This is a genomic window from Methylobacterium fujisawaense, from assembly GCF_014138435.1.
Lineage (GTDB): Bacteria > Pseudomonadota > Alphaproteobacteria > Rhizobiales > Beijerinckiaceae > Methylobacterium > Methylobacterium fujisawaense.
In genome coordinates this window covers 222476-334409 of record NZ_JACJIM010000005.1, presented here as the reverse complement: position 1 = coordinate 334409, position 111934 = coordinate 222476, and the positions used below count along the sequence as shown (strand labels likewise).

Annotated in this window: 107 protein-coding genes (2 of these 107 cut by a window edge); 55 read left to right on the top strand and 52 right to left on the bottom strand. The window is 69.8% G+C overall.

The annotated features are described in order from the left end of the window. The 3 genes in view from GGQ91_RS28530 to GGQ91_RS17425 are tightly spaced (at most 49 nt apart) and all read right to left on the bottom strand, a layout consistent with a single transcriptional unit that may run on beyond the window. A protein-coding gene (locus GGQ91_RS28530; RefSeq protein ID WP_043755123.1) for an adenylate/guanylate cyclase domain-containing protein crosses the window boundary here: on the bottom strand, positions 1-582 show its 5' portion. It extends 474 nt beyond the left edge of the window; only the first 582 of its 1056 coding nucleotides appear in the window; it begins with the start codon at positions 580-582; the stop codon falls past the left edge of the window. A 46-nt stretch (positions 583-628) separates the two neighbouring features. Next, positions 629-988 (bottom strand): response regulator, encoded by a 360-nt coding sequence (locus tag GGQ91_RS17430; protein ID WP_053608966.1) that lies wholly within the window; start codon positions 986-988, stop codon positions 629-631. Positions 989-1037: 49 nt separating this feature from the next. Beyond that, positions 1038-3962, bottom strand: a complete 2925-nt coding sequence (locus GGQ91_RS17425; RefSeq protein ID WP_182592510.1) for a response regulator — start codon at positions 3960-3962, stop codon at positions 1038-1040. A gap of 326 nt (positions 3963-4288) precedes the next feature. On the opposite strand from GGQ91_RS17425, the gene GGQ91_RS17420 reads away from it, so the two are divergent. The 11 genes from GGQ91_RS17420 (at position 4289) to GGQ91_RS17370 (ending at position 14458) form a co-directional block, all read left to right on the top strand. Continuing rightward, the gene (locus GGQ91_RS17420) at positions 4289-4498 is read left to right on the top strand and encodes a hypothetical protein (protein ID WP_043755118.1); all 210 of its coding nucleotides are present in this window, start codon (positions 4289-4291) and stop codon (positions 4496-4498) included. Between the two features lie 405 nt (positions 4499-4903). Next, positions 4904-5044, top strand: coding sequence for a hypothetical protein (locus GGQ91_RS17415; protein ID WP_164706328.1), 141 nt, complete (start codon positions 4904-4906; stop codon positions 5042-5044). A 363-nt stretch (positions 5045-5407) separates the two neighbouring features. Beyond that, positions 5408-5554 carry a hypothetical protein gene (locus GGQ91_RS17410; RefSeq protein ID WP_158498429.1) on the top strand — a complete coding sequence of 49 codons (147 nt, stop codon included), beginning with the start codon at positions 5408-5410 and terminating at the stop codon, positions 5552-5554. Positions 5555-5565: 11 nt separating this feature from the next. Then, the gene (locus GGQ91_RS17405) at positions 5566-5655 is read left to right on the top strand and encodes a K(+)-transporting ATPase subunit F (RefSeq protein WP_020091582.1); all 90 of its coding nucleotides are present in this window, start codon (positions 5566-5568) and stop codon (positions 5653-5655) included. Positions 5656-5677: 22 nt separating this feature from the next. After that, positions 5678-7393, top strand: a complete 1716-nt coding sequence (gene kdpA / locus GGQ91_RS17400; protein ID WP_182592509.1) for a potassium-transporting ATPase subunit KdpA — start codon at positions 5678-5680, stop codon at positions 7391-7393. A 1-nt stretch (position 7394) separates the two neighbouring features. Continuing rightward, on the top strand, positions 7395-7592 hold the full coding sequence (locus GGQ91_RS17395) for a hypothetical protein (protein WP_075381560.1): 198 nt from the start codon (positions 7395-7397) through the stop codon (positions 7590-7592). 56 nt (positions 7593-7648) lie between these two features. Beyond that, positions 7649-9739 carry a potassium-transporting ATPase subunit KdpB gene (gene kdpB / locus GGQ91_RS17390; protein WP_043755116.1) on the top strand — a complete coding sequence of 697 codons (2091 nt, stop codon included), beginning with the start codon at positions 7649-7651 and terminating at the stop codon, positions 9737-9739. A 22-nt stretch (positions 9740-9761) separates the two neighbouring features. Further along, entirely contained in the window at positions 9762-10367 is a 606-nt protein-coding gene (locus GGQ91_RS17385; RefSeq protein ID WP_182592508.1) for a K(+)-transporting ATPase subunit C, read from the top strand. 156 nt (positions 10368-10523) lie between these two features. Beyond that, positions 10524-13241: a sensor histidine kinase gene (locus tag GGQ91_RS17380; RefSeq protein ID WP_053608971.1), complete on the top strand. Its 2718-nt coding sequence runs from the start codon at positions 10524-10526 to the stop codon at positions 13239-13241. Next, positions 13238-13966 carry a response regulator transcription factor gene (locus GGQ91_RS17375; RefSeq protein WP_043356449.1) on the top strand — a complete coding sequence of 243 codons (729 nt, stop codon included), beginning with the start codon at positions 13238-13240 and terminating at the stop codon, positions 13964-13966. Before GGQ91_RS17380 ends, GGQ91_RS17375 begins: the two co-directional genes overlap by 4 nt. Before the next feature lie 45 nt (positions 13967-14011). After that, complete coding sequence (locus GGQ91_RS17370) at positions 14012-14458, top strand: PTS sugar transporter subunit IIA (protein WP_182592507.1); 447 nt, start codon at positions 14012-14014, stop codon at positions 14456-14458. 16 nt (positions 14459-14474) lie between these two features. Here the strand turns inward: GGQ91_RS17370 and GGQ91_RS17365 are convergent, their stop codons facing one another. From GGQ91_RS17365 to GGQ91_RS17355, 3 genes are read right to left on the bottom strand one after another with little or no spacing between them, the layout of a single operon-like run. Further along, on the bottom strand, positions 14475-15815 hold the full coding sequence (locus tag GGQ91_RS17365; protein WP_075381556.1) for an NCS2 family permease: 1341 nt from the start codon (positions 15813-15815) through the stop codon (positions 14475-14477). Beyond that, positions 15815-18550 (bottom strand): molybdopterin-dependent oxidoreductase, encoded by a 2736-nt coding sequence (locus tag GGQ91_RS17360; RefSeq protein ID WP_182592506.1) that lies wholly within the window; start codon positions 18548-18550, stop codon positions 15815-15817. The genes GGQ91_RS17365 and GGQ91_RS17360 overlap by 1 nt, the downstream gene beginning before the upstream one ends. Next, positions 18547-19386, bottom strand: coding sequence for an FAD binding domain-containing protein (locus GGQ91_RS17355; protein WP_182592505.1), 840 nt, complete (start codon positions 19384-19386; stop codon positions 18547-18549). Before GGQ91_RS17355 ends, GGQ91_RS17360 begins: the two co-directional genes overlap by 4 nt. A 172-nt stretch (positions 19387-19558) precedes the next feature. Between GGQ91_RS17355 and pucL the strand changes: the two genes are divergently transcribed. The 4 genes from pucL (at position 19559) to GGQ91_RS17335 (ending at position 26275) form a co-directional block, all read left to right on the top strand. After that, positions 19559-20401, top strand: coding sequence for a factor-independent urate hydroxylase (pucL, locus tag GGQ91_RS17350; RefSeq protein WP_182592504.1), 843 nt, complete (start codon positions 19559-19561; stop codon positions 20399-20401). A gap of 461 nt (positions 20402-20862) precedes the next feature. After that, complete coding sequence (locus GGQ91_RS17345) at positions 20863-22347, top strand: methyl-accepting chemotaxis protein (RefSeq protein ID WP_043356429.1); 1485 nt, start codon at positions 20863-20865, stop codon at positions 22345-22347. A gap of 1228 nt (positions 22348-23575) precedes the next feature. After that, positions 23576-25285, top strand: coding sequence for a methyl-accepting chemotaxis protein (locus tag GGQ91_RS17340; RefSeq protein WP_182592503.1), 1710 nt, complete (start codon positions 23576-23578; stop codon positions 25283-25285). A gap of 60 nt (positions 25286-25345) precedes the next feature. Further along, entirely contained in the window at positions 25346-26275 is a 930-nt protein-coding gene (locus GGQ91_RS17335) for a substrate-binding domain-containing protein (protein WP_246410739.1), read from the top strand. Between the two features lie 170 nt (positions 26276-26445). Here GGQ91_RS17335 and GGQ91_RS17330 read toward each other — a convergent pair whose 3' ends face one another. Then, a complete protein-coding gene (locus tag GGQ91_RS17330) occupies positions 26446-27258 on the bottom strand; it encodes a universal stress protein (RefSeq protein WP_182592501.1) in 813 nt (270 codons plus the stop codon). Between the two features lie 192 nt (positions 27259-27450). Between GGQ91_RS17330 and GGQ91_RS17325 the strand changes: the two genes are divergently transcribed. Beyond that, positions 27451-28893 carry a cytochrome ubiquinol oxidase subunit I gene (locus GGQ91_RS17325; protein ID WP_043382211.1) on the top strand — a complete coding sequence of 481 codons (1443 nt, stop codon included), beginning with the start codon at positions 27451-27453 and terminating at the stop codon, positions 28891-28893. 5 nt (positions 28894-28898) lie between these two features. After that, positions 28899-29912, top strand: coding sequence for a cytochrome d ubiquinol oxidase subunit II (cydB, locus tag GGQ91_RS17320; protein WP_182592500.1), 1014 nt, complete (start codon positions 28899-28901; stop codon positions 29910-29912). A 123-nt stretch (positions 29913-30035) separates the two neighbouring features. Here cydB and GGQ91_RS17315 read toward each other — a convergent pair whose 3' ends face one another. The 8 genes from GGQ91_RS17315 to GGQ91_RS17280 form a co-directional block, all read right to left on the bottom strand. Then, the gene (locus GGQ91_RS17315) at positions 30036-30860 is read right to left on the bottom strand and encodes an alpha/beta hydrolase (RefSeq protein ID WP_182592499.1); all 825 of its coding nucleotides are present in this window, start codon (positions 30858-30860) and stop codon (positions 30036-30038) included. A gap of 70 nt (positions 30861-30930) precedes the next feature. Then, the gene (locus GGQ91_RS17310) at positions 30931-32244 is read right to left on the bottom strand and encodes a hypothetical protein (RefSeq protein ID WP_182592498.1); all 1314 of its coding nucleotides are present in this window, start codon (positions 32242-32244) and stop codon (positions 30931-30933) included. Continuing rightward, on the bottom strand, positions 32241-34022 hold the full coding sequence (locus GGQ91_RS17305) for an alpha/beta fold hydrolase (RefSeq protein ID WP_182592497.1): 1782 nt from the start codon (positions 34020-34022) through the stop codon (positions 32241-32243). The genes GGQ91_RS17310 and GGQ91_RS17305 overlap by 4 nt, the downstream gene beginning before the upstream one ends. Continuing rightward, a complete protein-coding gene (locus tag GGQ91_RS17300; RefSeq protein WP_182592496.1) occupies positions 34012-36447 on the bottom strand; it encodes a glycosyl hydrolase 2 galactose-binding domain-containing protein in 2436 nt (811 codons plus the stop codon). The genes GGQ91_RS17305 and GGQ91_RS17300 overlap by 11 nt, the downstream gene beginning before the upstream one ends. Before the next feature lie 8 nt (positions 36448-36455). After that, positions 36456-37427: a DUF1839 family protein gene (locus GGQ91_RS17295; protein ID WP_043755094.1), complete on the bottom strand. Its 972-nt coding sequence runs from the start codon at positions 37425-37427 to the stop codon at positions 36456-36458. 4 nt (positions 37428-37431) lie between these two features. Beyond that, complete coding sequence (locus GGQ91_RS17290) at positions 37432-38388, bottom strand: amino acid--[acyl-carrier-protein] ligase (RefSeq protein WP_182592495.1); 957 nt, start codon at positions 38386-38388, stop codon at positions 37432-37434. Next, positions 38388-39551: an acyl-CoA dehydrogenase family protein gene (locus tag GGQ91_RS17285; protein WP_043353391.1), complete on the bottom strand. Its 1164-nt coding sequence runs from the start codon at positions 39549-39551 to the stop codon at positions 38388-38390. The genes GGQ91_RS17290 and GGQ91_RS17285 overlap by 1 nt, the downstream gene beginning before the upstream one ends. Further along, complete coding sequence (locus tag GGQ91_RS17280) at positions 39548-39802, bottom strand: acyl carrier protein (RefSeq protein ID WP_043353394.1); 255 nt, start codon at positions 39800-39802, stop codon at positions 39548-39550. Before GGQ91_RS17280 ends, GGQ91_RS17285 begins: the two co-directional genes overlap by 4 nt. Positions 39803-40188: 386 nt before the next feature. Between GGQ91_RS17280 and GGQ91_RS17275 the strand changes: the two genes are divergently transcribed. Continuing rightward, positions 40189-41277, top strand: coding sequence for an acyltransferase family protein (locus GGQ91_RS17275; RefSeq protein WP_182592494.1), 1089 nt, complete (start codon positions 40189-40191; stop codon positions 41275-41277). On the opposite strand, the gene GGQ91_RS17270 is transcribed toward GGQ91_RS17275, so the two are convergent. Then, positions 41253-41609, bottom strand: coding sequence for a hypothetical protein (locus GGQ91_RS17270; protein ID WP_182592493.1), 357 nt, complete (start codon positions 41607-41609; stop codon positions 41253-41255). The genes GGQ91_RS17275 and GGQ91_RS17270 overlap by 25 nt on opposite strands. On the opposite strand from GGQ91_RS17270, the gene GGQ91_RS17265 reads away from it, so the two are divergent. The 8 genes from GGQ91_RS17265 (at position 41589) to GGQ91_RS17230 (ending at position 52807) form a co-directional block, all read left to right on the top strand. Further along, positions 41589-42758, top strand: a complete 1170-nt coding sequence (locus GGQ91_RS17265; protein WP_043755085.1) for a glycosyltransferase — start codon at positions 41589-41591, stop codon at positions 42756-42758. The genes GGQ91_RS17270 and GGQ91_RS17265 overlap by 21 nt on opposite strands. An 11-nt stretch (positions 42759-42769) precedes the next feature. Beyond that, positions 42770-44965: a GumC family protein gene (locus GGQ91_RS17260; RefSeq protein ID WP_182592492.1), complete on the top strand. Its 2196-nt coding sequence runs from the start codon at positions 42770-42772 to the stop codon at positions 44963-44965. Then, a complete protein-coding gene (locus GGQ91_RS17255) occupies positions 44962-46188 on the top strand; it encodes a glycosyltransferase family 4 protein (protein ID WP_182592491.1) in 1227 nt (408 codons plus the stop codon). Before GGQ91_RS17260 ends, GGQ91_RS17255 begins: the two co-directional genes overlap by 4 nt. Positions 46189-46234: 46 nt before the next feature. After that, positions 46235-47371, top strand: a complete 1137-nt coding sequence (locus GGQ91_RS17250; RefSeq protein WP_182592490.1) for a glycosyltransferase family 4 protein — start codon at positions 46235-46237, stop codon at positions 47369-47371. After that, entirely contained in the window at positions 47352-48608 is a 1257-nt protein-coding gene (locus tag GGQ91_RS17245) for a glycosyltransferase family 4 protein (RefSeq protein ID WP_182592489.1), read from the top strand. The genes GGQ91_RS17250 and GGQ91_RS17245 overlap by 20 nt, the downstream gene beginning before the upstream one ends. 110 nt (positions 48609-48718) lie before the next feature. Continuing rightward, positions 48719-49942, top strand: coding sequence for a glycosyltransferase (locus GGQ91_RS17240; protein ID WP_182592613.1), 1224 nt, complete (start codon positions 48719-48721; stop codon positions 49940-49942). After that, the gene (locus tag GGQ91_RS17235; RefSeq protein ID WP_182592488.1) at positions 49939-51450 is read left to right on the top strand and encodes an oligosaccharide flippase family protein; all 1512 of its coding nucleotides are present in this window, start codon (positions 49939-49941) and stop codon (positions 51448-51450) included. The genes GGQ91_RS17240 and GGQ91_RS17235 overlap by 4 nt, the downstream gene beginning before the upstream one ends. Positions 51451-51553: 103 nt before the next feature. After that, a complete protein-coding gene (locus tag GGQ91_RS17230) occupies positions 51554-52807 on the top strand; it encodes an O-antigen ligase family protein (protein WP_182592487.1) in 1254 nt (417 codons plus the stop codon). A gap of 45 nt (positions 52808-52852) precedes the next feature. On the opposite strand, the gene GGQ91_RS17225 is transcribed toward GGQ91_RS17230, so the two are convergent. The 8 genes from GGQ91_RS17225 to mdcA form a co-directional block, all read right to left on the bottom strand. Next, positions 52853-54334, bottom strand: a complete 1482-nt coding sequence (locus GGQ91_RS17225) for an aldehyde dehydrogenase family protein (protein ID WP_182592486.1) — start codon at positions 54332-54334, stop codon at positions 52853-52855. 69 nt (positions 54335-54403) lie between these two features. After that, positions 54404-55387: a GDP-mannose 4,6-dehydratase gene (gmd, locus tag GGQ91_RS17220; RefSeq protein WP_043350641.1), complete on the bottom strand. Its 984-nt coding sequence runs from the start codon at positions 55385-55387 to the stop codon at positions 54404-54406. Between the two features lie 176 nt (positions 55388-55563). Further along, on the bottom strand, positions 55564-56490 hold the full coding sequence (locus GGQ91_RS17215) for an acyltransferase domain-containing protein (RefSeq protein ID WP_182592485.1): 927 nt from the start codon (positions 56488-56490) through the stop codon (positions 55564-55566). Then, positions 56487-57146: a malonate decarboxylase holo-[acyl-carrier-protein] synthase gene (gene mdcG / locus GGQ91_RS17210; RefSeq protein ID WP_053609393.1), complete on the bottom strand. Its 660-nt coding sequence runs from the start codon at positions 57144-57146 to the stop codon at positions 56487-56489. Before mdcG ends, GGQ91_RS17215 begins: the two co-directional genes overlap by 4 nt. Continuing rightward, positions 57139-57855: a biotin-independent malonate decarboxylase subunit gamma gene (gene mdcE / locus GGQ91_RS17205; RefSeq protein WP_053609394.1), complete on the bottom strand. Its 717-nt coding sequence runs from the start codon at positions 57853-57855 to the stop codon at positions 57139-57141. Before mdcE ends, mdcG begins: the two co-directional genes overlap by 8 nt. Next, the gene (locus GGQ91_RS17200) at positions 57842-58771 is read right to left on the bottom strand and encodes a biotin-independent malonate decarboxylase subunit beta (RefSeq protein WP_053609395.1); all 930 of its coding nucleotides are present in this window, start codon (positions 58769-58771) and stop codon (positions 57842-57844) included. The genes mdcE and GGQ91_RS17200 overlap by 14 nt, the downstream gene beginning before the upstream one ends. A 2-nt stretch (positions 58772-58773) precedes the next feature. After that, on the bottom strand, positions 58774-59082 hold the full coding sequence (gene mdcC, locus GGQ91_RS17195) for a malonate decarboxylase acyl carrier protein (RefSeq protein WP_043755060.1): 309 nt from the start codon (positions 59080-59082) through the stop codon (positions 58774-58776). A gap of 39 nt (positions 59083-59121) precedes the next feature. Next, complete coding sequence (gene mdcA, locus GGQ91_RS17190; protein ID WP_043755058.1) at positions 59122-60768, bottom strand: malonate decarboxylase subunit alpha; 1647 nt, start codon at positions 60766-60768, stop codon at positions 59122-59124. Positions 60769-60995: 227 nt separating this feature from the next. Between mdcA and madL the strand changes: the two genes are divergently transcribed. The 3 genes from madL (at position 60996) to GGQ91_RS17175 (ending at position 63028) form a co-directional block, all read left to right on the top strand. Continuing rightward, complete coding sequence (gene madL, locus GGQ91_RS17185; protein ID WP_043755057.1) at positions 60996-61454, top strand: malonate transporter subunit MadL; 459 nt, start codon at positions 60996-60998, stop codon at positions 61452-61454. Between the two features lie 17 nt (positions 61455-61471). Beyond that, complete coding sequence (gene madM, locus GGQ91_RS17180; RefSeq protein ID WP_043760600.1) at positions 61472-62236, top strand: malonate transporter subunit MadM; 765 nt, start codon at positions 61472-61474, stop codon at positions 62234-62236. A 123-nt stretch (positions 62237-62359) separates the two neighbouring features. Continuing rightward, entirely contained in the window at positions 62360-63028 is a 669-nt protein-coding gene (locus tag GGQ91_RS17175) for a GntR family transcriptional regulator (RefSeq protein ID WP_043380236.1), read from the top strand. A 322-nt stretch (positions 63029-63350) separates the two neighbouring features. On the opposite strand, the gene GGQ91_RS17170 is transcribed toward GGQ91_RS17175, so the two are convergent. Both GGQ91_RS17170 and GGQ91_RS17165 read right to left on the bottom strand, forming a co-directional pair. Continuing rightward, positions 63351-63722 (bottom strand): cell division protein ZapA, encoded by a 372-nt coding sequence (locus GGQ91_RS17170; RefSeq protein ID WP_043345206.1) that lies wholly within the window; start codon positions 63720-63722, stop codon positions 63351-63353. A 41-nt stretch (positions 63723-63763) separates the two neighbouring features. Beyond that, positions 63764-64048, bottom strand: coding sequence for a DUF4164 family protein (locus tag GGQ91_RS17165; protein ID WP_043380241.1), 285 nt, complete (start codon positions 64046-64048; stop codon positions 63764-63766). Positions 64049-64498: 450 nt separating this feature from the next. Here GGQ91_RS17165 and gap point away from each other — a divergent pair, with 450 nt between their 5' ends. The 7 genes from gap to GGQ91_RS17130 all read left to right on the top strand — a co-directional run bounded on the left by gap (position 64499) and on the right by GGQ91_RS17130 (position 70546). Beyond that, positions 64499-65503 carry a type I glyceraldehyde-3-phosphate dehydrogenase gene (gap, locus tag GGQ91_RS17160; RefSeq protein ID WP_043345211.1) on the top strand — a complete coding sequence of 335 codons (1005 nt, stop codon included), beginning with the start codon at positions 64499-64501 and terminating at the stop codon, positions 65501-65503. 89 nt (positions 65504-65592) lie between these two features. After that, positions 65593-66060, top strand: a complete 468-nt coding sequence (locus GGQ91_RS17155) for a hypothetical protein (protein ID WP_182592484.1) — start codon at positions 65593-65595, stop codon at positions 66058-66060. A 35-nt stretch (positions 66061-66095) separates the two neighbouring features. Further along, the gene (locus GGQ91_RS17150; protein ID WP_182592483.1) at positions 66096-67298 is read left to right on the top strand and encodes a phosphoglycerate kinase; all 1203 of its coding nucleotides are present in this window, start codon (positions 66096-66098) and stop codon (positions 67296-67298) included. 79 nt (positions 67299-67377) lie between these two features. Next, entirely contained in the window at positions 67378-67698 is a 321-nt protein-coding gene (locus GGQ91_RS17145; protein WP_051975960.1) for a hypothetical protein, read from the top strand. Positions 67699-67761: 63 nt separating this feature from the next. Beyond that, a complete protein-coding gene (fba, locus tag GGQ91_RS17140) occupies positions 67762-68832 on the top strand; it encodes a class II fructose-bisphosphate aldolase (RefSeq protein WP_182592482.1) in 1071 nt (356 codons plus the stop codon). Between the two features lie 20 nt (positions 68833-68852). Next, a complete protein-coding gene (locus tag GGQ91_RS17135; protein WP_182592481.1) occupies positions 68853-69497 on the top strand; it encodes a thiamine phosphate synthase in 645 nt (214 codons plus the stop codon). Positions 69498-69517: 20 nt separating this feature from the next. Beyond that, complete coding sequence (locus GGQ91_RS17130) at positions 69518-70546, top strand: tetratricopeptide repeat protein (RefSeq protein ID WP_043345239.1); 1029 nt, start codon at positions 69518-69520, stop codon at positions 70544-70546. A gap of 3 nt (positions 70547-70549) precedes the next feature. On the opposite strand, the gene GGQ91_RS17125 is transcribed toward GGQ91_RS17130, so the two are convergent. From GGQ91_RS17125 to GGQ91_RS17115, 3 genes are read right to left on the bottom strand one after another with little or no spacing between them, the layout of a single operon-like run. Next, positions 70550-70990 carry a cupin domain-containing protein gene (locus GGQ91_RS17125; RefSeq protein WP_182592480.1) on the bottom strand — a complete coding sequence of 147 codons (441 nt, stop codon included), beginning with the start codon at positions 70988-70990 and terminating at the stop codon, positions 70550-70552. Beyond that, positions 70987-71400, bottom strand: a complete 414-nt coding sequence (locus GGQ91_RS17120) for a carboxymuconolactone decarboxylase family protein (RefSeq protein WP_043345227.1) — start codon at positions 71398-71400, stop codon at positions 70987-70989. The genes GGQ91_RS17125 and GGQ91_RS17120 overlap by 4 nt, the downstream gene beginning before the upstream one ends. A 27-nt stretch (positions 71401-71427) precedes the next feature. Next, positions 71428-71853 carry a DUF779 domain-containing protein gene (locus tag GGQ91_RS17115; RefSeq protein WP_182592479.1) on the bottom strand — a complete coding sequence of 142 codons (426 nt, stop codon included), beginning with the start codon at positions 71851-71853 and terminating at the stop codon, positions 71428-71430. A gap of 148 nt (positions 71854-72001) precedes the next feature. Between GGQ91_RS17115 and GGQ91_RS17110 the strand changes: the two genes are divergently transcribed. After that, positions 72002-72295, top strand: a complete 294-nt coding sequence (locus tag GGQ91_RS17110) for a hypothetical protein (protein WP_043380252.1) — start codon at positions 72002-72004, stop codon at positions 72293-72295. Between the two features lie 81 nt (positions 72296-72376). On the opposite strand, the gene adh is transcribed toward GGQ91_RS17110, so the two are convergent. The 5 genes from adh to GGQ91_RS28415 form a co-directional block, all read right to left on the bottom strand. Next, positions 72377-73900: an aldehyde dehydrogenase gene (gene adh, locus GGQ91_RS17105; protein ID WP_182592478.1), complete on the bottom strand. Its 1524-nt coding sequence runs from the start codon at positions 73898-73900 to the stop codon at positions 72377-72379. 310 nt (positions 73901-74210) lie between these two features. Next, positions 74211-74558 (bottom strand): DUF3325 domain-containing protein, encoded by a 348-nt coding sequence (locus GGQ91_RS17100; RefSeq protein ID WP_043380256.1) that lies wholly within the window; start codon positions 74556-74558, stop codon positions 74211-74213. Further along, a complete protein-coding gene (locus GGQ91_RS17095; protein ID WP_182592477.1) occupies positions 74555-76048 on the bottom strand; it encodes a PepSY-associated TM helix domain-containing protein in 1494 nt (497 codons plus the stop codon). Before GGQ91_RS17095 ends, GGQ91_RS17100 begins: the two co-directional genes overlap by 4 nt. Before the next feature lie 26 nt (positions 76049-76074). After that, entirely contained in the window at positions 76075-76386 is a 312-nt protein-coding gene (locus GGQ91_RS17090) for a hypothetical protein (RefSeq protein WP_043345251.1), read from the bottom strand. A 528-nt stretch (positions 76387-76914) separates the two neighbouring features. Next, positions 76915-77700, bottom strand: coding sequence for a cold-shock protein (locus GGQ91_RS28415; protein ID WP_043755040.1), 786 nt, complete (start codon positions 77698-77700; stop codon positions 76915-76917). Positions 77701-78015: 315 nt separating this feature from the next. Here GGQ91_RS28415 and GGQ91_RS17080 point away from each other — a divergent pair, with 315 nt between their 5' ends. The 4 genes from GGQ91_RS17080 to GGQ91_RS17065 all read left to right on the top strand — a co-directional run bounded on the left by GGQ91_RS17080 (position 78016) and on the right by GGQ91_RS17065 (position 81182). Further along, the gene (locus GGQ91_RS17080; protein ID WP_012317168.1) at positions 78016-78489 is read left to right on the top strand and encodes a response regulator; all 474 of its coding nucleotides are present in this window, start codon (positions 78016-78018) and stop codon (positions 78487-78489) included. A gap of 110 nt (positions 78490-78599) precedes the next feature. Beyond that, positions 78600-79682 carry a Ppx/GppA phosphatase family protein gene (locus GGQ91_RS17075; protein ID WP_043345257.1) on the top strand — a complete coding sequence of 361 codons (1083 nt, stop codon included), beginning with the start codon at positions 78600-78602 and terminating at the stop codon, positions 79680-79682. 10 nt (positions 79683-79692) lie between these two features. Beyond that, positions 79693-80418 (top strand): RlmE family RNA methyltransferase, encoded by a 726-nt coding sequence (locus tag GGQ91_RS17070; RefSeq protein ID WP_043380271.1) that lies wholly within the window; start codon positions 79693-79695, stop codon positions 80416-80418. 206 nt (positions 80419-80624) lie between these two features. After that, complete coding sequence (locus GGQ91_RS17065) at positions 80625-81182, top strand: hypothetical protein (protein ID WP_343066807.1); 558 nt, start codon at positions 80625-80627, stop codon at positions 81180-81182. 69 nt (positions 81183-81251) lie between these two features. On the opposite strand, the gene GGQ91_RS17060 is transcribed toward GGQ91_RS17065, so the two are convergent. From GGQ91_RS17060 to GGQ91_RS17040, 5 genes are all read right to left on the bottom strand, one after another. Continuing rightward, on the bottom strand, positions 81252-82361 hold the full coding sequence (locus tag GGQ91_RS17060; protein WP_179697878.1) for a DUF4167 domain-containing protein: 1110 nt from the start codon (positions 82359-82361) through the stop codon (positions 81252-81254). 420 nt (positions 82362-82781) lie between these two features. Next, entirely contained in the window at positions 82782-83666 is an 885-nt protein-coding gene (gene prmC / locus GGQ91_RS17055; protein WP_246410737.1) for a peptide chain release factor N(5)-glutamine methyltransferase, read from the bottom strand. Positions 83667-83689: 23 nt separating this feature from the next. After that, positions 83690-84775, bottom strand: a complete 1086-nt coding sequence (gene prfA / locus GGQ91_RS17050) for a peptide chain release factor 1 (protein ID WP_182592475.1) — start codon at positions 84773-84775, stop codon at positions 83690-83692. Between the two features lie 215 nt (positions 84776-84990). Then, positions 84991-87252 carry a phosphoenolpyruvate--protein phosphotransferase gene (gene ptsP, locus GGQ91_RS17045; RefSeq protein ID WP_043380280.1) on the bottom strand — a complete coding sequence of 754 codons (2262 nt, stop codon included), beginning with the start codon at positions 87250-87252 and terminating at the stop codon, positions 84991-84993. Between the two features lie 189 nt (positions 87253-87441). Next, on the bottom strand, positions 87442-88677 hold the full coding sequence (locus GGQ91_RS17040) for an aspartate kinase (protein WP_182592474.1): 1236 nt from the start codon (positions 88675-88677) through the stop codon (positions 87442-87444). 258 nt (positions 88678-88935) lie between these two features. Between GGQ91_RS17040 and ubiG the strand changes: the two genes are divergently transcribed. From ubiG to GGQ91_RS17010, 6 genes are all read left to right on the top strand, one after another. Beyond that, complete coding sequence (ubiG, locus tag GGQ91_RS17035; RefSeq protein ID WP_053609409.1) at positions 88936-89697, top strand: bifunctional 2-polyprenyl-6-hydroxyphenol methylase/3-demethylubiquinol 3-O-methyltransferase UbiG; 762 nt, start codon at positions 88936-88938, stop codon at positions 89695-89697. Between the two features lie 46 nt (positions 89698-89743). Next, on the top strand, positions 89744-90316 hold the full coding sequence (locus GGQ91_RS17030; protein WP_043755018.1) for a YbhB/YbcL family Raf kinase inhibitor-like protein: 573 nt from the start codon (positions 89744-89746) through the stop codon (positions 90314-90316). 171 nt (positions 90317-90487) lie between these two features. After that, positions 90488-91069 carry a PAS domain-containing protein gene (locus GGQ91_RS17025; RefSeq protein WP_210281323.1) on the top strand — a complete coding sequence of 194 codons (582 nt, stop codon included), beginning with the start codon at positions 90488-90490 and terminating at the stop codon, positions 91067-91069. A gap of 174 nt (positions 91070-91243) precedes the next feature. After that, positions 91244-91369: a type B 50S ribosomal protein L36 gene (gene ykgO, locus GGQ91_RS17020; protein ID WP_003601867.1), complete on the top strand. Its 126-nt coding sequence runs from the start codon at positions 91244-91246 to the stop codon at positions 91367-91369. Positions 91370-91509: 140 nt separating this feature from the next. Further along, the gene (locus GGQ91_RS17015; RefSeq protein ID WP_078947118.1) at positions 91510-92121 is read left to right on the top strand and encodes a tetratricopeptide repeat protein; all 612 of its coding nucleotides are present in this window, start codon (positions 91510-91512) and stop codon (positions 92119-92121) included. Then, positions 92118-93134, top strand: a complete 1017-nt coding sequence (locus GGQ91_RS17010; RefSeq protein ID WP_182592472.1) for an alpha/beta fold hydrolase — start codon at positions 92118-92120, stop codon at positions 93132-93134. Before GGQ91_RS17015 ends, GGQ91_RS17010 begins: the two co-directional genes overlap by 4 nt. Before the next feature lie 155 nt (positions 93135-93289). On the opposite strand, the gene pyk is transcribed toward GGQ91_RS17010, so the two are convergent. The 3 genes from pyk to GGQ91_RS16995 all read right to left on the bottom strand — a co-directional run bounded on the left by pyk (position 93290) and on the right by GGQ91_RS16995 (position 96607). Beyond that, a complete protein-coding gene (gene pyk, locus GGQ91_RS17005) occupies positions 93290-94726 on the bottom strand; it encodes a pyruvate kinase (protein WP_043380293.1) in 1437 nt (478 codons plus the stop codon). Positions 94727-94839: 113 nt separating this feature from the next. Further along, positions 94840-95322 (bottom strand): DUF1036 domain-containing protein, encoded by a 483-nt coding sequence (locus GGQ91_RS17000; RefSeq protein ID WP_075381519.1) that lies wholly within the window; start codon positions 95320-95322, stop codon positions 94840-94842. Then, the gene (locus GGQ91_RS16995; protein ID WP_182592471.1) at positions 95288-96607 is read right to left on the bottom strand and encodes a glycerate kinase type-2 family protein; all 1320 of its coding nucleotides are present in this window, start codon (positions 96605-96607) and stop codon (positions 95288-95290) included. Before GGQ91_RS16995 ends, GGQ91_RS17000 begins: the two co-directional genes overlap by 35 nt. A gap of 178 nt (positions 96608-96785) precedes the next feature. Between GGQ91_RS16995 and GGQ91_RS16990 the strand changes: the two genes are divergently transcribed. From GGQ91_RS16990 to GGQ91_RS16980, 3 genes are all read left to right on the top strand, one after another. Then, on the top strand, positions 96786-97550 hold the full coding sequence (locus tag GGQ91_RS16990; RefSeq protein ID WP_043755009.1) for an N-formylglutamate amidohydrolase: 765 nt from the start codon (positions 96786-96788) through the stop codon (positions 97548-97550). Positions 97551-97612: 62 nt separating this feature from the next. Continuing rightward, entirely contained in the window at positions 97613-97921 is a 309-nt protein-coding gene (locus GGQ91_RS16985) for a DUF1244 domain-containing protein (RefSeq protein ID WP_043380301.1), read from the top strand. A 116-nt stretch (positions 97922-98037) separates the two neighbouring features. Continuing rightward, positions 98038-98316, top strand: coding sequence for a DUF2312 domain-containing protein (locus GGQ91_RS16980; protein ID WP_026604676.1), 279 nt, complete (start codon positions 98038-98040; stop codon positions 98314-98316). A gap of 211 nt (positions 98317-98527) precedes the next feature. On the opposite strand, the gene GGQ91_RS16975 is transcribed toward GGQ91_RS16980, so the two are convergent. Together GGQ91_RS16975 and GGQ91_RS16970 are read right to left on the bottom strand one after the other, a co-directional pair. Further along, positions 98528-100363: an alkaline phosphatase family protein gene (locus GGQ91_RS16975; RefSeq protein ID WP_182592470.1), complete on the bottom strand. Its 1836-nt coding sequence runs from the start codon at positions 100361-100363 to the stop codon at positions 98528-98530. A gap of 127 nt (positions 100364-100490) precedes the next feature. Continuing rightward, the gene (locus GGQ91_RS16970) at positions 100491-101528 is read right to left on the bottom strand and encodes an aspartate-semialdehyde dehydrogenase (RefSeq protein WP_043380306.1); all 1038 of its coding nucleotides are present in this window, start codon (positions 101526-101528) and stop codon (positions 100491-100493) included. Between the two features lie 318 nt (positions 101529-101846). On the opposite strand from GGQ91_RS16970, the gene GGQ91_RS16965 reads away from it, so the two are divergent. The 3 genes from GGQ91_RS16965 (at position 101847) to GGQ91_RS16955 (ending at position 105007) form a co-directional block, all read left to right on the top strand. Next, positions 101847-102671, top strand: coding sequence for a hypothetical protein (locus GGQ91_RS16965; RefSeq protein ID WP_246410736.1), 825 nt, complete (start codon positions 101847-101849; stop codon positions 102669-102671). Between the two features lie 136 nt (positions 102672-102807). Next, on the top strand, positions 102808-103230 hold the full coding sequence (locus GGQ91_RS16960; RefSeq protein ID WP_043350497.1) for a hypothetical protein: 423 nt from the start codon (positions 102808-102810) through the stop codon (positions 103228-103230). A 157-nt stretch (positions 103231-103387) separates the two neighbouring features. Beyond that, complete coding sequence (locus GGQ91_RS16955; RefSeq protein ID WP_210281322.1) at positions 103388-105007, top strand: gamma-glutamyltransferase family protein; 1620 nt, start codon at positions 103388-103390, stop codon at positions 105005-105007. Positions 105008-105011: 4 nt separating this feature from the next. Here the strand turns inward: GGQ91_RS16955 and GGQ91_RS16950 are convergent, their stop codons facing one another. The 8 genes from GGQ91_RS16950 to ruvA all read right to left on the bottom strand — a co-directional run bounded on the left by GGQ91_RS16950 (position 105012) and on the right by ruvA (position 110362). Beyond that, positions 105012-105980, bottom strand: a complete 969-nt coding sequence (locus GGQ91_RS16950) for a hypothetical protein (protein WP_043380310.1) — start codon at positions 105978-105980, stop codon at positions 105012-105014. A 75-nt stretch (positions 105981-106055) separates the two neighbouring features. Next, positions 106056-106469, bottom strand: coding sequence for a ribosomal maturation YjgA family protein (locus GGQ91_RS16945; RefSeq protein ID WP_246410735.1), 414 nt, complete (start codon positions 106467-106469; stop codon positions 106056-106058). Between the two features lie 47 nt (positions 106470-106516). After that, on the bottom strand, positions 106517-107170 hold the full coding sequence (locus GGQ91_RS16940) for an alpha-ketoglutarate-dependent dioxygenase AlkB (protein ID WP_182592468.1): 654 nt from the start codon (positions 107168-107170) through the stop codon (positions 106517-106519). Beyond that, positions 107171-107809: a 2,3-bisphosphoglycerate-dependent phosphoglycerate mutase gene (locus GGQ91_RS16935; RefSeq protein ID WP_182592467.1), complete on the bottom strand. Its 639-nt coding sequence runs from the start codon at positions 107807-107809 to the stop codon at positions 107171-107173. Positions 107810-107826: 17 nt separating this feature from the next. Beyond that, positions 107827-108624 (bottom strand): 4-hydroxy-tetrahydrodipicolinate reductase, encoded by a 798-nt coding sequence (gene dapB, locus GGQ91_RS16930; protein ID WP_043380318.1) that lies wholly within the window; start codon positions 108622-108624, stop codon positions 107827-107829. 113 nt (positions 108625-108737) lie between these two features. Beyond that, positions 108738-109235 carry a bacterioferritin gene (bfr, locus tag GGQ91_RS16925; protein WP_043380322.1) on the bottom strand — a complete coding sequence of 166 codons (498 nt, stop codon included), beginning with the start codon at positions 109233-109235 and terminating at the stop codon, positions 108738-108740. A gap of 44 nt (positions 109236-109279) precedes the next feature. Next, positions 109280-109552 carry a (2Fe-2S)-binding protein gene (locus GGQ91_RS28180; RefSeq protein ID WP_075381511.1) on the bottom strand — a complete coding sequence of 91 codons (273 nt, stop codon included), beginning with the start codon at positions 109550-109552 and terminating at the stop codon, positions 109280-109282. Positions 109553-109744: 192 nt separating this feature from the next. Then, a complete protein-coding gene (gene ruvA, locus GGQ91_RS16920; RefSeq protein ID WP_075381510.1) occupies positions 109745-110362 on the bottom strand; it encodes a Holliday junction branch migration protein RuvA in 618 nt (205 codons plus the stop codon). Between the two features lie 133 nt (positions 110363-110495). Here ruvA and GGQ91_RS16915 point away from each other — a divergent pair, with 133 nt between their 5' ends. Beyond that, a complete protein-coding gene (locus GGQ91_RS16915) occupies positions 110496-111128 on the top strand; it encodes a YceI family protein (RefSeq protein ID WP_075381509.1) in 633 nt (210 codons plus the stop codon). 424 nt (positions 111129-111552) lie between these two features. Next, a protein-coding gene (locus GGQ91_RS16910; protein WP_182592466.1) for a hypothetical protein crosses the window boundary here: on the top strand, positions 111553-111934 show its 5' portion. 20 nt of this gene lie beyond the right edge of the window; 382 of the gene's 402 nt are visible here — the first part of the coding sequence; the start codon lies at positions 111553-111555; its stop codon lies off the right edge, out of view.

Below are 111934 nucleotides of genomic sequence, written 5' to 3'. Positions count from 1 at the left end.
GTCCGGTGTCTGACCATGGCACCAGGTCGTGAAACCGACGAGGTCGACGAACAGGACGGCGACGTCGCCGAACAGGCGCGGCTTGACCTGTCCGGTCTCCATCAGTTCCGACACGGCCGAGACCGGCAGGATGGCATGAAGCAGTTCGTCGGCCCGCTTGCGCTCACGCTCGATCGTTCGCAGGTGTGCAATCTCGCGATCATGGGCGCGCTTCCGCTCCAGGCACGAGCGGATGCGAGCTTCCAGGATCACCGGCTCGAAGGGCTTCGGGAGGTAGTCGAAGGCGCCGAGTTCGATGCATCGGACGATGCTGCCGATCTCCATCAGCGCGGAGATCATCACCACCGGCGTGTGGCGCCATGCCTCGTGGGCCTTCATCCGTTCGAGCACGGCATAGCCGTCGAGAGCCGGCATCATCACGTCGAGGAGGACGAGGTCGAACGGCTCCTCGCTCAGTCGGTCGAGGGCGGCTCGTCCGTTGGCCGCACGGACGCTCGTGTGGCCCAGGATTTCCAGTTCCTGTTCCAGCAGGTCGAGGTTGAAGGGCTCATCGTCGACGATGAGGATGCGGGCTGGCTCCACAGGTTCTTCTCCCTCCGGCGCGAGACTGCGGCCGGATCGGCCGAGCTCAATCGAGCCAGTGCCGCAACTTGGCGAACAACAGGTCTTCGTCGACGGGCTTGGTCATGAAGTCGTCGCAGCCGGCCGCTCGCGCCCGATCCTCGTCGCCCGTCATCGCGTTGGCGGTGATCGCCACCACGGGGATGGCGGCGGTGGACGTGTTGGCCTTGATGCGGCGTGTCGCCTCCCAGCCGTCGACGAGCGGCAGCGACAGATCCATGAGGATGATGTCGGGCCGGTGGGCGATCGCCATCTCGACCCCGGCAGCGCCGTCGACCGCGATGACAAGCTCGTACGTGTCCTCGAGCAACTGAGTCAGCAGATCACGATTGAGTTCGACATCCTCGACGATAAGTATTCGCTTCATGCGTTGATCCCCGAGGGAGCGGACCGGCGCGCAGGGCGTAGCCGACGGCTCATCGGTCACCGTCGGCCGCCTCGAGCTCCAGGATCGGCAGCACGCGCCGCACCTCGCGGACCAGGGCGGCGCGGTCGAGACCGCTCTTGTCGATCAGCCCGAGCACCCGCTCCCGCAGCATGTCGCGCTCGGCCGTATCCAGGGATGCGGCCGTCAGGACCACGACGGGGATCGTCCGGCCGACCGGATCGGCCTGGAGGGCGTCCAGGAAGGCGAGGCCGTCCATCCGCGGCATCAGCAGGTCGAGCAGGATGACGCTCGGGCGGGCCTGAGTGATACGCTCCAGGCCGGCCGCCCCGTCCGCTACCCAATCGACGGTGCATTGCTCCGCGTTGAGCAGCTGGCGCACGAGGTCGGGAACGTTGGGATCGTCGTCGATCACGAGGATGCGCTCATTGTCGGGGGCGATCCGCGCGAGGGCGCCGATCAGGGCTTCCCGCTCGAACGGCTTCACGATGTAGTCGGTCGCTCCGAGGCGGAAGCCCAGCTCCTTCTGGTCGACGATCGAGATCAGCACGACCGGGATGTCCCGCGTCAGCGGATCGGTCTTCAGCGCGTGCAGCACCTGCCAGCCGTCGGTGCCGGGCATCATGATGTCGAGGGTGATGGCGCGCGGTTGCAGCTCCCGCGCCTTGAGCAACCCGTCCTGGCCGCTCGACGCGCCGATGACCGTGTAGCCGGCATCGGCGAGGTTCTCCTGCAGCAGGTAGACGACGTTGGGATCGTCGTCGATCGCGAGCACGAGCTTGGCGCCCGACCGGGACACCGGCGTTACCGGGAGCGCCGGCCTCGGACTCGGCGGTCCCTCGGCGGCGCCGGCGATCCGCATCGGGATGCTGAGGGTGAAGGTCGACCCCGCCCCTTCCCGGCTCTCGACGCCGATCTTTCCGCCGAGCAGCCGGGCGAGCCGGTGGCTGATCGCCAGACCGAGGCCTGTGCCGCTGTGGGAGCGCGTGGCGCTGTTGTCGACCTGATGGAACTCCTCGAAGATCGCATTCAGCGCGTCGGCGGGAATGCCGATGCCGGTGTCGATCACGGCGAATTCGACACTCTCGCCAACCGGACGGACGCGCAGCGTCACCGATCCGGCCTCGGTGAACTTGATGGCGTTGCTGAGCAGGTTGATGAGGATCTGCCGCAGCTTCTCCTCGTCGGTCCGGAGGGTCGCGGGCGTATCCCGGACATCCCGAACGAGCTGCACGCCCTCGTTCTTGACGAGGGGCTCGACCGTCCTGAGGCAGAGGTCGAGGACCGGCTCCAGCGTGAAGTCGGACGGTTTCACCTCCATCCGTCCCGCTTCGACCTTGGCGAGATCGAGGATGCTGTTGATCAGCGAGAGAAGGTGCTCTGAACTCGCCAGGATCTTCTCGAGATTCTCGAACTGCTTCACCGGCAGGGCGTCCTTCGCCCGGCGCATCACCAGCCGGGTGAAGCCGATGATCGCATTGAGCGGCGTGCGCAATTCGTGGCTCATATTGGCCAGGAAGCTGCTCTTGGCGCGGCTGGCTTCCTCGGCCGCCTCCTTGGCCTGCCGCAGACGTTCCTCGGCCTGCTTGCGCTCGATCACCCGCCCCAGCTGCGCGCCGATATTGCTCATCACCCGCAGCAGCGACGCGTCCGGCGGCGATGCATCGCGGGCGAAGAATTCCAGCACCGCCACCACCTCGCGCCCGACTGTCACGGGAAAGCCGAAGCCCGCCCGGATCCCGTCCTGCGCGGCCGCCGGGGCGCGGGGGTCTCCGGCCAGCGTCGGATCGCCGAGGGTCCATTCGGGAGCCCCGGAGAGCAAGACGCGACCGGCGAGGCCCGTTCCCGGACCGAGCGGCGTCCCGGCCGTCGCCGCGCGCAACCGGGCGAACCCTTCTGGCGTGTCGCAATGCCAGATCCCCGTCGGCAGGAGGGCCCGGCTTCCGTCATCGGCGCGGGTGTAGGCGTGGCCGAGGGGCCAGCCGGCATGGTGCGCGACGCGTTCCAGACAGAAGCGCAGGGCCTCCGCCACCGTCGGCGCCTCGTTGGCGGCTGCGGCCGCCGCCTGGAGCAGCTCGACAAAGGCGGTCTGCTTCCGAAGCGCCAGCTCGGCTTCCTTGCGCTCCGTGATGTCGCTCCACGACTCGACCACCTCGACGGGCCGACCGTTTGGATCGCGCAGGAGGCGCTGCTCGTCCCGGACCCAGCGATAGGTGCCGTTCGCATGCAGGAACCGGTATTCGATGACGTTGTGACCCTGATCGAGCAGATGCGGGAATTCGGCGAGGACGCGCTCCCGGTCTTCGGGGTGCAGCCGCTCCAGCCAGAATTCCGGTCCGGCCAGATAATCGCCGGGCTCGTAGCCGAGGAGATCGCGTACATTCTCACTGATGAAGGTCGGCGCGTTGCGGCCGCCCACCTCGAAACTGCAGATCATCGACGGGGACGCGGTCAGCAGGTAGGTCAGCCGGCCCTGCGTCGCCCGGAGCGCCTGCTCGGCACGCTTGATCTCGGTCACGTCGGTATAGACGGCAACGACGCCGCCGTCGTTGATCTTGCGCTCGCTGACCTGGACCCAGCGGCCGTCGACGCGCTGCTGGAGGAGCGGCCCGCGCGGTGCGCGATAACGGGCGATCCGCTCCGCCAGCCATGCCTCGACCGTCGTCCCGTCCGCGCGCACGATGCAGGTCTCGGCGACGGCTCGGGCGATGGCCGCGAACGTCACGCCCGGGACGATGATCGCCGACAGGCCGGGATGGAAATCGTGGAAGTGCCAATTGCAGAAGACGAGGCGGTCGTCCGAATCGAACAGCGCGAACCCCTCCGAGCTGCTCTCGATGGCCTCGATGAGCTTGTGCCTGGCGACGCCGTCCTCGGGCGATCCGGCGGTCCGGATCGCGGCCCCCACCGCATCCGGAGACGTCTCGAACGGGGACCCGGCCGGCGTGTGAGACATGGCTCGGACCACCCTGACGACGACGCTTCGAGGGCGCCGCGGCTTGCCGCGTGAGGCCGGACACACGCGTTGTCCGAAGCCTGGCTATTCATTATTCGATACCGTTACATGGTCCAATTGTCGGATCAAGCGGCGTCAGAACTGCTGTCGCGTTGCGGTGAACGATGTGCCCACAGGTATGGCCGCTCGTAACAGACCGTCGATTTCAGCCGGTCCGTCACGGCCGCCGATCATCCGTGCCCGCCCCGGACGCATCGGTGCCATGTCTGGGCGAGGCGTCGCGTCGCGTCAGGTACAGTGTATCTTCCGTGAAAACGGAGGAAATAATGGCCTACAAGATCACTTTTCGTAAGGGAAAGCGCGAGAGCTTTACCAAGCTTTGGCCGTGCGACCTTGAGGCGGCGACGGCCTACGCGCTGGCGCAACTGCCCATCCAGCATCGGGAGAAGGGTGCGACGTCGGTGAGCGTGATCTGCGAGCGGACCGGCGACGTCGTGTTCAGTTCGACCGAGCAGCCCGAGACCGAACCGGCATAGGGCCGGTCGCGAGACGGACGATGCAGAGGTCGGCGTCCGCTTCGATGCGGATGTCCGGCCGCGGGCGCGGACGAGCCGCACCGGGAAGGGCCGAATCATGGCTTCAGACGCATCCCGGCCGCAGGGGCCGACGGTTACGTCTTCCGCATGCGCCGACCTGGAAGTCGGCCCGTACAGCTCGCCGCCCTGCTTCCTGCACGAACTCGATCCGAGCTTCCTCGGTCTTGCCACGGCGCCGGCGGCACAGCCGCAGACCACGGCCGCCGACGACGGGACGCCTGACCTCGCAGTCGCTCGCGATCCTGATGACATCCCTACGCCGGATGCTCTGCAGCCGTCTTGGATCCTCACGGCCGACGGGGACGTGATCGCGCCACCGGGCACATGCCCGGATGGAGCTCCCCCATGCAGATCCTCCGCCATATCCTCGCCGAATGTCGGGCCGACCGCGTCTTCGCGCTGATGATCGTCACGCTCGGCGCTTGGTCGGCCATCTCGGTCCTGCTGCTGGCTCTGAACATCCCCGAACCCTTCACCGCTCGATGAGCGCCTCGGTTACGGCGCTCGATTTGGACGACCGGCCCTCCGGAGCGCCGTACTGTCCCGCACCCGGGCGGTCGCCGCAGATTGGCTTGGCCGCGCCCTGCGCCTGCCCCATCGTGCCCGTCGCCGGGCGCTGCCACGCTTGTGGGTTGATCTATGGCGGCATTCGCGGCGAGGCCGCGGGCGTGATCCGGCTGGATCGGGCGCTGTGGCGTGCGCTCTGCCCCGGCGCCGCGCGGCTGACGATGCCGACAGCCTGCGGCGCGTTGCGTGCGAGCTTCGTCGGACGCGCACGATCCTAACGCGACCCTTATAAGTTCCGCCCCGGTCCTCGCTCGAACCCTAACGCGGTTCGAGGCGACACTGATGGTCGGCCAAGGCCGGGTGCGGAACCTCCGCGGCCGGTCCGCCGAACCGGACCTGACCCCCATGCTCGACATCGTCTTCCTCGCCGGAGCGCTCGCCTTCTTCGCCGCCGCGGCCGGCTACGCGGCCGCCTGCGATCGGCTCTGAGAGAGTCCGCCATGACCCTCGATCTCGCCCTCGGCGCCTGCGTGACCGCCGGCCTCCTCGTCTACCTCACCTATGCCCTCGTCCGCCCCGAGCGGTTCTGAGCGGCCCTGACGGATCTCCCCCATGAACCTCAACGGCTGGATCCAGATCGCGCTCTACTGCGCGGTCGTTCTGGCGCTCGTGAAGCCCCTCGGATCGTACATGACCCGGGTCTTCACCGGAGAGCGCACCCTCCTCTCACCCGTGCTCGGCCCCGTCGAGCGCGGGCTCTACCGCGTGTCCGGCATCGATGCCCGCCAGGAGCAGCACTGGCTGGCCTATACGGGCGCGGTCATCCTGTTCCACGTGCTGGGCTTCGCGGTGCTGTACGCGATCCTGCGGCTGCAGGCGGTGCTGCCGCTCAATCCGGCCGATCAGACCGCGGTGGCGCCGGATCTCGCGTTCAACACGTCGACCAGCTTCATCACCAACACCAACTGGCAGTCCTACGGCGGCGAGACCACGCTCTCGTACCTCTCCCAGATGCTGGGGCTGACGCACCAGAACTTCCTGTCGGCAGCGACCGGCATCGCGGTGGCGGTGGCGCTGATCCGCGGGTTCGCCCGCGCCTCGTCGGGCACGATCGGCTCGTTCTGGGTCGATGTGACCCGCGCCACCCTCTACGTGCTGCTGCCGATCTGCGTGCCCTACACGCTGTTCCTCGTCTGGCAGGGCATGCCGCAGACGCTCGGCGCCTACGTCCATGCCACGACCCTGGAGGGCGCGCACCAGACCCTCGCACTCGGACCGGTGGCGAGCCAGGTGGCGATCAAGATGCTCGGGACCAATGGCGGCGGCTTCTTCAACGCCAACGCCGCGCACCCGTTCGAGAACCCCACCGCCCTGTCGAACTTCGTCCAGATGGTCTCGATCTTCGTGATCGGCGCCGCGCTGACCAACGTCTTCGGCCGCATGGTCGGCGACGAGCGCCAGGGCTGGGCGATCCTCGGCGCCATGGGGATCCTGTTCCTCGCGGGCGTCCTCGTCACCTACTGGGCCGAGGCCCACGGCAGCTCGGTGCTCAACAGCTTCGGGCTGACCGGCGGCAACATGGAGGGCAAGGAGACCCGCTTCGGCATCGCCGCCTCGGCGCTGTTCGCGGTGATCACTACGGCGGCCTCCTGCGGCGCCGTCAACGCCATGCACGACTCGTTCACGGCGCTCGGCGGCCTGATCCCGCTGCTCAACATGCAGCTCGGCGAGATCATCATCGGCGGCGTCGGCGCCGGCCTCTACGGCATGCTGATCTTCGTGATCGTAGCGATCTTCGTGGCGGGCCTGATGGTCGGCCGCACCCCCGAATACCTCGGCAAGAAGATCGAGGCGAAGGAGGTGAAGATGGCCATGCTCGGCATCCTCTGCCTGCCGCTGATGATGCTGGGCTTCACCGCCCTGGCGACGGTGGTGCCGGCGGGCCTCGCCGGCCCGGCCAATGCCGGCCCGCACGGCTTCTCGGAGATCCTCTACGCCTACACGTCGGCGGCGGCCAACAACGGCTCGGCCTTCGGCGGGCTGACGGCCAACACGCTGTTCTACAACAGCACCCTGGCCATAGGCATGCTGGTCGGCCGGTTCTTCGTGAAGATCCCGGTCCTGGCCATCGCGGGCTCGCTTGCCGCCAAGAAGACGGTCCCGGCCTCGGCGGGCACGTTCCCGACCCATGGCGGCCTGTTCGTCGGGCTGCTGGTCGGCGTGATCCTCATCATCGGCGGCCTGACCTTCTTCCCATCCCTGGCGTTGGGCCCCGTGGTCGAGCACCTCGCGGGCGCGGCCGGCCAGACCTTCGCGACGGGGGGCTGAGATGCCGCGCACCCTCCCCGCCCGGCGCGTCGCGCGCCACCACCTCGTGCTGCACCGGCAGCCCCACCGGCGCGATCGCGCCGGTGCCCCGCCCCTGCGGACGTCGGACCTCGTCCTGGCGCTCCTCGGCGTCGTCCTGCTCGGCGGCTTCGCCCTCCTGGCCGCCTACGCACTGACGGCCGGCAGGCTGGCCCTCTGATCCCAAAAGCGCCCGGCGCGCCGCGCCGGGCTCCCCACCCCTTCCGGACATCTTCCATGTCGCGTCAGACATCATCCCTGTTCAGTGCCGCCCTGATCGGGCCGGCCCTCATCGGCTCCGTCAGGAAGCTCGATCCCCGCGCCATGATCCGCAACCCGGTCATGTTCGTGGTCGAGGTCGTGGCGGCGCTCACCACGGTCCTGTTCGCCCGCGACCTCGTCACCGGCGGCAACGACCTGGCCTTCTCCGGCCAGATCATCCTCTGGCTGTGGTTCACCCTGATCTTCGCCAACTTCGCCGAGGCCCTCGCGGAGGGGCGCGGCAAGGCCCAGGCCGACAGCCTGCGGCGCACCCGCACCGAGATGACGGCCAAGCGCCTCAAGGGCGCGGGCCGGGCCTACGAGACGGTGCCGGGCACCGCCCTCAAGGTCGGCGACGTCGTCCTGGTCGAGGCCGGCGACCTGATCCCCTCCGACGGCGAGGTGATCGAGGGCGTGGCCTCCGTGAACGAGGCCGCCATCACGGGCGAATCCGCCCCTGTGATCCGCGAATCCGGCGGCGACCGCTCAGCGGTGACCGGCGGCACGCAGGTTCTCTCGGACGAGATCAAGGTCCGCATCACCGCGGCGGCCGGCTCGACCTTCGTCGACCGGATGATCGCCCTGGTGGAGGGCGCCTCGCGGCAGAAGACGCCGAACGAGATCGCCCTGAACATCCTGCTCGCCGGGCTCACCATCGTGTTCGTCTTCGCGGTGGCCTCGATCCCGAGCTTCGCGAGCTACGCGGGCGGTTCGATCCCCGTGATCGTCCTCGTAGCCCTGTTCGTCACGCTGATCCCCACGACGATCGGCGCGCTGCTCTCGGCGATCGGCATCGCCGGCATGGACCGGCTGGTGCGCTTCAACGTGCTCGCCATGTCGGGCCGCGCCGTCGAGGCGGCGGGCGACGTCGACACCCTGCTCCTCGACAAGACCGGCACGATCACGCTCGGCAACCGGCAGGCCACCGAGTTCCGCCCGGTCTCCGGCGTGAGCGCGCAGGAGCTCGCCGACGCGGCGCAGCTCGCCTCCCTGGCGGACGAGACGCCGGAGGGCCGCTCGATCGTCGTGCTGGCCAAGGAGAAGTACGGCATCCGCGCCCGCGACATGGCGGGTCTCAACGCCACCTTCGTGCCGTTCACCGCACAGTCGCGCATGTCGGGCGTCGATCTGGAGAGCGCCTCGATCCGCAAGGGCGCGGTCGACGCCGTGATCGCGTCCCTGTCCGGCCAGCCCGTGGCGAGCCGGGGCTCGAACGCCGCCCTCGCCTTCCAGCCGGCTCCGGAGACGGGCGCCGTCAAGGAGATCCGCGCCATCGCGGAGGAGATCGCCAAGGCCGGCGGCACGCCCCTCGCGGTCGCGCAGGACGGGCGGCTGCTCGGCGTCGTCTACCTGAAGGACATTGTGAAGGGCGGCATTCGCGAGCGCTTCGCGGAGCTGCGCCAGATGGGCATCCGCACGGTGATGATCACCGGCGACAACCCGATGACTGCGGCTGCCATCGCGGCGGAGGCCGGCGTCGACGATTTCCTCGCCCAGGCCACCCCGGAGGACAAGCTCGCGCTGATCCGCAAGGAGCAGGCGGACGGCAAGCTCGTCGCCATGTGCGGCGACGGCACCAACGACGCCCCCGCCCTCGCCCAGGCCGATGTCGGCGTCGCGATGAACACCGGGACCGTGGCGGCCCGCGAGGCCGGCAACATGGTCGATCTCGACAGCGACCCGACCAAGCTTATCGAGATCGTCGGCATCGGCAAGCAATTGCTGATGACCCGCGGCGCGCTGACGACCTTCTCGATCGCCAACGACGTCGCCAAGTACTTCGCCATCATCCCGGCGATGTTCCTGGGCCTCTATCCGCAGCTCCAGGCGCTCAACATCATGGGCCTCGCCTCGCCGCAGAGCGCGATCCTGTCGGCGATCATCTTCAACGCGCTGATCATCGTGGCGCTGATCCCGCTGGCCCTGCGCGGCGTCACCTACCGGGCCGTCGGCGCGGCCGCTCTGCTGCGCCGGAACCTCCTGATCTACGGGCTCGGCGGCGTCCTCGTGCCCTTCGTCGGCATCAAGGCCATCGACCTCGCCGTCAGCGCCCTCCACCTCGTCTGAACCGGTCCATCGGAGACCCGCCATGCTGAAACAGCTTCGCCCCGCCCTGGTCCTGCTCACCGCGCTGACCGCGATCACCGGCCTCGCCTACCCCCTCGCGATGACCGGCCTCGCCGGCGCCATCTTCCCCGCCAAGGCCGCCGGCAGCCTGATCGAGCGCGACGGCACCGTCATCGGATCCAGCCTGATCGGCCAGGCCTTCACCGGCGCCGGCTACTTCCACGGCCGGCCCTCCGCGACGACGGCGCCGGACCCCGCCGACGCCTCCAAGACGGTGCCGGCGCCCTACAACGCGGCCAATTCCTCGGGCTCGAATCTCGGCCCGACCAGCGCGGCGCTGTCGGAGCGGGTGAAGACCGATGTCGACGCGCTGAAGGCCGAGAATCCGAGCGCCCCGGTGCCCGTCGATCTCGTGACGACAAGCGGCTCCGGCCTCGATCCGGACATCTCGCCCGAGGCCGCCTACTTCCAGGTTTCCCGCGTCGCCAAGGCCCGCAACATTCCGGAGGACAAGCTGCGCGACCTCGTGACCGCCCGGATCGAGGGCCGCACCCTGGGCATCCTGGGTGAGCCGCGCGTCAACGTCCTGGCGCTGAACCTCGCCGTCGACGATCTCGCCCGTCGGTGATGGACACGTCCGATCCCCGCCCGCATCCTGAAAAGCCGCGTCAGCGGCCCCGAAGGGGATGGCCGGGGATCGCGCAACCGGCCGGAGCACCGCGAGGCCACCGGCTGAGGGCGAGGGCCGGATGGCCCGAGACAGACTGATCCTGAGACGAGGTTCATGCCCGAGACCACCCGCGACCCGACCCGCCCCTCGCCCGACGCCCTGCTCGAAGCGGCGCGCCGGGAGGAGCGGACGCGCGGGCGCCTCAAGGTGTTTCTCGGGGCCGCCCCGGGGGTCGGCAAGACCTACGAGATGCTGACCATCGGCCGGGCCCGGCTGAAGGCTGGGATCGACGTCGTGATCGGCGTGGTCGAGACGCACGGCCGGGCCGAGACCGAGGCCCTGCTCGACGGCTTCGAGACGATCCCCCGCCGGTCGGTGCCGTATCACGGCACCGTCCTTCAGGAGATGGACCTCGACGCCCTCCTCGCCCGCCGGCCGGCGCTGGCGCTGGTCGACGAGCTGGCCCACACCAATGCCCCGGGCTCGCGCCACCCGAAACGGTACCAGGATGTCGAGGAGCTTCTCGATGCCGGCATCGACGTTCTGACGACGCTCAACATCCAGCACGTCGAGAGCCTCAACGATGTGGTCGCCTCGATCACCCGTATCCGGGTGCGCGAGACGGTGCCGGACGGCGTTCTCGACCGCGCCGACGACATCGAGGTGGTGGACCTCAACCCCGACGACCTCATCCAGCGCCTGAAGGACGGCAACGTCTACGTCCCGACCCACGCCGAGCGGGCCCTGAAGCACTACTTCTCCCGCGGCAACCTGACGGCGCTCCGCGAGCTGGCGCTGCGGCGCACCGCCGACCGGGTGGACGACGAGCTGCTCGGCCACATGCGGGCCAACGCCATCGCCGGCCCCTGGGCGGCGGGCGAGCGCGTGCTGGTCTGCGTGAACGAGGACCCCCGCTCCGCAGGCCTCGTGCGCTACGCCAAGCGCCTCGCCGACCGCCTGCATGCGCCCTGGACGGCGCTCTCGATCGAGGGGGCCCGCGCGGCGACCTTGAGCGAGGCCGAGCGCGACCGGATCGCCGAAGCGTTGCGGATCGCCGACCGGCTCGGCGGCGATGCCGTCACCCTCCCGGGCGGCCGCCGGATCGCCGACGACGTGCTCGACTACGCCCGGTCCGCCAACGTCAATCACATCGTGGTCGGCAAGGCGAACCGGTCATGGCTGTTCGAGCTGCTCAACGGCTCCGTGGTGCACGATCTCGTGCGGGGCAGCGGCGCCATCAGCGTGCACGTGGTCCCCGGCGAGGCCGTTCCGGACACGACGCAGCCGCGCCGCCCCGTCGCGGTCGCCCCGTCGCGGTCGGGCTTCGAGGCGCGGCCCTACGCGGTCGCGCTGTCGGCCGTCGCCGCGGGACTCGGCGCCGCCATCCTCGCTCAGCCCTATGCCGGCGTCGAGAACGCCGACCTCTTCCTTCTTACCGCCATCGTCGCGGTGGCGGTGCGCTGGGGGCTCGGGCCGGCGCTCGCCGCGGTGGTGGCGGCCTCGCTCGCCTACAACTTCTTCTTCCTGCCGCCGGTCTACACGCTCACCATCGCCGACCCGACCAACGTCGCGGCCTTCCTGCTCTTCACCCTGGTGGCGGTGCTGGTCTCGAACCTCGCGTCCCGCGCCCGCCGCGTGGCGGTGGTCAGCCAGGGTCGCGCCCGGGCCACCGAGCGGCTGTTCGGCTTCTCGCGGAAGCTCGCCGCCTGCGGCACCCTGGACGACGTGCTCTGGGCCACCTGCGCCCAGGTCGCCGCGATGCTGAAGGTCCGCGTCGTCCTGCTGCTGCCCGACGGTCAGGCCGTCACGGTCCGGGCCGGCTACCCGCCCGAGGACATGCTGGACGAGGCCGATCTGGCGGCGGCGCAATGGGCCTTCGACAACGACCGGCCGGCGGGCCGCGGGGCCGACACGCTGCCGGGGGCCAAGCGGCTGTTTCTGCCGATGCGGACCGGGCGCGGCACGATCGGGGTGATCGGCCTCGATACCGACGGCACCGGACCGATCCTGTCGCCGGAGGGCCGCCGCCTCCTCGACGCCCTGGCCGACATGGGCGCCCTCGCCATCGAGCGGGTCCGGCTCGTGGAGGATCTCGACCGGGCTGAGCGCGCCGCCGAGACCGACCGCCTGCGCCAGGCGCTGCTCACCTCGATCAGCCACGACCTGCGCACGCCCCTCGCGTCGGTGCTCGGCGCGGCCAGCACGCTGCGCGACCTCGAATCCGCGCTTCCGGCAGACGCGAAGGCGGAGCTGCTGGCGACGATCATCGAGGAATCGGAGCGGCTCAATCGCTTCATCGCAAACCTCCTCGACATGACTCGGCTGGAGGCGGGCGCGGTGGCACCGAACCTCTCGGCGCAGGACGTGGCCGAGACCGTCGACACGGCCCTGCGCCGCACCCAGAAGATCCTCGCCGCGCATCGCGTCGCCGTGGAGGTGGAGCCCGACCTGCCGGCCCTGGCGCTCGACCCCGTCCTGTTCGAACAGGTTCTGGTCAATCTCCTGGACAACGCCGCCAAATACGCGCCCGAGGGCTCGACCGTCACCCTGCAGGTCCGCCGCGCCGGCGACCGGGTCCGGATCGCCGTGCTGGACGAAGGGGACGGCCTGCCCGAGGCGGATGTCGAGCGGGTGTTCGACAAGTTCTACCGCGTCCGGAAGGGGGATCGGGTCAGGGCCGGCACCGGGCTGGGGCTCGCCATTTCCCGGGGCTTCGTCGAGGCGATGGGCGGCACGGTCACGGCCGGAAATCGCCGGGACCGGAGCGGGGCCTGCTTCACCATCAGCCTTCCCGTGCCCGCCCGAACTGCGCCCAAGGACATCGCCGCATGAGCCCCACGGTCCTGGTGGTCGACGACGAGCCGCCGATCCGCAAGCTCCTGCGCATGGGCCTCGCCACGCAGGGCTACGCCGTCCTGGAGGCGCCCGACGCCCGGACTGCCCTGGCGCTGCTCGGGCGCGAGGGGGTGGACCTCGTGATCCTCGACCTCGGCCTGCCCGACATGCGCGGCCACGATCTGTTGCGGGCGGTCCGGGCGAGCCATCCCGATCTGCCCGTGGTGGTGCTGTCGAGCCGCGACGACGAGGGCGGCAAGGTCGAGGCGCTGGATCTCGGCGCCAACGATTACGTGACCAAGCCCTTCGGCATGGCGGAGCTGCTGGCCCGCCTGCGGGCCGCCATGCGCCACCAGCTCGCCGCGCGGGGCGAGCGGCCGATCTTCCGCGTCGACAACCTATCGGTCGATCTCGTCCGCCGGATCGTGAAAGTCGACGAGGCCGAGGTGAAGCTGACCCCGCGGGAATACGATTTCCTGCGCGTCCTGGTGCTGCATGCCGGCAAGGTGCTGACCCACGCGCAGCTCATGCGCTCGGTCCCGTCCTCGTCCGATCCGCAATATCTGCGCGTCTACGTGCGCCAGCTTCGCCAAAAGCTGGAGGCCGATCCCGAACGGCCGCGCCTCCTGCTGACCGAGACCGGCGTCGGCTACCGCCTGCGCGCGCCCGACGACGAGCCGGTCCCGCATCCCCGCGCCGCCGACGGCGCCGCGACCCACTGATCTCGAGGATAGCCCGATGCGTCCCTGCGCCCGCGATTTCGCGCGATGACCGTGGACCAGATCCTCATGCCGGCCGACGCCCTCGTCGGCCTGCGCATGGCCAGCAAAGGCGCGTTGCTCGAGGAGCTGGCCCGCCGTGCAGCCGGCGCCCTCGGCCTGAGCGCGGGGGCGATCCATCCGGCGCTCGTCCGGCGCGAGACCCTCGGCTCGACCGGGATCGGAGACGGCATCGCCCTGCCGCATGCGCGCCTCGACGCGGTGACGCGCCCGTACGGGATCCTCGCCCGGCTCCGTGAGCCGATCGATTTCGAGGCGGTCGACGACCGGCCTGTGGACCTCGTCTTCCTGTTGCTGCTCCCCACGGCCGCTGAGGGCGAGCCGCTGAACGCTCTGGCCTGCGTGGCACGGCGCCTGCGCGATCCCGAGGCCGCCGCGGCCATGCGTGTGGCACGGGATGCGGCGGCTCTCTATGAGGCGGCGATGCCCCGGTAGCCGTGCGGCCCGGCCGTCAATGCGCCCCGCCCGTCTCGACGAACTTGAACAGGAACACCGCCGCGATCACCCAGACGATCGGCTTCACCTCCCGGGCCCGGCCGGCGAGCAGCTTCAGCGCCGCGTAGGTGATGAACCCGCAGGAGACGCCGGTGGCGATCGAGTAGGTGAAGGGCATCAGGAGGGCCGTCACGCAGGCCGGCACCACCTCAGTGAGATCGTCCCAGTCGAGCTCCACCAACTCCCGCAGCATCAGGCAGGCGACGTAGAACAGCGCCGGTGCCGTGGCGTAGGCCGGGACGGCACCGGCCAGGGGGGCGAAGAACAGGCAGGCGAGGAACAGAACCGCCACGGTGGCGGCCGTCAGCCCGGTGCGGCCGCCCTCCTCCACGCCGGAGGCGCTCTCCAGATAGGCCGTGGTGCTCGACGTGCCGAGAAGCGCGCCCGCGAAGACCGAGACGGAATCGGCCATCAAGGCCCGGTCGAGGCGGCGCATCCGCCCGTCTGTCAGGAGCCCGGCGCGGTTCGCCACGCCCATCAGCGTTCCGGTGGCGTCGAACAGCTCGACCAGGAACAAGACCAGGATCACGTTGAGCAGGCCCGCCGAGAGCGCCCCCGGAATGTCGAGGGCAAAGAGCGTCGGGGTGATGGAAGGCGGGAGGGCGACGACACCCTGGAAGGTGTTGCCGGCGAACACGAAGCTCAAAGCGGTAACCGTCAGGATGCTGGCGAGCAGCGCCGCCCGAACCTTCCGCGCGGACAGAACGGCCACCATCAGGAAGCCGACCACCGCCAGGATCGTCTCGGGCTTGTGCAGATCGCCGAGGGTGACGAGGGTCGCGGGATTCGCCGCCACGAGGCCGGCATTCTTGAGCGCGATGATCGCCAGGAACAGGCCGATCCCCACCGTGATGGCGATGCGCATGGAGCGCGGGATCCCGTCGACGATGAGCGCGCGCAGCCCGGTCAGGGTGACGATCAGGAAACACAGCCCCGAGATGAACACCGCCCCGAGGGCGGCCTGCCAGCTGAAGCCGAGTTGCTGGACCACCACGTAGGTGAAGTAGGCGTTGAGCCCCATCCCGGGCGCGAGGGCGATCGGGTAATTGGCGTAGAGCGCCATGATCAGCGAGCCGAGCGCCGCCACGAGGCAGGTCGCCACGAACACGGCGCCCCGCGGCATGCCGGCATCCGCCAGGATGCTCGGATTGATGAAGACGATGTAGGCCATCGTCAGGAAGGTGGTCAGCCCCGCCAGCACCTCTGTGCGCACGCTGGTGCCGTGCTCGGCGAGGCGGAAGGTGCGCTCCAGAAAGCCGGGTTTGGCCGCCGGCGTGGCATCCCGCGGTTGATCCATCACGAGAGCCCGGTCCTGCCGGCCGCCACGGCCCGGTAGATCCTGTCGGGGGCGAAGGGGGTCGCGGTCAGCCTCGCGCCGGTCGCGTCGCGGATCGCGTTGCCGAGCGCCGCCGCCACCGGGTTGAAGGGCGACTCGCTCATCGACTTGGCGCCAAGGGGGCCGATGCTGTCGTACGTGTCGGCGAACAGGACCTCGGTGTCCGGCACGTCGGCGCAGGCGGGGATGTGGTAGTCGCGGAATGTCTGCGTGATGAGGCTCCCGTCCGCACCGACGCGGACCTCCTCGTAGAGCGCTGCGCCGATCGCCTGCGCGACGCCGCCCTCGACCTGTCCGCGGCACTGCATCGGATTGATGACCCGCCCGGCATCGGCGGCGTGAACGCTCCTCAGGATGCGCACCAGCCCGCTCACGGGATCGACCGCGACCCGGAAGGCGTGGACGTTGAACGCCACCGAGCGCGGGCTGCCGTCGGCCCGGCCGGCCGCGTCGAGCGGTCCGATCGCCGCGAGCGTCACCGGCCCGGCCGGCGTCTCGACGACATCCCCCGCCACGCGGCAAGAATCCGGGGACGCACCCGCGATTTCCGCCGCCCGCGTGCGGATCCGGACCGCGAGCGCCTCCGCGGCGCGGAGCGTCGCCAGACCCGCCACAACGGTCCCCGTGCTGCCATAGGCGCCTGTATCGTGGCCGACGCCATCGGTGTCCGCGCCCGCGATGCGAACGCGCTCCGGCGTGACGCCGAGCGCCGAGGCCGCGATCTGCCGATGCACCGTGCTGGTGCCGTTGCCGAACTCCGCCGTCCCGACGCGCACGGTAAAATGCCCGTCGGCGTCCAGGCCGACCCGCGCATCGGCATGGTGGCCGCGCGGGGGAATCGTGTCGATCATCGCCATCGCCATGCCGGTTCCGCAGCGCCAGCCGGCCTCCGGCTCCGGTCCCGGATCGGCTTGTAGCGCCTCCTCGACCAGGGTCAGGCACTGGTCGAGGCCGTAGCTGCCGAACACCACGTCGTGGGGCTCCAGGCTGTTCGACACCAGGGCGTCGCCCGGCTTGACGGCGTTGTGCCGCCGCAGCGCGAAGGGGTCGAGGCCGAGCCCGCGGGCGACCTCGTCCAGGGCGGATTCCAGGGCGAAGATGGTCTGGCTCAGCCCATAGCCCCGGAAGGCTCCCGCCGGCAGCGTATGGGTGTAGACGGCGCGGCCATCGACCCGCTTGTTGGGGCAGACATAGGCGGCCAGCACCTCGTTGCAGGCGTGATGGATCACGCCGCCGGCGTGGTTGCCGTAGGCGCCGGTGTCGGACAGGACGTCCAGGCTGAGCGCCGTCAGCGTGCCGTCGCGCCGGGCGCCGACCTTCACATCCACCCGCATCGGATGACGCGTCGTGGTTCCGACGAACTGTTCCCGGCGGGTCAGCTCCCAGCGGACCGGCCGGCCGGTGTGCAGGACCGCCAGGGCGACGAGATCCTCGGTGAGCATCTCCTGCTTGCCGCCGAAGCCGCCCCCGACCCGGGCGCAGACCACGCGCACCGCGTCCTTCTCCAGGCCGAACAGGTCCGCCAGCGCGTCCCGGGTCAGGAACGGCACCTGGGTGCTCGTGCGCAGCGTCAGGCGGCCGTCCTCGGCGCGCCATCCGATGCAGCCATGGGTCTCCATGGCGGCGTGCTGGACGCGCTGCGACCGGAACGTCCCGGCATAGACGAAGTCGGCTTCGGCCAGGCCGACCTCCACGTCGCCGACAGCGCCGTGGACCTCGCCGGCGAGGTTGGGGTGGCGTCCGAGGGGCGGCGCATCATCGCCCGGGCCGTCGCGGGGATCGTGGACCCGGGGTGCGTCGGGCTCCAGGGCGCGGTCCGGATCGAGGAGCGCCGGGCGGACCTCGTAGGTGACCTGCAGGGCCCGGCAGCCGGCCTCGGCGGCCGCTTCAGACTCCGCCACCACGGCGGCGACGCGCTGGCCCACGAAGCGCAGGATCGGGTCGAGCACCCGCGTGTCGGACGCATCGTCCCGCGGATCCTCGTGGCGGCCGGTGGAGAACCGGCGCGGCGGTGCGTCCGCATGGGTCAGCACGGCCACGACCCCCGGGACGGCGCGCGCTGCCGCGGCGTCGATCGCCACGATCCGGGCATGGGCATGGGGCGAGCGCAGGACCTTGAGATGGAGCGTGTCGCCGAGCGGGGCGTCCAGGGTGAAACGGGCGCGACCGGACACCACAAGCGGCGCAGCCGGCGCCGGGCAGTTCCGCCCGACCGGATCTCCACAGCCGCCGCGCTCCACGGACCTTGCGCTGCCCGCGATGGCCTCGCGGATGGCGCGGTAGCCGGTACAGCGGCAGAGATTGCCCTTGAGGGCGGTGCCGAGATCCTGCTTCTGCCCCTGGTCGAGCCTCGCCGCCGTCATGATCATGCCCGGCGTGCAGAACCCGCACTGGAAACCCTGGGCGTCCAGGAAGGCCTGCTGCGTCGGATGGAACTCGGCGGGCTCGGGATCGTCGGGATGGCAGGGACCCGCCAGGCCTTCGATCGTCGTCACGCTCCGGCCCTCGGCGCGGAATGCCGGGACGAGGCAGCTGTGGACCGGCTCGCCGTCGAGATGAATCGTGCAGGCGCCGCAATCGCCGGCATCGCAGCCCTTCTTGACGCCGAACCAGCCCGCCTCGCGCAGATAGGTCCGCAGGCACTGTCCGGCCCGCGGCGAACCCTCGTGCATCGCGCCGTTGATCATAACGTTCATGACGCGGCTCCCGGCGACGGCGCCGCGTCGAGCGACGCGCGGATCTCCTCGGCGAAGTGCCGGGTCATGTGGCGGCGCCAGTCGGGCCGGCCGTGGACATCGTCGTAATAGAGGGCATCCGGAATCGCAGCGTCGAGGGCACGCGTCAGCGCATCCGGACCCGGCAGCCCGTCGAAGGTTAGGCGGAGCGGACGCGTCACCGAGGCCGTGACGGTCAGCGCGAAGGCGCCGTCCGCGGCGCGCGTCCCGATGAGCAGCGCGCCGGAACGGCCGTTCGGGCTGAGGCTGACGCGGCGAAACGCCGTGCGGCGCGCAAGGGCAGCGGCCGGCATCGAGAGGCTGCGGAGGACTTCCCCCGGTCTCAGGGCATTGCGCTGCGGACCGAGGACGAAGTCGATCACCGGGACGTGGCGCTCGGTCCCGTCCGCGGACCAGATCGTGCAGGTCGCGTCCAGGGCGGTCGCGAGGGCGATCATCGGGCCGGCCGGGAGGGCGAGGCAGACATTGCCGCCGACCGTGGCCACGTTCCAGATCTTGAAGGAGCCGAGCAGCGCCCGACAGCACGGGCCGACCAGGGGCGCCGCGTTCCAGCCCGGCGGCAATTCCAGCCGGTCGAGCTGCGCGATGGTGCAGGTCGCAGCCAGCGTGAGGCCGCCTGCGTCGATCGTGTGCGGCGGCCAGCCGAGGCTCGCGAGGTCGATGAGGCGCCGCATCCCGACCTGCGGCTCGGAGAACAGCCACGTGCCGCCGCCCAGGCAGGCATCGCCATCCTGCCAGGCGGGCAACTCGATCCGGCTGCGCGGACGCAGGACGGTCTCGATGGTGTTGAGGTCCATGCCCCCTCGCCGGTCCGGCGCCGGTTCGGTCCGGCCCTTCACTATGCCGGCCGATATGAGGCACCGGTCAAGCCGCGGCGGTGCCGGGGAACCTTGGCGCCCCCGCTCGCCTCGGCCTAGGATGAATCAGAATCGCGTGAGATGGCCGGCTGCGGCCCGCTCGGAGATCCCCATGGCCCTGACGGCATCGCGCTACGGCAAGGAGCGGGTTCGTGTGCTGCGTCTCGCCCGCGACGGCGAGCACCATACGCCGCGGGAGCTGACGCTGTCGGTCATGCTGACCGGCCGCTTCGAGGCCGCCTGGACCACGGGGGATAACCGCGCCGCCATCGCCACCGACAGCATCAGGAACATCGTCAACGTCACGGCGGCGCAGAACCTGACTCTCGACGCGGAGGCCTTCGTCGCCGCGGTCGCGCAGGTCCTGCTCGAGACCTATCCGCAGATCGAGGCCGTCGCCATCGAGGCAGAGGAGATCCGCTGGCTGCGTCACGCGATTGCGGGCGCGCCGCACGGGCATACCTTCACGCGGGACGGGAACGGCACCGGCTTCGTGGCGCTGACCGCCAGCCGAGCCGGTTCGACGCTGCGCTCCGGCCTGCGGGGCTACACCTTCATGAAGACGACCCAATCGGGCTGGTCGGATTTCGTTGCGGACCGATACCGGACGCTGCCGGATACGACGGATCGCATCGCCGCCACCAGCATGGATGCGACCTGGACCTGGGCGTCGCCCCCTCCCGATTGCAGCGAGGCCAATGCCCGCATCCTCCAGACGCTGCTCACGGTGTTCGGCACGACCTACAGCCGCGGCATTCAGGACAGCATGTACCGGATGGGTGAGGCCGCGCTCGACGCCGTTCCGGAACTCGCCGAGATCGGCTTCGTGATGCCCAACAAGCATTACCTGCCGATCGACCTCACTTCCTTCGGCCTCGACAACGCTGGAACCATCTTTCTGCCGACGGATGAGCCTGCCGGTCGCATCGAGGCGACGATCGGCCGGACCGCCTGACGTCCCTCGACGCGCGACGGGCCTGGAAACGGCGCATGTCCCCCGGTGCCCCCCCGGCGGCAGCGGGACCGCCGACCGCCGCCGGCAGGGCGGATCCCGGTTGCGCGGCGCCGGAGCAGAGGGACGGCGCGTCAGTCCGCCGGAAAAGCTCACGCTGCGCACAACGCAGGATTGTCCAAGATCAAGCCCTGAAACGTAAGGGCACAATCTCTGGGCGATGACTCGGGGTTTACTGAACAGTCCGTTCTCGCCGGTCATCGCGTGTGATTCTGATGTAGGGCGGCGGGCCCTTAACGGCACTGAAACGGTCCGCACCTATGAAAGATGTCGATTGGCTGGGGCGTCGGTGAGAACCCAAGGTCGTTTGGGACGACAAACGACGCCTGGACTAGATAAAAGCCAGCTTCGACCGTGCTGTTGTGCGCTTCTGCCGCACCGCGGTCGTGATATGTGGAGGATCAATGTTCGAGGGACTCAGGACTCGGAACGACCAAGCCGCAAAACTTGCAGCTTTGAGCCGATCCCTTGCCACGATTGAGTTCGCGCTCGACGGCACAATTCTGGACGCCAACGAGAACTTTCTCGCGGCCATGGGCTACACGCTCGCGGAAATCCAGGGCCGTCACCACAGCCTGTTCGTCGAACCGGCCGTGCGAGAGAGTGAGGACTATCGCCGTTTCTGGGAGAGCCTGCGGCACGGTACGTTCGAGAGCGCCGAGTACAAGCGCCTCGCCAAGGGTGGCCGCGAGGTCTGGATCCAGGCAACCTACAATCCGGTGCTCGACGCGGGCGGCAAGCCGGTGAAGATCGTCAAATTCGCCACCGACATCACGGCGCAGAAGCTGCGAACCCTCGATCTCGAAGGGCAGATCACCGCGCTGCATCGCTCGCAGGCCGTCATCGCCTTCTCCCTCGACGGCACCATCGTCACCGCCAATCCCAATTTTCTGACCGCGGTGGGTTACGAACTGGACGAGATCGTCGGACGCCATCACAGCCTGTTCGTGAGCGAGGCCGAGCGCACCAGCGAGGCTTACCGCCTGTTCTGGGCGGCGCTGGCGCGCGGCGAATTTCAATCCGGGGCCTTCAAACGTACCGGAAAGGGCGGTCGCGAAATCTGGATCCAGGCGACGTACAACCCCATCACCGACGTGGACGGCAAACCGATCCGAGTCGTCAAATTCGCCACCGACATCACTGCGCAAGTCCATGAACGTCAGCAGCGCGCGGCCGCGCAGCGCGCGATCGGCGATGAGCTCGACGCCATTGGCGGCGCCGTGGCGGACGTCACGCGCCAAGCCGACGAGGCGGTCACGCGCGTCGGCCGCGTGTCGAGCGACATCCAGTCCGTCGCCATCGGCGCGGAAAAGCTGTCCGCGTCGGTGGACGACATGAATCGGCAGGTGAACCACGCGGCGGATGTCGCGGGACAAGCCGTGGAACAGGCGCAGCGCACCGGTCAGATCGTGACGGGGCTCAGCGAAAACGCCACCCAGATCGGCGATGTCCTCGGCCTCATTTCCGGGATCGCTGCCCAGACCAACCTGTTGGCTTTGAACGCGACCATCGAGGCGGCGCGGGCCGGCGCGGCCGGACGCGGCTTCGCGGTGGTGGCCACGGAGGTGAAGACCCTCGCCGCCCAGACCGGCCGGGCGACGGACCAGATCCGACTCCAGATCGCCTCTACCCAGTCAGCAACCCGTGAGGCCGTCGACGCCATCGACGCGATCCAGGGAACGATCCATACGTTGAACACGGTATCGTCCACCCTCGCGGCTGCGGTGGAAGAACAATCCGTGGTCATGCGGGCGATGTCCGGCAGCATGCAGACCGCAGCGCAGGATGTGTCCGCGATCTCGGCGGGCATGAACACGATCGCGCAGGCCAGCGCCCGCGCAGACCGGGCGACGCGTCAGGTCCGGGAAGCTTCGCGCGCCTTCGGCTGAAGGTGGAAGGGCCGGACGTCGCGCGGGTCAAACACTTCCGCCGCTATCCGCACGCGCGTCGGCACTCGCGTACGACGGACCGCCCATCCGGAGCCGGACGAAATTGGTGGCTCATTCGATATCGTGCGCCGCAATGAGCTGTATTTGAAGCAATTTGGTCAAACGACTTTGCAGAACGAGACCTTCGGGCTCGCGCGCCGGTCCGACCAGCCGGACTTCGAGCGTCGACGGCAATGTCGCGGATGACGAGACAGCTCAACTGCACCGGCTGTCCGCACGGCAACCGGCGGTGCGGGCTGATCGGGTCTGAGCCCCTGTGCGTCTCGCGTCTGAAGAGCGTGCCATAGGGCAATGCCGGCGGCCGCCCAGAGGGTGGGCCATACGCCACGCGCCGGGCCTCGGCTGCACACTTGTCCCGAGCCGGCTTACCCGGCGGCAGGCCCTCGCCTACCCGTCACCGCAGTTCATGAGCGGGAGACGGATGCGTGGTGGAGCGAACCTTGCGCAAGGCAGGTCGGCTGAAGCGGTTGTGGCCGGGGCGGGCATCGCCCCTTCCGCCGGCGCCGCGCTTGCCGACCCCGGGTAACCTCCCTGAACCGCCCCCGCACCGCGGCTTTACGGCATCGGAATTGATCGCGATGGCGCGCCAAGCTCGGGCTGCGGACAATGAGGCGGATCCGGCGAAATCGGCGAGCGTTTCTTGACGTCACACACGGTTCGCCGGGAGATGATCCATGGGATTGGTCGCCTTCATCGTCTTCGTGTGCCCGTGGATGGGCTTGGCCGGCCTGTTATGGATGCGCGCCCAGCAGACCAAGCCGCTCTGACCTCGGTGCAGACGCAGCCTCGCCCGGCGTTGGCGGGGTAGACTGAGCGGCGCATCTGCGGCGCTCGGCAGGCGGCGCGGCCGATCCGGCGTGCAAGCGATGTGCGGATGGGATCGGCGGCGTGCCGCAGCGCGACGGGCGGCGTGTGCCGCCCACAGGCAGATCAGATTTGCGACGCGCGACACTCAATCTGCGGAGATCGTCCGCCCGCAAATGAGACGGTCATCTAAAGAGTGATAGATGCGAATATCATTATATTTGCTTAGCCTGTTTGTATTTTACTAGTCAAGTATGTTTTAATATAAGATCATTCAAGTTTAATACATGTCTTTCTACGAGCGTTGATTCCGGAGAGATTATTTTATAGAAGTCAGTCCAATGATCTTATCGGAAATCATTGGATGCATGTGCGTCTGTCATTTCTTGGGCTGCGGCTTGAATTAAGCGTTCGATCGATCGTTATTGCATTTGCCGTGACGATGTTCTGTCTTCCGGTTGGTGTCGGATTGGTCTCTGCAGTCCGGATCGGCATTGTCGAAGCAGCGAGTCGCACCCTGGCCGGTGAGATCAAGGCCACAACCCTGCTCGGCACCATCAAGCAACTGAGTCAGGATCTTCGGACGCTTGCGGTTCTGGCGCACGCTGCGCCGACTGAGGAGGCCCGTCGTGAAAGCTTCGTCAAGATCGACGCGGCGCATCGATCGCTCTCGGCCGCCTGGAGCGCGTATCTTTCGACCGTTACGGCGCCCGATGACCAAAAGCTGGCGACAACTCTGCGCGTAGCTTGGCAGCACGTCCTCGCTGTCGGGGCCGAGGCGGCCGCCCTCGACCGGGCCGGGGAACGCGAACTGGCCGACCAGGTCCTGTCGACGGTGCTGGAGGCCGATGCGGCAGCGCTTCTGCAGGCAGTCGACGCGTTGCTCATGAACCGTCAAGGCAGGATCGCCGAAGAAGCCAAGACCGTCGATACAACCGGCCGGATGGCGTGGTGGGCGCTCGCCATGGCCGTGTCGGCCTCCGCATCGATCAGCCTCGGGCTGGCGTGGATCGTCCTGCGCCATGTCGTTCGACCGGTGTCGGCGATCACCGCCACCCTGCGGCGATGGGCGGAGAACGGGTCGACGGTTCCGATTTCCACCCTGATGCAGGACGTCGAACTCGGCGCGATGGCGGGGGCTCTCAGGGCCTGTGAGAACAGGATTCGGCACGCCGAACGCCGCGAAGAGGAGGCGGCCCGGGTGCAGGCGCACCGTGAACAGCAACGCCGTGACGCGTTTCGCAACATGACGGAGCGGTTCGAAGCGGAGATCGGCGGGGTTGTCGAGACCGTGTCATCCGACTCGGCGGAGCTGCGCGCCACGGCCGAGAGACTGTGCGAGATGGTCACGTTGACGACGAGTCACGCGGCGACGATGGCCGCCGCAGCGGAACAGGCTCAGTCCGACGTCCGGCGGATTGCCGCCGCTACCGGGGCGTTCGACTCTGCGGCCCACGAGGTCAATCGCCAAGCCGAGATCACGGCGTCTCTGGCAGGTGGCGCGGCGGTGGAGGCGGAACAGACCCTCTCGCGTGTTCAAGCCCTCAGCGGCGCCGCGGACCGGATCGGCGATGTGGTCCGCATGATCACCAAGATTGCCGCCCAGACCCATCTCCTCGCCCTCAATGCCGCGATCGAAGCCGCGCGGGCCGGTGAGGCAGGGCGCGGATTTGCGGTTGTGGCCGCCGAAGTGAAGACCCTGGCGGGACAGACCAAAGAGGCCACCGAAGTCATCGGCCGGCACGTGGCCGAACTGCAGGGATCGACTGTCGAGGCGACGTCGGCGATCGCAGGCATCACCGCCCGGATCGCCGATATGAGCCGGGCGGCGGCTTCGATCGCCGTCGCCGTCGAGCAGCAGGGCGCTGCAGCGCGGGAGGCCGTCCAGATCGTCATCCCCTGTACCGCCGACGCCGTGGAACCCGGCTTCGACATCACAGGAACAACCGATCCGGCCGCGGAGGCCGACACGGTCGCGGCCGGCATGTTGGCCGCGGCCCGCAGCTTGTCGCGGGACGCCGAACGTCTCGGCGGCGAGATCGCAGGCTTTCTCGACAATCTCCGCGCGGCCTGACGCGCGGCACGGAACGACCGGAACGGAGCGAGCGTCATGGGCCGGACAGATCGGGCGCAGATGCGCTCGCGCCTGCGACGAGCCGCCTGGGCCGGGGCTCTCGCCGTCATCGTCTGCGCGAAACCGGCGACTGCCACCACGATCGCCGTTCTGATGACTCCGCCGGCGGCCCTCACCCGCCTTCTGCACGACAGCCTGCAGGAGCACGCGGTGGCGCGCGGGATTACGGTGCATTTCGACTATGCGCCGGAGGGCGCGGGCGCGCAGCAGATCGCGCAGGCCCGGCGCGTCATCGCCGAGAAGGTCGATGCGCTCGTGGTGAGCCCTGTCGATCCGTCGGCTTGGGCCGCGATCATCCGGCTGGCGCAAGAGGCGGATGTTCCGCTGGTCGCCGTCAACGGCGCACCCCGTTCGGCTTGGTTCGCCGGACGAGTCGCCTTCGTCCAGCCGGATGACCTCGTCGCCGGGCGGTTGCAGATGCGCAAGCTTGGGCAGATGCTGGACGGGAGGGGCCGGGTGGGGATCCTTGCGGGCTGCACGTCGCACCCCGGGTCGACGCTTCGCGCCGAGGGCGTGAAGGAGGTCCTGGCCGAATCCCCGGGCCTCCGGCTGGTCGCGGAGGCGGCGGTGGACTGCGACCGTTCGGCGGCCCGAGCCGCGGTGGCCGATTGGCTCGCCCGGAAGCCGGCCATCGATGCGATCGCGGCCGTCACCGACGAGATGGCGATCGGTGCTGCCGAAGCCGCGGAGGCGGCCGGAATATCGGCGGGCCAAATCCTGATCGGCGGCATGGATGCGACCGCCGCCGGGATGCAGGCCATGCAGGACAAACGGCTTGCCGTAACGATCCACCAGGATGCGAGCTTACAAGGCCGTCGTGCGATCGATGATGCCCTGGCTTTGATCCGGCATGAGCCGGTGCCGCAATTTGACTGGGTGCCGTCCGAACTCGTCACGGACCGGATGTCGACCACCCACTTCTCCCGCTAGAACCGGGGCGGACCTCTCCCGTTTGGTGCCGCGTGGCGTAGCGGCAGGCCGCGCCTGCGGAGCAAGGACGCGGCCCGCACGGTCATCCGCTCGGGTCGCGCGGATGATCCGGCTTCGTTTGGCGACGTGCGGATGACCGATCCCCGACGACGAAGCATCGCCGCAGCCCGTCAATGCGCCATCAGGCAGCAGACATTGGTCGCGTGAAGGATGTGGCGTGTCGCGCCGCCGAAGATCCATTCCCGCAGGCGTGAGTGTCCGTACGCGCCCATGACGATCAGGTCAGCCTGCTGGTCGTGAGCAAAACGCAGGATCTCGTCGCCATCGCTGACCGTCGGAGACAACAGATTCGTGGCGACGGACGCGCCGTGGAGCGCGAGATGAGCGGCCACCTCGTCCGCGCCTTCCAGGCGGGCGCCTTCGCCCGCCGTGGCGACGAAGACCCGATCCGCCGAGCGCAGGAACGGCAGGGCCCCGGCTACCGCCCGTCGCGCCTCCGGCGAATCCTTCCAGGCCACGACGATGCGCCGGCCCGGCTCCCCTCTGACGCGCGAGGGAACGACGAGGACCGGCCGTCCGGCCTCCATCAGAACCGGCGCGATCGCCACGCCGAACGGCCCGGGGTCGATCTCGCTCTCGCCGGCCCGGCCGACGACGATCAGGTCGGCGGCACGGCCCTTGTCCACGAGATGAGCGGACGGCCGGTCGAGGCCGCCACACCAAGCGGTCCGCGGTGCCGCGCCTGCGCAGCGCGCGAAGATCGCCTGCGCCTGCTCAAGGTCCACGAGGACTTCGGCCTTGAGGCGCTCGTGCTGGGCCTGCGCGTCGCGGATGTCATGGGCAAACAGGGGGGCCGGCACCTCGGCGGCGGCCGCGCCGGTCAGCGTCGCATCGAAGCGGCGCGCCAAGGCCGCCGCCAGCCGCACGCGGTCGGGCGTCGATTCCGCGAAGTCCACGGAAACGAGGATGTTGGCATAGGACATGGCGGTCTCCGCGCGACCGACACACGGCCCCGACCAGAGCCGTATGGTCGGTGGGAGGGGCCGCAGCCTTGATCCAGCGCAATCGCCACCGCACCGGCTTGTCGGATTCGCGCGCTCCAGCCTTGAGCTGAATCAACGCGGCAGCGCTCAAGCTGCGGCACATCCGGCCCGTTCGTCCCCTGGGAGACCGTGATGTCCGCTCTCGAACTGCCGAGCGCAGTCGATCTCGCGCGAGCCCAATTCGCGCTCACCGTCGTCTGGCACTTCCTGTTCCCGGCCTTCACCATCGGACTTGCGAGCTATCTCGCGGTCCTCGAAGGCTTCTGGCTCAGGACCGGCGAGGCCGTCTATCTGGATACCTATCGGTACTGGCTCCGCGTCTTCGCGGTCGCCTTCGCGATGGGCGTCGTCTCCGGCCTGGTCATGAGCTACCAGTTCGGCACCAACTGGTCGGTCTTCGCCGACCGGACGGCGCCGGTGCTCGGCCCCCTGCTCGGCTACGAGGTTCTGACGGCCTTCTTTCTGGAGGCGGGCTTCCTCGGCGTCATGCTGTTCGGCCTGGAGCGGGTCGGCAAGGGGCTGCACTTCCTGGCGACCTGCCTCGTCGCCTTCGGCACGCTGACCTCCGCATTCTGGATCCTGTCGGCCAATTCCTGGATGCAGACCCCCACCGGCCACGCCATCGGGCCGGACGGGCGCTTCGAACCGGCCGACTGGCTGGCGATCATCTTCAACCCGTCCTTCCCCTACCGCTTCGCCCACACGGTCACGGGCGCCTATCTCACCACCGCGATGATCGTCGGGGCGGTGGGTGCGTGGCATCTGCTGCGCGACCGGAGCAATCGCCAGGCGCGGCTGATGTTCTCCATGGCCATGTGGATGGCCGCCGTGGTGGCTCCGGCCCAGCTGGTGATCGGCGACCTGCACGGCGGCAATTCCTACGCGCACCAGCCCGCCAAGGTCGCCGCCATGGAGGGACATTTCGAGACCGAGCGCCGCGCCCCCGCGATCCTGTTCGGCTGGCCCGACGCGAATGCGGGCGTGGTGCAGAATCGGATCGGCATCCCCGGTCTAGCCAGCCTCTATCTGACCCACGACCTCGACGGCGAGGTTCGCGGTCTCAGGGACATCCCGCGCGATCAGTGGCCGACCAACCTACCCCTGGTGTTCTGGTCGTTCCGGATCATGGTTGCGCTCGGCCTTCTGATGATCGCCCTGGGTCTAGCCGCGCTCTGGCTGCGCCGTCAGGGGCGGCTGTACGACACGCCGTGGCTTCACCGCTTCGCCGTCGCCATGGGGCCGTCCGGATTGATCGCCGTCACGGCAGGCTGGACGGTCACGGAGGCGGGCCGTCAACCCTTCACCGTCTACGGCGCGCTGCGCACCGTCGACAGCGTCTCCCCGGTGGCGGCCCCGGCGGTCGCGGCCTCCCTGGCGGCCTTCGCGGCGGTCTACCTCGCCGTCTTCGGCGCCGGCATCTGGTACCTCCTGCACCTGTTCAACCAGACGCCGCACGTCCATGAGCCCGGGCCGCCCCCGGGGCAGCCGATCCGCACCGCCGGCATCACGCCCGCGCCCGCCCTGGTCTCCGGCACGCCCGGCGCCGGCCGTCCCCTCGCCCAGCCCGCGGAGTAGGCCCGATGTCCCTCGATCTCACCCTCATCTGGGCGTTCCTCATCGCCACGGCCGTGTTCCTCTACGTGGTGATGGACGGCTTCGACCTCGGGGTCGGCATCCTGTTCCCCGCAGTTCGCGGCAAGGCGGATCGGGATCTTATGGTCAACACCGTCGCCCCGGTCTGGGACGGCAACGAGACCTGGCTGATCCTCGGCGGCGGCGGTCTATTTGCAGTGTATCCCCTCGCCTACGCCACGATCCTGCCGGCGCTCTACATGCCGCTGATCCTGATGCTCCTGGCCTTGGTCTTCCGCGGTGTCGCCTTCGAGATGCGGTTCCGGGCGGCCACTCTCCGAAGCCAGCGCGCCTGGGATCGGTCCTTCTCGTGGGGCAGCTACGTGGCGACCTTCTGCCAGGGCATCTGCCTCGGTGCCCTGGTCCAGGGCATCCGGGTCGAGGGCCGCGCCTATGCGGGTGGCTGGTGGGACTGGCTGACCCCGTTCTCCGTGCTGACGGGCATCGCCCTAGTGGGCGGGTACGGCCTGCTCGGCGCCTGCTGGCTCATCTGGAAGACCGAGGGTGAACTCCAGCTCCGGGCCTATCGGCTGGCACGCCAACTCGGCTTCGTCACGCTGGCGGCCATTGCGATCGTCTCGGCCGCCATGCCGATCCTGAGCGACGCGTTCCGGGCCCGGTGGCTGTCCTGGCCGAATATCGCGCTGGCTGCCCCGATTCCCGCCCTGGTCGCCGTGCTCGCCTGGCGCTTCTTCGTCGCCCTCGAGCGACGCGCCGAGGTGACGCCGTTCCTGTGCGCCCTGGGTCTGTTCCTGATGTCGTATATCGGGCTCGGGATCAGCCTGTGGCCGATGATCGTACCGCCGGCCATCTCGATCTGGGATGCGGCGACGCATCCCAGCAGCCAAGCTTTCCTGCTGGCCGGTGCCGTCGTGCTCGTGCCGATGATCCTGGTCTATACAGCCTACGTGTACTGGCTGTTCCGCGGCAAGGTCGCGGCGGGAGCGCCGGGCTATCACTGAGGCCGGCGCAGGTCGCATCGCGACGGCACTGGGAGGATGGGCCGACGAGTCTCGGAACCGGCCCGTGCTCATTGGCCAAGCGAAACCGATCGGGGCCTCGGCGGCTCCGTCGGCTCGGGCGCATCACGGCCCGGCATGGGCCCCTTTGATGAATCGCGCGACGTCGTCGGCGACCGGGAACCGGAGACTGAACGGAAAGCTGAGGGCATGAACGATCTGGCCATGGCCCAGGCCGGGATAGATCTTCATGGTCTCATCGCCGGCGAAGGCCCGCATGGCTCCGTCGAGCGACAGGGTCCCGGCCGGGTTGACGTCGAGATCGGCCGCGCCCGCGGCCAGCAGCATCGCAGGATGCCTGTCCGAAGCATGATTGATCGGCTGCAGGGCGGGATCGCTGCCGACGAAGACCTCACGATCCAACGGCTCCATCAGCGCCGCGCTCGCATAGGGGCCCGCCAATCCGACGATGCCGGCGAGCTTCGCTGGGCTTGAGCCGGCCTGCTCCAGCCATGTTGGATCGAGACCCAGCATGGCGGCGGCCCACGCGCCGGAGGAATGGCCTACGACCACGACACGCCTTGAATCGCCGCCATATTCGGCCGCGTGGGCGATGGTCCAGGCGACCGCGGCGGCATTGTCCGCCAGGATGTCTGACAGTCCGACAGCCGGAACGTGGCGGTAGTCCGGGATCACGGCAACGAAGCCCCGCCGCGCGAAGGCGGCGCCGACATACGCGACCTCATCCTTGGACCCGGTCCGCCATCCCCCGCCATAGAGGAAGACAACGACCGGACGCGCTCCCCGCGCGGCCGACCGATAGATGTCGGCGCGGTGCTCGATCCCGTCCGCGTAGGCCACCCCCTTGGTCACATGCACCTCGAAGGGCGCAAGCACATTCAGAACTGCGAGGGTCAGACCGACGATCTTATCGCCCAGATAGCTCAGCATGGGATCGACTTCCGCGAACGTCGGAGGGGGGCGAGTGTCAGTCTGCGGGCCGGTCCCGGCAGGATGTAGTCTACGTCAGCTCGATCACGCCGAAGCGGTCGGTGACCTGGACCGGCACGCGCCTGTCCGCCGGAAGGTTCGCGACTGTTACCGATCCGTCGTCTTCGAAGCGATGCAGCCTGACTTGCCGCGGCTGGCGCGACAGACGGATCTCGGCGGGACGCGCCGGCGCATCCGGAAGCGGGATCCGGTTGCGCCGATCCCAGCCGTCGAGGCCGAGCCAGATCGGAATGAGCGTCGCCCCGTCCTGTCGTGCGAACCGTGCGAAGACGAGATCGGGCACTGCAGCGGACAATGTGACGTCGCGATCGGCCGCAACGGCGGCGACCGTGCCGGCATTCGCTCCGAACAGTCGGACGAGGCTGCGAACCGCCCGGAAGGCGGGGGTCGGCCGGCCGTCGTGAGCGAGGAGGCCGAAATGGCTTTCGGGGTCGGCGTCGCCGCGATCGAAGCTGGCGATCAGCTCGTAGAGGTAGGTGCGGCGTACCCCCTGCAGATAGCTCCAGAGCAGCATCCGCGGAAGGTACCGGGCCCGGAGACCGGCCGAGATCGGCAGATGGGCGCCGCCGGTGGCAAGCGCCGTGTGGTAGCCATTCTCGGTAGCCAACACCGGAGCATCGCCGAAGACCGGACGGGATGCCGCCATGAAGCGGGCGAGGCTGCCGGCGCCATCGGTTTCCGGGGGCTCGGCGCCGGGATAGGCGTGGATGTTCGCGAAATCGATCACGGCCGCAAGATTCTGCGCCGCTGCGACGTTGCCCTGGATGTAGCTCGGCCCGGCGACCCGGACGGTTCCGGCCCGGGCATCCGCCCGCACGGCGCGGAACAGGGCGGCTTGGTGCGCGGCCGACTGCCCCGCCAAACCGGGCCGCGTCGCCACCGGGGGCTCGTTGCCGCCCTCCGCCACGACGAGTCCCGCGCCAGCCCAGCCTGCGATCTCGGCGAAGCGCTCCGGCGCTACCCGCGGCCCCGGCGTGAGCCCGTCATAGAAGATCAGGCTGAAGCGGTAGCCCCGGCCGGCCAGATCCGCGATCCGTTCGAATTGTCCAGCCGGCTCGTCGCCGGTGAGCACGATATCGTCGCGCAGATGGCGGACGCCGAGATCGTCGAGGGCTTCAATGCAGGCCGCAAAGCGCTCGACATACGGGCTGCCACGATGGCCGAGATGCACGTTCACGCCGATGGAATCGATCAGCGCCTCGCACCGATGCAGCGGCTCCGCCGCCGTGGCACGCCCTGCCGCCAAGGTACCTGTCGCGAAGGTGCCCGTCGCGAGGGATCCCGCTGCCAGGGCGAGCGCCGAACGGCGCGTGAGCCGTGTCATGTCCGGCCCGCCAGGGTGAGGACACGGCAGGGCTTTGCGGAAACCGCCGTGCCGGAGCGCGTCGCCTTCGACCGTTGCACCGCCTGCAGAAGGTCGTGCAGAGCCTCGGCGAGCCGGGCCTGGGCCTCACGGGATCCGAAATTGTGGTCCACGCCCGGAACGACCGTCACGGGCGCGCCGAGGCGGCCGTCCGCCTTCCCGGGCGAGCGTCCCAGGTGGCGGCGGAGCGCCGCAAGACCGGGATCGCCGGCACTGTAGAGCAGGCGGATCTCGGCACCCCGGCGGCGAAGGGCCGCGATCCGCCGGGCGGGTGATCCGCCGGGCGGCCCGGGGCGTATGGCCCGGCGCATCCGGCGGAACGCGGCATCGATCCCGCGCCGGGCCAGCACCGCGGCGATCGCGCCGATCCGAATCTCGCCGCGGATCAGCCGGCGCCACGTCGCGCCCCGCTTGAGCAGGGCCGCGTAGGTGGAGGCGCTCCCGAAGGTTTGCCGGATGACCTGGTCGAGGTCCTGATCCGGATCCCAGTCGAAACAGTAGAGGTTGAGCAGGAGGGCCCCGTCCACCCGGCTGTCCCGGCAGAGGGCGTGCAAGGCCGCGTAAGCGCCGCTGCAGCCGCCGACAAGCAGGATCGGGCCGCCCGTGCCGGCGATCTGGTCGACGGCCGAGATCACATCGGCGAATCCGTCCGCCGCGAAGAGCGGCTTGCGGCCGTCCGCTCGATCGGCGCTGTCGCCGATGCCCCGCTGATCGAACCGAAACGAGCCGATTCCCTCGGCGGCGAGACGCCGGGCGAGATCGGTGGTCTGGCGTCCCCATCCGGAATGCACGCTCATGCCGGTGGAGACGAACACGATCGTGGGCGCATTCGCGTCGGCCCGGTCCGGACGGCACCGGATGCCGAACAGGCCCCGGGCGAACCGCACCGGCTCCTCCTCCCAGCCCGACCCGGTCAGATGCGGCGAAGCCAGGGCGCCGACGGCCGTTCCGCTGCGCGTCAGGCCGCTGTCTCCCGCGCCCGCGGTCGCGAAGGCGATGACGCGCGCGAAATCCGCCGCCGGGACATCGGAGAAGATCGGGTCGCCGACGAGTGCGGCGAGACCCGGGAACGGCCCTGTCGCGACCGTGGAGCCGAGGGTTTCGAGGCGGGCGGCCAGGGTCCTAGTCTCGGGTGCCAGGAGCAGCGCGCGCCGCGCCGGCGCCCGTTCGAGACGTTCGAGGTTGAGGGTGGCGAGCTCACTGAGGACAACCGTTTCCATCCGGAAGCCACCGACGGTGAGGCTGTCGGCCTCATGTGGTGGGACCGACCCGTCCGGCAGGCGCCCGATGGTCTGCGCCCGCAGCCGCATCTCGCGCAGATAGGCGCGCCCGGTCGTGACCGGTGCCAGCAGCACGAAGCCTTCCACGGCCTCATCCTGGGCCGCCAGGGCCGCGAAGGTGGCGCCCAGGCGCAGACCGATGAGGACGATCTCCGTCACGCCCGCCGTCACGCGCAGGAACTGGACGGCTCGCCGGATCGCCGCGACGCAGGCCAGGACCCGTGCGGCTTCGGGATCGGCCGAGTCGCCCTCCCCCGGGTAGTCGAAGCGCAAGGTCGGGCAGCCCGCCGCGGCGAGGCCTTCGGCCAGCGAACGCCAGGGTCTGTGCGCGGCCATCTGCTCGAAACCGCAGGTCCCGCAGAGGACGACGCCGCGCCGTCCGGCGGCCGGATGAAGCCACCCGAACAGACCATCGAACGTCACCGGCACCGCGGCGTCGGACTCGACCTCAGGCGTCATGACCGAATTCCACGATCTCGCGGCTGTTGATCGCCCGCACGCTCCCGCGCGGCAGCCGGGCGGCGTCCGCGAAGGCGACGATCCGGCTCGATCCCGGCGCGAGATGGAATCCGCTCTCGACCGGCCACACTCCGGAGGCTTGTACTTGGACGCTGCAGGCGAAGCGCGCGGTGCTGATCCGCAGACCCGGACCCTCCCCGGTCGCGACCGGTTCGGCCCGCAGGCCGACAGCCTCACGGAGGACTGGTCGCAGGCCAGGGAAGTGGAAGCTCTCGGCGATCACGCGGCCGTCGGCATCGCTCAGCCGGGCATGCGCGAGATCGTGGATCCGTGGCCCAAACCGGTAGCTGTCCGTGGTGTCGAAGAATCGGCCGAGAACGGCGGCGGAAGAAAGCGTGAGGGCCGCCCGCGGGCCGGCCGTAAGGACCCGCTCAGCCCGCGCTGCGATCCGCCCCCCGACATCGCACAGGGTCAGCGTCAGCGTCAGGTCCTGGGCCGCTGCCGTCTCGTTGAGGACGTGAACGTGAAGGCCGTCGAGGCCCTCGTCGGTGAGAAGGACCTGGACCGGACGGAAGGCGCGCTTCAGCGCATACCAGGCCGATTTCGGCCTCTGCGTCCAGTCGATGACGCCCCAGCCGGCGCCGGGTCCGAGGTCGCGCAGCATCAGGACGAGGCCGCCGGCTGTCGGCGAGCGCGGACGGCGCCACTCCGCGAAGGTCGCCTCCATCACCTCGGCCACCGCAGCACGGCCGAGTTCGAGGTAGCGGTCCGGATCTTCGGCGCGCAGCGCCGCCGGATCGACGCCGTAGAGCAGGGCGACATAATGGTCGCGCACCGTCTCGAAGTCCCAGTCGGCCCCCCGGTCCCGAGGGATGCCGGCCGGCCAGAGCGGATCGGCCGGTCCGGTCGGTCCCGGCGTGCCGGGTTCGGGCGGATTGGCGAAGGCGAGGCATTCGCTGGCGAAGCCAGGTTCTGCCCGGCGGGCATCCTCCAAGGGCCGTCGATAGGCGCCGACGCCAAAATAGTGGGTGCAGCCCCCGCGCGGCGAGAAGGGCAAGTCGCCGCCGGAGGGCGAGTTTGGCACGACGATGAGATCGGGTCGCAGATCCGCCGCGCGCGCCGGCAAAGTCGTCGCGCAGAAGGTGTCGGCCCAGACGGCCCGGGGCGCGCCGAGCATCGCCGCCTGCTGCCAGACTTCGCTGCCCCCGCACAGCACGCAGAGCGACGGCGCGGTCTGCGTCCGCTCGAGAAACCCCGTCAGCTCGCGGTCGAGTTGGGACGCGAAAGCCGGGTCCGCGTGCGGATAGTCGAAATTGGCGAGCATCAGGTCCTGCCAGACCAGAATGCCGAATTCGTCGCACAGATTGTAGAAGTCGGAATTCGGATAGAGCGTCGTGCCCGGGACGCGCAGCATGTTCATGCCGGCCTCACGGGCGCGCATGAGCAGCGTTCGGGTCCCGTCGGAGCCCAGCCCGACGAGATCCGGCGGCGTCCAGACGGCGCCCCGGCAGAAGACCGGCACGCCGTTCACCGCCAGCGACAGGCCGTCCTCGAACGGACGGGTGAGCGTCAGGCTTCGGAAGCCGACGCGGCCGAGGTCGAAGCGTGCGCCGTCGACGCGCACCTCGACCGGGTAGAGGTTCGGCACGCCGTGCGTGTGCGGCCACCAGGGCGCGATGCCGGGAAGCGCCAGCGCGCCTGCGAACAGGCCCGGCTCGACCTCGGTCAGAGAAGCCTCACCTCCGCCGCACGCGAGGATGACCGAGTCGGTCCGCCCGTCAATTCGCAGGCGCACGGCCAGGTGGCCGATGTCGCCTTCGAGGGTCGAAAGCACATCCGCGGCCGCCATGCGGGGTCGGACCGGCCCGACAATCAGCGGTCGGAAGGGGCCGACGTGGTCGATCTCCGGGCACCAGCCCGGCATGAAGCCGAGGACGCTGGTTCGCACATGGCGCAGCGATCCGGGCGTGATCATCCGGGGCCGCCAGCGCCCGCGCTTGGCCGGTCGGTCGAGTTCCTCCCGGAGCGCACGGAAGCAGAGCGCCAGCTCGGAGACGCCGCCGAGTTCGACATCGACGGTGTGCGCCTCGAACATGGAGCGGGTGCAGAGGATCGGCGCGCCGTCGAGCCAGACCTCGGCCAGGGTGGCGAGCCCTTCGAATCGAAGCCGAGCTGGACCCGCCCCGGCGATGCGCGACCGGTACCAGACATCGCGATCGTGGATCGGCTCCGGCGCGGCCTCGCTCCAGCGCCCGGCGGCCCGCAGGGCGGCGGCGGCGGTGCCCGGAACGGTGGCGGGGATCCAGCCGGTCACGGCGTCGAAATCACCGGGGCCCGCACAGGCGCCCGGCGGCGTGACGGCGAGCAGCCAGGGCCCGAACTGGACCTCCGGCGCACGCTCGTCGACGCAGCGGATGCGGGCCATCGCGGCTCTCAGCGGTCCAGCGCGCGGTCGAGGTCGGCGAAGACGCGGTCGTAGGTCGCCGCGAGGCGGTCGAGACGCAGTGCCAGTCCTTCGGCCGAGCGACGGTGGAAGGCGCGGGCAAGCTGGAACTGGAAGGCCTTCGCCTCGCGGCTCACATCCGCGGCGGCCGCGGCCGCTGGCGCGAACCCACCGGCATCCCGCGCCTCGAGCCACGAGAGATGACTGGCGAGCATCTCGAAATTGGCGCCGAGCTGGCGCGTCGTATTGAAGGCGTAGGCGTGGAACACGCTGAGCGGCCGGCACACCAGATCCCCGGCCGTCGCCGCCAATGCGTCGCGGAACGCCAGGACGGGATTGCGGCGGGGCGCCCGGGCGCGATGCCGGACGAGCAGCGCGCGGGCGGCCCCCGGCAGGTCCGCGGAACTCAGGGGCGAGGCGACCGACTTCACGAACTCGGCGTAGGGCGGCAGCAGCGCCGGCGCAAAGATCCCGGCATAATCCGCCCCCGACAGCCGGAAGCGCCCGGCATTGTGGAGATAATCGAGTTCCTGGGTCACCGGGTCGAGGGCCAGGATACCGATCGTGGTCTTGGCGTGGTCCCGGCCGTAGGTCGTCCCCTGGGTATCGGGCAGATAGATTGCGTCGACTTCGACCAGCACCGGGCGGCCGGCCTCCGCCTGACGCACGGCATGGGCCTCGAGGCCTCCGTAGACCGCGAGTTCCAGCACCTCCAGCCCGTAGAGCCGCTCGATGTCGCCGGGCGGCGGCTTGAAGAAGGTGAACTGGTCGCCCTCGAAATCCTGCCGCAGGGTGAAGCCCAGCATCGCCTCGGGCACGAGGCCGCGTCCGTGCAGGAGCTCGATCCAGAGGTCGACGTAGCAGTTCGTCTCCGGCCAATCGCGGCCGGACCCGTGGAGCGGGTGCTGGACGTAGGGTCCCGCGGCTCCGAGACCCTCCGGCCGGCGCAGAGCGGCGGTCACCGCCTCAACCCCACAGCTCGGCGCGGACGGCCTCAGGCCAGGCGGCGAGATCGAGCCCGTGGTGGCGCAGCAGCGCCAGGGTGATCCGCTCCAGGCCGAAGCCGACGCAGGCCGTATGGGCGACCGCGCCATCCGCCTGATGCAGGTCCCAGGTGCTGCCGAAATGGTCCTGGTGATAGTTGAAGCTGAGACAGGCGGTCGGCTTGTCGACGCTGTTGACCGGGACGTTCAGTTCGAACTTGAGGCCCTGCGCCCGCTGGTTGTTGGCGAGCATCCGGCCGGCGCGCCCGAAAAACGGGTCGTTGGCCGCGTCGATGGCGAGCGGAAGACCGAGGTCGCGCATCATCGCCGTGCCGCGTTCGAGCCACGACTCGCGGAAGGCCAGAACCTGCTCGGGACTGCCCATGCGCACGTATTCGCGCATGCGGAAGAGCTGCATCCGGGTCGGCTCCAGCGAGGGCTCGCGCCGGAAGCAATAGGATTGCAGGTCGAAGAGGCGGCCCGCGGCGGGCAGCGCCCCCCGGGCGGCAGCCACCGGATAGACCGGGTAGCAGGCCGCGGGCGTCAGGACGACGTCGGTGGCCTCCTGCTGGCCGGTCCAGTCGGTCCCGGCCTCCAGACAGGCGAGGATCTCGGCATGGCCGCGGGCGTCGCCGCAGAAGCTGTGGACGGTGCCGGCGAGGTTCGGGAACCCCTTGAGGTACCCGCTGCGCTCGAAGGCCGACCGGCTCATCGCGGGCGGGAAGCGCAGCACCTCGGCCCCCTCGGCGGCGCCGAGACGCGTGATGATCCGGTCGAGGGCGTCGACGACGCTCTCGAAGCCGCCGCTGCGGCCGTAGAGGCCGTCGACGCCGGTCCGGACCAGCAGCCCGTGGTCGAACAGGCGGTCGAGGAACGTCGGACCGCCGGCCGGCTCGTCCTCAGGGAGGACGTCGCCGGCGGGAGAGGAGATCGATTCCATCACGCACTCATGAGCTGGCCGCTGCCCTTCTGCACGAGCAGGAGCTTGGCGGTGTTGGCGAGGATGCGATCGTTGCCGATCATCAGCGGTGCGGAGAGGACGTCGCGCAGCGGCCGTCCCAGGCTGAAGGGCGTGTCGTTCCTGTATCCGGCGAGACCGACGATCGCGAGCGCACCCCGCACGATCTCGACCGCCATGTCGGAGACGGTGACCTTGAGGTTGTTCAGCATCACGCAGAAGCCGACGGAGCCGATCGTGTCGGCGTCCCCGTGCGCATCCTCGAAGCGGCGCAGGGCCGACACGATGGTGCCCCGCATGGCCTGGTGGGCGTTGGAGACCTCGGCCAGCCTCAGGGCCGTGGGCGGGACCTGCCCGGGCCGCCGTCGGGCCTCGGCCTGCACGAAGGCGCGGGCGCGGTCCACCGCGTAGGTCGCGATCCCGTACCACACGCTGCTCCACAGCAAGTGCGACGAGGCCAGCATCGACTGGGCGGCGATCTCCGCGAACGGCTTCGGCAGGATCTGCTCGACCGGGACGTTCCGGGCCTCCAGGCGGAAGCCGTCGCTGCACGTCCCGCGCATCCCGAGGGTGTCCCAATCCCCCGTGCGCACCAGGGAGATCTGATCGGCCATCAGCGCGACGAGGACCTGATCGGACGTCGCCGCGTCCGGATGGCGCCGGGCCGTGGCGAGGATCAGGTCGGCCCGGGCGCCGTAGGAGATCACCGACGCGTCCTTGCCGAGGGCGAAGACCTCACCGGTGGTCTCCACGGCGCACAGGCTGTTGCGCAGGTCGCCGCCGATGCCGGCTTCGGTGGTCGAGGAGGCGACCAGCAATTGCTCGCGGGCGATCCGCTCCATCAGGCGGCCGTGCCACGGGCTGTCTAGCCCGTGGGTCACGAGGCTCGACACCTTGATGTGGTGCATCGCGAACACCATCGCGGCCGCGCTGCAGGCCTGGCCGAGCGTGCTGCACAGCTCGGCGATCTGGACGAGCCCAGCCCCCTCGCCGCCGAACTGCCCCGGGATCTGAAGACCGAGGAGGCGCTCGGCCTTCAGCGCCGCCACCGCCTCTTCGGGGAAGCGGCCTTCGCGATCGACGGCGTCGGCGTGACGCGCCGCCACCGCCGCCACCCGCTCGGCGCGCGCGGCAAACGTGCTCATGCGGCTTCCTGCTGGATCAGCGTGGAGACGGCCTCGCGAATCGCGCGGATGGACGAGAACGACTTGCGGTTCAGGAGTTCATCGGGGAACTCGATGTTGAAGCGCTCCTCCAGCGCCAACATCAGCTGCACCGAGCCGAACGAATCCAGCCCGCGATCGAACAGGCTGTCATCCTCGGAGAGCTGGTCGGCCTTGCCGGCGAAGGCTTCGTTCGATCCTAGGATCTCACGGATATCCTGAGCGATGTTCAAGGCGGAACTCCCTATTCCAGTCATAACGACGCTATTGAACGGATCGGCCCGCCGTCAAATTATCTATTGATTAATAGTAAATAGCCGTGCGCGTGTTGCGATACGGGGATGCGCGCGGCGTATCCAGGCAGCTCACGCGGCCCGAGCGCTATATTGGCCGCCGCTACCTTTACGATCACTTTCCAGCTCTTTATTTCGCGACCGACTCTCCCGCCAATTCGCGGATTCAGCAACTTACGCGCGTAGATGCGCGGCATGACGTCAATTCGGGATGAGGAGCCATTTAGGACGATTCGGGACTTGTCGTGACGTGGCGGGGCCATCGTGGCCATAAGGTTGCGGCTTCGCCTGTCCCGGGCGTAGCCCCAGGCATCAGCCGGCGCGCGATGATCGACAATCTTCAAATTCTGCGTGCCGTCGCGTCATACCTTGTCTTCGTCACGCATTACGGCCTGTATATCGGACCGGTTTTGCCGCGACCGGATCTCCTGGCCTTCGGCGCCTTCGGCGTGGACGTCTTCTTCGTCCTGTCCGGGCTCATCATGTTCGTGAGCACCAGCGGCCGCCATGAGAGCCCCGGTGGGTTCCTGCTCCGCCGGGCGTCGCGCGTCGTCCCGGTCTACTGGCTCGTCACGATCGGCCTGGCGCTCATCGCGCTGACCGGCCTGAAGCCCATCGGGATCATGGAGGTCCGGCCGGACTACCTCATCCAGTCGTTGCTGTTCCTGCCGTTTTCCCGCGGAGGCTTCATCGAGCCTCTGAATTCCGTCGGCTGGACGCTCAACTACGAAATGTTTTTTTACGTGATCTTCGCGGGCCTGCTGCTGGTGCCGAAGCCCGCCGTCCGGGCGCTGGGCGCGGCCGCAATCTTCCTCGCGTTGATCCTGCTCGGACTTCTGCCCGTCCCGGGCCTGTACTGGGCCTACTACACGAAGCCGATCATCATCGAGTTCGCCGCCGGCATCGGCCTGGGCTACGCCTATCTGCGCCTCGGCATCCCGCCCGCGGGATTCCCGGTCAGGCGCTTGGCCTGTGCCGCCCTGTCCGCGGCGGCGCTGCTCGTCCTCGGCGGCCAGATCGCCACCACGCTGCTCGACGCCAGCCCCGAATTGTCTGGATTCGCCCGGCCACTGGTCTGGGGCTCCGCGGCCGTCCTCGTCGTCGGCGCGATGCTGCTCCTGGAGCAGGGCGGCGTCGCGCTGAAATCGCGCTGGCTGCTCTCGCAAGGCAATGCCAGCTACTCCTTCTACCTGGTCCACAACCTGCTGCTTCACAGCGCCGCCAAGCTCGCAGCGCTCCTCGTCGCCTCCGGATACGCGCGTGCCGCTCTCATCTTCGCCATCGCGTTTCCGGCCTCTGTGGCCGCGGGAGAGGTGCTGTTCCGATATGTCGAGACCCCTCTGATCGCCGGCCTGCGACACCGGCTCCATCGACGGACGCGTCCTGCCTCTCAGCCGACGCCGATCGCCTCGTAGCCTGCGCCACGCAGGATCTCCGCGGTGCAGGCCGCGACCGGCTTGCGCTGCCAGTGCATAGACCGAAACCACGCGCTGACCGCGCAGAGAATGCCGATCATTAACGTTACTAATTCATAAAAATTAAGTTTACACTCGGTATTACACATCTGAACAGGGCCTATTTCCAACTGTTGTCGAGGCGGTGACCCCTTTTTTAGGGCCGATGTCTCCATTACTCTTTCCAGTGCGCCTTTGCTCGCTGTCACAGGCGGGGGCGGCAGGACAGTATTGATTGGTCCCGCGTCTGGCGTGCCGACGAGGAAGCTGTGATGCGTGTCGCGATTGTTCACGACTGGTTGTATATCGTCGGTGGCGCCGAGCGTGTCCTCGAGCAGCTGCTGCGGATCTATCCCGACGCGGATGTCTTCGCGCTCTTCGATTTCCTGTCCGAAGAGGATCGGGAGCGGCTGGGCTACACGCAGGCGCGGACAAGTTTCATCCAGCGTATGCCCTTCGCGCGGACGCGGCACCGCAACTACCTGCCCCTGATGCCGCTCGCGATCGAACAGTTCGACCTCTCGGCCTACGATCTCGTCATCTCCAGCAGCTACGCGGTGGCCAAGGGCGTCCTGACCGGACCCGACCAGCTGCACGTCTCCTACATTCACTCGCCCATGCGCTACGCCTGGGACATGCAGCATACCTACCTGAGGGAGAGCGGCTGCGACGCCGGGATGAAGAGCCTGCTCGCCCGGCTCATCCTGCACCGGATGCGGGTCTGGGACTTCCGCACCGCGGCCGGTCCCAACGCGATCGTGGCCAATTCCGCCTTCGTCGCCCGGCGCATCCACAAGGTCTACGGCCGCACCGCCGAGGTCATCCACCCGCCCATCAATCTGCCGAGCCAGCGCTACGACGGGCCGCGCGGCAACCACTTCCTCGTGGCCAGCCGGCTCGTGCCCTACAAGAACGTCGAGGCCGTGATCCGCGCCTTCGCCCTGCTTCCCGATCTCGAACTCGTGGTGGCGGGCACCGGGCCGGATGCGGCACGGCTGCGGGAGATCGCCGGGCCCAACGTGTCGTTCTCCGGCTTCGTCTCCGACGGGGAATTGCGGCGCCTCATGGCCACGGCCCGGGCCTTCATCTTCGCGGCCGAGGAGGATTTCGGGATCATCGTGGTCGAGGCCACATCGGAGGGCACGCCGGTCCTCGCGCTGGGCCGCGGCGGCGCCCGCGAGACGGTTCAGGTCCGCGGCCCGCAGCGCACCGGGATGTTCTTCGACACGCCGGAGCCGCAGGCCATCGCCGATTGCGTGGGCCGGTTCCTGCAGCAGGAAAGCCTGTTCACCCGTGAGGCCTGCTGGGCGCAGGCCGAGATGTTCTCGGCCGAGCTGTTCCGGAGCCGCTTCGCGAGCTTCGTCGGTCAGCAGATGGCTCTCCATCAAGCCGCCTGCGAGACGCGCCCGCGGATCCTGCCGCGGCTCGAAGCCGTCGGCTGAGGACGCGCCGCATGTCCTTCCTGACTGTCGATCTGGCCGACCGGGCGCCGGTCCGCGCCCTCCCCCAGGAGCCGATGCGCGGCGGCCCGCTGGCCGCCGCCCTCTCCCGGATCTGGCATCGCCGCTACCTGTTCGCAGCGGTGTTCGTCGGGATCCTCGGCCTCGCCGTAACCGCCCTGCTGATGATTCAGCCGCAATACGTGGCGAGCGGCTCGGTGATCGTCGCCGAAGCGGAGCCCGGGGCGAACAACGCCTCCATGGCCTGGATCCAGAAGATCGGCGATCCGGCCGATATCGAGAGCCAGATCCTGGTGATCCGCTCGCCCCGGCTGCTGCGTCTCGCGATCGACGACGGCCTGATCGCAGCCGTCATGGCCGAGTGCCGCTCTGCGGCGACCCGCGGGCATCCCGACGAGATCAGCGCCAAGAAGGAAGCGGCCTGTACGAAGCTCACGACGGATCGCAACGCCCTCGTGGAGTATCTTCAGAAACGCTACACGGTCCTGAGTTCGGGCCGCTCGCGCATTATCACCATCGGTTACAAGTCGCCGCTGCCCGAGACGGCGCAGACGATGGCCAACGGCCTGATCAACGCCTTCCTGGAGGATCAGCGCGAGACGCAGGCCTCGAGCCGGAAGGCGGCCGCCGACTGGCTGCATGCCGAGATCAGCCAGCTCGATGCATCGATCCGCGCGGACGAGACCCGAATCCAGACCTTCCGCCGTCGCAAGGGCCTGCTGAAGGGCTCGACGGCCCCGATCAGCGCCGAGCGACTGACCAGCATCAGCCAGCAGCTTGCCGCTGCGGAGACGGCCAAGGCGGATGCCGCCGCGCGTCTCAGCGAGATCGAGAACAAGGGCGCTCGCGGCGCCGACAGTGCCCCGGCGGTGCTGGCCAGTCAGACCGTCGTATCTCTGAAGCAGCAACTCAGCGGCGTCAGTGCGCAGCTCGCCAACCAGAGCACGCTGCTCGGGGCGAACCACCCGGTCATCCGGGCGCTCGAGACCGAGCAGGCGAGCCTGCGCACGCGGATCGAGCAGGAGGTCGGCAACGTGGCGAAGGGCTTGCGCAAGTCCTACGAGGCGTCGAACGCCCTCGCCAAGTCGCTGCGCGCCCAGCTCGAAACCGCCAAGACCGATGCCGCCGCCGCCATGGACGACGAGGCCTCGATCGAGGGCATGGTCCGCAACGCGGAGATCAAGCGCACCCGCTACGCCGATCTGGTGAAGCGGGCGGGCGAGCTGGAGACCGAGCGGCGCATCCTCACCGGCAGCACGCGGCTGGTCAGCCTCGCCGAGCTGCCGCAGGAGCCGTTCTCGCCGAAGGCCGTGCCGTTCCTGGCGGGCGGCTTCGTGCTCGCGGGCGTCCTCGCCGCCGCTGCCGCGCTGCTGCGCGACTACACCGACCGACGGGTGCGCAGCTCCGCGCAGCTCATGGCCGGCACCGGCGCCCCGGTCTTCGCGCAACTGCCCAGCCTGGAGCCAGCCGGGCTGGTCGGACGCTTCTCCGAGCGTCAGCGGGCGCTCGACCTCCCGGAGGCCCTGGCGCGGGCGCGGGTCGATCCGGTGATGCAGAACGTCCTGCGCAACCTGCACGCCCATCTCGTCCTCGCAGGCTCCGGCAAGTCCCGCGTCATCCTGGTGACCTCGGCGAAGCCGCGCGAGGGCAAGTCGTTCACGGCCTTCGCGCTGGCCGGGATCGGCGCCGCCGGCGGGCGCCGGGTCCTCGTCGTCGAGTGCGACCTGCGGCGCCCGAATTTCGAGGCGTCGCTCGGGCTCGGCCGCGGGCCGGGCCTCGGCGGCGTGCTCCGCGGCGAGATCGACCCGGCCGAAGCCGTGGTCCCGGCCGGACGCTTCGACGTCATCCCGGCGGGTACGCCGACGGCCGACTCAACCGAGCTTCTGATGAGCGAGCGGATGGCGGGCTTTCTCGACTGGAGCCGCCGCTACGACCTCGTCCTTCTCGATACGCCGCCCACCAGCCTCCTGATGGACGCGCCGACGCTCGCCCGCCACGTCGACGGCGTGCTCTGCTGCGCCCGCTACGGCCGCTCGCAGCTCTCCGACAGCGTCGAGACCGTGGCGAACCTGCGCCGCGCCGGCGGACACGTGCTCGGAATCGCGATGACGATGGTCCGGCCGGGCACCCAACCGACCTACGATGTGATGCCGCTGCCCGATCCACGCACGGCCGCGAGCGCCCGATGACAGACGTCCTTCCCGCCGCGACGCTTCCGGAGCGTGGCTCCGTCGACCGGGTTTTGGCCGCCCGGTCCGGGATCGCCGCGCGTCCCAGCGTTCTGTTCGTCAGCCACACCGGCACGATGTCGGGAGCGGAACTGGTGCTCCGCGACGCCGTCCAGCCATGGGCGGGTTCGACCGCCTTCCTGTTCGAGGACGGCGCCCTCACCGACGCCCTGCGCGGGCAGGGTCTGGAGATCCGTCTTGCACGGCGTCGGACCTCCCTGGCGGCTCTCCGGCGGGATGCCTCGCCCCTGAGCGCCCTGCCGGTGCTGGGCCGGCTCTGCGCCCTGGCCCTGGAGATCACGCGGGCGGCGCGCGCCTGCGACGTCGTCTACGCGAATTCGCAGAAGGCTTTCCTGCTGTCCGCCTTCGCCGCGCGCTGCGTCGGACGCCCTCTGGTCTGGCACCTGCACGACATCCTCGACAGCGCGCATTTCGGGCGGGCCCAGCGCATCGTCCAGGTGTGCCTCGCCAATCTCTGCGCGACCCGGGTGATCGTGCCGTCCGAAGCCGCAGCGCGGGCCTTCGTTCAGGGCGGGGGACGCCGATCCCTGATCCGTATCGTGCCGAACGGCCTCGACCTCGACCGCGACCCCCGGCCCGCCGCGGCGCTGCGCGCGGAACTCGGCCTGCCGGCGGGTCCGCTCGTGGGCGTGTTCAGCCGCATCGCGCCCTGGAAGGGACAGGACGTGCTGATCGAGGCGCTCGCGCGCCTGCCCGGCCTCCACTGCATCGTGGTGGGGGCGCCGCTCTTCGGCGAGGATGCCTACGCGGCGCATCTGAGGGATCTTGTGGCCAAGTACCGGCTGTCGGACCGGATCACGTTCCTCGGCCAGCGTGACGACGTCCCCCGACTGATGCAGGCGGTCGACGTGGTCGTGCACCCCTCGGTCGATCCGGAACCGTTCGGCCGCACCCTCGTCGAGGCGATGCGCGTCGGCGTGCCGGTGGTCGCCACGGATGCGGGTGCCTCTGCGGAGATTCTCGACGGCGGCGCGGCCGGAACGCTGGTGCCGCCACGGCGACCGGACCGTTTGGCCGCTGCCCTGTCGGAGCTGCTCGAAAACCCCGACGCCTTCGCGACGCGAACCGGTCTCGCCCGGGAACGGGCATTGTCCCGCTACGGAGCGGACCGGATGCAGCGCGCGCTCGCCGACATCATCCTCCAGGTCGCCGGCCGCGCCTGACGGGCCGGCAATCCCTCCCCTCTCGCCCGGAGCCGTCAGAACCGTAATGCCGCGCGTCCTCGTCAACATGCCGAGCCAGCATGCCGGTCGGCCGTCGGGCGTCGCCCTCGTCGCCTTCCGGGTGATCGCCGGCCTGATCGCGCGCGGCACCTTCACGGTGGTGCTCCGCTCTCCCTGGCGCCGCGACCAGCTGCCGGCGGCGATCCGCGACCGCGTCGAGGTCGTGACGGTGCCGCGGCCGCGGATCATGCTGTTCGACGTCCTGCGCCAGAGCCTCGCGGTCCCGCGGCTGTGCCGGGCCCTGGACATCGACGTGGTGCTGAATGCCGACCCCTACGGTGCGGCCTTCGGCGGTCGCGCGCGGGTGAGCGTCGTGCACGATCTCTATTTCCGCACGCTGCCCGAGCGCATCCGCTCCCGCGAGGCCCTGACCACCGATCCGATCTTCCGGCTGGTGCTGGGCAACAGCGCACGGGTGATAACCGTGTCCGAGGCGACCCGGCGCGATCTGGAGCACCATTATCCCCGGCTTCGCCGACGGGCTCAGACCGTGCCCTCCGCGGCGATGCTGGATCCCACGCGCGACGGGCCCCGGGCCGGACTCCCGGCCGGGCCCTTCGTGCTGGCGGTCGGCAACGCCCTGTACAACAAGAACTTCGCGACCCTCGCCCGCGCCGTGGTCGGGCTCGGCCGGCCGGGGATCGGGATCGTGCACGTGGGCGAGGATCCCGACGAGGCGATCGCCGCCGCGCTCGGCGGCGCCCCGGTGCCGCTGACGCGCCTGTCGCGGATCGACGACGACCAGCTGGCAGGCCTCTACCGCGCGGCCTTGTGCCTGTGTGTCCCGTCCTTCGCCGAGGGGTTCTGCCTGCCCGTGCTGGAGGCGCAGGCCCTCGACTGCCCGGTTCTCTGCTCGGACCGCTCCGCGACGCCCGAGATCGCCGGAGCCGGTGCCCTGACCTTCGATCCCGCCGACGCTGCGGCGCTGACCACGGGCCTGCGCCGCCTGCTCGACGAACCAGGGCTCCGGGCCACGCTGATCGCGCACGGCCGCGACAATGTCCGTCGCTACGACTGGGCCGAAACCGCCCGCCGCTACGAGGGTCTGCTGCTCGACGCGCTCCGGGACGGCGCTCCGGCGCGCCCCGCTCGGGAGGTGCCGCATGCGCATCCTGCACCTTAGCTCGCTCTATCCGCCCGAGCAGGTCGGGGGCGCCGAACTGATGGTCGAGACGCTCGCCCGGACCCAGGCGGGCCTCGGCCATGACGTCGCCGTCGTCTGCGCGGCACGGGCGCAGGGCGAGCCGGTCCTTCAGGACGGCGTCACCGTCTATCGGACCGGGCACGGAACGCCCTTCCACATCCTCGACTGGCCTGAACGCGGGCGGCTCGACCGCCTTCGCTACAAGCTCGCCGCGCAGTGGAACCGACCCACGCTCGACCGGATGGCGGCGGCGGTCCGGGATTTCGAACCCGATCTCGTGAACACGCACTCGATCTCCGAGCTGCCGCCGGCGCTTTGGCCGATGCTCCGGCAGCTCGGACTGCCGATCGTACACACGCTCCACGACTTCACCAGTCTCTGCACCAACGGCGCGATGGTGCGGGACGGCCGGCCCTGTGACGGTCAGCATCTCAAATGCCGCCTCTACGGTGGGATCCACCGGCGCTGTCAGCGCGCCGTGACGGCTCTGGCCGCCGTCGGCTCAGACATCCTCGAGCGTCATCTCGATGCCGGGTTCTTCACCGATGTGCCGCCGGCGCTGCGCCGGGTGATCTGGAATCCGATCCCGCCCGGCCTGCCGCCGGCACGGCGTCCGCGGGTTCCGGGGGCGCCGGTTCGGTTCGGCTATCTGGGTCGGATCGAGGCCGCCAAAGGCTTCGACACGCTCCTCGAAGCCTGCCGGAGCCTGCCGCGGGCAGGCTGGAGCTTCTCCGTTGCCGGCCGCGCCGTGGACGGGCTCGACCGCTACCGCGCCCGAGCCGAGGGCCTGCCCGCGACCTTCCTGGGCTACGCGGAGCGCGACGCCTTCCTGGATGGCATCGACTGCCTCGTCGTCCCCCCGATCTGGCCCGAACCCTTCGGCCGGACGGTAGCGGAAGCCTACGGGCGCGGCGTCCCGGTGATCGGAACCGCAAGCGGCGGCATCGGCGAGCAGGTCGGACCGGGGCCGTGGCTGGTGCCACCGGGCGATGCCCCGGCACTCGCCGCCGCGATGGCCCGGATCGTCGCGGAGCCCGCCCGCCTCGCAGAGGGGCTCGCCCGCGCCGCCCGCATCCGCGCCGGCACCGACCCGGTCGTCGTCGCGGCCGCCTATCTCGACCTCTACGCCGCGACCCGCGACGCGGCCCGCCCCGAACTGCCTCTCGAGCTTTCCGCGCGCGCGGAGCGCCCGCACCTCAGCGAGTGCCGTCCATGATCACCCCGACCCTGTCCTCGATTTATGTCCGGAACCTCACCGAGGAGCCGCGCTCCCAGGGCCAGGACCGGCCGAGCGATCAGGCCGCCACACGCGCGGTGACCGGCCCCTTGCGGATCCTGCACCTCAGTGCCCTCTATCCGCCCTACATCGTGGGCGGCGCCGAGCGCTCGGTGGAGCACCTCGCCGAGGAACTGGTCGCCGCCGGCCACACGGTGGCAGCGGCCTGCATCGCCCGGGAGTCGGAGCCCAAGAGCGTGCGCGGCGGCGTCACCGTCTACCGCATGGCGCACCATAACGATTTCTGGCTGGAGGACTGGCCCAAGGCGACCCGGTTCGGCCGCGCCTGGGCCAAGCTCAAGCAGCAATGGAATTTCGCCGTCGCGGCCGAGTTCGGCCGCGTCCTCGACGATTTCCGGCCCGATATCGTCAACACGCACTCGCTGCTCGACGTCTCGACCCTGGTCTGGCGCGAGGCGGCCAAGCGCGGGATCCCGATCGTCCACACGGTCTGCGAGTACGACCTGATCTGCGGCAACGCCGCCATGTTCCGGGACGGCAAGCCGTGCGACCGCTGGCATCTGGGATGCAAGGTCGTGAACGCCGCCAAGCAGATCACCAACCGGTCTGTGGACGCGGTCGTCTCCGTCGGCACCGAGATCCTCAAGACCCATGTCGATCACGGCCTGTTCGCGCATCTCGCGCCCGAGCGGCGCCGGGTGATCTTCTATTCCTGCACGGTCCCGGAGGGGGATCCCGCGGCGCGGCGGCAGATCGACCGGACCGACCGGCCGATGACCTTTGGCTATCTCGGTCGGATCAACACCGAGAAGGGGGTCGGCACGATGATCGACGCCTTCCGCCGGATCGGCCCCGGCGACTGGCGCTGCCTCGTCGCCGGCCAGGCGATGGACGACTCCATCGCGCGTTTCACCGCGCAGGCCGAGGGCCTCCCCATCGAGTTCGTCGGATGGGCCAAGCCCGCCGACTTCCTCAGCGCCATCGACGTGCTCATCGTGCCCTCGTTCTGGGCCGAGCCTTCGCCGCGGACGATCTACGAGGCCTATACGATGGGCGTTCCGGTGATCGGCGCGGCCTCGGGCGGGATCCCAGAGCTGGTCGGTGAGGACAACGCCGAATGGCTGTTCACGCCGGGCGACGATGCCGATCTCGCGGCGCGGCTACGAAGCGTAATCGCCCGGGGGCGCAAAGACCTTCCGGACGAGCGCGCCTTCCAGCACGTGATCCGCGAGTCGACGTCCGAGCGCGTCGCCGAGAAGTATCTCGACCTCTATGCCGAACTCGTCGCCGAGCGCCGGGCAACCCGACCGTGAGCGCCGCCGCGCCGGTGCTTTCGGAAGCCGCCGCTGCCGAAGAGGAGCCTGGGCTCGCCTCCGGCGCGGAGGTGACGCGCCGCTCGTTCGACGCCGCGCGCTGGGTGGCGGTCGCGTCCGTCGGCAACGTCGTCCTGAGCTTCGGGGTGTTCCTCGTGCTCGCCCGGCTGATCGGACCCGCTGAGTTCGGGATGGTGGCGATCGCCGCCGTCTTCATCGACATCCTGCAGATCGTCGCCCGCTGCGGCCTGCCCGACGCGGTCGTCCAGCGGGCAGACCTCGACGAAGACTTCGCCGCCACCGCCTTCTGGGTCATGCTCGCCACCGGCGCCCTCTGTGCCGTGGGGCTGGTCGCATTGTCCGGGCCGATCGCCTGGATCTTCGACCTTCCGGCGCTGCAACCGGTCCTGTGCGCGCTGTCCGCCTGTTTCGTCATCACGGCCGCGGGCGCGATCCACGAGGCGCGGCTCCAGCGAAGCTTCGGCTTCCGCAAGCTCGCCCTGCGGGCGCTGGGCGCCAACATCCTCGGCGGCGCCGTCGCCCTCGTGCTGGCCCTCGACGGCTACGGTGTCTGGAGCCTCGTGGTCCAGCGCCTCGTCGCCGCGACGGCGACCACGCTCCTCACCTGGGTCGCGGCCCGCTGGATTCCGCCGCTGCGGCTGCACCTTGCCTCCGTGCGCGAGCAGATCGCGTTCGGCTCGCGGCTGTTCTGCACCTACCTGCTGCTCGTCGCCTCGATCCGGAGCCAGGAGGTGATCGCCGCCTATTTCCTGTCCGCGGCCGATGTCGGCTACCTGCGCCTCGCGTGGCGCTGCATCGACCTCGTGAGCCAAGTGGCGGTCATCCCGCTGACCACGGTCGGATTGACCACCTACGCGCGCCTGCAGGATCGGCCGGGCGAGCTGGCGACGGCCTTCTATGGCTTCACCGAGGCCTCGTCCTTCCTGGCGGTGCCCGCCTTCTTCGGCATGGCGGCCGTGGCCCCGACCCTCATCCCCTTCCTGTTCGGCGATCAGTGGCACGACGCGGCGCCGGTGCTCCGGATGCTGGCGTTCCTGGCCCCCGAATTCGTCGCCACCTCGATGCTGTGGATGATCTTCACGGCGCTGGGGCGGAACGGCATGGCCCTGCGGCTCGCGGGCGCTCAGTTCGGCCTCGGCGCCGTCGCGGCCGTCGTGACCGCGCCCTTCGGCCTCGCCGCCCTCGTCGCCGGGCACGTGGTCCGGGCCTACCTGTTCTCGCCCGCGATCGTCGCCAGTGCCGGGCGCATCGTCCCGGTGACGAATGGGCGCCTCGTCCGGATCCTGACGCCGATCACGCTCTGTGCCGGGGCGATGGCCGGGCTCGTGCTGATCGTCCAGAGCCCGCTCGACGCCGCCCTCGGGGATCGGGTCGGCCTCTTCGCGGCAATCGGCACCGGGATCGTGGCCTATCTGGGTCTCGCCTGGTTCCTCATGCGGGACACGCTCCGCACGGCGCTCGGCTTCTTTCTGCGTCGCGCCGCCTGATCTGCACCCTCCGCCAACCTTTCTGGACGACATTGTCCGCCGAAGGTCGCGGCCGGCGGAGACGGTTATCGGCGGCGGGTGCGCGTTCAGACGGTGCGGGACCATGACGGGACAGGCGGTGCCCATCGGAACAGGTGTGCCGGCCGCGTCCCTGCTGGCGGATCGCGTCGCGGTGTTCCTGCTCGGCGCGGCCCTGAACTTCAACGTGCTGACCTCGACTTTCGGGCTGCCGTTTCAGCGCCTGTCCGATCTTCTCCCGTTTTTGCTCATCCCCTGGCTCGGGCTGCGCCGCGCCGTCATCGCGGAAGCTTTGCGTCAGGCCGCGCCGCTCGCCGGCATCCTGGCGCTCATCGCGGCCTCGCTGGTGCTGAAGGCGCACAAGCAGGCCGGCGACGTCTACCTGACCCTCGTCCTCCTGCTCTACGTGGTCCAGGCGTTCATCCTGCTGGTCATGTTCCGCGACCGGCGCGTCGAGGACGCGTTCTGCATCGGCCTGCTCGCCGGCCTGCTCGCCTCCCTCGCCGTGCTTCTGCTCGCCGCTTCGGGCCTGCAGCTCGAAAAGTTCGGGCTCGCGGTCCCCACGGACGGGCTCGACGAGGAATTGAAGCTGTTCGTGCAGGACAAGCAGGGTGGCCTCTGGGCCTCGGGAAACGAGACCGGCCATGTCTTCGCCCTGGGCGGGGCGGCGGCCCTGGTGCTCAGCCTGCGCTATCGCCTGAAGGCGATCTATCTCGCCTATTTCGCGGCCCTGCTGGCGAGCTTCCCCTTCACCAACAACCGCGCCGGCCTGTTCATGCCGCTGCTGTTCCTCGGCCTGCTGATGCGGCGGAACCTCAAGGCGCCCGCCGTGCTGGCCGTGTTCGGTGTGCTCGGTCTTCTGCTCGTGGCCTGGGCGGTGACGGGCGAGATCCCTCTGCCGGGAACCCTGTCCCAGGCGATCGAGCGGCGCTTTGCCGAGGATCGCAACGTCACGGGCAATTTTGACGAGCGGTTCCTGTCGGGCGTGACCGCGCTCCAGCTCGTCGTTGAATACCCGTTCGGCGTCGGCGAGGTCGCCAGGCGGGAGGAACTTCAGGCCCTGACCGGCCTCGTGACGCCGCATAACGGCTTCGTCTCGCTGGCGCTTCAGAGCGGCATCGCGGTGGCGCTGCTGCTCCTCTCCGGTCTGGGCCGGATCCTGCTGGCGCCCGCCGCCTTCGGGCCGTTCCTGACCTACAGCGCCCTGTTCCTCATCCCGTCGCTGATGTTCGAGGAGCTGTCGGTCAACCAGTATTTCCTCTTCTTCATGGGCTTCATCCTGGCATCCCTCGCCCTGCCGCCCGACCGCGCGGCATCCGCGACCGGACAGCGACCCTGAAGGCCGGCCGCGCCGCCGCGATCTGCGACGGCGCGGCCGCTGCCATCACCGCATGACGAAGGGGTTCTCCGGCGCGTCGCGGCTGGTCGAGATCCAGACGCTCTTGGTCTCCAGGAACTCGCGGATCGACCCGATGCCGCTCTCGCGGCCGATGCCGGAGCGCTTCATGCCGCCGAACGGCATCATGTAGCTCACCGCCCGGTAGGTGTTCACCCAGACGGTGCCGGCCCGCAGCCCCTTCGACATCCGCATCGCGCGGCCGATATCCTGCGTCCAAACGCCGGCGGCGAGCCCGTAGATCACGTCGTTGCCGAGCCGGAGCGCCTCGGCCTCGTCCTCGAAGCCGATGATCGACAGGACCGGGCCAAACACCTCCTCCTGGGCGATGCGCATGTCGTTGGTGACGCCGGTGAAGATCGTCGGCTCGACGAACTGGCCGCCGAGCACGCCGGGACCGGAGGCGGGATTGCCGCCGAAGACGCAGCGGGCCCCTTCGCTCTTGGCCAGCGCGATGTAGTCGAGCACCTTCGTGTATTGCGGCGGCGTGGTGATCGGCCCGATATTGGTGTCCGCCTGCATCGGGTCGCCGAGCTTGGCGGTTCGGGCGAGTTCGATCAGTCGGTCGGTGAATTCCTGGCGGATGCTGTTCTGAACCAGCAGGCGCGAGCCGGCGATGCAGGTCTGCCCGGTGGCCGCGAAGATGCCCGAGATCGCGCCCGCGGCGGCGGCCTTCAGGTCGGCATCGGCGAAGACGATGTTGGGCGACTTGCCGCCGAGTTCCAGGGAGACGCGCTTGATCTGGCGCGCGGCCGCTTCGTAGACCTTCGCGCCGGTCACGTCAGAGCCCGTGAAGGTGATCTTGGCAACGTCCGGATGCTCGACGATCGCGCTGCCGGCCTCGCCGCCGAAGCCGGTGATGACGTTGAACATTCCGTCGGGCAGCCCCGCCTCCTTGGTGAGCCGGGCGAATTCCAGCGTGCTGGCTGAGGCGAACTCGGAAGGCTTCACCACGACCGCGCAGCCGGCCGCGAGCGCGGGCGCGCATTTCCAGGCCACGAACAGGAGCGGCGAGTTCCACGCCGTCAGCGCCCCGACCACGCCCACCGGCTCGTGCCGGGTGAACGCGAAGGTCTCGGGCTTGTCGATCGGCACCTGTGCGCCCTCGACCTTGTCGGCCAGCCCCGCATAGTACCACCACCATTCCGGCTGGTAGCGGGTCTGGCCGTACATCTCGGCGAACAGCTTGCCGTTGTCGCGGACCTCGACCTCGGCGAGAGCCTTCGCTTCGCGCTCCACGAGGTCGCCGATCCGGCGCAGCACCTTGCCGCGCGCGGTGGCCGTCATGGTGGCCCAGGGGCCCTCCCACATGGCGCGCTTTGCGGCGGCCACCGCCCGGTCGACATCGGCCCGCCCGGCACGTGGGATCCGGGCCCAGGACTCACCGCGATAGGGATCGATGGACTCGAACCACGAGCCCTCGACCGGATCGACGAATTGCCCGTCGATGTAGAGCTGGTAGGTCTTCACGGCGCGCTCTCCCGACTGCGGATGCGCGCCATATGGATCCGGGGCCCGCCTCCGGCGAGCCCGGCCGCCTCAGGCGTTGGCGCTGAGGCGCTTGATGTCGGCGTCGACCATCTCGGTGATCAGGGCCTCCAGGCTGGTCTCGGCCTCCCAGCCGAAGGTCGCCTTCGCCTTGGCGGGGTTGCCGAGCAACACTTCCACCTCCGCGGGCCGGAACAGCGCCGGGTCGATGACGAGGTGGTCGTCCATGGTCAGGCCGACATGCTTGAACGCGATCGCGCACATGTCCCGCACCGTCGTGGTCCGGCCGGTGGCGATCACGTAATCGTCCGGGCGGTCCTGCTGCAGCATCAGCCACATCGCCTGCACGTAGTCGCGGGCGTGGCCCCAGTCGCGCTTGGCGTCGATGTTGCCGAGCCGCAGCTCCTTCTGCGTGCCGAGCTTGATCCGCGCCACCGCGTCCGTGACCTTGCGGGTCACGAACTCGACCCCGCGCAGCGGGCTCTCGTGGTTGAACAGGATCCCGTTCGAGGCGTGCAGCCCGAAGCTCTCGCGGTAGTTGATGGTCATCCAGTGGGCGTAGAGCTTGGCCACACCGTAGGGCGAGCGCGGGTAGAACGGCGTCGACTCGCTCTGCTTGGCCTCCTGGATCAGGCCGAACATCTCCGAGGTCGAGGCCTGGTAGTAGCGCGCCTGGGGGGCGACCGAGCGCAGGCATTCCAGCATGTGCGCGGCGCCGAGGCCGGTCACCTGCCCGGTGAGAAGCGGCTGCTGCCAGGACGAGGTCACGAAGGACTGGGCGGCGAGGTTATAGATCTCGTCGGGCTTGGCGGCCTGGACGATGCGCATCAGCGCCGAGAGGTCGAGCAGGTTGCCGTCGACCAGCTCGACATCGTCGAGGATGCCGAGCCACTTCAACCGGTGGTCGAACACGCCGGCATGGCTGGAGCGCCGCACGATGCCGGTGACGGCGTAGCCCTTCTGCAGCAGCAGCTGCGCCAGATAGGCGCCGTCCTGGCCCGTCACACCCGTGATCAGCGCTCGCTTGGCCGTCATGAACCCGTCCCGTCCCGAAGATGCCCGGCTGCTACGACCGCAACGGGCCGCGCGTCAAGGCGAGGTGTCGACATCAGTATTGTGCCAGGCGAGCGGGGCCGGACTGGCCCATCACCAGACTAGCGTCGCAGAGGCACGGCCAACCGCAATGGATGTGCGGCATATGTGCGGCGTGACTAAGGTCGCGCGAGCCAGTCCGTCACACCGCTGAGCGAGCGGAATTCCTCGACGGCGTGGACGCGTGCCGCCGGGAGGGCGGCCCGGGCCATCGTGGCGAGGGCATGCCCCGGCCCGAGTTCGAGCACGCGGTCCGCGCCGTACTCGCGGCACGCCTCAAGGCAGGCGGCCCAGTCGATCGTGCGCGAGATCTGAAGCGCCAGCTTCTCGCGACCGTCCGCGTCGCGAAACACCGTGCTCCCGTCCAGCCCGCTGACCAGGCGCGGCGCGCGGGCCGGCGGACGGCGCGGCGACACCGCGGCGAGCGCGTCCCGGAAGGCCACCGTTGCGGCATCCAACAGGGGCGTATGCGACGGCGTGTGGACGGGCAGGACCACGGCCCGCTGCGCGCCCGAGCCGGTCGCATCCCGGCACAGCGCCGCCAGCGCCTCGCGCGGACCGCCGACGACGCCGCTGTCGGCCGCGTTGCGGATGGCGAGGTGGCAACCGTGGCGTGCCGCAAGATCCGCGAGCGCGTCGAGGCTCAGACCGCGGATCCCCGCCAGCCCGAACCCCGCGCCGGAAGCGGCATCCATGGCCTCCGCGCGTCGCGCAGCGAGAGCGAGCACGTCCGCGTGGTCGAGGCGTCCGGCGACGCCCCAGGCCGCGAGATCGCCGATGCTGTAGCCGGCCACGATCGAGCGGTCCGATGCCGCCCCGGCCAGCGCCCGCCACGCCGTCAGGGCGGCGACGCAGCACAGGATCTGACCGGTCCGGTTCGCCTGCAGGTTGTCGCCGCCCGCGCGGGCCAGGTCGCGCGGATCGGTGCCGCCGAGAAGCGGTCTGGCGGAAGCGAACACCTCCTGCGCGGCCGGATGATCGGCCGTGAGGTCGAACATGGCCGGGTGCTGGCCGCCCTGCCCGGAGAGGAGGATCGCGAGGGTCATGCCGGGCCGGGGCCGCGCAGGCCCGCGACCGCCTGCAGGGCTAGACGGTCCAGGCTCTTGGCGAGCACCGAACCGTCTTCCGGCGCGTCGCGCAGCTCGCGCCAGTGCAGACCGGCGCCGTCCGGCAGCAGGATCTCCCCATCGATGCCCATCGGTGCCGTCTCAGCCACGGCGGCGATACCGTCGAGAAGACCGACCGGCACCGGAACTCGGCACGGCCAGAGCAGGTCGAGGTCGGAGGCGGCGCTCAGGTAGGTGAGGCCCGTGACAGCCTGCCAGAGGAGGCTGCCGAAGGGGCGCGGCACCAGGCCGTGCCGTCGGCCGAGCGCCGTGAGGGCGTCGACGGCCGGACCCCATGACGCCGGGGCGTGGGCGGCGGCCTCGGTGAGGCTCACCGCCGGTACGGGCGACAGCGCGGATGCCGGCAGGGCGAGCCCGATCCGCCGCTTACCGTCCGCGGGCGGCAGCGGCAGGCCGAGCGGCACCGCGTCGCCGGTCTCCCCGGGAACACGGCGGCGGACGATCAAGGGCCGGCCCGCCGAGGCCCAGCCTTCCAGATGGGGGACGGCGCCGAGATCGGGCCGGTCCGCGCGCCACGCGTCCCAGGCCGCCGGATCGACGCGGACGAGGTCGTGGCGTCGGAAGGGCTCAGCCAAGGCGCGCCTGATCGGCGACGGCCGCCGCGACGGTGTGGGCGACCAGGCGGCCGCCCCGCTCGGCGCCCAGCCGGTCGCGGACGTCCTCCGCCTCGATCGTGTCGATCACCGCGCGGATCTGGCTGCCAAGGGGCCGGTCCGGGTCCAGAACGACGTGGACGGCACCGGCCGCCACCATGTTGTCCAGGCCGGGGGCGAAGACGGGGGTCGACTTGGCCATCTCCTCAAGGGTGTCGAGGGGCAGCTTGGTCACCCGGGCGACGGACGGCAGATCCATGACGCTGGGATTGGCCCCGGGCAGTGCCGCCAGGACCCGCGTCGCGAGGGCCGTGGCGATGAAGGCGCCGGCGGCCGTGTGGCCGTAGATCAGCCCGATCGTCGGATGGCCCGACCGATCCGCCAGGAGCAGCGCCTTGGCGAGATGGGCGAGGCATTCGTTGAGACCCAAAAGCTCGTCACGGCGGCTCATGCGCTGGCTGTCGGAATCCACCGCCACCAGGATCGGCGCGCGGTCGCCGGTGCGCACGGCATTGAGCACGGCGCGCGACAGGACGAGCGCCCCGTCGACGCCGAGGGGCGTGTCGCCGTCGATGCCCACCACGTGCATCGGGCCGTCCCCGAACGGACCGGTGCCGGTCACGAGGCCCTCGCGCACCGCGACCGCGTGGCCCTGCGGGAAGAGGGAGGCGAGGATCTCAGCGAGCGTCATGGTCGGCCTCCGGGCTTCGTGCCACGGTCTCCGCGAAGGCGTCCGTATCCATTGCCGGCACGGATTCGGGATCGTTCACGCCCAGGCGGGCCCAGACATCCGTGGCGTCGCGGCAATCGCCGAACCGGTCGATCCGGGCTTCCAGGCGGGCCTGCTCGGCCTCGAGGGTGTCCAGGTCGAAGGCCGGCGCGCGGCCGACGAGATCGCGGGCGGCCTTGCGGAAGGCCGAGACGGTGTCGGCGCAGAAGGCGTCGGCACCCCCGATCAGGCGGCGGTGCTTGCCGCCCATGGTGCGCCAGACCAGCGCCCGGTCGCGGGAATCGAATTCCTCCGCGCCCTTGTTGGTCTCGATGACCTCGGGGCCGGACACCGAGATGCGGCCGCCCTCCGAGACCGCGAGCCGCGAGCAGGTGCCGGCGATCAGGCCGCCGCCGCCGTAGCAGCCGGCCCGGCCGCCGATCAGCCCGATCACCGGGATGCCTGCGACGCGCACATCGACGATGGCCCGCATGGCCTCGGCGATGGCCGTCTCGCCGGCATTGGCCTCCTGCAGGCGGACGCCGCCGGTGTCGAACAGGATCAGCACCGCCTTCGGCTTCAGCGCCAGGGCCGCCCGGAGCAGGCCGACCAGCTTGCCCCCATGCACCTCGCCGAAGGCCCCGCCCATGAAGCGGCCCTCCTGGGCGGCGATCAGGACCGGTTCGCCGTCGAGGCGCGCGCGGCCGACCACGATGCCGTCGTCGAAGGCGCGCGGCAGGTCGAAGAGCGGCAGGTGCGGGCTCATGCGCCGCTCCGTCGGCGGCAGGAACTCGCGGAAGCTTCCCGGATCGGTGAGCGCCAGCACCCGCTGGCGGGCGGTGGCCTCGTACCAGCTCAGGGCGTCCGGATCGATGCTCGCGGCGCGGTCGCCAGCCATGGTCAGGCCTCCATCAGCCGCGCGCCCTGGAGCAGGCGCAGCGACACGGTGTCGGGGCGGGCACCGCCGTCGTTGATGCTGATGCGCAGGCCCCCGGGCTGCGCCCGGGCGACGAAATCGGCCACCACCGCCTCCCAGACGTCGCCGTAGCCGGCGATCGGGGTCTCGATGGCCACCTCGCAGGCATCCGGCGGCAGGACGCGCTCCAGAAGAATCTCCAAGTTGCCGGACGCCACGACGCCGGTGATCGCGCTCGGCACCGAGCCGGGCAGCGGCTTCTTCGTGGTGTGGCGGAAGGTCAGAGATTCCATGGCCGGCTCCTTGCCAGAGCACCCTTCATCGCGCGCCGCTCACCAGTTACGGAACCGGGCCGGCGGCTCGTAGAGCCCGCCGGACCAATGCACGAGATCCTTGATCGACTTCGCGGCGAGCAGCGCCCGGTCGGCGTCCAGGGGCTCGATGCCGAGATCCTCGGGGCGACGGATGACACCCCGGGCGCGCAGCGCCTCCACCTTCGTCCGGTCCCGGCCGCGACCGACCTCGGTGTAGCCGGCGACGCCCCGGATCGCCTGCTCGCGCTCGTCCGCGTCCCGGCAGAGCAGGAGGTTCGCGATACCCTCCTCGGTGACGATGTGGGTCACGTCGTCGGCGTAGATCATGACCGGCGCCAGTTCGAGGCCGATTTTCTTCGCCAGTTCGAGGGCGTCGAGCTTCTCCACGAAGGTCGGGACCAGCTTGTCGCCGAAGGTCTCCACCAGCTGCACCACGAGCTTGCGCCCGCGCATCAGCGCCGGGTCGCCGACGATCTGGCCCTCACGGCCGGCCTTCATCCAAGCATCGGAGGGATGGCGCCGGCCATGCGGGTCCGAGCCCATGTTGGGGGCCCCCCCGAAACCCGCCACCCGGGACTGCGTGACGGTCGAGGAATGGCCCATCAGGTCGATCTGGAGCGTCGCCCCGATGAACATGTCGCAGGCGTAGAGACCGGCGGTCTGACAGAAAGCCCGGTTCGAGCGCAGACTTCCGTCCGCGCCGGTGAAGAAGATGTCGGGCCGCTCACGGATGTAGCGGTCCATCCCGACCTCGGAGCCGAAGCAGTGGACCTGCTTGACCCAGCCGGATTCGATCGCCGGGATGAGGGTCGGGTGCGGGTTGAGCGCCCAGTGGGTGGCGATCTTGCCTTTCAGGCCGAGCTTCTCGCCGTAGGTCGGCAGCAGCAGCTCGATCGCCGCGGTCCCGAAACCGATTCCGTGGTTCAGCCGGCGGATGCCGTACTCGGCATAGATCCCCTTGATCGCCATCATGGCGATCAGGATCTGGGTCTCGGTCATCGCCGCCGGATCGCGGGTGAAGAGCGGCTCGACGTAGAACGGCGTGTCGGCCTCGACCACGAAGTCCACCCGGTCGCCCGGGATGTCGACCCGCGGCACCGTGTCGACGATCTCGTTGACCTGCGCGACCACGACGCCGTTCTTGAAGGCGGTCGCCTCCACGACGGTCGGCGTGTCCTCGGTGTTCGGCCCCGTATACAGGTTGCCGTTCCGGTCGGCCGAAACGCCGGCGATCAGCGCCACGTTGGGCGTCAGATCGACGAAGTAGCGGGCGAACAGCTCCAGGTAGGTGTGGACCGCGCCGAGCTCGATCTGGCCGCCGTAGAGCATCTTGGCGATGCGGGCGCCCTGCGGACCGGAATACGAGTAGTCGAGCCGCTTCGCGATCCCGGTCTCGAACACGTCGAGGTGCTCGGGCAGCACGATCCCCGACTGGACCATGTGCAGGTCGTGGATCTTGTCGGGATCGCAGGCGCTCAGGCCGCGGGCGAGGCAGTCGGCCTGCTTCTGATTATCGCCCTCGAGACAGACACGGTCGCCGGGCCGCAGGATCGACTCCAGCAGGTCGACCACGGCCCCGGCCGGCACGACCTTGCCGTCCGCGTGGGCGCGCCCCGCCGCGATGCGCGCGTCCCGCGCCCGCCTCTCACCGCGCCACTCGCCCATCCGCGTGCTCCAACCGGTGTACCAAATGATATCTAGCGGTTGTTCCGGTATTTTCAAACCCGGCGCAATCACAGTTTCGTATACGGGATTGCGTGCGTGTGAACATATTGCATACTTCGCGCAACGGCCCCCGAGGCCGATCCGGGAAGGGAACGCGCCATGTTGCACGCGTCCACACGGCCGTCGGATGCGGCCGGAAGCGCCGCTCCAGTGAACGGGCAACGCCGATGATCGTCCTCGGTGTCGCCCTGCTCGCCGCCGCCACGCTGATCGGCGTGTATCTCGGCGACCTTCTTGGCCTCGCTCTCGGCGTCAAGGCGAATGTCGGCGGCGTCGGCATCGCCATGATCCTGCTCATCGCCGCGCGCCTGTGGCTGTCGCACCGGGGTCGCCTGACCAAAGGGGTCCAGTTCGGCGTCGAATTCTGGGCGGGGATGTACATCCCGATCGTGGTCGCCATGGCGGCCCAGCAGAACGTCGTGGCGGCCGTGAGCGGCGGTCCGATCGTGCTGATCGCGGCGACAGGCTCCCTGGTCCTGTGCTTCGGCGCCGTCGCCCTGCTCAGCCGGATCGGACGGCGCGATCCCGGCAGCGACGCCGTGGAGCATGGCGGCTCCGTGATCGGCGGCGACGCCGAGCCCGAAGCGGTGGCGCCGGCCGCCGCGCCCGGCGCCAGGAAGGGGTGAACGCCATGGGACACGACATCTGGCACGGCATCGAGCACGTCTTCGTCGAGCAGAGCCTCGTGGCCGCCTTCGCGGTGGTCGGCGCGCTGATCCTCGTCTCGAACTACGCCGCCAAGCGCCTCACCAAGGGCCGCGTCCACGGCTCCGCGATCGCGATCGTGCTGGGGCTGGCACTCGCCTATCTCGGCGGGCTCTACACGGGCGGGAAGAAGGGCCTCGCCGACATCCCGGCGCTTGCCGGGATCGGCCTGATGGGCGGGGCGATGCTGCGCGACTTCGCCATCGTCGCCACCGCCTTCGAGGTGGACGTGATCGAGGCGCGGCGTGCGGGCCTGCTGGGCGTCCTGGCCCTCGCCCTCGGGACGATCCTGCCGTTCATCGTCGGCACCCTGACCGCCGTGGCCTTCGGCTATCACGACGCGGTCTCGATCACGACGATCGGCGCGGGGGCGATCACCTACATCGTCGGGCCCGTCACCGGCGCGGCGATCGGCGCGGATTCCACCGTGATGGCGCTGTCCATCGCGACCGGGGTGACCAAGGCGGTCATGGTCATGGTCGGGACGCCCCTGGTGGCCCGGTTGATCGGCCTCGACAACCCGCGCTCCGCGATGGCGTATGGTGGCCTGATGGGCACGGTCAGCGGGGTCGCGGGCGGCCTCGCGGCGACCGATCCGAAGCTCGTCCCCTACGGCGCGCTGACGGCGACGTTCCACACCGGAATCGGCTGCCTCGTCGGCCCCTCGATCCTGTTCCTGACGGTGCGGGCCCTGGTCGGCTGAAGCGGCTTCGTTCCGGCGCGTCCGGTCGCGATGCGGATTCGCCCGTGCGGATTAGGGTATGGTTCCGCATCGTCTTCCCGAAGACTGGCAGGCGCCGCTCATGGGATGATTGAGGAACGGCGGATGCACGGCGACTTTCAGAAGATCGACAGCGGGCTGCTCTCGGACCGGATCCGCGACGCGCTCACCGACGCCATCGCGTCAGGGACTATCGCGGCCGGCACGGCCCTCGACGAGCAGAACCTGGCCGATCGCTACGGCGCGTCGCGCACGCCCGTCCGGGAGGCGCTGCGCCAGCTCGCGGCCTCGGGGCTCGTGGAGATCCGGCCCCGCCGGGGCGTCGTGGTGGTGCGCCTCACGCCGCAGCGGATCGCCGACATGTTCGAGACGACCGCCGAGATCGAGGCGATGTGCGCCCGGCTCGCCACCTACCGGATGACGCCCCTGGAGCGCGGGGAGCTCATGGAGCTTCACGAGGAATCCGCCAAGGCGGTCGAGGCGGGCGACGTCGACGCCTACGACCGGTTCAACCGCGCCTTCCACGAGGCGCTCTACACGGCGACCCACAACGGCTTCATGGCCGAGCAGGCCCTGGCGATCCGCGAGCGCCTCGCCGCGTTCCGGCGCACGCAGCTCCGCCACGCCGACCGGATCCGCCGTTCGCGGGAGGAACACGGCGAGATCCTGGCGGCGATCGCCGAAGGGGACGGCGAGACGGCCGCCCGGCGTATGCGCGCCCACATGCTCCGGGCGGCGGCGGCGCTGGGGCGCTACATCGCCGAGACGGAATGAGGTTTTCGACAGCGATGATCGGTCCGGCGCGGCAACCCGGACCCGGACGGCCTCACGATTGCGCGAAGACCAGTCCGACCACGAACCGAAAGGGCCTCGAACGGTCGATCTGCACCGGCAGCCGGTGACGGTCGTGTTTAAGGGGACCGGCGTCGTGCCCGCATCCACGTCAGTCCAGAGGGGTGAGTATTCCCGAAAATCCCGCCGCTTTCGGCGCCGCCGGGGTCGGATTGCGGTCCGCGAATGGCTCGCGCGCGGCGGCGGAATGCGAACCGGTTCGACAGTGCAGACGTCCGGCTCCTTGTCGTTCACGTGGTGTCGTTCACGTGCGCGGACTCACCCCGCCGAGCGCGTCGGCGAGCTTTCCGATATGCTCGGCCGCCCGACCGATTCCGACGGCCGCCCGCTCGGCATCCTCCGCTCGCCCGCGCTCGGCAGCCTCGGCAGCAGCGCGCAGCGCCGCGACGTCGGTCTCGAGGGTCGCGTACCGCATGCGCAGCTCCGCGAGCTCGTCGACGATGGTCAACGCCGCCATGACCTGAAGGCGCATGTCCCCGATCTCGCCGAAGCTCTTGCGCATCTCGCCGATGCGCCCGTCGAGGGTGGCGGCGAGGCCGGTGAGATGCGCCTCCTCCCCCTCCCCGCAGGCCATGCGATAAGAGCGGCCATCAATGGTCACGTTGATCTGCGGCAAAGGCGGCTCCGCTGTGCGCTCGACAGGCGTAGGCGTGGGGATCAGGCGCGCCCGAGCACATCCTGGACGGTCTCGATCGCCCGGTCGAGCCGATGCCCGACCTCCCCCGTGGTCGCCGAGACGGTGGCGAGACGGGCGCTCGCAGCATCGAGAGCCGCGGCGAGGCGGGCCCGATCCTCGTCCATCAGCGCGAGTTCCGCATCCCGGTCGTCGGGCTGCGCGGCCACCTCAAGGCGGCGCTGGACGACGGCATCCAGGCGGTTGATGGCCGCCTCGAGGCGGCGGAGGGCGTCGTCGATGGAACGGAGCTCGGTCTCGTCGGCCATGGTTCTGTGTCTACCTCGACAGCAAGCTTTCCGTCGAATGCAGCCGAAATTCCAGGGGGAAATGGCCTTCGATCCCCGATCCGGGTGAACTCCGAATGGATCGTGCCGATCCCTGTTTATTGGACGGTGGATCGAAGGTCTTTGTCACGGCGACGCGTTTGACAGGTCGAGGCTCCATGCTAGACAGCCGCGCGATCCCGAGAGGGACCGCGCGAGACATGCCGGAGGGCCGGTCCGCGACAGTTCCGAGGCCTCAGCCGGCACCGTCCGATCCGACGGTCACGCGCGTGGAAGCCCGGCCTCTCCCGGTCCGGTTCATCGCAGGTTCAAACCCGCCCGCACAGATCCCGCCCGGCCCGGCCCGGACGGTATGGCGGGCCGCCGAGACCGCTCCGCGGACCATCCCCCAGGTCCGGCGCGCGGCGAGCCGCATCAGGAAGGAGTCACGCCGTGACGAAGGTTGCCATCAACGGGTTCGGACGCATCGGCCGCAACGTCCTGCGCGCGATCGCGGAGGCCGGCCGCAGCGACATCGAGGTCGTGGCGATCAACGATCTCGGCCCGGTGGAGACCAACGCCCACCTGCTCCGCTACGACTCCGTGCACGGCCGCTTCCCCGGCGAGGTCGCCGTGGACGGCGAGTTCCTGGTGGTGAACGGCAAGCGCATCAAGGTCACGGCCGTGCGCAACCCGGCCGAGCTGCCGCACCGCGACCTCGGCGTCGACATCGCGCTGGAATGCACCGGCATCTTCACCTCGAAGGACAAGGCGAAGGCCCATCTCGACGCCGGCGCCAAGCGCGTCCTCGTCTCGGCCCCGGCCGACGGCGCCGACCTGACGGTGGTCTACGGCGTCAACCACGACAAGCTCACGGGCGAGCACCACGTCGTGTCGAACGCCTCCTGCACCACCAACTGCCTGGCGCCGGTCGCCCAGGTGCTGGACGCGGCGGTCGGCATCGAGCGCGGCTTCATGACCACGATCCACTCCTACACCAACGACCAGCCCTCGCTGGACCAGATGCACAAGGATCTCTACCGGGCCCGCGCCGCGGCGCTCTCGATGATCCCGACCTCGACCGGCGCCGCGAAGGCCGTCGGCCTCGTGCTGCCGGAGCTGAAGGGCAAGCTCGACGGGACCGCGATCCGCGTGCCGACCCCGAACGTCTCGGCGGTGGACCTCGTCTTCACGGCCAAGCGCGCGACGACGGTCCAGGAGATCAACGACGCCATCAAGGCCGCCGCGGCCGGCCCGCTCAAGGGCGTGCTGGGCGTCACCGACCGGCCGAACGTCTCGATTGACTTCAACCACGATCCCCATTCCTCGACCTTCCACCTCGACCAGACCAAGGTGATGGACGGCGTGCTGGTGCGCATCCTGACCTGGTACGACAACGAGTGGGGCTTCTCGAACCGCATGGCCGACACCGCCGTGGCGATGGCCAAGCTCATCTGAGCCGGACTGCAGCGGTCGCCGCCTCCTGAGAGGTCGGCGGCCGCACCACTCTTCGGACGGCCTTTCTTCGAACCAGGGACTCTCCAGGGATGACCGACGCTTCGCAGGGCACGTCGAGCGGGCCGGCTGCCGTGCCGCCCGCCCCCAGGCCGGCTCCGCCGCCGCCCGCCACACCCGCCGCCGCACAGACTGCGGCCCCATCCCACCCGCTTCCGGCCAACCAGCTCTTCGATCAGCTCGCGCGGATCGAGGACAAGTGTTCGCGGATCGAGGACAAGTATGCCCGCTCCGAGGCACTGCTGTCCCGAGTCGAGGACAAGGTCGAGAATGCGGCGAACCGGATGAATGAATCGGCGCGCCAGTCCGACCTGGCGGCGCTCCGGACGGAGATGCGCGGCCTCGCCGAGCGCACCCGGCGCCTGCCCGGGACCGGCGCCCTCGTCCTTACCGCCGTGATCACCGCCATCCTGACCGTGGTCCTGATGGTCGCCGTCCAGCGTCTGAATCTCGACCGCCTGCTGCCGCAGCGGGCCACCATCGGCACCACCGCGCAGTAATCGCCCTCGCCCCGCACAGGACCGCACCAGACCGCATGAGCGCCTTCCGCACCCTCGACGATGCCGGCTCCCTCAAGGGCAAGCGGGTCCTCATGCGCGTCGATCTGAACGTGCCCATGGAGAACGGGCGGGTGACCGACGCGACCCGCATCGCGCGCGTCGCGCCGACGATCCGCGAGGTCGCCGAGCAGGGCGCCAGGGTGATCCTGCTCGCCCATTTCGGCCGGCCGAAGGGCAAGCGCGAGCCGAAGGATTCGCTGGAGCCGGTGGTCCCGGCCCTCGGCGCGGCCCTCGGGCGCACCGTCGCCTTCGCTGCGGATTGCGTGGGCGACGCCGCCGCGCAGGCGGTGGCGGCCCTGAAGGACGGCGACGTCCTCCTCCTGGAGAACACCCGCTATCATCCCGGCGAGGAGAAGAACGACGCGGCTTTCGCAGACGCCCTGGCGGCGAATGGCGACGTCTACGTCAACGAGGCCTTTTCGGCAGCCCACCGCGCCCACGCCTCCACCGAGGGTCTGGCGCACAGGCTGCCGGCCTATGCCGGCCGCGAGATGCAGGCCGAGCTCGACGCGCTGACCAAGGGCCTGGAATCGCCCCAGCGCCCGGTGATCGCACTGGTCGGCGGCGCCAAGGTCTCCTCCAAGATCGATCTCCTGGAGAACCTCGTCGCCAAGGTCGACATGCTGGTGATCGGCGGCGGCATGGCCAACACGTTCCTGCACGCGCAGGGCAAGGCGGTGGGCAAGTCCCTCTGCGAGAAGGATCTCGCCGAGACCGCCACGCGTATCCTGGCGGCGGCCGAGAAGGCCGGCTGCCGGATCATCCTGCCGGTCGACGCCGTCGCCGCGACCGAGTTCAAGGCGCAGGCTCCCCACGAGACCGTGCCGGTGGATGCCGTGCCGGACGCGAGCATGATCCTCGATGCCGGTCCGCGCTCGGTCGCCGAGATCAACGCCGCCATCGACGGGGCCAAGACCCTGGTGTGGAACGGCCCGCTGGGCGCCTTCGAGCTGGCCCCGTTCGACGCCGCCACCGTGGCCGCCGCCAAGCATGCGGCCGCGCGGACGAAGGACGGCCAGCTCGTCTCGGTTGCGGGCGGCGGCGACACCGTGGCCGCGCTCAACCATGCCGGCGTGGCGCAGGACTTCACCTACGTCTCGACCGCCGGCGGCGCCTTCCTCGAATGGCTTGAGGGCAAGGCCCTCCCGGGCGTCGAGGCGCTGCGGGCGAAGGGCTGAGACGGCCGCCTTGCGCTCCTCCCCCATTGGCCCGACCCTATCTATACTGCCGGGCTTGATCAGCCGCGGGGCCGGGGCGATGGGTGACGATGGGGAGAACGCGACCTTCGAGATCCTGAAGGGCATCCAGGCGAGCCTGGCGGATCTGCGGTCCGAGACGGTGACGCGCTTCGACAGGCTCGAGGCGCGGATCGATCGTCTGAACGCGGCCGGGATGCGCGTGACGATGCGGGCCACGGCGGTAAGGTTCGACGCGCGGGTCAGCGAGGTCGAGGACCGCGTCGCAGCCCAAGAAAGCCGGACCGACCGGGGATCATCCGCCGAAAGAATGGCCTGCGCCGCGTCGGAGATTGACCGAAAGCAAGGCACCCGGCAGAGCGAAACGATACAGCCCAGCTGAGGGCCTCACCGCGCCTCCGGCGATCGGGCGGACAACGAAACGGGAAACGGGAAGACACGCACGATGGCACGCATCACCCTCCGGCAGCTCCTCGATCACGCCGCTGAGTACGAGTACGGCGTGCCCGCCTTCAACCTGAACAACATGGAACAGGGGCTCGCCATCATGGCGGCCGCTGATGCCACCGACTCGCCGGTCATCCTTCAGGCGAGCCGTGGCGCCCGCGCCTACGCCAACGACGTCGTGCTGGCCAAGCTGATCGACGGCCTCGTCGAGATCTACCCGCACATCCCCGTCTGCATGCATCTCGACCACGGCAACAACGAAGCCACCTGCGCCACCGCGATCCAGTATGGCTTCACCTCGGTGATGATGGACGGCTCGCTGAAGGCCGACGGCAAGACCCCGGCCGACTACAACTACAACGTCGAGATCACCCGCAACGTCACCAAGATGGCCCACTGGGCCGGCGTCTCGGTCGAGGGTGAGCTGGGCGTGCTCGGCTCGCTGGAGAGCGGCCAGGGCGAGGCCGAGGACGGCCATGGCGCCGAGGGTACGCTCAGCCACGACCAGCTCCTGACCGACCCGGAGGAGGCGGTGAAGTTCGTCGAGGCCACCAAGGTGGACGCGCTGGCGGTGGCCATGGGCACGAGCCACGGCGCCTACAAGTTCACCCGCAAGCCCGACGGCGAGGTGCTGGCGATGAACGTGATCGAGGAGATCCACCGCCGCCTGCCGACGACCCACCTCGTCATGCACGGCTCCTCGTCGGTGCCGCAGGACCTGCAGGACATCATCAACCAGTACGGCGGCCAGATGAAGCCGACCTGGGGCGTTCCGGTCGAGGAGATCCAGCGCGGCATCAAGCACGGCGTGCGCAAGATCAACATCGACACCGACAACCGCATGGCGATGACCGGTCAGATCCGGAAAGTCCTCACCGAGAACCCCTCCGAATTCGACCCGCGCAAGTACCTGAAGCCCGCAATGGAGGCGATGATCAAGCTCTGCAAGCAGCGCTTCGAGGAGTTCAACACCGCCGGCAAGGGCTCGAAGATCCGGCCGATCTCGGTCGCCGAGATGGCCAAGCGCTACGCCAGCGGCGCCCTGGATCCGAAGATCGGCGCGCGGTAAGGCGCCGGTTGTCGCCCCCGATGAGCACCAATGCCCGCCTCGCCCTTCTCGGACCGCACGGTCTCGACGCCGAGGGACTCGAAGGCTTCGTGGCGGCCCTGAAGGCCGCCTGCGAAGCGGGCGATGTCGCCGCCGTGATCCTGCGGCTCGCCGCCACCGACGAGCGCGGGCTGACGGCCCGCGTGAAGGCGGTCGCTCCGGTGGCGCAGGAGCGGGGCGCGGCCCTGGTCGTGGCCTGTCCGGGTTTCACGGGTGATCTCGCCACGGTGGCGATCCGCGGCGGCGCCGATGGCATCCATGTCGACAAGCCGCGCGACCTGAAGGATCTGCGCGGCCGGCTGCGCGACGGGCGCATCCTCGGTGCTGGAGGCATCGAGACCAAGCATGGCGCCATGGAAGCCGGCGAGGCGGGTATCGACTATCTGATGTTCGGCGGGCTGTATCCGGACGGTGTCGCGCCGGAGGCGGAGACCGTCCGGGCCCGCGCCACCTGGTGGGCCGAAATCTTCGAGACGCCGTGCATCGCGGTCGCCGTCGCTGCCGACGAGATCGGGCCGCTCGGCGCGACAGGGGCGGAGTTCGTGGGATTGGAGAGCAGCCTCTGGCTGTCGGATCCGGCAGCTGTCGAGCGGGCCCAGCGCGTCCTTCGGGAGGCTGCCGCGTGAGGCGCCGCAACGCCCCTCATCTGTTGGCTTTCGTCGGAGCGGCAGTGCTCGCACTGCCGACCTGGGCCGTCTCCGCTCCGGCTGACCCGGCCGCGACCGCGGCGCCCGGATCGATCGGGTCCACCGCGCAGACCGGCAAGAAGCCGATGCCGGAACTGCCGAGCCCCTATACGCCGAACTACACCCGGGGCGCCGTGCCGCCGCAGGGCGGTCAGCCGCCGGATCTCGCCTACGGCGCCTACCAGAAGGGCCAGTACGTCACGGCCTTCCGCGAGGCGACGAAGCGCATCGAGGCGAATCCGAAGGATGCCGCCGCCATGACGCTTCTCGGGGAGCTGTACAACCAGGGCCTCGGCGTGAAGCAGGACCCGGTGAAGGCCGCCGACTGGTATCGTCTGGCCGCCGCACAGAACGACCCGTCCGCCATGGCATCCCTCGGGCTCATGGCGCTCGACGGACGCGGTATGCCGAAAGATCCGAAGGCCGGGCGCCGATGGCTGGAACAGGCCACGTCCCAAGGCTCGCCGACCGCCGCCTACAATCTCGGCCTGATCCTGATCGGCACCGGGGCCACGGCCGACGAGGCGGCGGCCGCCGCGCAGTTCCGCAAGGCGGCCGATGCGGAGATCGGCCCCGCGCAGCACGATCTGGGCGTTCTCTACCTGCAGGGGCGCGGGGTGCCGAAGGATCCGTCCAAGGCGGCGGAGTTGTTCCGGCGCGGCGCCGACAATGGCGATCTCGCCAGTGAGGTCGAGTACGCGATCCTTCTGTTCAACGGCACCGGCGTCACCAAGGACGAGCGGGCGGCCGCCCGCTATTTCCTGCACGCGGCCTCGCGCGGCAACGCCATCGCGCAGAACCGCGTCGCGCGCCTCTACGCGGTCGGCCGTGGCGTCGCCAAGAATCCCGTGGAGGCTGCGGCCTGGAACCTTGCCGCTGCCGGACAGGGCCTGTCCGACGCGTGGCTGGATCAGACGCTGTCCGGCCTTTCCGCCGACGAACGCTCGCGCGCCGAGCGCCTCGCCAATGAGCGGATCGAGCAGCGCTGAGCGCTACCCCTCGGCCTTGGACCAGTCGACGCCGGCCTCAAGATGCGGCAGCAGGACGACGCTCTCCTGCTCGTTGGGATCCGTCCGGGCGATCACGGCGGTGACGGGCTCCGTCTGGCTGCGGTTGTAAGGCAGGTGCGGCACGTCGGCGGCGATATAGACGAACTCGCCGGCCCCCGCGATCGCGTGATGCTCCAGCCGTTCGCCCCAGAAACAGCCTGACACGCCCGACAGCACGTAGATCGCCGTCTCGTGCGATTCGTGCTTGTGCGCATGGGCACGCTCCCCGGGCGGTATCTCCAGAAGCTGCATGTGCAGCCCCTTCGAGCCCACGGCTTCGGCGGAAACCGCCGGCCGGTAGATGTGCCCCTGCTTGCCGCGGAAGGGCGCACTCTCGCGCACCACCCGGAAACCCTGCTCCCCTTGACCGGACACGGAACTCATGGACCTTCCTCCACTCTGAAGGCGGGATCGACCGGGATCTGCATGCCGTTCACCAGCGCGTTGGTCTGGTTGGCCATGCCGACCACCGCCAGGAACTCGCCGTGCTGCGCGTCCGTCAAGCCCTTGGCCCGCGCAGCGGCGGTGTGGGAATGGATGCAGTACGGACATCCATTGGCGATCGAGACCGCGATGTAGACCAGCTCTTTGGTCAGGGGATCGAGTGTTCCCGGTCCCATGACGGTCTTCAGGACGGACCAGGTCCGTTCGAGCAGTGCCGGATCGTTGGCGAGGCCCCGCCAGAAATTGTTGATGAAGTCGGAGCCGCGGGTCGCCCGGATGTCGGCGAACACGGCGCCGATGCGCGGGTCGGTTTCGGCCTCGGCATCGGACCAGAGTTTGACGGTGGCCATCGTGCGCCCTCCCCGCGAAGCTCGACCTCAGAGTTTGCAGGCCCCTTCGAGGGCCCGGTTCTCCGCGTCGGAGAACAGGCGCGAGCGAATATGGAAGCGCTTCTCGCGACCATTCTCGAGCGAGAACATGCCGCCGCGCCCCGGCACCACATCGAGGAGCAGGTGGGTGTGCTTCCAGACCTCGAATTGCGACCGGCTGATGAAGAACTCGGCGCCGCCGACGGTGCCGAGTCGGACGTCCCCGTCGCTCACCAGGAAATCACCGACGGGGTAGCACATGGGCGAGGAGCCGTCGCAGCAGCCGCCGGACTGATGGAACATGACCGGGCCGTACTCGCTCCGCAGCTCGTCGATGAGGGCGAGAGCCGCCGGGGTGGCGGTCACCCGCAGGGGTGTTCCGTCGGCGCCGGCGTGCTCGGCGACGTTGGCGTCCAAGGTCCGATCCGAATTCATGCCATCCTCCCCAGTCGATGTTGAAATATGCGCGGTTGCCGGCGGGTTTCCACCGCAACGCGAGCGAATGCGGGTCCCGAAACGTCGCGATGCGCGTTGTGTCGACGGAGGGCGGCGGTTGCCGCCCGACGCCTCGGGAGCGCCCGTCATGTCAGTTCTCAGAAAAGCCGCCTGCGTCGTCCTTGCCCTGACCGGTCTCGCCGGTCCCGCCGCAGCCGAACCGCTGTCGCTCCGCGTCCAGCCCCGCGAACAGCCGCTGTTCGTCCAGCATGCGTGGCGCGTCGCGGGGAATCCCAACGTCACGCCCGACAATCCCATGGGTGTCGTCGGCTGGGACGGTCCGCCGGACGACGTGCCCAGCGTCAGCGGCGATGCCGGCCCGATGGCTCCGGGCTCGATCGTCAACGCCCCCTTCGAGGGCTACGGCTACGGCCTCTACTGAGCGCGGTGTTGCGAGATCGAAAAAGCCCCGGCCGTGAGGCCGGGGCTGAAGTTGTCTCGGGGGATTAACCCGGGAAGAAGCTCAGAAGAATCCGAGCTTCTTGGCCGAGTAGCTGACCAGCATGTTCTTGGTCTGCTGGTAGTGATCGAGCATCATCTTGTGGGTCTCACGGCCGATGCCGGACTGCTTGTAGCCGCCGAAGGCCGCGTGAGCCGGGTAGGCGTGGTAGCAGTTCGTCCAGACGCGGCCGGCCTGGATCGCCCGGCCGAAGCGATAGGCGCGGGTGCCGTCGCGGGTCCAGACGCCGGCGCCGAGGCCGTAGAGCGTGTCGTTGGCGATCGCGAGCGCCTCGGCATCGTCCTTGAAGGTCGTGACCGACAGGACCGGGCCGAAGATCTCCTCCTGAAAGATCCGCATCTTGTTGTGGCCGCGAAACACCGTCGGCTTCACGTAGTAGCCCTCGGCGAACTCGCCCTCCTTGACGTTGCGCTCGCCGCCGGTGAGCAGCTGGGCGCCCTCCTGCTTGCCGATGTCGATGTAGCTGAGGATCTTCTCCATCTGCTCGCCCGAAGCCTGGGCGCCGATCATCGTGGCCGGATCGAGGGGCGAGCCCTGCGTGATCGCCTCGACGCGCTTCACCGCCCGCTCCATGAAGCGGTCGTAGATCGACTCATGCACGAGCGCGCGGCTCGGGCAGGTGCAGACCTCGCCCTGGTTGAGGGCGAACATCGTGAAGCCTTCCAGCGCCTTGTCGAAGAAGTCGTCGTCCTCGTTCGCCACGTCGGCGAAGAAGATGTTCGGCGACTTGCCACCGAGTTCCAGCGTCACCGGGATCAGGTTCTGCGACGCATACTGCATGATGAGGCGGCCGGTGGTCGTCTCACCCGTGAAGGCGATCTTGGCGATCCGCGGCGAGGAGGCGAGCGGCTTGCCGGCCTCCAGGCCGAAGCCGTTGACGATGTTGAGCACGCCCGGCGGCAGCAAGTCGCCGATGATCTCGGCCAGCACCAGCACAGAGGCCGGGGTCTGCTCGGCGGGCTTCAAGACCACGCAATTGCCGGCGGCGAGCGCCGGGGCGAGCTTCCACACCGCCATCAGGATCGGGAAGTTCCACGGGATGATCTGGCCGACCACGCCCAGCGGCTCGTGGAAATGGTAGGCGACCGTGTCGTGATCGATCTCGGAGATCGAGCCTTCCTGCGCCCGCACGCAGCCGGCGAAGTAGCGGAAATGGTCGATGGCCAGCGGGATGTCGGCGTGGGTCGTCTCGCGGATCGGCTTGCCGTTGTCCCAGGTCTCGGCGAGGGCGAGCAGATCGAGGTTCTCCTCCATCCGGTCGGCCATCTTGAGGAGGATGCGGGCGCGCTCGGCCGGCGCCGTGCGGCCCCAGGCCTCCTTGGCGGCGTGGGCGGCGTCGAGCGCCTTCTCGACGTCCTGTGCGTCGGAGCGGGCCACCTCGCACACCACCTTTCCGGTGATCGGGGAGGTGTTCTCGAAGTAGCGGCCGGCCGCGGGGGCGACCCACTGGCCGCCGATGAAGTTCTCGTAGCGGGCCGAGAACGGCGACTTGACCTTGGCGTCGCCGAGGAATTCCGGCTTGTTCATCGCTGTGTTCCCTCCATAGGCCCCGGCCTCGCGAACCGCGGCTCTTGGGCTTAAGCTGGCGCTCGGGCGACCGATCGTCGGGGCCGCATCCGCTTCCGCTCTGTTCGCAGCCAATGGCTTTTGGCCTGCCGAATCAAGGTGGACTTTTGGCCAGTGCGCGAGTGGGCCGATCCTACGCTCTTCCGGACCTCACCGCGAGCGGACAGATATCCTCGGCGTCGGAGTGGTCCGAATCGCCTTCGAAGGCCATTCCCGCGTCCCGATGACCGTTCGAATCACCGCCGATCGAGGAAGACTCCGATGCGCCTGCTTACCTGAGCAAGGCGAGCGGAGCGGCCGCCGCCGCGAGCGGCAGCGCCGCCAGGGCCGCGTTGCGCAGCCAGGTCGGCCGATAGGCGATGAACGCCACCACGAATAAGGCGGACCCGGTCAGCGATCCGATCCACTGCACCGGGCCGAAATTCCAGCCGGCCGCCGCGATGGCCGCCGCGAACGAGAGGGCGAGCCCGCACCAGCCAGCCATCCGCAAGCTGGCGACACGCCGGTCCGGGACGCTGATCCGGTAGGCCGCCCGGTGATGCCGGTCGAGGCTGAGGGCCAGGGCGGCGAAGCCCGAGAAGCTCAGGAGAAGGCTGAGGATCAGTGCGGCCGCGGTCATGCCTCCGCCGCCCGGGACAGGCTGGGCTGGCCGTGCCGCGATTCCGCCGGCCGTCGCCGTGCCGCCAACCGGGAGCCCGCGACAAGGGCCAGACCCACAGCCGCCATCGCCGCATCGAAACCGAGGAACCGGTTCTGGCCGACGAGGACCGCATCGACCAACGGGATCGCCAGGAAGGCGCAGGCCGCCACCCCGAGGGCGATCGGCCACGCTCGCTGTCGCGGATACAGGGCTGCGGCGAGCGCCGCGGCGACCCAGGCGGCGAAGAATACGCGGACCTCCCAATCGGCCCGGGCCTCGAGCCCGTAGGGCAGCAGACGGTTGGCCAGAAAATAGGCCGCGAGTCCCACCGGCAGCCCCGCGATGGTGCCGAGGTTGAGGAATCGCACGAGCCGTAGACCGAATCGGTCGGGATCCGCGCCCTTGGGCGCCCGCGCCACGGTCCAGAGGACCAGCCCGCTCGCAACCGTGGCCGCGCCCATCACGCCGCAGAGGAAGAACACGAGACGCAACGGAGCGGACGCGAAATGCGCCTCGTGCAGCCCCGCCATCACGGCGGCCGTCCGGGTCGCAGCGCCGGCTTCGCTGACGCGCGCGAGTTCCGCGCCGGTTCCGGCCGCATAGACGATCTGCGGATGGAGATGCGCGAGCCCATGCGGCTCCTCGAAATACGCCGTCGCGGTCGCGTTGGCGTCCCCGGGAAGCGTCACCATCAGCATCTCGGGCGTCTCGCCGCCCGCCGCGCTGGCGCGCGCCACGATCTCGCCCAAGGGGAGCGGCACGCCCGGACGCCCGGCGGGGCCGGCTCCCGGCGCCGCCAATCCCGCCTCCGCATAGTACCGGAGCAGGTCGTCGCCGTAGACGGCCTTCACGCCCCAGGGCATGAGCATCGACGACAGGGTGACGAGGCCCGTGTAGACGATCATCAGGTGGAAGGGCAGCGCCAGAACGCCCATCACGTTGTGGGCGTCGAGCCAGCCGCGCTGGACGGACTTGTCCCGGCGGAAGGTGAAGAAGTCGGCGAAAATGCGCCGGTGCGTCACGATCCCGGAGATCAGCGCGATCAGCAGGATCATCGCGCAGCCCGAGACGATCCAGCGCCCCCAGATCGGCGGCAGGCTCAACTCGAAGTGAAAGCGGTAGAGGAATTCGCCGCCCCGCGTGTCGCGGACGCGTGCGGGTTCGCCCGTCAACGGATCGAGCAGCGCCTGATGGTAGGGCCCATCCAGGTTCTGCCACCAGTAGACCTCGACGACCGAAGCCTCGGCGTTCGGCAGCTTGACCGACCAGCCGGCGGCGTCCGGCATGGTTTTGCGCAGGAACACACCGGCGCGCGTTGCCGCCGCCACCGGATCCGGCGCCTCCTCGGACAGCTCGGGCCGCATCCATCGCGAGATGTCGCTGCGGTAATAGCTGGCCGTCCCGGTGACGAAGATGGCGAACAGCACCCAGCCGACCACGAGGCCGGACCACGTGTGCAGCCACGCCATGGACTGGCGGAAGCTCCGCGCGCGGCTCACAGGGCGACCCCGTGCCTGAAGCCGCCGGCCAGCCACAAGGCCACGGTCAGCAGAAGCGCCGCAGCCCCTAGGACCAGGGTGGCGCGCGCGATCGTCCGGGCGGCGAACACCCAGATCACGGCCGCCGCCATGATGCTGAAGCTCGCGAGGGTCGCGGCGGATACTGCTTCGGCCCTCGGGCCGGGGAGAATCAGCGCCAGCCAGGCGCACGCGAGTGCGGCAACGGCATAACCGCCGAACGCCGCCAGAAGCACCCGGCCGGCGACCGCCAAGCGATCGGCCAGCGTGGGCACGGCATGGGCACTCATCGCGCCCCCTCTCGCTTCCGTAAAGTCATATCGCGACCTAGCAGCGGCTGCGCCCGGCAGGCAACGCGTATGTTCCAGAACGATTCCAGTGTGAATTGAGGCGGTTAGGATGGCCCGGGTCGGGCCGAGAGATGAAAGTCCCGGCTTGCGCGGCAGCCCGTCTCAACGACCGGTCGTTCCGGGCGTTGCGGATCGGTCGGATCCGCGGATCGCGATGGCGGCATTCCGGGCACTCGGCGGCAGATCGGGGCCGGCCTCCGGCTTGGAGAGGGCCGACGATCCGGCGGTCACGGGGCGGCCTCCCTCAGGGCCGCGGTGCCCGGTGCCCCAGCCGTAGCCCGCGTTGATCCCGGCATAAAAGCCCGTGAAATCCTCAGCCCGGGCGCTGCCCGAAAGCAGGAGCAGAGCCGTCGGCAGCATCAAGCAGCGCATCGATCGTCCAGGAACGAGAAAGGCGACGGTCCCAGACAGGACCGCCGCCTCGTAGTCTTCTCAGGATCGCGGCGGCAAAGCGACCGCCGCGCGCCCTCAATCCTCGACGTTGATGCTCTGAGCCTCGCGGCCCTTCTGACCCTCGACCACGCCGAGCGTGACCTGCTGGCCTTCGGCGAGCGAATCGAGCCCGGCGCGGGACAGAGCGGAGCGGTGCACGAAGACGTCCTTACCGCCGTCGTTCACCGACACGAAGCCGAAGCCCTTGGCGGGATCGTACCACTTCACGGTGCCGCTCATCTCGACGGACGGGCCGCTGGCGAAGCGGCCACCACCGCCACCACCACCGAAACCGCCGCCGCCGCCGTAACCACCACCGCCGCCGCGGTCGCGGTCACCGTAGCCGCCGCCAGCGCCACCACCGAAGCCGCCGGTGCGCGGACGGAACTCGCGCCGGGGCGCAGGCGCCTCGGCCGTGGACGTGTCGACGCTGGTGACGCTGGTCACCTGCGGGCCCTTCTGACCCTGGGCCGTCGTGACCGTCAGCCGGGTGCCCGGCATCAGGTCATCGTGGCCTGCCGCCTCGACGGCGCGGATGTGGAGGAAGGCATCGCCCGAACCGTCGCCGAGTTCGACGAAGCCGAAGCCCTTCTCCTTGTTGAACCACTTGACCGTCGCATCGCGCTCCGGTCCGGACGCGACCGGTGCCGCGCCGCGCGCCGGACCACGGTCGAAACCGCCGCCGCCGAAACCGCCGCCGCCACCGCCGAAACCGCCGCCGCCGTATCCGCCGCTCGGGGGTGCCTGATCAGGCCATCTCGGCTCGCCACCCTCGTCGAAGCCGCGCTTCTGCGGCCCCCTGAAATCACGACCACGTCCCATCGAAAGCTCGCAAAAACCGTCCGCCGCCCTTGTCTCGAATACCGCGTGCGCGCCATCCCAGACAGCCCACGCCCCGCACTATCATTACCCCAGGTCGCGGTAACCAAGAATAACGCCCCAGTCCTGACGCAATCGGGCCTTGACCGCAAGGACCTTCTTGGCTCAGACGCGCCCGTTTCGTTACTTTCTTGCGGCAAACAACGGAGTCCGCCCCCGATCCCGGGTCGGTCCTTACTCATTCGAGGGAAGGCGTTAGCGAAACGCAAAGGCTGTCCCGCCTAGACTCGGCGCCGCGCCCCGCAGAGCCCGCCGGCCATGATCGCGACCCCGACCTTCCCCGATCTCTCGGCCCTCGTCGTCGACGAGAGTCTCTACATCCGCCGAATCGTGCGCGACATGCTGATGCGCGTCGGTATCAAGCGGGTCCTGGAAGCGCCGGACGGGGCGGAGGCGCTGGGCGTGCTGGCCGAGAGCAAACCCGATATCAGCATCATCGACTGGGACCTGTCGATCCTGTCGGGCGAGGAGTTCATCCGGCTCGCGCGGACGCCGACCACCTCTCCCTGCCCCACGATCCCGATCATCCTGATGCTGGCCCAGCCGCGCCGGAACGTGGTCGACCGTGCGGTGGCGCTCGGCGTCAACGAGATCATCGCCAAGCCGTTCTCGCCGAAGACCCTGTGGTCGCGCCTGGACGAGGTGATCAACCGGCCCCGCCCCTATTCCCAGGTGAAGAGTCTCCTGCGCCCGATCCCGCGCCGGGCCAGCGCCATGAAGGCCGTCGCCTGATCGCGACCGCGATGGGGCGTTGCAGTTCCCCGCTGAGCCTGTAGGGTCACAGATCAACAAAGGCCGAGCGCGACGCTCAAGGCCGACCCGAAGGATCGACGGCCGCGCCGATGAGGGACGAGACCGCCGCGGCCGCGCCGTCCCGAATCCAGACCGGCGCGGTGCCGCTTCAGACGCCAGCCCCCTTGCCGGGCCGTGAGCGTCGGCGCGCCGCCTACGCGGCGCTCGACCTCGGCACCAACAATTGCCGCCTGCTGGTCGCGGAGCCGACCTTCAGCGGCTTCCGGGTGATCGATGCGTTCTCACGGATCGTCCGTCTCGGCGAAGGCCTCGGCACGTCGGACCGCTTGAGCGAGGCGGCGATCGAGCGGACCGTGGAGGCCCTGCGGATCTGCAGGTCCAAGATGCAGGCGCGCGGCGTGCAGCGGGCCAAGATCATCGCCACGGAGGCCTGCCGCCTCGCGGTGAACGGGGCCGCCTTCGTGGAGCGCGTCCGCCGCGGCGTCGGCCTCGACCTCGAGATCGTCGATCGGCAGACCGAGGCCTATCTCGCGGTCACCGGCTGCGCGGCGCTGGCGGATCCGCTGGCCGAATCGGTGATCATCTTCGACATCGGCGGCGGCTCGACCGAGATCGCGTGGCTGGACGGCGCGGCGGCCAATCCGTCGACCGATCCGACGCTCAGGATCCGCGCCTGGGATTCGCTGCCCGTGGGCGTGGTGACTTTGGCCGAGCGCCACGGCGGCGCCGAGGTCACCCGCCGCATGTTCGAGGGCATGGTCGAGGAGGTGGCCGAGAAGCTGTCCGCCTTCGCCCTCCGGGCCGCTGCCGCCGCGACCGCGCCCCATTTCCACCTTCTCGGCACGTCTGGCACCGTCACGACCATCGCGGCGATGCATCTGCGGCTCGCGCGCTACGAGCGCCGGCGGGTCGATGGATTGTGGATGACCGACGCCGCAGTCTCCACCGCCATCGACGACCTGCTCGACACGCGGCTGGAGCAGCGCGCCGACAACCCCTGCATCGGTCGCGACCGCGCCGATCTCGTGCTCGCGGGCTGCGCGATCCTCGAGGCGATCCGCCGGGCGTTCCCCTCGGAGCGCCTGCGCATCGCCGATCGCGGCCTGCGCGAAGGATTGCTGATGAACATGATGCGGGAGGACGGGGTCTGGAACCGGAAGGCTGTCCGATGAGGGCCCCACGATGAGCGACCGTCGCGGCGGCGCGAGCTCCGGCGGCGGGGTCCGGGGCGACCTGAAGCAGCGGGTGAAGACCGGGCGTGGACGGACCCTGTCGCAGAAGCGCTGGCTGGAGCGCCAGCTCAACGATCCCTATGTGGCGCGGGCCAAGCGCGAGGGCTATCGCTCGCGGGCGGCCTATAAGCTGCTGGAGATCGACGAGCGCTACAAGCTGCTCCGGCCCGGCCAGAAGATCGTCGACCTCGGCGCGGCTCCCGGGGGCTGGTCGCAGGTGGCCGCCCGGGTGGTCGGACCGTCGGGCCGGATCGTGGGCATCGATCTCCTGGAGATCGAGCCTATGGCCGGGGTCGAGTTCATCACCCTGGATTTCCTGGATCCCGAGGCGCCGGCGCGGCTGACCGGCATGCTCGGCGGCCCGGCCGACCTCGTGATGTCCGACATGGCCGCCAACGCCACCGGCCACAAGAAGACCGACCATCTCCGCATCATCGGCCTCGCCGAGACGGCGGCGGAATTTGCCCGGGAGATCCTTGGGCCGGGCGGCGCCTACTTGGCCAAGGTGCTTCAGGGCGGGACCGAGGGCGCCCTGCTCACCGACCTGAAGCGCGACTTCGCCACGGTCCGCCACGTGAAGCCCGCCGCCAGCCGGGCCGATTCCAGCGAGCTCTACGTCCTCGCGACCGGCTATCGCGGCACCTCGGCGCATACCGCGCCCTCCGACGCGGAGTGAGCCAGCCGGCGGTGCTGGTCGCCTGGGCCCTGTCGGTCGTCAATCCAGCGCCGCGGCCCCTGTGCAGGCTTGGCTATGTCCGGCAGAGCGGCCTGCTTCACGCGCGGTAGCGCCGCTGCCGGGCGGTCTGGGCACCGCATCTCGCGCAGGCGCGGGGCACGATCGCGGCGGCGGCCGAGGGAACGGGGCATTGCCGACATGCGGTCGTGCTCGGCTCCGGCCTGCTCGACGACGTGCCGCTGGACGATCTCGCCCGCCTGTTTGATCGGATCGGCCTCGTGGATGCCGTGCATCCCTGGCCGGCCCGGCTCGCCGCCCGCCGATACCCGAACGTGGCGCTGGTGACCGCCGAGATCAGTGCAGGCCTCGCCGGGTCCTGGGCGGATCTCTGCACGAGCGCCGACCTGATCGTTTCGGCAAACCTGCTGTCGCAGCTTCCGATCGTCCCGATCGAGGCCCACGAGGCCCGGGGCCGCGCGGCCCCGTCCCTTCTCAGGGCACATCTGGTCGAGACCCACCTCAAAGCCCTGGACACCCTGGCAGGCCGGGTCGAGCGCGTCTGCCTGATCACCGACGCGGTGCAGCGCGCGGAGGATCGGTCGGGCCGGTTCACCGACAGCCTCGATATGCTGTTCGGGTCCGAGCTCCCGCCTACGGAAGCGGCTTGGGACTGGGAGCTCGGGCCGTTCGGCGCGAGCGGCCGGCGGCACCGTCTGATCCACCGGGTCCAGGCCTGCCCGGACTGGAAAACCGTGCCACGCTGAGCCCGTAACGACAGAGGCCGCTCCGGTTGCCCGGAACGGCCTCTCTTCAGTGCTTCCTGCAGCTTTCGCTCACTCGGTCGGCACGTCTGCCGGCGACGTGTTGGCGCTGCCCTCGTCCGCGGCGCTCTCGAAACGCGGGCGGCGGCGGCGGCGGGGCTTGGCGGCCGGAGTTTCCTCGGCCGCAGCCTCCGGCTCGGGAGCAGGCGACGGTTCAGCCGGCGGGGCGGGACGCGCAGGGGCCATCAGGAATGCCGGCAGGCCGGTCGGCTCCTCGGCCTCCACGACAGGCGCAGGCTCGCGGCGGCGCTCACGGCGGGGCGCCGTCTCGCCCTGACGTCCGGCCTCGCCGCGGGGAGCCCGCTCGGGCCGCCCCTCCGGACGCGTTTCCTGCCGGGCTTCGGACCGCGGAGCCTCGCCGCGGCCGCTCTCGTAACGCCCCTGATCGCCGCGCGTGTCCTGCCGGGCGTCTTGCCGATCATTCTGCCGAGCATCCTGGCGCGTATCCTGGCGCGTATCTTGGCGAGGATCCTGCCGGACGTCCTGGCGGTCCTGCCGGACGTCCTGGCGGTCCTGCCGGCCGTCGTGACGCTCCTGGCGATAATCCGGACGCCCGTAATCCTGACGGTCCTGCCGGTTCTCCTGCCGATAGTCCGGCCGTTGATAATCCTGGCGCTGATAGTCCTGACGCGGCTGGTCCTGACGCCGGTAATCCTGGCGCCCGCCGTTGTCGAACCGCCGTTGATCGCGGTTCTGGAACCGGTCACGGCCCTGCCGACCGTCCTGGTTTCCGTCCTGACGACCCTCGTAGGGCTGCGGCTGCTGGCCGGGATCGGCGTCATCATAGCCGCTATAGCCGTGACCGTTCTGCGATCCGCCGTTGCCCTGGGCCTCGTCGTCGCCCTCTTCCATGTCGTCATCATAGGGACGACTGGCGTAACCGGCGGTATTAGCCGGGCGATTCTGTTCCTGGGCACCGGAAACGATGCGGAAATAGTGCTCCCCGTGCTGGAAGTAGTTTTCAGCAGCAACTGGATCGCCGGCCGCCAGAGCATCCCGCGCAAGCTGCGCGTACTTGTCGGCGATGTGCTGCGCCGTGCCGCGGATTTTGACGTCGGGACCGTTGGATTCGTACGAGCGCGTCAGCGGATTCGGACCCTTCGGCCGGTTCCGGCCGCGCATCCGTCGATTCTGGTTTGGTCTCATCGGTCTGTAATGACCCTCGTTCACGCAAACGACTGTCTACGGAGGCGCCCGGGCGGATCTCCTGGCGCAGTCCGGCCAAGCGCATCCGGCGGCGCCGCGCGTGCGACCGCTCTTCGGTCCGCGCGTCTGCCTGACCATCCCTCGAAGCGGGCGCCCGGTTAAAGCCGCCGATCCTCAGTTGATTGTCAGGTTCGATTGTGTCGCACCGCCGCGCTGGCACCGGCGCGTTCTGGTTCGACGGTTAAGGGGGATCAGCGAACCAATCGGCGACCCATGGTCACCACCGACCTTACAGCCGTCCGTCTTAACGGACGGTTCGCGATCTTCAAGCCGACTCTAGCGTTCCCCGGTTGATGCAACAAGCAATTTTTCGGTGACGCGATGCTCGACCCTGACTTAGGCATCCCTGTGGCCGGATAAAAGACCCTGTGGCCGGTCGAAACTCACGACGCGGTCGCGGCCGGCGAGGTCGCGGGTCAATCCCCGATCCGGGAAGCCCGCCGCGCATGCAAGGGCCCGCACCGCCGAGGCCTGATCGTAGCCGATCTCCAGGACGAGCCTGCCGCCCGGGGCGAGCAGCCCAGCCGCACCGTCGAGGATTCTCCGGTAGGCGTCGAGACCGTCCACGCCGCCATCCAGGGCCGCCGCCGGATCGTGCATGCGGACTTCGCGGTCGAGGGTCGCGATCACGTCCTGGGCGATGTAGGGCGGATTCGAGACGACGAGGTCGAAGGTCCCGCTCAGGGCCTCGCACCAATCGCCGACGACGAAGCGGGCCCGGTCGCCGACGCCGTTGGCGACGGCATTGTCCCGGGCGACGCGCAGGGCCCCGTCCGAGCGATCGAGCCCGACCCCGCTGGCCCGGGGCAGTTCCGAGAGAAGGGCCGTCAGGATGCAGCCCGTTCCGGTGCCGAGGTCCAGGCAGCGCACCGGCGCGGTCCGGTCGGGGACCGCCGCCAGCGCGACCTCGACCAGGATTTCGGTGTCCGGGCGCGGCACCAGGGTGTCGGGACCGAGCCGGAACGGCAGCCCCCAGAACTCCCAGGCGCCCAGGATACGGGCCACCGGCTCGCCGGCGAGGCGCCGGGCGAGCGCCGCGTCGAGGGCCGCGGCTTCGTCCGCGCTGACGCGGCGCTCACCCTCGATCAGAAGGTCGCGCGTCTCAAGGCCGAGGATTCCGAGCAGGAGGAATCGGGCATCGCCTGCCGCCTCGACGACACCCGCGGCCTGCAGCCGTGCCGTGCAGGCTCGCAGCGCCTCGCGGCGCGATCTGTTCTGCATCGCGGCCGGCATCACGACATGGCTCAGGCCATACCCTCGGCGGCCAGCAGCTCGGCCTGATGCTCGGTGATCAGGGCGTCGACCACCTCGTCGAGGGCCGTCCCGGCCATCACCTCCTCGAGCTTGTAGAGGGTCAGGTTGATCCGGTGATCGGTCACCCTTCCTTGCGGGAAATTGTAGGTCCGGATCCGCTCGCTGCGATCGCCGGAGCCGACCTGGGCCTTCCGATCGGCCGCCCGGGCCGAATCCTTCGCGCTGCGCTCGGCGTCGTAGAGCCGAGCGCGCAGGAGTGCCATCGCACGGGCGCGGTTCTTGTGCTGCGACCGCTCCTCCTGGACGAACACCACGATGCCGGTCGGCAGGTGGGTGATGCGGATCGCCGATTCGGTCTTGTTGACGTGCTGGCCGCCCGCGCCCTGGGCCCGCATCGTGTCGATCTTCAGGTCCGCATCGTTGACGTGGATGTCGACCTCCTCGGCCTCCGGGAGTACCGCCACGGTGGCGGCGGAGGTGTGGATCCGCCCCTGCGTCTCGGTGTCGGGCACGCGCTGCACCCGGTGGGCGCCGCTCTCGTACTTGAGGCGGGCGAAGACGCCCCGGCCCTTCACCTCGGCCACGACCTCGCGAAAGCCGCCTACCGTGCCCTCGCTCTCGGAGATCACCTCGACCCGCCAGCCCTTCGACTCGGCGTATTTGGCGTACATCCGGAACAGGTCGCCGGCGAAGAGGGCCGCCTCGTCGCCGCCGGTCCCGGCGCGGACTTCCAGGATTGCGCTCTTCTCGTCGGCGGCGTCCTTCGGAAGGAGCAGCACCTGCAGGGCCCGGTGCGCGGCTTGGAGCGCCTCCTGCGCCTCCGGCTTCTCATCGGCGGCGAGGGCCCGCATCTCCGGATCCGTGCCTGGCTCGTCGATGAGGGCCTCGACGCCCGCGAGGTTGTCCAGGGCCGCGCGGTAGCCGCGGATCGCCGCCACGACGGGGTCGAGGTCGGACAGCTCGCGGGAGAGCTGGACCACGGTCTCCGGATCGATCTCGCCGGAGCCGAGCTGCGCGGTGACGATGTCGTGCCGCGCCAGGATGGCGTCGAGGCGCTCGGTGGGAAAGGGGATCATCGCCCGTGTTTCTGCAGGTCTGCGCGTGCCGTTCCGGGCTGGGCGCGGGTCTCGTCTCGGGGGGAAGAGACGCGTGGCTTGGAGGGACCGAGACCCGGCAGGACTTCCCCCAAATCCACGCCCCTTCCGTTCGAGAGCGGAAGCCGCGGCGCGTCGGCCGAAAGCGTCGTGGCGTTGCCGTACAACCCCGGCCGAATGTTCGGCAAGGGTCGCGGTTAAATAGGGATGCCGTGGGCGTGCGCGAAGGCCGTGAGCGCCGGGCGCAGGGAGTCGCCGTCATGCATCCGCGCCATCTCGGCGTCGATGAGTTCGGCGATGGCGCCCGCATCGAGGCTCAGCACCATGGCCTTGACCGGCCCGATCGCGGCCGGCGACATCGACAGCTGCCGGTAGCCGAGGCCGATCAGCGCCATGGCGTCGAGGGGGCGGCCGCCGATCTCGCCGCAGACCGTCACCGGGCAGGAGGCCGCGTTGGCCCGCTCGGCGATCAGCCGGAAGGCGCGGAGGGCCGCCACGCTCAACGGATCGAAGCGGTCGGCGACCCGGCGATTCTCCCGGTCCACAGCGAACAGAAACTGCATCAGGTCGTTCGAGCCGACCGACAGGAAATCGGCCTCCCGGGCGATCTCGTCGATCTGGAACAGGAGCGAGGGCACCTCGATCATCGCGCCGAGGCGGCAATCGGTGGGAAGCCGGTAGCCGTGGCGCTTCAGGTAGGCCTTTTCCCGCTCGACGATGCCGCGGGCGCGCACAAATTCATCCACCGTGGCGACCATCGGGAACATGATCTTGAGCGGGTCGCCGTCGGCGGCCTTCAGCAGGGCGCGCAGCTGCATGCGCAGCAAAGCCGGCCGGTCGAGGCCGATGCGGATCGCCCGCCAGCCGAGGGCGGGGTTCTCCTCCTCGAGCTTGGCCATGTAGGGCAGGATCTTGTCGCCGCCGATGTCGAGGGTGCGGACGGTGACGGACTTGCCCGCCGAGGCGGCGAAGACCTTGCGGTACAGTTCCTCCTGCTCGGCCGCCGACGGCATGCGCTGCGCCACCATGAACTGCAGCTCGGTGCGGAACAGGCCCACGCCCTCGGCGCCCGTCTCCTGCAGGTGGCTGAAATCGACCAGCAGGCCGGCATTGAGGTGCAGGCCGACGCGCACGCCGTCGCGGGTCTGGGCGGGCACGTCCCGCAGCGCCCGGTACTGCTCCTGCCGCCGGGCGCGCAGGCGCACCATCTCGGCATAGGCGGCCTCGACCTCGGGACCGGGCCGGACATGGATCTCGCCGGCCACGCCGTCGACGATGATGGCATCGCCCGCGTCGCACAGGGCGGTGGCATTCTCCACCTCGCCCACGGCCGGGATGCCCAGCGCCCGGGCGACGATCGCCACGTGGCTGGTCGGACCACCCTCCTCCAGGACGATGCCGCGCAGGGTCGAGGCCTCGTAGTCGAGGAGGGCCGCCGGCCCCATGGTGCGCGCCACCAGGATGGCGTTCTCCGGCAGCACCATGGTTCCGGCCGCTTCGGAGCCGATCAGGGTGCGCAGGACGCGGTTGGCGAGATCGTCGAGATCGTGCAGCCGCTCCCGCAGATACGGATCCGACTGGCGCATCATCCGCGCGCGGTTGTCCGACTGGACCCGCTCGACCGCGGCTTCTGCGGTCAGGCCCGACGCCACGGCCTCCCGCATGCGCCGGAGCCAGCCCTTGTCGTGGGCGAACATTCGGACGGTCTCGAGAACCTCGCGGCTCTCCGCGGTACCGATCCGGTCGCCGCGCTCCACCAGCGCGTCGATCGCCGAGCGGACCTCCTCGATGGCCGCGTCGAGGCGCGCGACCTCGCGGTCGACGTTCTCGGCGATCAGCGTCTTCACCACGACGCGGGGCTCGTGCAGCACCACGTAGCCGAGGCCGATGCCGTCGGCCAGCGCGATGCCCCGCGCCAGGACCGGGCGGCGGGCCGCGGTGCCGGCATCGGGGGCCAGCCCCTCGAGCTCGCCCGAGGCGATCATCTCCGAGAGCACCATGGCGGTGGTCTGGAGCGCCTCGATCTCCTCCTCGGAGTAGACGCGATAGGTCTTGTTCTGGACCGTCAGGACGCCGAGCGTGTTGCCCGCCCGCAGCAGCGGCACGCCCAGGAAGGCGTGATAGGCCTCCTCGCCGGTCTCCGGACGGTACGAAAAGGCCGGGTGGTTCTGCGCATCCGAAAGGGAAAGCGGCTCCGCCGTGCGGGCGATCAGGCCGACCAGGCCCTCGTCGGTCCGCATGCGAGTCTGGTGGACCGCTTCGCGGTTGAGGCCCTCGGTGGCGAACAGTTCGAGGGTGTTGTCATCGCGCAGCACATAGACCGAGCAGACCTCGGCCACGACATTGGCGGCGATCAGGACGACGATGCGATCCAGGCGCGCCTGGGGGCTGACCGGCTCCGCCATCGCTTCGCGGAGGCGGCGCAGCAGCAGGCGCGGGCCTCCGGGCGCAGCGGGCATCGGTTCGTCGTTCCAGCGTCGGTGAGTGGCCTTGGCGTCGACCACCCTGCAACCTTGGCGCCAAACCCGGGACGGCTGGCACCGGATGGACCGGACCGCTGGTCCCAGAGACGCTCTGAGATCGGCGGATCGGCCCGTGACTGTCTAGTTCACACCACGCGACCCGCTCGAACCCGCGTCGTCCCAGGCTCAGGCCTGGTCCAGGCCGTATAGCGAGTGAAGCGTGCGCACGGCAAGCTCCGTATAGGCGGCGTCGATCAGCACGGAGAACTTGATCTCCGAGGTGGTGATCGCGCGGATGTTGATCCCCTTCTCGGCAAGCGCCCTGAACGCCTTGGCGGCCACGCCCGCATGGCTGCGCATGCCGACGCCGATCGCCGATACCTTCACGACATCGGTGGCCCCCTCGATCTGGGCGTAGCCGATCTGCGTGCGGGCCTCGTCGAGGATGGCGCGCGAGCGCTGGTACTCGGAAGCCGGCACCGTGAAGGTCATGTCGGTGGTCGACTGGTCGCCCGACACGGTCTGGATGATCATGTCGACGTTGATGTTGGCGTCGGCCAGCGGCCCGAAGATCGCGGCGGCCACGCCGGGGCTGTCCTTGACACGGCGCAGGGTGATCTGCGCCTCGTCCCGGGAGAAGGCGATCCCGGTGATGATCTGCTGTTCCACGATGTCGTCCTCGTCGCAGATGAGGGTGCCCGGGCGCGCGGCGTCCGGCGGATCGAAGGAGGACCGGACCGTGGTCGGCACCCGGTGGACCATGGCAAGCTCCACCGAGCGGACCTGCAGCACCTTGGCGCCCAGCGAGGCCATCTCCAGCATTTCTTCGAAGGTCACCCGCTCCATGCGGCGGGCCTTCGGCACGATGCGCGGATCGGTGGTGTAGACGCCGTCCACGTCCGTGTAGATGTCGCAGCGCTCGGCCCCGATCGCGGCCGCGACCGCCACCGCCGAGGTGTCGGAGCCGCCACGGCCCAGCGTCGTCACGCGGCCGGTCTCGGCATGGACGCCCTGGAAGCCGGCGATCACCGCGATCTCGCCCTTTGCGAAACCCGCCTCGAGGTTCTTGGGATCGATCTCGGCAATCCGCGCCGAGCCATGGGCGTCCGAGGTCACGACCGGAATCTGCCAGCCCTGCCAGGAGCGGGCCTTGACCCCGTCCTTCTGGAGGGCGATCGCCAGGAGGCCCGCGGTGACGAGTTCGCCCGAGGCCACGACGGCGTCGTATTCCCGCGGGTCGTAGAGCGCGTTCGCGTCCTTGACCCAGTCGACCAGCTCGTTGGTCTTGCCTGACATGGCCGAGACGATCACGGCAACGTCGTAGCCGGCCGCCACCTCGCGGGCGACGTGGCGCGCCACGTTGCGGATGCGATCGACGTTGGCGACGGAGGTGCCGCCGAATTTCATCACCAGACGGGGCATGGTCTCTCGGTCGCGGGTTCCCGGTGGCGATTGGACGGACCGCTGCAGCCCGGTCCGGACGGTGCCCGGCGGGTACAAGCGGCTCGGTAGAGTGTCAACAACCAGCCAAGCATGGCGCCCGCGCGCCGCGGCGACTTCCGAGCGATCTCCATGCTAGAGCGCGGACACGACGCATCGCGGCGGATCCGGCCTACCCGGCCAGCCCGGATAGAGGGGCGGACCGGATCGGGGCGGCGCCGGCATGAGGACGGAACGCGCATGGACAGGGCAGCCACGGATCGGGCCACGGACGGGTTCGTCGACCGCGGTGAGGTTGCGCGCTTCGATGCGCTCGCCGCCACGTGGTGGGACGAGACCGGCCCGATGCGCGTCCTCCACCGGTTCAATCCGGTGCGGCTCGCCTATATCCGCGACGCCCTGTGCCGGCGGTTCGGACGCGATCCGCGCGCGCCCTTTCCGCTGGACGGGCTTTCGATCTGCGACGTCGGCTGCGGCGGCGGCGTCCTCTCGGAACCCCTCGCCCGGCTCGGCGCACGCGTGATCGGGCTCGATCCGGCCGAGCAGAACATCGCGGTGGCCCGGGCCCATGCCGAGGCGGCGGGCGTGCCGGTCGATTATCGCGGCGCGACCATCGAAGCGGTGGTCGCCGGCGGCGAGCGTTTCGACGCCGTGCTGATCATGGAGGTGGTGGAGCACGTCTCCGACATGCAGGCCTTCGTGCGGACCGCCTGCGCGGGGGTTAAGCCCGGCGGACTGCTGTTCGGGGCCACCCTGAACCGGACTCTGCGCTCCTTCGCGCTGGCCATCGTCGGCGCCGAATACGTGCTCGGCTGGCTGCCGCGGGGCACGCATGACTGGCAGAAATTCGTGACGCCCGACGAACTCGCCCGCGCCATCCGGGCGGGAGGGCTCGCCGTCACCGACACGGTCGGGGTCGTCTACAACCCGCTCACGGATGGTTGGCGCACGAGCCGCGACACGGCCGTGAACTATATGGTCGCAGCCGAACGCTCTGCGTGAACGGGTTGCGTCCCCCGCCGTTGGAGACGGGACGGAGGGCGCGGCGATGCTTGAGAAAATCCCCGGGGCGGTCGGCGAAGCCCTGTCGGGCCTGAAGGCCGGCCGGGACAAGACGGCGGTCCATTCGGACTTCTCCGACATTGCCGACACCGTGACGCTGACCAGTCCGGCCTTCGCGGACGGGGCGGACATGCCGGCCCGCTTCACCGCGGACGGTGCGGGCGTGTCCCCGCCGCTCGCCTGGAGCGGCCTGCCCGCGGGCACCGCTGCCCTGGTGATCCTCGTCGAGGACGCCGGGAGCCCGACGCCGCGTCCGCTGGTCCACCTGATCGCTTGGGCGATCCCGCCCGAGCCGGCCGAATTGCCCGAAGGTGCCTTGGCGAGCCCCGGGCATCCGGGCTCCGGCCACGCGTTGGGCCAAAACAGCTTCCTGCGCGCGGAATGGTTGCCGCCGGATCCTCCGACGGGCCACGGGCCGCACGACTACGTCTTCCAGATCTTCGCGCTGCGGCAGTCTCTCGCCCTGGCCGAGGCGCCGGGCCGGGGCGCACTGATCGATGCGATGCGCGGGCACGTCCTCGCAAAGGGCACGCTGACCGGCGTTTACTATCGTTCCTGATGGCGTCGCTACCCTCGAACACCATCCTGATCTGTCACTCCCATGCGTTGTGCCGTTTCGGCAGTCCCAGTATTGTGTCGACCAAATAAGTCGGCCGGGCAAAGCGTCCGGACGGACCTGGAGATCGAGTCTGTGGGCGTCGGTGTGCACACGAAGCGGCAGAGCGGCCGCATGGGGATGCGTGCCCTGGCCGAATCGGATGTCGGGACCTGGACTTGGCACATCGCCGACGACGTCCTCGAATGCGACGCCGCCGCCGCGACGGTCCTGGGCCTGCCGCGGCCGAAAGGCGGCCGGGGGACGCCCTTCGCGGCGTTCCTGGAGCACATCCATCCCGAGGACCGGCGACGGATCGGGTGCATCATCGCTGACCTTCGCCGCGAGGGCGGCCTGTATATCGCGCAGTACCGGACCGTACCGGTACCCGGCGAAGTCCGCTGGGTGCTCGTGCGCGGCCGGTATATCCGGAACGCCGAGGGCGTCGTGGACGAGGCCCACGGGATCGTCATCGATGTGACCGCGTGCAGCCGTGAGGGCTTTCTCGACGAATCGGCGTTCTACGCGACGGATGCCGCCGCCGGCGGCATCGATCAGGTCGCCGAGATGGCGCTGGCCCTGTACACGGCTGCGGAGAATGGCCTCTCCCGGCCGGGTTTCGACCGTCTGAAACCGCTCCTCGACATGCTGCTGCACCAGATCGGCCGGCAGCTCGTGATCGCACCGGCGGTGCCGGATCTCGACAGCGTCCATTGAGCAGGACCGGCAGCACGATGCCCGCTGCGCCTTGCCTTGTGGGGGCGACTCCTGATATGGCCGCGCCATCCCGCGATGCGTGAGCCGTGATCGCCGGACGCGACTGCGCGTCCTGCCTCAAGGCTACGTTCCCGATCCCTTACTGATGGACGGCCCTCCGGGCTCGAAAGACCGATGAAGATCCGCAACTCCCTCAAGTCCCTGCGTGGCCGCCACCGCGACAACCAGCTCGTGCGCCGCAAGGGGCGGGTCTACGTGATCAACAAGACCCAGAAGCGCTTCAAGGCCCGCCAGGGCTGAGACCGTTCCGACCGGCCGAGGCCGGACGGAGAACGGCACCGATCGAGGAAACGGCCGTGTCCACCGGGTGCGGCCGTTTCCGCGTGCGCGCGGCACCGCGGCACGTTGACGGACGTGGCGACGGCGCACAGTCTGGCTGCATGATGCCGACCCGTCTCATAGCCGCCCTGGTCTGCCTGCCGGCCCTCGCGGCGACACTGCCGGCGGCCCAGGCAGCGCCGCAATCGACCCGGCCCGGCCGGCCGACCGCCGAAGCGAAGCCGGCACCGAAGCCGCCGAGCCTCGATGACCTGTTCGCGCGCCTGCGCGCCAGCGAGGATCCAGCGGAGGCCAAGGGCATCGCGCGACTGATCGAGCGGCACATGGCCGGATCCGGCAGCCCGACCGTCGACCTGCTGACCGACCGCGCCCGCCAGGCCGTCACCGCCCACGACTTCCCCCTGGCGGCCGAGCTGATGGACCGCGTCACCGCCCTCGAACCGAATTGGTCGGAGGGCTGGAACCGCCGCGCGACGGTGTTCTGGCTCCTCACCGACAAGGACGATGCGCTGGCCGATCTGCGGCGGGCCCTGGTCCTGGAGCCGCGCCACTTCGAGGCCTGGGCCGCCATGGGCCGGATCTACGAATCCCTCGACGACAAGGCGCGTGCGCTGGCAGCGTTCCGGCGGGCGAAGGCGCTCTACCCGCAGATGGAGAAGGTCGGCGAGGCGATCAACCGCCTCACCCCGGAGGTCGACGGCCGCGACCTGTGACCCGGGTGATCGCCGTCCTCCTGACCCTCCTTGCCCTGCCCTTCGCCCTCGCCGGCCTCGTTCTGGCGATCGGGGCCCTGGCGGCGCTGGTGATCACGCTCCGGGTCGGCGCGGCCAACCCGCCCGCGGGTCCGTTCGTGACGATCACCGGCGGGCGGCTCGCGACCCTGCAGGACGGCCCGGCGAACGGGCCGCCCGTCGTCCTCCTGCACGGGGCCTCGGCCAACGCGTCGGATCCCATGGAGGGGATCGGCCGCCGCCTCGCCGCGCAGGGCTTCCGGGTGATCGCCTTCGACCGGCCGGGATTCGGATGGAGCGACCGGATTGCCGGCGGCGACGCCGCGGCACCCTCCGTGCAGGCCGGGATGATCGCGGAAGCGCTGAACCGCATGGGCGTCGGGCCGGCGGTGGTGTTCGGTCATTCCTGGGCCGGCGCCCTCGCTTTGGCCCTCGCCCTGGATCATCCGAAGCGGGTTTCCGCCCTCGCCCTCGCCGCGCCTGTGGCGATGCCCATGCCGGACCGGATGCCGGATCTGCCGTGGTACTGGCGGTTCGCCATAAAGCCCCCGGTGGCGTGGGTGCTCAGCCGGACGATCGGACCGCCGATCGCGCGTCGGTTCCTGCCCGAGGCGGCGCGCCGGGTCTTCAAGCCGCAGCCCGCGCAGGCGGATTATCCGGACTTGGCCAGATCCGACTTGGTTCTGCGACCGGAGACGCTGCTCGCCAACGTCCAGGATCTGCTCGGCCTGTCGCGAGCCCTCGCGGCGCAGAGCCCGCGCTACGGCAGGATCCACATCCCGACCCTGGTGATCTCCGGCGAGGCCGACCCGATCGTCCGCGCCGACGCGCAGGCGGTGCCGCTCGCGCGGGCAATCCCGGGGGCGCGGCTCGTGCTGCTGCCGGGCATCGGCCACATGCTCCAGTATGTCGCCGCCGAGCGGGTCACGGAGGAGATTATCCGGCTGGCCGCGGCGACCAATGCGGCCGGTTCGGAACCGGCCGTCGCGCATTGAACCGCGGGCCGATCAGGACACGTCCGTCCGCCTCGTCCCGGTGCAACGGTGGCAAGCCCGGTTTTGAGAATTGTTGTCCGCGCAAGATCCCGCCGCGTCGGCGGCCGGCATCCCGATCGCAATCGGGATGCCGGCAGTGCTGGAGGCCTGCCGCCTCACGCCTTCTCGGCGTGCTCGCGGGTGATGAAGGTCAGCCGCACGAGGTTGGTGGCGCCCGGCGTGCCGAACGGCAGGCCGGCGACGACGATCACCCGGTCGCCCACCGCGGCAAACTTCTCGCGGACGGCGAACTTGGCGGCGCGGAAGGACATGTCGTCCACGTCGCTGGCATCCTTGGTGACGATCGGGTGCGTGCCCCAGGCCAGGGCGAGGCGCCGCGCCGTCTCGCGCCGGGGTGTCAGCGCGATCACGGTGGCGTTCGGGCGCTCGCGCGACAGGCGGAGCGCCGTGGAGCCGGAATTGGTCCAGGCCATGATCGCGTCGAGGTTCAGGGCATCGACCATCTGATGCGCCGCCGCCGCGATGGCGTCGGCGGCCGTCTCGTCGGGGGTCGCGCTCTGCGCCCGGATGATCGACCAGTAGATCGCGTCCCGCTCCACCTGCTCGGCGATGCGGTTCATGGTCTCCACGGCCCCGATCGGGTGGGCCCCCGAGGCGCTCTCCGCAGAGAGCATCACGGCATCCGCCCCCTCGTAGACCGCCGTGGCGACGTCCGAGACCTCGGCGCGTGTCGGGACCGGAGCCGTGATCATCGATTCGAGCATCTGGGTGGCCACGACCACCGGCTTGCCGTAGCGCCGGGCGCCGCGGGTGATGCGCTTCTGCACCCCCGGGACCTGCTCCAGGGGCATCTCCACGCCGAGATCGCCGCGGGCGACCATCAGGCCGTCGGAGATCTCGATGATCTCGTCGAGGCGCGCCAGCGCCTGCGGCTTCTCGATCTTGGCCATCACCAGGGCGCGGCCGGCGCAGACCTTCTTCACCTCGGCCACGTCCTCGGGCCGCTGGACGAACGAGACGGCGATCCAGTCGGCGCCCGCGTTCAGGCCGGCATCGAGATCAGCCCGGTCCTTGTCGGTCATCGCCGGGACCGGGATCACCGTATGCGGCAGGGATACGCCCTTCCGGTTCGAGATCCGGCCGCCGACCTCGACGCGGGTCACGGCGCGGTTGTGCGAGGTCTCGACCACCGTCAGCCGGAGCTTGCCGTCATCGAGCAGGATGGCGTGGCCCGGCTCCAGCGCCTCGAGGATCTCGGGATGCGGCAGGTGGCAGCGGGCGGCATCGCCCGGCGTCGGATCGCCGTCGAGCACGAAGGTGGCGCCGGCCTCGATCATCGCGGCCCCCTCCGCGAAGGTGCCGAGCCGCAGCTTCGGCCCCTGCAGGTCGACCAGGATGCCGATCGGCCGCTTGGCCTCCCGCTCGATGGTGCGGATCGCCTCCACCTTCTCGGGCAGCTTCTCGCGCGGCAGGTGGCTCATGTTGAGCCGGAACACGTCGACGCCCGCGCGGAACAGCCGCTCGATCATCTCCGGCGAATCGGAGGCCGGGCCCAGGGTGGCGACGATCTTCGTGCGGCGTGACCGTTTCAAGCGTATTCCTCCGGTTGTTCGTTGCCGTGCAGCATGAAGCGCCGCCGGTTCAAGGGTTTGGCCACGGGTGTGAGCATCCCGTGCCGGACAGCGTCAAGGCCGCCGCCTTCACGTTACGGCTTTGCCGGCGCCTCGGCCCGGTTGGGATCGGTGAGCTGGATGGTCCAGCTCTTCTGCTCGCCGGTATCGACTTCGAAGAAGCCGTTCCGGTCGTAGCCGCGGGCGAGACAATCCTCGATCCCGCGGATCGTGAATTCCGAATCACGGGTGCACATCAGCGAGCGGCCGCTCCACTCGCCGCCGCGCGTGTAGTCGACTGCGAACACGTAGTAGAACCGCGCCGCCAGCGCGCCCTTGAGAAGCGTCTCGCAGGCCTTCGGCGCCAAATCCCACCAGCCCTCCGTCACCCAGCCCTGCGGGTCGCGATAGCCCAGCGAGATCCCGACCTTGCTGGCGGTCTGGTTACACAGGCGCAGATCCGCCCGGGCGGGGCTCGCGCCGAGGAGCGCGAGGCCGAGGACCGTGACTGCCGGGAGGAGCTGAGCCGCCGAGACGCGCGACCTAGTTGACGAGGATGATGCGGCAGTCGTTGACATTGGTACAGGTCGGACCGGGGTTCACGAGGTCGCCGAGGGCCGCGAAGAACGCGGTGGAGTCGTTCTGCTCCAGCATCGCGGCCGGGTCGAGGCCGGCGGTCCGGGCCCGCTCCAGGGTCGTCGGATCGATGAGGCCGCCCGCCGGGTCGGTGGCGAGGCCCCGGCCGCCGTCGGTCCCGTCGGTATCGGCACTGATGCCGAAGATGCCGGGCTCGCCGTCCAAGGCCACCGCCAGCGCCAGGGCGTATTCCTGGTTCGGGCCGCCATGGCCCTCACCGCGGATCGTGACGGTGAGCTCGCCGCCGGAGATCAGCGCCACGCGCCGGCCCTCGGCCTTGAGGCGCTTGGCCTCGGCCGCGTGCTCGGCCGCGACCTCGCGGGCCTCGCCTTCGAGATCGGCGCCGAGCAGGATCGGCTCGTAGCCGGCCGCGCGGGCGGCCTCGGCGGCGGCATTCAGGGCGTCGATCGGCCGGGCGATGATCCGGTACTCGGCGCGGGCGAAGGCGGGGTCGCCGGCCTTCGGCGTCTCGTTGTTCGGGTCGTTGAGGAGCCGCGAAGCCTCCTCGGGCAGCGGGATGCCGCGCTTCTCACAGATGGCGCGGGCATCGGCGAGCGTGGACGGATCGGGCACCGTCGGGCCCGACGCGATCACCGCCGGATCGTCGAACGGCACGTCCGAGATCGCCAGCGTCAGGATGCGCCGGGCGTTGCGGGCCGCGAGGGCGAGGCGTCCGCCCTTGATCCGCGAGATGTGCTTGCGCACCGTGTTGATCTCGCCGATCGGCGCGCCGGAGCGGAGCATCGCCCGGGTGATCGCCTGCTTCTCGACGAGCGTCAGGTCGCCGGCCGGGGCGATCCAGTTGGCCGAGCCACCGCCCGACAGCAGGACCAGGACCTCGTCGTCCGGCCCCGCCTCGGTGGCGAGCCGCAGGGCCTCCCGGGTCGCCGAGATGCCGGCCTCGTCGGGCACCGGGTGGCCCGCCTCGACCATGTGGATGCCCGGCGCGTCCTGGCCGTAGCCGTGGCGGGCCACTGCGAGGCCGACGATCCGGTCGTCGCCGAGTCCATGCTGCCGGCGGTAGAACCGGCTCGCCACGGCGCTCATGCTGCCGGCGGCCTTGCCGGCCGCCAGGATGATCAGACGTCCGGGGCTCGGCTCCGGCAGGTGGGGCGGCAGGCAGAGATCCGGATGGGCGGCGCGGATCGCGGCCGTGAGAATCGCGTCGAGGAGCGCGCGCTGATCCCGGATGGCCGCATCGGCGACGGGCGGAACGGTCTCGGTCATGGCGTCGAACGGGCTCCTCTCTTGTTTGTGTCGCACACTCCCCGCCCGTTTCTTCCCTGGGCGGCGGGCCCGTTTCTTGCCGTGAGCGCACGATCCTTGATAGGTGATCTGCCCGAGCGGCCGCGCGACGGCAAGCGCCATCCGCGCCCTCGCACAGATCTGAAGACCTCGGAGCCCCGTGACCCGTCCGGAGACAGAAACGGCCCTCCCGCCCGCGCATCCCTGCGAGATCATCCCCGGCGACCCCGCCTGCGGCCTCGTCATCGCCTGCGATCACGCCTCGAATTTCGTGCCGCCGGATATCGAGCTCGGTTTGCCGGAGTCGGAATACGCCCGGCACATCGCTTACGATATCGGCGCGGCGGCGGTGACGCGGAGCCTCGCGGCGCAGCTCGGGGCCCCGGCGATCCTCACGAACTTCTCGCGGCTGATCATCGACCCGAATCGCGGGCGCGCCGACCCGACGCTGGTGATGCGCCTGTCCGACGGCGCCGTGGTTCCTGGCAATGCCCGGATCGACGAGGCCGGCAAGCAGGCGCGGATCGCCCGGTTCTACGCCCCGTTCGACGCGGCCATCGACGACGCGATCGCCGCCGCCGCGGCGGCCGGCCGTCCGCCCGTGCTCCTGACCCTGCACAGCTTCACGCCTTACTGGCGCGGCATCGCGCGGCCCTGGCAGGTCGGCATCCTGTACGACGGGGACGAGCGCTTTGCCCGCCCCCTCATCCGCGCGCTGGAGGCGGATCCCGCCGGGCTGACCGTCGGCGACAACCAGCCGTATGGCGGCGGCCTGCCGGGCGACACGATCGACCGTCACGCCACCGCGCGGGGCCTCGCCAACGCCCTCGTGGAGATCCGCCAGGATCTGATTGCCGGCGCGGACGGACAGGCCGAGTGGGCCGCGCGCTTCGCCCGCATCCTTCGCCCGCTCCTCGCGGCTTGATCTCCGTCCGGCCGCTCCCGAAATCGGGAGCGGGCCGCCCGACCTGAAGAGAGTTGCCACCGATGAGCGCGATCGATCCCCGGACCCAGACGGAACTCGAAGCCGCGGTGTTCCGCCGCCTCGTCGCGCATCTGCGCAATCGGACGGATGTGCAGAACATCGACCTGATGAATCTGGCGGGCTTCTGCCGGAACTGCCTGTCGAACTGGCTCAAGGACGCCGCCGATGAGACAGGCGTGGCGCTGACCAAGGACGAGAGCCGCGAGGCCGTCTACGGGATGCCTTACGCCGAGTGGAAGGCGCGCTTCCAGACCGAGGCAACCCCGCAGCAGCAGGCGGGCTTCGCAGCGTCGCAGGCCAAGGAGCATTGAGGCGGCGGCCGGCAGGCAGCGAATCGGCTAAGCTTCCAGTAAGGCCGGCCCATTAACCACGGGTCCAGGGCGCAACCGCGCCGTGCATTCGGGAGAGCCCCATGAACGCCCATTCGATGCCCACCGCCGCGCAGCGGCCCGGCGGCGACGTCTCGTCGGCCGAGGGCGTAGCGGCCGACGAGCTGAAGCAGTTCATCGAGCGCCTGGAGCGCCTCGAGGAGGAAAAGGCCGGCATCATGGGCGACATCAAAGAGGTGTTCGCCGAGCTGAAGGGCCGGGGCTTCGACGCGAAGGCCGTCCGCACGATCCTCCGCATCCGCAAGCAGGATCACAGCGAGCGCCAGGAGCAGGAGGCGATCCTCGAGCTCTACATGCAGGCCCTCGGCATGGCGTAGTCGGACCAGGCGGCACCGCACGCCCACCCGTCCGCGCCATCCTCTTCCTGAGGGCCTGCAGCCCAGCGGAGATCTCGACGGAGCAGACCAGGGAGCGCCGTGCTCCCTGGAGCTCGCCTTCGAAGCCCGCGGACGCGGGCATCTCGGGACGAGGGGGTTGGGTTGGACAGCGTTCCCTGCGCTCCGCCCCGCGGGCCGAACGGTGCGACGCTCAGTGCGCATCCGCGGCGGCCGACACGGCAGGACTGTTGTCGAGGCCGAGGGTGCGGCCGGGATACCCGGCGGCATCGAAATAGCGGATCTCGCCCACCGTCTGGTAGGCGAGCGCCGTCACGTGGCCGGCGGCGTCCGGCTCCGAGCGCAGCTCCGCCCGGGCGAAGGTCGGCGTGCTGCCATTGGCCAACGCCTCGGTCAGGACGCGGCCGACCAGCCGGCCCTTGCCGGGAATCGTGAGGCCCAGGAGCTGGGCGATGGTCTTCCCGAGGTCGGCATTGCTCGCCGGCACCGCGCTCGCGAGGCCCGCCCGGAAGCTCGGCCCTGCCGCGCCCATGACGTTGCGGGTATCGGCGCGGGAGAAGCTGCCGTGCATGCCCTGCCCCTGCTGCAGCCCGGTATCGGAGACCTCGACCCCGCAGGTGGTCGGATCGGCGCAGCCGGTCGAGAAGCTCCGGAAATTGACCACGATGGCCGGCATCGGCGTCAGCGCCGACCCGTCGAGGGCGATCGCTGAGAGGGGCAGCGTTCCCGGGATCGGGCCGAGGGTCGCGCTGACGAACAGGCCGCTCACGTAGTCCTGACGCGCCAGGGCGTCGACCACGCGGCGCGCCAGCGCCCGGTCGCCGTTCGGCAGGTAGACGAGATCCGAGCCGCCATTGGCCGCGACCACCACCTCGGGCTTGGCCGGATCCGCGCCGATCAGGCCGTTGGCCCGGCTCGGAAAGGCGTCGGCGGCGAGCCTGATGCCCCTGGCATCCGGATCGAACAGACCGAGCCCGAGATCATGCGCGAGATCGATGGCGAGGAAGCCCGGCGGAAGCTGCCCCTTCGGCACGCCTTTATAGGCCTGCGACGCGGCGAAGCTGGTCCCGCTCTCCTTGGAGATAGTGGAGAAGCCGTGATCGGAGGTGACGATCACATCCGTGGTCTCCGTCAGTCCGAACGCCTCCAGCGCGCCGAGCAGCGCGGCCAGGTTGGCATCCGCGTTGCGGATCGCCGCGAGGCTCGTCGGTCCGTTGATCCCCGGGACGAGCCGGCCGAGACTGTCGCCCTGATTGTGCTGCGTCCCGTCGGGATCGCGCGACCAGTAGACGAGCACGAAGGGTTTTCCGCGGGCTTTGAACAGCGGTAGGACCGCCTTCGTCGCCACATCGGTGAAGTAGCCCTGCTGCTCGACATTGGCGGCGAGCGTCCCGGGCGAATCGGCGGTTCCGGCCAGGCCGTTGGCGCCCCGCGTCGGCGCCTGCAGCGGAAGCCCGGCCGCATCCAGGCGCGTGCGCAGGTCGTCGCTCAGCGGGATGCCGCTCGGCCGGCCCGTGCTGTCGTCGACCAGGATGCTGTCCTGTCCGGAGCGCGCCGTGTGGTCGAAGATCAGGGAGGGGCCGAGCTTGCCGATGCTGGCCGTGGAGAGCCCCTGGGCGTGAGCCGCCCGCAGGATCGTCTCCTCGTTGAGGTAGTTGCCGGCGAAATGCGCGTCGACGTCGCCGAGGACGGGGTCGCTCTCCAGAAACGGCGTGAGGCTCTCTCCGGCCCCGGGGACCGGGAAGGCCGTGTAGATCGTGTTCCCGAATTGGCCGGTGTCGCCCAGCATGTGGCCGGTCGCCATCGCGGTGGCGTTCGGCATCGTGAAAGTCGGGAACAGGGAGTGCGTGTTGGTGAACCGCACCCCGGCCTTCATCAGGCCATCCATCGCCGGCGCGTTCGCGGCGTTCACCATGCCGTCGCGGAGCCCGTCCGCGATGAACAGGACGACATTCCGAGGCTGCGGCTGAGCCTGAGCCGCGCCGACGATCGACAGACCGACGAGACAGGACACAAAGAAACGCCGCATACCGAATCTCCACGTGATCCGGTATGCGGCGTGAGCCTAAACGATGACGGGCGCGTGACAAATCCTAGGGACGTTGTCCCAAGGATTTCGGTGCTGGCTCCTCCTCCCGCCGGGAGGAGGACCGGCCTCAGGCCGCGCGCTTGGCCCGGTTCAGGAGCTTGCGGTTCACCAGAATCTCGGCGATCTGCACCGCGTTGAGGGCCGCGCCCTTGCGCAGGTTGTCCGAGACACACCAGAGGTTCAGGCCGTTCTCCACGGTCGCGTCCTCGCGGATGCGCGAGATGTAGGTCGCATCCTCGCCGGCCGCTTCGTGGGGCGTCATGTAGCCGCCGTTTTCGCGCTTATCGATCACCAGGACGCCGGGGGCGGCGCGCAGGATCTCGGTGGCCTTCTCGGCCGAGAGCGGCCGCTCGAACTCGATGTTGACCGCTTCCGCGTGCCCGATGAAGACCGGAACGCGGACGGCGGTCGCCGTCAGCTTGATCTTCGGGTCGAGCATCTTCTTGGTCTCGGCGACCATCTTCCACTCTTCCTTCGTGTAGCCATCCTCCATGAACACGTCGATGTGGGGGATGACGTTGAAGGCGATCCGCTTCGTGAACTTGCCGCCCTGCTTGATCTCGCCGGCGGTGAAGACGGCGCGGGTCTGGTTGAACAGCTCGTCCATCGCCTCCTTGCCGGCGCCGGAGACCGACTGGTAGGTCGAGACCACGACGCGCTTGATCGTCGCCGCCTCGTGGAGGGGCTTGAGCGCGACGACCAGCTGCGCGGTCGAGCAGTTCGGGTTGGCGATGATGTTGCGCTTGGTGAAGCCCACCACCGCGTCGGCATTCACCTCGGGCACGATCAGCGGCACGTCGGCGTCGTAGCGGAAGGCCGACGAGTTATCGATGACCACGCAACCCTGCTGGCCGATGCGGGGCGACCATTCCTTCGACGCCTCGCCGCCGGCCGACATCAGGCAGATATCGGTGTCGGTGAAGTCGTAGGTGTCGAGCGTTTTGACCTTGAGCGTCTTGTCGCCGTAGGAGACTTCCTGCCCCTGGCTGCGGCGCGAGGCCAGCGCCACGACCTCGTCGGCGGGAAAGGCCCGCTCGGCCAGGATATCGAGCATCTCGCGGCCCACGTTGCCCGTGGCGCCGACGACGGCGACCTTGTAACCCATCTCTTGTCTCCGCGCGGAAAACCCCGACCGATCCGGGTGCCGCGCTCCTGCCAGCAAAATCGGCCGAAGGATCGTTCGTGCCGGACGCGCCCGCAAAACGGGCGCGGCCGCAGACCCCGTCCTCAGCGGAGGTGGGGGCGACGGCCGCGCCGAGCAAGGCGCGCATGTGCCCATGCTGTCAAGGCCGACGACCGCGCAACGCCTGATTCACCCTGCGCGGAGGAATCCGGTGACGGACCCGGTCCGGGAACGGGCATGCAGTCCTGCCGTGCGAGGCTGACCGCCCAATCCCGCGTCCCGCCTTCGGTACGGAGCACGATGCTGATCGGAACAGCGCCTCTCGTCGATCGAGTCGGACTCCGCCCGCCCGCGGCACGCGCAGGCTGGTCACCGGGATCCCTCGGCCTGCGTCTCGCGCTGGCATCGGCCGCGATCGCCCTGGTGTGCGTGTTCGCCCGGTTGCCCGGCCCCCTCCCCGGCATCCAGCGCGCTCCGGATCTCGAGACCGCCTTCGTGCCGTCCGTCCGGGCTTCGCCGGCGCGGCCGGCGATCGCGCCCGCCCGGTTCGGCCTCGCCGAGCCTGGGCCCGATCCGGTGCGGGTCGCCGCCCGGGTCGATCCGCGGACGGGCCTGCGCGAGGACACGCTGATGCGCGGCGATGTGGCTGCGATCGAGGCGCCTGCGCTGCGGATCGTCCTCACTCGCGGAACGCTCACCGGACCGCCGCCGTCGCTGTTCGTCATGATGGCCCGGCGGGCCGCCAACGGCCCAGCCCTCGACCGCCCTGCCCTAGCGGTCGCGCGGACCGGAGCCCGCGGCCAGATCCGGACCCGGTTCGGCGCGGTCGAGACCCTGGAGATGACCTTCGCCGGACCGACGCAGCGGACCTGCACGGGTTTCGTCACCCGGGAGACGGGGTTTCAGCTCGATGGATGGCTTTGCGCCCCCCTCGGCCATCCTCCGGAACCGCAGGCCGTGGCCTGCCTGCTGGATGCGCTGAGCCTCGTCGATCTTGCCGATCCCGACACGACGGCGGCCTTCGCTGCCGTGCCCGACCCCGCGAGCGCCTGCCCGGCGACAGCCGGCGCGGAACCTTCGAGCCGGACCGGATCGTTAATCCGACGGCCGCAAAATAAAAAATGAGGCCACAGTGTGGCAAATCGCACAAGCTCAGCCATAAGGGCGGAACAACAGCCTCGCCCAAGCGTCTTCTTGTCAAAGGCGGCGAACTGTTAAGCTTCGGTCGCCATACTGATGGCACTCATACACAAGGTTGGCCATGCGCTCGCTTAAGATCGCCCTTCTCGGCGTTGTCGCCGCCACCGGCCTCGGCGTTCTGGCCTCCGCGCCGGCTGAGGCGCAGGATGGTTTCGTTTCCGGCCCGATCTACCGGGTCAGCCGCCCGCTCCCGATCCGGGTGCGCCCGCGCAGCTGGTTGGATGCCGGCAATGTGCCGCTCACCTCGAACGTCCCGGGTGCCGGCGGTTCGCGGAATCCGGCTCTGAACCCCTACCTGATCGCAGCGTCCAATCAGCTGACCCCGCCCTACGGCCCGACCGACCGCTTCGGCCGCGGGATCCTGCCGGACCCGATCACCAACGGACCGTTCATCGGCGCCCGTTCGAGCGCGATCCGCAACGTCGATCTCTCCTTCGTCGATCGCCTGGATCCGACCTCGCCGCTCTACGGCCGCCCCTACTGAGCGGCTCCCACAGACAGCCTGAACGTCGCGAAGCGCGGGTCCTCGGGCCCGCGTTTTTCGTTTGGCATCTATCCCGGCCACGCCTTCACCGGCGCCGGATATCCTGTATGCCAAGTGCCGCGGGAGCAGATCCGCTGCCGAGGCCGGGAACAGTGCCATGAAGCCGTTCGACTGGGTGACCGGGTATCCGTCCCTGCGCATGCCGATGTTCGGGCGCAACTGTGTCGCCACCTCGCACGCGCTGGCGGCACAGGCCGGCATCCAGATGCTCCAGGCCGGCGGGAACGCGGTCGATGCCGCGATCGCCGCGGCGGCCGCCAAGACCGTGACCGAGCCGTGCAGCAACGGCCTCGGCTCCGACGCCTTCTGCATCCTGTGGGACGGGAAGGCGCTGCACGGCCTCAACGCCTCGGGCGGGGCTCCGGCCGCTTGGAGCCCGGACTACTTCCTGCGGAAATACGGTCCGGCGGAACGGACGCCGATGCGCGGCTGGGATTCGGTCACCGTACCGGGGGCGGTGGGCGCCTGGGTCGCGCTCAGCGAGCGCTTCGGCCGCCTCCCCTTCGCCGATCTGATGCAGCCGGCGATCCGCATCGCCGAGCGCGGCTATCTCGCGCCGGTCGTCGTGCAGCAGAAATGGGCGGCCGCCGCCGGGATCGACGCGATCACCCGCCAGCCGGGCTTCGCGGAGTTCTTTCTGCCGCGCGGCCGAGCGCCGGATGTCGGCGAGCTGGTGACCTTTCCCGGCGCCGAGCGGACCCTGCGGCTGATCGGCGAGACCAAGGGCGAGGCCTTCTACCGGGGCGAGATCGCCGAGGCGATCGCCGCGCACGCGCGGGCCCATGGCGGCGCCATGACGGCCGCCGACCTCGCGGCGTACCGCCCCGAATGGGTGACGCCGACCGCCAAGGATTACCACGGCTACACGCTGCACGAGATCCCGCCGAACGGCCAGGGCATCGCGGCACAGATCGCGCTCGGCATCCTGGAGCAGTTCGACCTCGGCAGCCTGCCGGTGGACGGACCGGAGGCGCAGCACCTCCAGATCGAGGCGATGAAGCTCGCCTTCAGCGACACCTACCGGTACGTCGCCGACCCGCGCGGGATGGAGGTGACGCCCGAAGCCATGCTGGACCGCGCCTATCTGGCGGAGCGCGCCAAGCTGATCGACCGAAACCGCGCTCAGGTCTTCGGCCCCGGCAAGCCGCCCGCGGGCGGCACGATCTACCTCACCGCCGCGGATGAATCCGGGATGATGGTGAGCTTCATCCAGTCGAACTTCATGGGCTTCGGCTCGGGCGTGGTCGTTCCGGGCTGGGGGATCTCCCTGCAGAACCGCGGCTACGGCTTCGTGCTCGATCCTGCGAGCCCGAACGTGGTGGCGCCGGGCAAGCGCCCGTTCCACACCATCATCCCGGGCTTTCTCACCCGGGACGGCGCGCCGGTGATGAGCTTCGGCGTGATGGGCGGCAACATGCAGCCGCAGGGCCATGTCCAGACGCTGGTGCGGATGATCGACCACGGCCAGAACCCGCAGGCGGCCTGCGACGCGCCGCGGTGGCGGGTGAACGAGGGTCTCGACATCAACGTCGAGGCGGCGATGCCGCGGGCGACCCTGGATCGCCTGAAGGCCCTCGGCCACCGGCTCGAAGTGATCGAGGACAGCTACCAGGATTTCGGCGCCGGCCAGTTCATCTGGCGGATGGGCGATCCGGCGGTCGAAGGCTACGTGGCGGCGAGCGACCCGCGCCGCGACGGGCAGGCCGCCGTGTGGTGAGGCGCTACTTCACCTGCACGCTGTCCACGACCTGGCGGAACTTGGCGAGGACGCCGTCGCGCTGATCCTGCCGCACGACACCGAGGGCGCGGAGATAGCCATCCGGCGCGAACCGGATGGTCTGCATGACGACCACCGGCAGGTTGGTCGGCTGGTCGAGGGCGCGGGCCACGATCTCGTGCCAGTCGACGCCGTTCGAGCGGTAGCTCTGGGCCCGCTCGATGACGAAGTCCTTCATGGTCTGGTTCGAGGCCAGGGCGGCGCGGGCGAAGCCGTCCCGCTGCTCGGCCGAGGGCGGCTGCTGCACGGCCTGGGCGAGGACGAGGATCGGCTGCTCCAGATTCTGCATCTGGTCCTTGGGGCCGCTGGTCAGGAGGATCGAATTGCCGGCCATCACCCGCACCGGCCGGAAGCCCGCCATGTCGGCGATGCGGAAGGGCAGCGCGTCGACCTGCTGGGTCAGCGTCAGCGCAGGCCGGAGGGTGACGCCGGTCACCATCTTGCGCATCGAGGCCTCGGTCTCGGCGTCGGGCAGCGCCTGGGCGATGATCAGTCCGGTCACGCTCGGCGTACCGACCACGAGAATCCACTTCCGGATCGCCGGAGCGGACGAGGCCGGATCGGCGGGCTGCTCACCGGTGTAGAGCATGCCCTCGTTGTCGCCGATCTTGACCTCCTCGCGCTTCTCGACCGCGAAGCCCTGACTCAGCAGGTTGGCGTCGGTGAAGCCGCTGACGAGTTCCGCGAAGGCGTTCGCGGGCAGCTCGACGACCGACACGGTCGCGCCCCCCTCCTTCCGCTCGAAGCCCGAGAAGCGCCGCGACAGCGACATGTCGGCCGGCGGATCGAAGCCGAAGCGCGAGCCCGGCGGGTAGACAGGATCTCCGGCCCAGGCCGCGGAGCCAAGGCTCACCGCAAGCGCGGCAGCGCCGAGAACCCGTCCGAGACGCAGCGTCAGGTTGCGCATCCGCATCGAAAACCGGTTCTCCTCGTGGACCCAACTTGGGGTTAGTCCGCCCGCGATGGGTCTGCCCGGCGACCTGATCTGTCAAGCCGGCAATGCCGCGCGCCTGCGATCACGATGAAAGGAAACCGCCAACGCCGCCGCGACGGCGATCCCGACGGCGTAGGCGCAGAGATTCCACGGGGAGAAGAGTGTGCCGAGCAGGAGCTGGCCCGGCAGGGTTGCCCGGAAGGCGTCGAGCGCCGGGGTATGAACGAGACGGCTCGCTTCGATGAGCCCGGCGCCGAAGAAGGCGGCGATCATGCAGGTGCGCAGACCCCAGCCGGCCGGTCGCAGGGCGGCCACCAGCAGGAACAGCATCGCTCCCCACAGGATGCCGCCGCCGTAGTGGTGAACCGCGAGCGGCAGGTTCCACGCCGGCACGCGCAGCAGCAGCCCCAGCCCGATCACGGCGGCCGCGAGGCCGAGATGGGCTGCCCGGGCCAGCGGCAGATCCATCCGCGCGGGCGCCTGCATCGCGGCCGGCCTGCATTCCGGCGATCGCTTTAGCGCCACGGCGGTGCCGGCGCCGTGACGCGCCGCAGGGTGAGGTTGCAGCGGCCGCCCGGCGGGAGGAAACCGGGCTCGGCCGTCTCCGCGAGAAGGTCGCCGGCCGGGTAGAGCCGGTCGATGCCGTGGTAGATCAGGCGCGAGGGGCCGCCGATCACCAGCGCGTCGCCGGCCTGCAGGCGGATCGAGCGCGTCGGATCCGCGCGGCTCAGGCCGCCGTAGCGGAACAGTGCCGCCGCACCGAGGGAGAGCGAGAGGACGGGCGCCGACAGATCCGCCTCGTCGCGATCCTGGTGGAGACCCATGCGGGATCCCGGCGCGTAGAGGTTGATGAGACAGGCTTCCGGCGGCACCGGACAGTTCGCCAACACCGCCCAGGCCGCGAGGGCGGTTGGCGGCATCGCCGGCCATGGCCGCCCGGTCTCCGGATGGTCCGGCTGATAGCGGTAGCCCGCGACGTCCGAGACCCAGCCGAGGGGACCGGCATTCGACATCCGTACGGAGAACGGCTTGCCGGTGCGCGGCATCCGCGGCGTCACCGGCGGCGCCGTTTCGAGGACGGCGGCGATCTCGGCGGCGAGCCGGGCGCGGGCCGTCGCGTCGAGGAAGCCGGGATGGTGGATCAACCCGGGGGCGAGTTCCGTCGCCACTCAGCGGCCCGCGTCGACATCCAGCTCCAGCACGGTCTTCGAGGCGACCGTGGTGTCGGCATTGAGGCGGTAGACCAAAGGGACCCCGGTCCGAATCTGGAGATCCGGCACCTGCTCCTCCTTCAGCCCATCGAGGACCATCGCCAGGGCGCGCAGCGAATTGCCATGGGCCGCCACCAGGACCCGCTGGCCGGCTATCACCCGCGGCAGGATCGCCGCGATGTAGTAGGGCAGCACCCGCGCGGCAGTGTCCTTCAGACTCTCGCCGCCGGGCGGCCGCACGTCGTAGGACCGGCGCCAGGTATGGACCTGCGCGTCACCCCATCGGGCGCGGGCCGCGTCCTTGTTGAGGCCGGAGAGGTCGCCGTAATCCCGCTCGTTGAGGGCCCTCTGCCGAATGATCGGAACATCCGGGAGAGCCATCTCCTCCAGGATCAGCGAACAGGTGCGCTGGGCCCGCAACAGTTCGGAGGTGAAGGCCACATCGAAGCCGTAGCCGTCCCGCTTCAACCCGCGGCCGGCCGCCCGGGCCTCGGCGATGCCGCGCTCGGTCAGGTCCGGGTCGCGCCAGCCCGTGAACAGGTTCTGAAGGTTCCACTCGCTCTGGCCGTGCCGGACGAGGACGAGGAGCCGTTCCATGGATGCACCGCTCCCGGTCACAGGCCGAGGACGTCGGCCATCGTGTAGAGCCCCGGCGGCTTGGGATGCGCCCAGAGCGCGGCCTTGACGGCGCCCGTGGCGAACAGGCCGCGGTCGGCGGCGTGGTGGCTGATCGTCAGGCTCTCGCCGGTGCCGGCGAAGATCACGCTGTGGTCGCCGACGACGCTGCCGCCCCGCAGGGTGGCGAAGCCGATATCGCCGGGCCGGCGGGCGCCGGTATGCCCGTCCCGGGTGGAGACGCGGACCGTCTTAAGGTCGACGCCGCGGCCCTCGGCGGCGGCCTCGCCCAGCATCAGCGCCGTGCCGGACGGCGCATCCACCTTCATGCGGTGGTGCATCTCGGCAATCTCGATGTCGAACTCGTCGCCCAGCGCCTTCGCGACCCGGCGGACCAGCTCGGCCATCAGGTTGATGCCGAGCGACATGTTGCCCGATTGGACGATCCGGGCATGGTACGAGGCCGCCTTCAGCTTGGCAAGATCGTCCTCGGACAGGCCGGTCGTGCCGACGACGTGGACGATGCGGGCCTGGGCCGCCAGTTCGGCGAAGGCCACCGTGGCGGCGGGCGCGGTGAAATCGAGGACGCCGTCGGCGGCCGCGAAGGCCGCGAGCGCGTCATCGGTGACCGGCACGTCGAGGGGCTGGAGACCGGCGAGCAGACCCGCATCCTGCCCCAGGGCCGGGGAGCCTTCGCGCTCGATCGCCGCCGAGAGCGTACAGCCCTCAGACTGCGCCACCGCGCGGATCAGCATCCGCCCCATGCGCCCGTCGGCGCCGACCACCACGAGCCGCATTCCGTTCCCCAACCCACCTTGCTGCGCGCAGGATCCGCGCACCGCGCCGGCCCGTCCTGCGTCGGTGTCCGGGCTCCCAGTCTGCCGCAGGAGCGGCGGGAGCCCGGTCAACCTCACTCCTTCTCGGGGGCGATCTGCTCGAGGCCGCCGATATGCTTCTGCGCGTAGAGCGGCAGGCCGATCTGCTTGATCAGCTCAAGCTGCGTCTCGAGGAAGTCGATGTGCCCCTCCTCGTCCTCGGCCAGATCCTCGAACAGGCGCTTGGAGACCCGGTCGTTGATCGAATCGCAGTACTTCGCGGCCTCGAGATAGAGGCTGCGGGCCTCGTTCTCGGCGGCGAGATCGGAATCCAGGATCTCTTGGACGTTCTGGCCGATCCGCAGCGGGTCGAGCTCCTGCAGGTTCGGGAACCCGTCGAGGAACAGGATCCGGTCGATGAACCGGTCCGCGTGGTTCATCTCCTCGATCGATTCCTTGCGCCAGAATTTCGCCAGCTCGACGTAGCCCCAGTCATTGAGCATGCGGAAATGCAGCCAGTACTGGCTGACGGCCGTCAGCTCGCTGCGCAGGCCGCGATTCAGATACTCGATGACCTTGGTGTCGCCCTTCATGCCCCCGTACTCCTTACCGTGCTTTCAGGCGGGGGGTAGAAGCATCAGGCCGCGACTCCCTCATCCGCAGTTTGGAACTTCACCAAACTACACGCGCTTGCGCAAGTCGTCGTGCAGGCATGGCTGCTCTCCGCCGGCGCGCCTTGGCCCAGGGCACTCTGCATGATCGCCCGGATCGTGCGGGCGCAGCGCCCGCATTTCGGGCTGCAGCCGAGACAGGCATAGACCTGCGCGGGCGTGCGCGGGCAGCCCGGGCCGGGTGCGAGGCAGCCGCGGACCGCGCCGTCCGATATGACGTTACAAGAACAGACGATCATGCGCGCCGCAAATCCCGTCATCCCCGCGCCCGCAGCGGTCGTCGACGACCGTCTTGGGCACCTGCGCCAGTTTAGAAGAATTGAAAAGTAGCTGGCTTTTCAATGCCTTATCGGCTGCGGTCGACATGGCACCGCGGCCCGCGCGGGTCAAGGGCGTGCGATCTAAGTGCGCCCCAACGGTTCCGGGGCGCGTCAGCGCGCGAGTTCGCGCAGGCCGAGCCGGATGAGCACCTTGGCCTCGGCGCCCTCGCCCGCACCCTTGAGAGCCGCAGCGATGGCGGCGGCGGCCTGGACCTGCGGGTAGCCGAGATTGACCAGGGCGGAGACGGCATCCGCCACCGGCTGGGGGGCGGCGCCGTCGTCGACGGCTCCCGTGAGGGCAACGAGGGCGGGGTCGATCGGCGCGAAGGCCGGGGCCTTGTCCTTGAGCTCGGCGGCGAGCCGTGCCGCGAGACGCGGCCCGACCCCTGGAGCCCGGCTGATCGCGCCCTTGTCGCCGGTGGCGATGGCGCTGGCCAGCGCCTCGGGCTCCATCACCGAGAGCACGCCGAGCGCCACCCGCGCGCCGACGCCCTGCACGGTCTGAAGCAGGCGGAACCATTCCCGCTCGGCATCCGAGCGGAAGCCGTAAAGGCGGATCATGTCCTCGCGGACATGGGTTTCGATCGACAGCGAAGCGGGCTCGCCGACCTTGGGCATGCGCTGCAGGGTCCGCGCCGAACAATGCACGATATAGCCGACGCCCGACACGTCGAGGATCACGAAATCCTCGCCGAACGAGTCCACGACGCCCTTGAGCTTGCCGATCATGCCACGCCTGTCGCTGTCGCGGGATGCCTACAGAACCGCGGCGCCCTCCGCCAGACGTGCTTGAGCGCGCAGGGAGATCATGAAATCACGGGCGCCGCGCCGGCCGCGCTTGGCCGGTCACGGGGGGATGACCATGCGCGCGCCACTTCTTGCCCTGCTGGGCCTGCTGTGCTTCGGCCCGGCCCGGGGGGCGGACGATCCGTCAACGGCAGCCGTTCCGGTCGCGCCGAGCGCGGATCCGACGCAGGTCCGGCCCGGGAGCTACGTGCTCGATCCGGATCACGGCAAGATCACATGGTCCGTCTCGCATCTCGGCTACTCGACCTATTACGGCCAGTTCGCGGGTCTCAGCGGCACGCTCCAGCTCGATCCGAAGGCGCCGGAGAAGAGCCGCCTCGAGGTCACCGTGCCCCTGGGCGGCGTGATGACCGGGAGCGCGCGCCTGAACGAGCACCTCGCAGCCCCGGACTTCTTCGACACGGCCAAGTTCCCGAACGCCACCTTCACCGCCACGAAGGTCGAGCCCACCAGCCCGACCACGGCGCGGATCACCGGCGACCTGAACCTGCGCGGCACGGTCCGGCCCTTCGCGATCGACGCCACGTTCAATCAGGCCGGCATCCATCCGGTGGATCAGCGCTACACCGTGGGCTTCGACGGCCGGGCGGTCATCAAGCGCTCGGATTTTGGCATCAACGCCTATCTGCCGCAGCTCGGCGACGAGGTGAGCCTGCGCATCGAGGGCGAGTTCAAGGCCGCGCCCTGACGATCAGCCAGATCGGCCGACTCGGTCCGCGGAGCCGAAGGCGCGGCTTCGCAGCCGGCAAGGCCCCCGCGCGGCGGAGCCCGGATCGCCATGCGCCGACGCCGGGAACCGACGGTGTTTCCGGATCCGGGCTCGCCTGCTGCGCTTCGAAACGACCATGCGGATGAATGGGCGGGCGGACCCACACGCCGAGGAGTTCGCTCACGTCCGGCGCCCCGCGGCCCCGCATGGGACCGAGTCGAGCCGCGCGGCCTGACCGGGCGGGTGACGCCTCGCCGCCGGGGGTGTAGTCAACCGCCGTCGCGGCGCCGCAGCGAAGGGATGCCCCCAGATGACGACGCTTCTCCTCAGTGGCACCCGGCCTCGTCCCGCGCATGACGGGCGTCTCACCGCGCAGGTCGGCGCCACCCTGGAGGTCTGAGCCGTGCGGCGTTCCGGTGTCTTCAGTCTTGCCCTGGCCCTGTGCTTCGCGGGAGGCGCCGCGGCGCAGGTCCCCGCGCCGGCCCCCCGCGCCCCTGCGCCCACCGCGGCGGCCTCGCCCCTCGACAACTATGCGACGGCGGCGGCGACGACCATCATCGCCGAACAGGCCTGCCCGGGCGTGCAGGTCCGGGCCGGACAGCTCACGACGCTTCGTCTCGCGGCCCGGGTCAATGCCGGACAGGAAGCGATGCTGGAGGAGAAGCTGAAGCAGCGCGCCATGCAGGTGCGCCAGCAGCTCGCCGCCGACGGTCGCGAGGCTTGGTGCTCCGAGGCTTTGGCCGCCTTCGGCCCCGAGGGCAGTGTCGCGAAGGGCGTCCTGGCGA

Bases quoted from the DNA above. Each gene is read 5' to 3' on its own strand.
- GGQ91_RS17430 (WP_053608966.1), bottom strand. From the start codon at position 988: ATGAAGCGAATACTTATCGTCGAGGATGTCGAACTCAATCGTGATCTG.
- GGQ91_RS17425 (WP_182592510.1), bottom strand. From the start codon at position 3,962: ATGTCTCACACGCCGGCCGGGTCCCCGTTCGAGACGTCTCCGGATGCG.
- GGQ91_RS17420 (WP_043755118.1), top strand. From the start codon at position 4,289: ATGGCCTACAAGATCACTTTTCGTAAGGGAAAGCGCGAGAGCTTTACC.
- GGQ91_RS17415 (WP_164706328.1), top strand. From the start codon at position 4,904: ATGCAGATCCTCCGCCATATCCTCGCCGAATGTCGGGCCGACCGCGTC.
- GGQ91_RS17410 (WP_158498429.1), top strand. From the start codon at position 5,408: ATGGTCGGCCAAGGCCGGGTGCGGAACCTCCGCGGCCGGTCCGCCGAA.
- GGQ91_RS17405 (WP_020091582.1), top strand. From the start codon at position 5,566: ATGACCCTCGATCTCGCCCTCGGCGCCTGCGTGACCGCCGGCCTCCTC.
- kdpA (WP_182592509.1), top strand. From the start codon at position 5,678: ATGAACCTCAACGGCTGGATCCAGATCGCGCTCTACTGCGCGGTCGTT.
- GGQ91_RS17395 (WP_075381560.1), top strand. From the start codon at position 7,395: ATGCCGCGCACCCTCCCCGCCCGGCGCGTCGCGCGCCACCACCTCGTG.
- kdpB (WP_043755116.1), top strand. From the start codon at position 7,649: ATGTCGCGTCAGACATCATCCCTGTTCAGTGCCGCCCTGATCGGGCCG.
- GGQ91_RS17385 (WP_182592508.1), top strand. From the start codon at position 9,762: ATGCTGAAACAGCTTCGCCCCGCCCTGGTCCTGCTCACCGCGCTGACC.
- GGQ91_RS17380 (WP_053608971.1), top strand. From the start codon at position 10,524: ATGCCCGAGACCACCCGCGACCCGACCCGCCCCTCGCCCGACGCCCTG.
- GGQ91_RS17375 (WP_043356449.1), top strand. From the start codon at position 13,238: ATGAGCCCCACGGTCCTGGTGGTCGACGACGAGCCGCCGATCCGCAAG.
- GGQ91_RS17370 (WP_182592507.1), top strand. From the start codon at position 14,012: ATGACCGTGGACCAGATCCTCATGCCGGCCGACGCCCTCGTCGGCCTG.
- GGQ91_RS17365 (WP_075381556.1), bottom strand. From the start codon at position 15,815: ATGGATCAACCGCGGGATGCCACGCCGGCGGCCAAACCCGGCTTTCTG.
- GGQ91_RS17360 (WP_182592506.1), bottom strand. From the start codon at position 18,550: ATGAACGTTATGATCAACGGCGCGATGCACGAGGGTTCGCCGCGGGCC.
- GGQ91_RS17355 (WP_182592505.1), bottom strand. From the start codon at position 19,386: ATGGACCTCAACACCATCGAGACCGTCCTGCGTCCGCGCAGCCGGATC.
- pucL (WP_182592504.1), top strand. From the start codon at position 19,559: ATGGCCCTGACGGCATCGCGCTACGGCAAGGAGCGGGTTCGTGTGCTG.
- GGQ91_RS17345 (WP_043356429.1), top strand. From the start codon at position 20,863: ATGTTCGAGGGACTCAGGACTCGGAACGACCAAGCCGCAAAACTTGCA.
- GGQ91_RS17340 (WP_182592503.1), top strand. From the start codon at position 23,576: ATGCATGTGCGTCTGTCATTTCTTGGGCTGCGGCTTGAATTAAGCGTT.
- GGQ91_RS17335 (WP_246410739.1), top strand. From the start codon at position 25,346: ATGCGCTCGCGCCTGCGACGAGCCGCCTGGGCCGGGGCTCTCGCCGTC.
- GGQ91_RS17330 (WP_182592501.1), bottom strand. From the start codon at position 27,258: ATGTCCTATGCCAACATCCTCGTTTCCGTGGACTTCGCGGAATCGACG.
- GGQ91_RS17325 (WP_043382211.1), top strand. From the start codon at position 27,451: ATGTCCGCTCTCGAACTGCCGAGCGCAGTCGATCTCGCGCGAGCCCAA.
- cydB (WP_182592500.1), top strand. From the start codon at position 28,899: ATGTCCCTCGATCTCACCCTCATCTGGGCGTTCCTCATCGCCACGGCC.
- GGQ91_RS17315 (WP_182592499.1), bottom strand. From the start codon at position 30,860: ATGCTGAGCTATCTGGGCGATAAGATCGTCGGTCTGACCCTCGCAGTT.
- GGQ91_RS17310 (WP_182592498.1), bottom strand. From the start codon at position 32,244: ATGACACGGCTCACGCGCCGTTCGGCGCTCGCCCTGGCAGCGGGATCC.
- GGQ91_RS17305 (WP_182592497.1), bottom strand. From the start codon at position 34,022: ATGACGCCTGAGGTCGAGTCCGACGCCGCGGTGCCGGTGACGTTCGAT.
- GGQ91_RS17300 (WP_182592496.1), bottom strand. From the start codon at position 36,447: ATGGCCCGCATCCGCTGCGTCGACGAGCGTGCGCCGGAGGTCCAGTTC.
- GGQ91_RS17290 (WP_182592495.1), bottom strand. From the start codon at position 38,388: ATGGAATCGATCTCCTCTCCCGCCGGCGACGTCCTCCCTGAGGACGAG.
- GGQ91_RS17285 (WP_043353391.1), bottom strand. From the start codon at position 39,551: ATGAGCACGTTTGCCGCGCGCGCCGAGCGGGTGGCGGCGGTGGCGGCG.
- GGQ91_RS17275 (WP_182592494.1), top strand. From the start codon at position 40,189: ATGATCGACAATCTTCAAATTCTGCGTGCCGTCGCGTCATACCTTGTC.
- GGQ91_RS17265 (WP_043755085.1), top strand. From the start codon at position 41,589: ATGCGTGTCGCGATTGTTCACGACTGGTTGTATATCGTCGGTGGCGCC.
- GGQ91_RS17260 (WP_182592492.1), top strand. From the start codon at position 42,770: ATGTCCTTCCTGACTGTCGATCTGGCCGACCGGGCGCCGGTCCGCGCC.
- GGQ91_RS17255 (WP_182592491.1), top strand. From the start codon at position 44,962: ATGACAGACGTCCTTCCCGCCGCGACGCTTCCGGAGCGTGGCTCCGTC.
- GGQ91_RS17250 (WP_182592490.1), top strand. From the start codon at position 46,235: ATGCCGCGCGTCCTCGTCAACATGCCGAGCCAGCATGCCGGTCGGCCG.
- GGQ91_RS17245 (WP_182592489.1), top strand. From the start codon at position 47,352: ATGCGCATCCTGCACCTTAGCTCGCTCTATCCGCCCGAGCAGGTCGGG.
- GGQ91_RS17230 (WP_182592487.1), top strand. From the start codon at position 51,554: ATGACGGGACAGGCGGTGCCCATCGGAACAGGTGTGCCGGCCGCGTCC.
- gmd (WP_043350641.1), bottom strand. From the start codon at position 55,387: ATGACGGCCAAGCGAGCGCTGATCACGGGTGTGACGGGCCAGGACGGC.
- GGQ91_RS17215 (WP_182592485.1), bottom strand. From the start codon at position 56,490: ATGACCCTCGCGATCCTCCTCTCCGGGCAGGGCGGCCAGCACCCGGCC.
- mdcE (WP_053609394.1), bottom strand. From the start codon at position 57,855: ATGACGCTCGCTGAGATCCTCGCCTCCCTCTTCCCGCAGGGCCACGCG.
- GGQ91_RS17200 (WP_053609395.1), bottom strand. From the start codon at position 58,771: ATGGCTGGCGACCGCGCCGCGAGCATCGATCCGGACGCCCTGAGCTGG.
- mdcC (WP_043755060.1), bottom strand. From the start codon at position 59,082: ATGGAATCTCTGACCTTCCGCCACACCACGAAGAAGCCGCTGCCCGGC.
- mdcA (WP_043755058.1), bottom strand. From the start codon at position 60,768: ATGGGCGAGTGGCGCGGTGAGAGGCGGGCGCGGGACGCGCGCATCGCG.
- madL (WP_043755057.1), top strand. From the start codon at position 60,996: ATGATCGTCCTCGGTGTCGCCCTGCTCGCCGCCGCCACGCTGATCGGC.
- GGQ91_RS17175 (WP_043380236.1), top strand. From the start codon at position 62,360: ATGCACGGCGACTTTCAGAAGATCGACAGCGGGCTGCTCTCGGACCGG.
- GGQ91_RS17165 (WP_043380241.1), bottom strand. From the start codon at position 64,048: ATGGCCGACGAGACCGAGCTCCGTTCCATCGACGACGCCCTCCGCCGC.
- GGQ91_RS17155 (WP_182592484.1), top strand. From the start codon at position 65,593: ATGACCGACGCTTCGCAGGGCACGTCGAGCGGGCCGGCTGCCGTGCCG.
- GGQ91_RS17150 (WP_182592483.1), top strand. From the start codon at position 66,096: ATGAGCGCCTTCCGCACCCTCGACGATGCCGGCTCCCTCAAGGGCAAG.
- GGQ91_RS17145 (WP_051975960.1), top strand. From the start codon at position 67,378: ATGGGTGACGATGGGGAGAACGCGACCTTCGAGATCCTGAAGGGCATC.
- fba (WP_182592482.1), top strand. From the start codon at position 67,762: ATGGCACGCATCACCCTCCGGCAGCTCCTCGATCACGCCGCTGAGTAC.
- GGQ91_RS17135 (WP_182592481.1), top strand. From the start codon at position 68,853: ATGAGCACCAATGCCCGCCTCGCCCTTCTCGGACCGCACGGTCTCGAC.
- GGQ91_RS17125 (WP_182592480.1), bottom strand. From the start codon at position 70,990: ATGAGTTCCGTGTCCGGTCAAGGGGAGCAGGGTTTCCGGGTGGTGCGC.
- GGQ91_RS17120 (WP_043345227.1), bottom strand. From the start codon at position 71,400: ATGGCCACCGTCAAACTCTGGTCCGATGCCGAGGCCGAAACCGACCCG.
- GGQ91_RS17115 (WP_182592479.1), bottom strand. From the start codon at position 71,853: ATGAATTCGGATCGGACCTTGGACGCCAACGTCGCCGAGCACGCCGGC.
- GGQ91_RS17110 (WP_043380252.1), top strand. From the start codon at position 72,002: ATGTCAGTTCTCAGAAAAGCCGCCTGCGTCGTCCTTGCCCTGACCGGT.
- adh (WP_182592478.1), bottom strand. From the start codon at position 73,900: ATGAACAAGCCGGAATTCCTCGGCGACGCCAAGGTCAAGTCGCCGTTC.
- GGQ91_RS17100 (WP_043380256.1), bottom strand. From the start codon at position 74,558: ATGACCGCGGCCGCACTGATCCTCAGCCTTCTCCTGAGCTTCTCGGGC.
- GGQ91_RS17095 (WP_182592477.1), bottom strand. From the start codon at position 76,048: ATGGCGTGGCTGCACACGTGGTCCGGCCTCGTGGTCGGCTGGGTGCTG.
- GGQ91_RS17090 (WP_043345251.1), bottom strand. From the start codon at position 76,386: ATGAGTGCCCATGCCGTGCCCACGCTGGCCGATCGCTTGGCGGTCGCC.
- GGQ91_RS28415 (WP_043755040.1), bottom strand. From the start codon at position 77,700: ATGGGACGTGGTCGTGATTTCAGGGGGCCGCAGAAGCGCGGCTTCGAC.
- GGQ91_RS17080 (WP_012317168.1), top strand. From the start codon at position 78,016: ATGATCGCGACCCCGACCTTCCCCGATCTCTCGGCCCTCGTCGTCGAC.
- GGQ91_RS17075 (WP_043345257.1), top strand. From the start codon at position 78,600: ATGAGGGACGAGACCGCCGCGGCCGCGCCGTCCCGAATCCAGACCGGC.
- GGQ91_RS17070 (WP_043380271.1), top strand. From the start codon at position 79,693: ATGAGCGACCGTCGCGGCGGCGCGAGCTCCGGCGGCGGGGTCCGGGGC.
- GGQ91_RS17060 (WP_179697878.1), bottom strand. From the start codon at position 82,361: ATGCGCGGCCGGAACCGGCCGAAGGGTCCGAATCCGCTGACGCGCTCG.
- prmC (WP_246410737.1), bottom strand. From the start codon at position 83,666: ATGCAGAACAGATCGCGCCGCGAGGCGCTGCGAGCCTGCACGGCACGG.
- prfA (WP_182592475.1), bottom strand. From the start codon at position 84,775: ATGATCCCCTTTCCCACCGAGCGCCTCGACGCCATCCTGGCGCGGCAC.
- ptsP (WP_043380280.1), bottom strand. From the start codon at position 87,252: ATGCCCGCTGCGCCCGGAGGCCCGCGCCTGCTGCTGCGCCGCCTCCGC.
- GGQ91_RS17040 (WP_182592474.1), bottom strand. From the start codon at position 88,677: ATGCCCCGTCTGGTGATGAAATTCGGCGGCACCTCCGTCGCCAACGTC.
- ubiG (WP_053609409.1), top strand. From the start codon at position 88,936: ATGGACAGGGCAGCCACGGATCGGGCCACGGACGGGTTCGTCGACCGC.
- GGQ91_RS17030 (WP_043755018.1), top strand. From the start codon at position 89,744: ATGCTTGAGAAAATCCCCGGGGCGGTCGGCGAAGCCCTGTCGGGCCTG.
- GGQ91_RS17025 (WP_210281323.1), top strand. From the start codon at position 90,488: ATGGGGATGCGTGCCCTGGCCGAATCGGATGTCGGGACCTGGACTTGG.
- ykgO (WP_003601867.1), top strand. From the start codon at position 91,244: ATGAAGATCCGCAACTCCCTCAAGTCCCTGCGTGGCCGCCACCGCGAC.
- GGQ91_RS17015 (WP_078947118.1), top strand. From the start codon at position 91,510: ATGATGCCGACCCGTCTCATAGCCGCCCTGGTCTGCCTGCCGGCCCTC.
- GGQ91_RS17000 (WP_075381519.1), bottom strand. From the start codon at position 95,322: ATGTCAACGACTGCCGCATCATCCTCGTCAACTAGGTCGCGCGTCTCG.
- GGQ91_RS16995 (WP_182592471.1), bottom strand. From the start codon at position 96,607: ATGACCGAGACCGTTCCGCCCGTCGCCGATGCGGCCATCCGGGATCAG.
- GGQ91_RS16985 (WP_043380301.1), top strand. From the start codon at position 97,613: ATGAGCGCGATCGATCCCCGGACCCAGACGGAACTCGAAGCCGCGGTG.
- GGQ91_RS16980 (WP_026604676.1), top strand. From the start codon at position 98,038: ATGCCCACCGCCGCGCAGCGGCCCGGCGGCGACGTCTCGTCGGCCGAG.
- GGQ91_RS16975 (WP_182592470.1), bottom strand. From the start codon at position 100,363: ATGCGGCGTTTCTTTGTGTCCTGTCTCGTCGGTCTGTCGATCGTCGGC.
- GGQ91_RS16970 (WP_043380306.1), bottom strand. From the start codon at position 101,528: ATGGGTTACAAGGTCGCCGTCGTCGGCGCCACGGGCAACGTGGGCCGC.
- GGQ91_RS16965 (WP_246410736.1), top strand. From the start codon at position 101,847: ATGCTGATCGGAACAGCGCCTCTCGTCGATCGAGTCGGACTCCGCCCG.
- GGQ91_RS16960 (WP_043350497.1), top strand. From the start codon at position 102,808: ATGCGCTCGCTTAAGATCGCCCTTCTCGGCGTTGTCGCCGCCACCGGC.
- GGQ91_RS16955 (WP_210281322.1), top strand. From the start codon at position 103,388: ATGAAGCCGTTCGACTGGGTGACCGGGTATCCGTCCCTGCGCATGCCG.
- GGQ91_RS16950 (WP_043380310.1), bottom strand. From the start codon at position 105,980: ATGCGGATGCGCAACCTGACGCTGCGTCTCGGACGGGTTCTCGGCGCT.
- GGQ91_RS16945 (WP_246410735.1), bottom strand. From the start codon at position 106,469: ATGGATCTGCCGCTGGCCCGGGCAGCCCATCTCGGCCTCGCGGCCGCC.
- GGQ91_RS16935 (WP_182592467.1), bottom strand. From the start codon at position 107,809: ATGGAACGGCTCCTCGTCCTCGTCCGGCACGGCCAGAGCGAGTGGAAC.
- dapB (WP_043380318.1), bottom strand. From the start codon at position 108,624: ATGCGGCTCGTGGTGGTCGGCGCCGACGGGCGCATGGGGCGGATGCTG.
- bfr (WP_043380322.1), bottom strand. From the start codon at position 109,235: ATGAAGGGCGACACCAAGGTCATCGAGTATCTGAATCGCGGCCTGCGC.
- GGQ91_RS28180 (WP_075381511.1), bottom strand. From the start codon at position 109,552: ATGATCGTCTGTTCTTGTAACGTCATATCGGACGGCGCGGTCCGCGGC.
- ruvA (WP_075381510.1), bottom strand. From the start codon at position 110,362: ATGATCGGCAAGCTCAAGGGCGTCGTGGACTCGTTCGGCGAGGATTTC.
- GGQ91_RS16915 (WP_075381509.1), top strand. From the start codon at position 110,496: ATGCGCGCGCCACTTCTTGCCCTGCTGGGCCTGCTGTGCTTCGGCCCG.